This is a genomic window from Bacillus sp. GW823-FHT06B01 (genome assembly GCF_058952315.1).
This window is the reverse complement of sequence record NZ_JBXAHR010000003.1, coordinates 662,982-778,324: the sequence shown is the minus strand read 5'-3', so window position 1 is coordinate 778,324 and position 115,343 is coordinate 662,982. Positions and strand designations below refer to the sequence as shown.

Here is a 115,343-nt window from a genome sequence, read left to right as displayed (position 1 = left end):
AACGATTGAAGATATTATTGCCATAGACACCGCACCAGTAGATACAACCTTCGTTACAGGCAGCGTTACGATTAACGGAATCAATCAGCCTAATGAAAATCCTGAAAACGGTATTACATTAGGAAGCCTTACTCCTAATGAATCTACTATCATTACTTTCCAAGTAACAATATCTCCTACAACCCTTCAACCAGCAATTAATAACGATGCTTCTGTTTCCTATACTGTTACCATTGACCCGAATGAACCACCTATTACAATTACAAAGCAAACAAATGTCGTTACAACAACAGTAGTTGATCCTATGGTTCGTATTAACAAAACAGCCGACACATCTATTGCCGTTATAGGTGATATGATTACATTCACATTAGAGGTATTGAACCATTCTCCGATTCCTACGATAAGTACTTCTATTTTAGATACCATTCCAATTGGTACAACATTTATAGAAAACAGCGTAACAATTAACGGTACTCCGGTACCAAATGTTCGTCCAGACACTGGTATTAATATCGGCGCCCTACCTGCAGATGGAGTAGCAACGATAACATTTAAAGTTCTCGTCACGTCTATCCCTTCAAACAGCACAATTATCAATTCTGCTTCCGTCACAGCCGCCTTCCAATTGACACCACAGGACCCAATTATTACTTTCATTGACAATTCAAATATCGTTCGTATACCAGTTCAATTTATAACTGCAACAGTAGTGAAAGATGCTTCCGTCAGCTCAGCTTATTTAAACCAATATTTTGATTATACGATGCGTATTACGAATACTTCTGATATTTCACTTTCAAATGTTTCATTACAAGATACCATTCCAGCAGGTTTACAATTTATGAACGGTACTGTCTTTATTAACAGCGAACGCTCTCCACTAGCGAATCCGAATATCGGTTTCCTAGTCGCTACTAATTTGGAACCAAACGAAACAATTATCGTATTATTCACAGTACAAGTGATAAGTCCACCTGTTAATAATGAATTCAAAAACACGGCGAATATTTCGTTACAACTTCAGGTCTCACCTACCGATCCACCAATTACAGTAACTGTTACAAGCAACGAAAACATCGTCGCTTTTATTTCAGAAAATCCAGATGAAACACTTCCAAATTTAAGTTGCTTCTTTAACGGTGAACGTTTTATACGCGTTACTCCTCGAAATATACGAAATTACTTTTGGGCTTGGATTTGGTGGAAGTAATAAAAAAGAAAAAGCTTGTAGTTTGGATAGTATCCAAACTACAAGCTTTTTTCATAAGCAAAATTATCAATTGCTAGCAGCACTATATGCTACATGTCGTTTCTCAATTCTCTCTTCAATTTCTTTCATATTTTCTTTATTATCTAATAGTGATTGTTTATTTTCAATTAATAATTGTTTAAAAGATTTTCTCACTTTTTTTCTCATTTTCATTGTCCTCCTTGGGGGATGGTCTATATAAAAGATAAGGAATTATCTGTGTGCCCTTATAATAATTGATTGTTGTGAATTCCATTTGAACTTCATATGAAAATTCCATTTATTTTCTGACAACTTTGTGAACATACAAAAATGTGATCATCCTAAAACCATTTTGAAATTGCTTCATTTCATTATAAAAGTTGCTATTGTCATCAACTTCTATCAATATATTTTGTCGAAACATTTATATATTTAAAATTGAGTTCGATATAATTTTATTTACTACGATACTGTTCGTAAAAACAAAAAGAGGGGTGTTATATAAGTCAAACTTTGACTTTTATAACACCCCTCTTTCAAAACTATTTATAGCATATTGATTAATATTTCAGGTCTTCCCCAATTCATTTCTTCACAAACGAATCTAAGTTTTTCTTCATCCATTGTGTGTAATCCTTCTTCTAGTAAACATGAAATTGGAACTTCACAATGAATTTGTGCCAATTGTAATGAAATATTTAAGTTCTCTAAATCACTTTCAATCTTTGTGCGCTGCGCTTTCGTTAATGATGCTACATTTTCTAGTACAGTTGCTACTGTTCCGTGCTCTTGAATCAATTTATACGCTGTTTTTTCCCCGATACCTTTTACACCTGGGTAATTATCGCTCGTATCTCCCATGAATGCTTTCGCATGCACGATTTGCCACGGCTCTACGCCTTTTTCTTCCATGATTTTCTCTGGTGTGTAATATTCGTAATTTCCGATTCCTTTGCGCAAGAGCATTACTGTAACGTTCTTATCAACAAGCTGAAGTAAATCCGTATCACCTGTTAAAATATACACTTCCGCTTCATTACAGTATTGTTTTGCAAGCGTGCCGATACAATCATCCGCTTCATACCCTTTCATACCGATAACTGGAATAGACAATTTCGCAGTCATTTCTTGAACTAAATCAAATTGCGGAATTAATTCTTCAGGGGGCGCTACACGATTCGCTTTATAATTCGAGAACGATTCTGTTCTAAATGTCGTACTACCCATATCCCAGCATGTTACGATATGTGTCGGTTCAATTGCTTGCATAGCTGTTAATAAATGTTTCATATAACCATGAATCCCATTTGTAGGGGTACCATCTTGTCGTTTCATAAATTGTCCGTAGACACTTGTTGCGTAAAAAGCACGAAATAATAGTGCCATACCATCAACTAATAATACTTTTTTCATAATCCCTCTCCTACCAAAAAAATAATAACCCCACGTCATCACGTAAGGTTATATAAATAGATTACCATTCTACGTTTTTTCAACTTTGTCTATTATACATTGTTTTTGTATATTTAGCATCATTTACACATTAAGACGTTCTACTACAACAAGTATGAAGAATTCCTGTATACGTATTTTTCCCAGTCGAAACAACTACAGCCTTTGCATTTCCGCCAACAATATGAGTCCCTTTGAAACATACGTTTTCAAGTTCAAGTGGATTATAGTCTTTCATTCGTTTTAAAGGAATAAATCGTTTACGCTCAAGGTGATAGCAACTTTCAAATTTCTCAATACTTGCATCTTTTCCTGTTAGCACGGATTCATTTACTAATAAATCATTCGCGTAAATGATACGTACATCTGCTGGTACTGTATCACCTTCTGAAAGAAAAATCATATCCCCAGGAACAAGCTCTTGTACTGGCACATTCATCATTTTTAATTTACCGTTTAAACCTGTTACACTAGAACATTCTACTCGAGACACAGTAATTTTCTCACATTGTAATCCATCACGCACATGTTGTTTTGAAAAACCTGGAATCATTCCACTTAGCTTCATCATTACTTCCGCAATACGCGCTCTTTTTGAAATTAATTCGTTTCGGCCGTATACTTGAATGCGTTTTTGTGCCTCTTTCATAGATAATCCGTCTCTTGTTGTTTTAAAATACGCAAATACAGATTTTACATCTCTCGTTGCGATTTCAATTAATAAATCTTTATTTTTTTGAAGCATTGTTTGTTCTTTCGTTGATTTTTTACTTAATTTATATGACGTGTTACCCACAGTTTTGTTTGCATATAACATATTATCGTCTCCTCCTGTACAACATAGGAAGAAACGCTTTGTTTCTCAATTTATCCACTTTTACCGTAACAGTGTTTAGCGCTTAAACATGCATATAAACGCTACATTATGATAAATATAGAGGGAGGAACAAGTCGTTTCCTGCCTACATCATATATTTTTGATTTGAAGTATATGGGTAACGGAACCGAGTCAGAATTTGACATGCTCCTCACCTCCTCGTTTAATTTTATAGTTTATACTATGAAGTTACTCATAGATTTGTAACAAAAAGACCCTTACTCCGAAAAGAGTAAAGGTCATGGCATACACAAATAAACGATTCCTAAACAATTAGAAATCTACGGACCTCTCCCTCGCCGAGTTTTAGCACTGTATAGCATAGGTACATTACCAGCTACGTTAAGAAAAACCTTAATTCGATCATTCCTGTTGACCCATTGGCGTCTCTCGACATTTTTGGGCAGTAGCATTTCTCTATACAGGAGCCTCACCTAACAGAGACTTATTTTTATTACATAGAAAATGTTACTCTTATTTAAAATAGATGTCAACAGTAGCCTACAATTTTTTCGAAAAGTATGGCGAACTAACGTAAAGGTTTTAATAAGTTATACAACCAGCAATTACAATCCCAATGGAAAGCGATAAAAACATAAGAAACAGACCGACTGCTTGATTATCTTCTTCAAGACTTTTGTTTATATTAAAGCGTGGTGTAAGCCACTCAGCTAAATAAAAGACGATAATTTGAGCCAAAATCCCAACGGCTCCCCACGAAACCATATCAAGAAGTGAAATGGAATTAGCTGCTGTCGAATATAAAACAATAGCTAATCCAAGTAATCGTCCTCCAAGTACATAGCTTACCGCCTTATTCCCTTGGGCCATTAACTTAAATTCTTTTACTTTCGTTGTCACTTCCATGAGGAACAGACCAATGCATAAAAGGCCCAGTGTTACTGCTAAATATAATAAAAAATTAATCATATACTTTCCTCCTTTTTTATACCTACCGGTAAATAGTACGATTCATTCCCCGTAATTTTTTCCCCAGCGCGAATACCGATACTACTCGCTTTTCCAGCAATTAGAAACGAACCAAACACATACGACAGTTTCTCCATCCCTTTCTCTGTTTCCAAAGATACGACTGGAAGTTCTGTATACTTTTGAAATATCGGCAGTGACGCTTTATACGTTTGGTGTGCATTTTGAATCATAATATTTTCGTCCTTATCGCGAACGGTAATTGTGTCTCCTTCTCTACCAAATGAAGGCTTTTGAACGAAAGAGCCTTTTCCTAAAAATAAATCTCGTTCTAAATATGTAGGTAACATATATTCTTTAATCCACTGTTGTTCCTCATTTGTATAAAAGGCCTTTTCTTCTGCTAACCCCCAAATCAGACACTGAATTGATTTTGGCTGAAGCAAAAATGCTGACAAAGGATTTATTATAAAAAGCTTTCCGGCTTTTACAAGTTGCAACAGTTCCACACCTACGAAGTCTCCTGTTTCAGGATCTTGATCCTCAATTAAATCTTCTATCGGATATGTTTGGCGATATAAAATATCAATCTGTACTCCATCCCTATCCACTAAAGCATCTTTTGTAATTCTAAGTTCTGACATTGGCACTACTTTATTTTCAACATGGCATAACTGACTCAAATACATAGTCGTATTCCAATCCTCAATATGTTCATGATGTGCTGTAAAAACAACATTTGGGTTATCTATTCCCTTTGTCGCTTCCATTACGGCCTTTGTAACACCAGAAGATAGTAATCGTTCTTGACCCAAGTTTGGATCATCATAGCCTAGTTTCCCACAAATTTTTCCATTCATTTGAAAGCATTCCATAATAAAAGTTGGTGTATCACTATTAAACTCAAGCATTTTAATTTGGTTATCACTTGTTAAAACGAAATCAAATCGTGAAATAACAGATTCAGGATATAATCCTTTCATTCTAATGAAAGATAAGCTTGCAGGAGGATACCCAAGTTCAAGAAGCTGTTCGTCACTTAAATTCCGCAAAAGTTTAGCAGTCTTAAAAAATATTTTCCCCATTCGTTCAGTTGCTAATTGCAATTGTTTCATAGTCTGATTTGTTATAGAGAAAATATGAAACAAACTATACTCACATTCATATAAATCCGACCAAAAATTCGGATATTTCGAATAAAACTCTTTTCGATCCCTTATGTATTGCGACATATGTTAGCCCCCAAATCCTCCCTTTGAACCGCTTCCAATTCCACCTTTAAATTCCGCAGACGATTGATAAGATTTAAATGCCGATGAATTTTTAAAAGTGGATTTATTTTGATAGTAACTCCCACCATAAAAATAATGCCCACGATAACCTGACCTACTATCATCACACTGCCATACCCCAAGTTCATCATCCCAATCCCAATCTGAACAACTATTATCATTCGGTTTTGGGGGAAGATCTTGTGCGCAGCCAAATAAGGTGCCAGTCATTAAAGACGTTACGACACCACCTACTAGCCATTTCGTTTTTGTCACCTTCGCACTCCCCTTTTTAAATTCTATTCCTATTATATAAGATAGCATGATAAAGTAGAAGAAAAAGGAAGAAGAGGGATAAAATGCGCTTAGAATATCGACTTAATGATGAAACGAAAAGGTATCCTGCTTTATGGAACTACGCAAATATTTCTAATTCTGAAATCATCGCGCGCATGACGTGTGAATATTTTATAAAGGATAACAAGACATATGTTGTTACTGCTACTTCAGTAGATCCAGACGGAATAGCAGTTATATATATTCAAAAAGAAGAGTTTGCAAATGACCCTTCAGATCCTACATACTCTCACATCGGTTTTGAGGTTAGAGAACTAAGTGAAACGAGTTCAAGCATAATAGATCGGAAAGATGTATGGAACTATGAAGAAATTTTGCCATCTCTTCATTCAGACATTATATATATTCAGCGCGACGGCATGCATATGGAGTTCGCTTTAGATTCAAGAGAGATTGATGAAGATAGAAAGTGCTATATTTATTATGGAAACTTCACAGGTGAATCCAGATAAAATAAATATATGTATGCAACAAAAAAACCTTACGTATAAAACGTAAGGTTTTTATATAGCCCCACATATGCCGTTCTCTCTAGATGTCCATAAACCTGCTCTCACAGGTGGATGCTCTCACAAATGTTTGTAACTTCCTTCTTAAAAAGATGGCATGTTAGCTACATTTAAATATTGAACTTCCATATTAAACTTATTGGTTTAAGACATGCATAAGCTACGTACACCGTAGGAATTTTATATAATGTTAGTTGAAATAAGACCCCCGCACGTGCCGCTCCTCGTAAATGTCCAAAAACCCGCTACTCGCAGGTGGATGCCCTCACAGTTACCGTACATCTTCCTCCACAAGGAAGGCTTGATGATGGTCGCTAAATATTGAGCTTCCGTATAACTAACATCGGTTTTAGACATAAATAAGTTACGTACACCGCAGGATGTATTATTTACTTGTCGTTATATTATCACATTGTTTCCAATGTGTAAAACACAAAGTTTTTCGAGCAATTTCTTGCTTGTGACCTTATTTTAATACAAATTATTTTTGCATGCAAGTGATTAATCTTCTTCTTTTGCAATTTGATTTTCTGGATAAGAAATCCAATCACTCCAGCTACCTGCATACAATTTAACATTTTGGAATCCAGCTAATTTCAATGCAAGGATATTTGGACAGGCTGTAACACCAGAACCACAATATACAATTGTTTCCTTATCTTTCGAAAGATTTCGGAATCGTTCTTGTTGCCCAGCTTCATTCTTAAATTGCCCTGATTGTACAATTCCATCCTTCCAAAAATAGTTTACTGCTGTCGGGATATGTCCTGCTTTTGAATCAACTAGTTCCTCTACACCAGCATAACGTTTTGGCTCTCTAGAATCAATTAACGTAACATCTGCACCTGCATGAATATTCTCTCTCACCGTTTCCATCGTTACAAGCATATAATCTTGTACATTTGCTTTGAATGTTTTTCGTATAGCAACAGGAATTTCCGTTGTTATCGGTAGTCCATTCTCTTTCCAAGCTGGAAATCCACCATCTAATATATATACTTTCTCATGTCCTACATAGTTTAATAACCACCAGAGACGAGAAGCATTTGCACCCGCTTGACTGTCATATGCAATTACTGTCGTATGTTCATCAATACCAGCTTGTGAAAGCTTGTCTGCAAACTCCTCAATATTCGGCAATGGATGGCGACCACCATGTTCTGTTACAGGACTTGATAAATCTAAATTCAAATCAAAATATAATGCATGAAGAATATGTTCTTCCTCATACTTTTCTCTACCCCAATTAGGATTCGCTAAATCAAAACGACAATCGATTATACGGACATTCTCATCTTCTATATGCTCACGTAACCATTCGACTGTAACTATCATCTTTAACGACCTTCTTTCTCTTGCAAACGACTTACATACTCCATAACCATTTCTTCTGTAACATATTTACGCTCTAGTGTAACACCATTTTTTGCAAGATCATTAATTTGCTTTGTTACAACATTAATGACATCAACCGAAAATTCTTTCCCATTTGACGCAAGAGATACGGCTGCTTCAATAGCTGCTTCACGCTGCGCATCTAATTGTAAACATGCTTTTACACTTTCATTTTGTTTACGAGAATGTGCTGTAATTGCTTTATGTACTTCCATCTTCTCTTCCCCCTAAATAAGTTATAAGTTCTCATTCAATTCCATTGCAAGCCGAATCATATCACGGCATACAATCCCATTTTCAATAATCTCTTCTTCATAATGCTTCGAAAAGTAATCAAAATCAATAGAAAAAATACGAAATCCACATTTTTGATATAAAGCAAGTTGTGAAACACTAGAATTGCCCGTACCAACTTCAAGTTTTGACATACCATATCCTTTAGCAGTTTCTACGGCATGACTTAATAGCTGCTTTCCAATCCCTTTTCCTTGCAAATGCTCTACAACCGCAATATTCATAATTTCCATCGTCTTCGGCCTTGTTTCCAAAAGAACATATACACCGATAACTCTCCCCTCTTGCTTAGCTACATATGTTTTCCCTCTTTGTACATATGCATCAATTTGCTCCTCACTCGGATCAGCAAGCAATAATAAAGGTTTCGGTATAGCTTCTTTCGAAATATACTCTATTACTACACACATAAAAAACTCCCCTTTCTCTATTGTTCTAAACCCTCCTTGTCTACCATAAATAATAGAAAGGAGGGATTCACCATGGACAACAATGAGAAAAAGTGCAACGTCATCTCTATTGATGGAAAGAAGAAGAAAAGCGACACGTATTCCTACCCAAAATTAGTAGTAGAAAACAAAACATATGAATTTTCTTCATTCGTCTTATGCGGTGAAACACCAGACGGCAGACGCCTCGTTCTTACTCATATGATTTCTACCGATGAATTTGCTGGGTTTGTCAAATCTTTAGATACAGTATTGCAAAAGAAAATTGAACGAATCTTTTTCTCATAACGACTATATCACATAAATTTCTTTTTCAATCTCTACTAACTGCTTTTGCAATTGTTCTTTACTTTGTTCATATAGTGATACATCAATTGTTTCAGCCAATGCAAATAATACACTTTCATAATAATTCATCACATCTTGCTGCATCACTTTTTGGAATAAGTTCCATTTCAAATCCCACTCTTGCTTATAATGATGAACAAATAAATCTTTTTCATCAGCTACATAGTTTGATACGAAAGGCTCTAATACAACTTTAGCCTCTTCTTGCATGAAAGCTTTATCATTTTTTTCAAAAAAGCTTTTTTCATTTTTAAAATGCGCCAGTGCTTTTTTGAAATCTTTTATTTCAACTGAAGGGAACGGTTCTTTATGTGCAATATCTTTATATTCATAATCCACTGTTCCACTCATAGAAATTGATTCATTTTCTACTTTACAGTTCACCACAATTTCATTCTTTGCACGCTTCATCGCTTCATCTATCCATTTCTCAAGGCGTAATGATGTCGCACGCATTTCTTGTAGTAAATCATGCTGAATAAATGCCACTAATTCCATAACGCACTGTTGCAACTGCACTTTCACATTCCCATCCGTTCGCAGCGATGCTGGATTAATAAATTCAGTAAACACATCGTTATAGCGTAGGAATAGACGCTGTTGCACGTAATAAAGCAATTCTTTCACTTCATTTTGCATCGCCTGCTCTTCAGCAAGCACACTATATGATGAAATAATATGAAGTAGCTGATCACGCTCTGCTTCATATTTTTTCGTTTGCTTCTCTTTCTCTTCATTCCCCTGCTTTGCACCGTTTATCATATTTACTAAAAGCTGATTTGCTCCTTGCAATGTACCATATAAAGCATGAACAGATACGAGCATTAAATCTCTCATCATAAAGGATGTAAATGATTCCTCGAACTTAGCAATCCCAGAGTTTTGTAAAATACCGTACTTCTCTTTTTCAATATTCTTTCCTTGCTTCTCTTCAAGTGCACATAAACTTGAAATTGCAAATAAACGCGGATTTCTAATACCATATTGCAGTAGCTGGTCTGCGATATAACCTTTTACCATTTCAAGTTCTTCTTCAGACTCTGCTAAATCGGCCGCATTAATTAAGAAGAACATTTTATCAAGTGCAAAAGTATCCTTTACACGACCAAGCTGGATTAAGAATTCACGGTCAGCACGAGAGAACACATGATTATAATACGTTACAAATAAAATAGCATCTGCGTTTTTAATATACTGGAACGCAACGTCCGTATGGCGGGCGTTAATAGAATCCGCTCCAGGTGTGTCTACAAGCGCTACTCCTTGCCTTGTTAAAGCACAATCATAATAAAGCTCCATGTACTCAACAAAACATGATTTTTCTTCATTCGCTACATAATCAGAAAACTCTTCTAATGTAACTTGTACTTGCTCCCCTAAATGAGCAGAAACCGTATCATACCCTTTTTGTACCGCTCGTAAAAAGCTAAATGTTGTTTTTTGCTTCCCAGTTGGTGAAGGATATTTCATAACTTTATCAATTTGTGCTAACGCTTCATCTAACGTAGTAATCTCATAATGAAACAACTTATAAACAGCTTTCATATCTTCTAATAGAGCTTGCTTTGATTTGAATTGAACCATTACTGTTCCGTGTGGTTTTTCCTCTGTAACCGGCAAAATTTGATTAATCGTTGCCGTCGTCGGATTTGGTGATACAGGAAGTACATTCCCACCAAGCAATGCATTGGCAAATGATGATTTCCCAGCACTAAAAGCTCCGAATAACGCTACTGTAAATTGTTTCGTTTCCACACGACACCTTTTTTCTATTACCTCTTGTTGTACATGTTTCAGCGCTGGCAATGGCTCTAATATCGTTTCAGCTTTCTTCACTTTCTCTAATATACGCTGAATATTTAAAGCTGCCGTTCCTTTTATCTCTTCCTCACGAGCCATTACGTTATCGTTTACGCTTTCCTGCTCTTGTAGTGTGAATTTCTCACTAACAATTTGTGTTTTACTTTGCAATATCTCCTCTATTTGCAATCCTTCTGGTGTAGCAACACGCTCGTGCCAAACATTTTGCAAATAACTTTCATATGTCTCTAAATTGTTACTGTATTGCAATTGCGTTTCTTTTGCCGTTTGCAACATCATATATTTTTCAATCTCTTTTTCAATGTGTGCAACTGCTTCCTTCACCTTTTGCTTTAAAACGACTGCACTTTTATCAAAAATTTGCTGCGCTTTTGTAAAATAACGTTTCTTCAGTTCATTCGCTACATCCGCTGTATAAAGAAGTAAGTAATCACCTGTGAAACCTGCACCTTGTTTAATGACTTCAGCTAACATTTCTGGTCCAAAAGCAATTTCTAAAGCATATATGTCTTTCCCAATTTCCTCTGTGAACAATCCTTCTTCTTTTAAGAAGGCAACGATAAATTCTTTCACATGAAAATCAAGTTGCGTTTCAACAGTCTTTTGCAAAGCAGAATAAAAAGCATCTAAACGTCTCTGTTTTTCTTGTTCCGTCTTTCCTTTCGCAAACAGCAAACCGACCTTAAATTTAGTTAATTTCGTTTCTAAATACGCATTTGCCAATTCTCTCATTTCAAATGGCATTAAATACGCGTTATCTAATATAGCTTGTAAGCCTTTTATAAATTCGTTTCTCACATGAGATTCTTTACTAGCCTCGCGTTGTTTAGTTGCCGTTAGCTCTTCTTTCTTTTCAACTATCTCTGAAATAGAAAGCGGCGATGCTAGCTCTTCCTCATATTTCAAAAGAGCTTTTTCATTTTCTGAAAGAATAAATGAAAAATGTTCCCCCATTAAATATTCTGTTTCTCGCTCCATTCCATCTCTGACATACTGCAATTTTTCTTTCATAATAGAAGTAATTAATGTTTCTAAGCTTCCAATTTCATTATGTGTATGGTTCATCATTCGTAATGAAGTATAATACACTCCATCTACTTCAATATCCCAGTTAGAGAACGATTGTTTTACACTATCTTTATAATCCTCAAACGATAATTCATTTTCTTTATGTTTATCTATTTGATTTACAACGAGATAAACCGTTTTATTACGTTGCTTCAATTCTTTAACAAATTGCAAATTCACTTCCGATTGGACGTGATTATAATCCATCATATAAAAAATCACGTCTGCTAGATGCAGCGTTGATTCTGTCGCTAATTGATGGGCATCATCTGTTGAATCAATCCCTGGTGTATCAACTAACATAACACCCTCAGGAATTGGCGCATCATTCCGATAAATATGAACACCAATTACCTCATCACCGTCTTTACAAATTTGTTTTAATTCTTCAGCTGAATATGCACCATCATATTCGTACTGTTCTCCAGATTTAACTGTTACAACAACACGATCCATTCCTTTTTCAATTTTGACAACGTTAGCGCTTGTCGGAATTGGACTTGTTGGTAACAACTGCGCTTTATATAGATGATTCATCATCGTTGATTTCCCTGCAGAGAAGTGACCGCAGAACGCTATCATAAGCTGTTCTTGTTTATATTTTTGAATCACCTCAAACAACTTTACACTATTCTCTGCATCGCCGTGTTTTTGCCACTCTTCATAAAAACAAACAAGTTTTTTCATACCGTTTGTCTGTACTATGTTTGTCATCCCCTTGTTCCCCTTTATCCAAGATGTATATACTTTTCCCGCTATTTGCGAGCTCATAATCATCAGGAGATACATCCCCTCATCGATTACAGTTTCACTTTACTATCATACTAAATTTTCAGCATATTCTCATTAAAAATAAAAAATCCCTTTCATTCTTTTTACAAATGAAAGGGATTTTATGTCATATCACTCATTTTGCTGTTCCTACTCCATTTAAAACATACTTTGCAATAACTGCATATACAGCGACTGTACCTGCTACTAATGCATATACCATGCTCATGCACCAACCTTTTTTTTGATAATGATTATCACTTTTGAATACATTTTATCATTAAAGAGAATCATTATCAATACTTTTCATAAAGAAAGCTCCTTATAGAAAGGAGCTTTACTGCCTGTTTTGAAGAAGGTTAAAACTTGTTGTGCACTCTTATTATATCTCATAATACATATCTTAACAGTTTTAAAAATTGGAAATTACCTATATACCCTCCTCTTTACATTTTGTATAATAAAAGGGAATTACTTAACAAGGAGGAAAATAATGACACAAAATATTTCACAAGGCGAGAGGATACATTCCATCGATATTATTAGAGGGATAGCTGTACTAGGTATTTTTCTTGTTAACTGGCCTATTATCGCTGGGATTGACTCACGTGATCTTTCAGGAGTTTATGAGGGGCTAGATAGCTATATCCGTCTATTTTACGATATGTTTATTCAAACAAAATTTTATACAATCTTTTCGTTTTTATTCGGCCTAGGCTTTTACATTTTTATGACTCGTGCTGAAGCGAAAACAGATCGCCCAAAAACTTTATTTGTTCGCCGCTTACTTATTTTATTATTATTTGGTTTCTTACACTACGTTCTTTTATGGGACGGGGACATTTTACATACTTATGCAATTACCGGGTTTTTCTTATTTTTATTTTACAAGAGAAAGCCACGCACTATTTTAATATGGTCAATTGTACTATTAAGTTTCATGCAATTGTTCACATTAGTAGGTTCTCTTCTCATGTTATTAGTGCCGGTAGATGAACTAGGCCTTTCCATAGCCATTATGCCATTAGAAAACTGGGGCTTACAAATTACAGACAGATTCCATTCTTTCTATTCTGAAGCAATAAGTAACAGTCTTATTATGCTTCCTGAAACACTAGGATTGTTTTTACTAGGATTATATGCCGGTAAAAAAGACATTTTCCGCCGTGCTAAAGAATTAGATCTAAAACTTAAAAAATGGCAAATCATTATGTTCATTTTAACATTACCGATGTGGTTTATTATGGTTTACTTCTTTATGAACAATCAACCATATACACCATTTTCACTTATGGGTATTACGATGATAAGCGGAAAGACATTGTTCATCTTCTACATTGTCACGTTAATGCGTTTATTACAAAAAGAAAGATGGCAAACATTATTACGTCCGTTCCAGTATGTTGGTCGAATGGCGTTAACAAATTACATCTCGCATACAATTGTTACATTACTTGTATTCGGACTATTGTTCAAAAATGATTATCTTGCTCCATTATGGGTAGGTCCTCTATTTTGCATTAGTTTCTATACGTTACAAATCTTTATTAGCCGCTGGTGGCTGTCACGTTATCAATACGGGCCACTTGAGTACATTTGGCGTCTTGGTACGTATGGGAAAATGATGCCACTTAAAAAGAAAAGCAAGGTCTCATAATGAGACCTTGCTTTTTTACGCTTCTCTTACTGCACTTTGCATAGACACTGGCTCTTCTTTCACTTTACGCTGCGGCACCATATTAAATACGATATTTAATAGTACTGCTGACACACTTCCAAGTACAATTCCGTTATCTGTTAAAATACGAATGTTTTCAGGAAGTTGTGAGAATAATGTCGGAACAACTGTAACCCCAAGCCCAATTCCAACAGAACATGCAACGATTAATAAGTTTTCTTGTTTACCAAAATCAACACTACTTAACATTTTAATGCCATATGCCATTACCATACCGAACATTGCTAACATCGCCCCGCCAAGTACGGATTTCGGAATGATTGTTGTAATAGCTGCGATTTTTGGAATAAACCCAAGAACGATTAACATACCACCACAAGTATAAATAATAACGCGATTTCTTACTCCAGTTAATTGAACAAGTCCTACGTTTTGAGAGTATGTTGTATATGGGAATGCGTTAAAAATACCACCTAACACCATCGCTAATCCTTCTGCGCGATAACCTTTTGTTAATTCTTTTTCACCAATCTTTTTATTGCAAATATCAGATAATGCAAAGTAAACACCTGTTGCTTCTACAATCCCTACGCAAGCAACTAAAATCATCGTAATAATTGGCGTTAATTCAAATGTTGGTGTACCGAAGTAAAACGGCTGAATACCATGGAACCAATCCGCTTCTCCAACCGCTTGCAAACTTACTTTCCCCATAAATGCTGCGACAATTGTACCGAACAATAGGCCAAGTAAAATAGAGATTGAACGAATAAATCCATCAAAGAAACGATACATAATGATGATAAATAGTAATACACCAAATGCTAACGCTAAATTTTCAAGACTACCAAAATCCTTACTTCCTACTCCTCCAGCCATATCATTAATCGCTGCTGGAACAAGTGTAACTCCAATTACGGTAACGACAGATCCTGTTACAACAGGTGGAAACAGTCTTACAAGCTTTCCAAATAATTTCGCAAAAATAACAACGAATAACCCGGCAGCAATAATTGCTCCATAAATAGAAGACACGCCGTATTGTTTCCCGATTGCAATCATTGGGCCAACCGCTGTAAATGTACAACCAAGTACAACTGGAAGTCCAATACCGAAAAAACGATTTGATAATGCTTGTAAAATTGTCGCAACGCCGCACATTAATAAATCAATTGAGACTAAGTATGTTAACTCTTTTTGATTTAAACCAAGTCCGCCGCCCACAATAAGCGGAACAATAATTGCTCCAGCATACATAGCAAGCATATGCTGCATACCAAGCGATGCGATTTTAAATGGATGTTGCTTCATCGTTTATTTCACCTCCGCAGTTTCTTGCTGTACAAATGTAACTGTTCCGTTATCAAGTGATGCAATTTCTGCTAGTGACTCAACACGAACTCCTTGTTCACGAAGCTTCTTTCCTCCATCTTGGAATGCTTTTTCAATAACAATACCAATTCCTGCAATACTTGCTCCAGCTTGCTCTACTAAACTCATTAAACCTAAAGCAGCCTGACCGTTTGCTAAAAAGTCATCAATAATTAAAACACGGTCATTTTCATCGATATGATTTCGAGATAATGAAATTTCATTCGTTTCTTGTTTCGTAAATGAATATACGTTTGCAACGTACATATTATCTTGTAACGTTAACGATTTACGTTTTCTTGCAAAGATTACTTTTACACCAAGCTCTAATGCAGCCATAACTGCTGGTGCAATGCCTGAAGATTCAATCGTTACGATTTTTGTAATGTTCTCTTCTTTGAAACGTTTAGCAAATTCTTTTCCAATCTCTTGCATAAGTACTGGGTCAATTTGATGATTCAAAAATGCATCTACCTTTAATACGTCACCAGATAAAACCTTTCCTTCGTTCAAAATCTTTTCTTGTAATACTTTCATGTTTGTTCCCCCTCTTATGCAATAAAAAACTCCAAAAGCCGCCACCACTCGTTACAAGTGAGAGACGCGCTTTTGGAGTTTCGCAAAAAAGAATGCTAAACAAGCAAATATATTCGTCCTCACTCATAGTCAAAGTATTTACGGTACTTCGGTAGAAACTTGCAGGCCATATCCCCGCGATTATATGAGTGTAGCTAACTATTTATTTTATAGAAGGATTATAACGCACTTTTTATACTTTGAAAAGCATTTATCGAAAAAAACACGTACAAAATTTTAAAAAGAACTGTTTTCGTTCGAGTTTTGTAAACTCTTACATAATATTTCAAAGCGTCGTTAAAATAATCGGCCCATCTTTTGTAATCGCAATTGTATGCTCATATTGAGCTGATAATTTCCCATCCATCGTTCTCGCAGTCCATCCATTTAAATCTACTTTAGAATATCGCATACCTATATTTACAATCGGTTCAATTGTAATAACCATCCCTTCTTGTAACTCAGGCCCTTGTCCTGACTTTCCAAAATGAAAAATTGCTGGTTCTTCATGAATCTCTTTACCAATCCCGTGCCCCGTAAAATCTCTTGCAACCGAAAAACCTTCAGTAGCTACATAACTTTCAATTGCATAGCCAATGTCTCCTACATGATTACCGATTACCGCCTGATCAATCCCTTTATATAAAGCATTCTCAGCTACTAACAATAACTTTTCTGCTTCATCAGAAACATTTCCAATTCTATACGTCCAAGCAGAATCTGAAAGACCACCATTTAAGTTTACTACCATGTCAATTGTTACAATATCTCCCTCAGTTAAAGGAACAGCGGCGGGAAACCCATGGCACATTTCAGCATTTACAGATGCACATATCGCATATGGATACCCGTTGTAACCTTTCTGCTGAGATGTTGCACCATGCTTTTCTAAATAAGCTTCAACAAACGTATCAATTTCTTTTGTCGTAATACCTGGTTTCATCATTTTGGCAATTTCCCTATGACATGAAGCAAGTAATTTCCCAGATTCATGCATCAAATCTATTTCATTTTTCGTTTTAATTGTAATCATTCTACCTCTCCTTGCTAAACCTGCTATTTGCTACTAAAGTTCAATCATACACATCCTCTGTCAAAATTTCAAAACTCTCAATTACAACAAGTACAAAAATATGTATCCTATACTTCTAAATCAAAATAAAGAAACAGAAGATCCCCTCTGTTTCTTAATCATTTTTACATATATAATTCATTTTCAAAAACTCAAAACAACTACCATTTGTTTTCTGTATAAACGTTCCAACAACTTCAAATCCTGCTCTTTTATACACTTTAATCGCTCTCTCATTACATGTCGCTACTGATAGTGTTATATAATTGCAACCATATTTTTCTTTACTAAAAGCTAGTCCAGCGTTTACGAACTGTAAACCAAATCCATTTCCAGTTATATCAGGTCTCATTCCAAGACCTATATCAACCGTTCCATCATTTATTTTACAAACAGTAAAAAAACCAATGAGAGTGCCGTTTTCCTTCACAGAAAATGTATGATTTCCTCTACTCTCATCATGTAAAAACTCAGCTAAATCTTCTTCATCTGCACCTATATCGTAAAAGGAATACCTCCCTTCATAATGCCAGTTATATGCAATTTCTTCTGCTTCTTCTTGCGTCATTACTGTATATGTATAAGCCATTCTTCTATCCCCCTTGAAAAAAAGAGCTGCAATTAAGCAGCTCTTTTTTATAACTCATAGATTTCTTTATACTTCGCTTCTAAATAATCTGCTAAGTAGTTTGCATTTAATCCTTCACCTGTCACATCTTCTAAAATTTCAAGTGGCTTTTTCGTTTTACCGTATTGGTGAATATTTTCTGTTAACCATTCACGAATTGGTGTTACGTTTCCTTCTTCTAATAATGCATCAAAGTTCGGAATGTCTTTTAACATTCTTTGCTTAAATTGCGCTGCATACATATAACCAAGCGCATAAGATGGGAAGTATCCAAATGAACCACCAGCCCAGTGAACATCTTGCAATACACCTTGTGCATCGCTTTCCGGACGAATTCCTAAATATGCTTCCATCTTATCATTCCAAGCCGATGGCAAATCCTTCACTTGTAATGTACCATCAAATAATTCTTTCTCAAGTTCATAACGAACCATGACGTGAAGCGGATATGTAAGCTCATCTGCTTCTATACGAATGAACGATGGCTTCGATTCATTAATCGCATCATAAAACTCATCTACTGATATATCATTGAATTGACCATCGCTATACTCTTTTAATAAATCATAATTTTTCTTCCAGAATGATTTATTACGACCGATAAAGTTCTCAAAGAATAATGATTGTGACTCATGAATACCCATAGAAGTTCCACTACATAGCGGTGTACCTTCGAATTTCTCTGCAATATTTTGTTCATATACAGCATGGCCACATTCATGAATTGTTCCAAACACTGCCATACGGAAATCTTTTTCATCATAACGTGTTGTAATACGAACGTCCCCTCTATTTAATGTAATCTCAAATGGATGTACCGTTTCATCAAGACGACCTGCTTCAAAGTCATAATTCAATTGCTTTAATAACTCTAATGTAAAGTTCTTTTGTTTTTCTTTTGAAAAATGTTCTGATAAAGCACTTGTCTTTAATCTCTTTTGTGACTCCGATATTTCTTTTACGAGCGGAACGATACGCTCACGAAGTTGACCAAATACGTGATCTAACACTTCTACTGTAATACCTGGCTCATACATATCTAACAATGTATTATATTTATATGTTTCGTAACCCCAATATGTAATGAATTTCTTTTTAAATTCAACTATTTGTTCTAAATACGGACGGAACATTTCAAAATCAGATTTTTCCCGAGCTTCTTCCCACACACTTTCCGCTTTCGCTTCTAATTTCACATACGCCTCGTATTCCGCTTGTGGAATTTTCTTATTTCTATCATATTCTTTACGACACTCTTCAACCATTTTTTTCGTCGTTTCAGAAAGTTTATTTTCACTTATTAAAGCTTCAAGCTCTGTTAAATAATTTCCCATCTCATCTGAAGTCGACATGACAAACACTTCTGATGAAAGCATACCAATTACTTCTGAACGCTGGTCTACACCTTTTTTAGGCGCACCTGTTCTTAAGTCCCAAAACATTAAGCTTAATGCTTCACCGTAATTTTGTATCTTCTTCACATATGTTAAAAATTGTTTTTCTACTTCATATGTAGCTACTGTCATCGTATAAAACCTCCCTTTTCTACCTCAAACTTAATTCGACATGGAAACCTAAATTCCTTTTATAATAGAAAAAAAGCTTGGCAAGCGCCAAGCTTTCTCCTTATAATTCTTTACCTTCTACTGGTAGTACGTTTTTCACCGCTTCTATCACTTTCTCATCTTCTGTATCAGATAAGAAGATTGATATAGCCCCTTTATCGTCGCTCGTACGAATTAAACGTCCAATCCCTTGACGAAGACGTAAAATCATATACGGTACATCTACATCCCAGAATGGATTATTTACATGTTTACGCTTCGCTTCAAACACAGGATCGTTTGGAGGGAATGGTAATGACCAAATAATAACATGCGATAATGATGAACCTGGAATATCTAAACCTTCCCATAAATGAACAGCACAAAGTACAGTCTCTTCTTCATTTTGGAAACGAGAAACGAGCTGACTAATTTCTTGATCCCCTTCATATAGGAACGGAACGGACATTTGTTCTTTACTTACATATTCTTTAAACGCTGCAAGTTCTTGTGTTGTACGGAATAATACAAGTGTACGTCCATTTGTTTTCTGTATATTTTCAAGTGTATATTGACACTTTCTTTCCCATTCGTTCTCTTTCGTATGCGATAGTAAGTTTACTGCCATTTGCTCCTCATAATCAAACGGTGAGGCAACTGAGAATGATAAGTAATCTTTTACCCCTAGGCTATTTGCTGTAAATGCGAATGAATCGTTGTTAGATAATGTAGCAGAAGAGAAAATATACGGGATTTTCTTCGAGAATACTTTCTCTTGTAATACTTCTTCAACTGCACGTGGCATAATCACTAACGTGAAGGCTCCATCACCTTCTTCACCCCATGTAATTACATTTTTCTCGTGCATGAACAGACGAAGTGAATGTTCTAATACATCTAAATGTTCATCAACGATATTTAAATCATACGTGTTTACTGTATGCATTTCACTTTCAAATACTAATGCATCACCGACTTCACCAATTTTCGCATAAAGTCTATTCGCTTCAGCTGTTACTCTTTCTGTCACAGTAATTTCTAAACGATCAGAACCGGCGATTTCCTTTTTATTTTCTTGTAACACATCAAAGAATCGCTCTGTTTGCCAAATTGTTTCTTCTACTAAATGTGCAAACTCTTCACGAATATCATTTTGCAACAATCTTGTTAAAAGTTGCTCCATCATCGTTTGCTTTAAACGATATGTTAAAGCTTTTTGAGCTGCATATTCTACAAGATGTCCTTCATCGAATACAACGCAGCTACTTTCAGGTAATAACGGAATTTGCCCTTCACGTTTACGAGCATCGTACGTCCAAATATGATCCATGTAGAAATCTTGAGAACAAATAATTAAATCTGCCGCTTTACGATAATGTTCACGAGAAAGAGTTTGACCACAACGATGACGAGAATCACAAGTGAAGCAATCTTGGAAGTAATCCCAATTTACTTTTGACCATTCCTCATCATTTAAAAGCGGAAATTCTTTTCTGTCGCCGTAGTGAGTAAAGTTTTGCATCGTACCATGATCGAATACAAACTGTGGTAATTCGTAGTATACATCTTCAATTACTTCTGGAGCTCGTCCACTCATAACATCTTCAAGTTTACGTAAACATAAATAATTATCCATTGATTTCGCAAGTCTAACATCAACAGATAGTCCTAATGCTTCAGATAACTTAGCAATGTCTCCTTCTTCTTTCACAAGCTGCTCAATTAACGTTTCATCAGCACAAGCGATAATAGCTGGTTTTCCAGTATAACGCGCATAGCAAATTGCATATAGAAGATATACAATTGTTTTCCCTGTTCCTACACCCGCTTCTGCGAACATTACTTTCTTTTCTTGGAAAGCACGCTCTAATTGAAACGCCATAAAAATTTGTTCATCACGCTCTTCAAAGCCTTTTTCCGGAAGGATATCGTAAAACACATCTCCAATCCATTCATTCAACTTATCATAAAAATTATCTTGTTTTCCTACTTCAAATGGTAATCTCTTCTCAGTAAACATCCTTAGCCTCCAACCAAAAAGTTTTTCTATAAAAAGATATAGCAACTGCTACTCATATGTGTGCAGCCACTTTCCCCTGTTGCCATACATAGAAATACACGAAAAAAAATTTTCCTTTCGAAAAAGGAAAATTTTTTTCTATATTAATGACTTTAAATACCGTTTATCAATCGCTGTTTCGTGTGAAAGAGCTGACAAATATTCTTCTTGTGCTTTTTGTATTTCCTCTACAATCGTACCTTGGCTATCCACTTCTTTCCCGATCTCATCATACGTACGATGAATAGCTTTTTGAATCATAGATAATTGGAAACTATCCATATCACGTCCTCCTTTACGCATTACATAATAGCCAGTATATGCGCGCTGGAGGAGTTTTATACTATGAATTACGCGGTGGACGTTTTCCGAAGTATTGGTAGTAATCTGTACGGATAAACCCATTAAACAGTTTACGTTTCTTCGATGCATCTTTTCCATAACACTTTTCAAATGCTTCGTAGCTTGTTAATACATACGCTGACCATGTATCTAATGGGCGGAATACTTGTCCCATTTCTTTGTACAATTGTTCAACGAGTGCTTTTTCACTTAAACGTTCTCCGTATGGAGGATTCGTTACAACATAGCCATAATCCTCTTTTGTCGTGAAATCTTTTACTTGCATTTGTTTAAATGTAATTAAATCACTTAAGCCCACTTCTTCTGCATTATCTTGAGCAACTCGGATCATACGATGATCAATATCTGACCCAATGATTTGTAGTGGTTGATTATAATTCGCTAAATCTTCAGCTTCTTGACGAGCTTCACGCCAGTTTTGTTTACCAACCCAGCCCCACTCATCTGATGCGAAGCCACGGTTAAATCCTGGTGCAATATTTTGTCCAATTAATGCTGCTTCAATCGGAATTGTACCTGATCCACAGAAAGGATCCACGAAAGGACGATCCGGCTTCCAGTTTGTTAACTTAATTAAAGACGCAGCCAATGTTTCTTTTAATGGGGCTTCCCCTTGATCCATACGGTATCCACGTTTATGAAGTCCAACACCACTTGCATCAATTGTTAATGTTGCAATATCCTTGAGCATTGCGATCTCGATACGGAATAACGGACCATCTTCTTCAAACCAAGTTGTACGTTTATATGTTGTTTTTAATTTTTCAACGACAGCTTTTTTAACGATACGTTGGCAATCTGAAACACTGAACAACTCAGATTTTAACGATTTACCAATTACAGGGAATTCCCCATTCTCTGGAATATAATCTCCCCAGTTTAATGCTTTCGTCTTTTCAAACAGCTCATCAAATGTTGTCGCTTTGAATTCGCCAACTTTAATTTTCACACGGTCCGCAGTACGTAACCATAAGTTCGTGCGACAAATCGCCTTTTCATCTGCTTCAAATGTTACTTTGCTGTTTTCCACTTGGCATTCATAACCAAGATCACGAACTTCTCGGGCAACTAACGCTTCAATACCCATTGCCGCTGTTGCAATTAAAGTAACTTTTCCCATTTGCATTCACCTCTTATGTATAGTTAAACAATAATTAATAGCAATTTGTCCTATTAATCATTACATTTTACGAAGAATTTTCTCATTAACCATTTTAACTCATAATTTATAACTTCATACAAATAAAAAGCCCTCCTCTAACAAAGGAGAGCTGAGTTATTTCATAGTTGGTTCATAACGTTCTGTAAGCCATGTTCTGTTCCTTTGTACTGCAAACGGCCCACGCCTCGTACTCCGGTGGCAATCATCTATCTACAGGTTATACAACCTGTCCTTTCCCATCGTTCATTTCCTTGGAAAAGATTCCCCTACCATTATTTGGGTTTCTCGCTCGTGGGGTTTACCTCGTTCCACTCCTATCATTTCTTCAAGGACTTCGTCACTGTGGCACTTTAAAGGTAGTCAAACCATATCCGAAAGGACTTAGGTTTTTTCCCTGCCGTTAAACCAGCCTTACAGCCAGAATACCCTAGCTTATGAATTGGCTAGGCACGAACACTACAGCCATCTCAGGCCGTGCGAGCATGGACTTTCCTCTACAACGTTAGCGTTGCAGCGATTACCCAAACGTTATGACATCCATTAGTATAGTGGAAACAAAAAGATTTTGCAATGTTTTTTTCTATGTAAAATGCTTTAACCTTTTTACCACTAGAAATTATTCGTATAACTTACTTCCAAATACAGCTTTTTCTAAATTAGATAGACGTTTTAAAATGTCCGTATTCGTGTTGTTATATACAGGTTGTGCAACTGGTGTTTGTACAACTGGTTGTTGTGGCACTTGCGTTGCTACTAATTTTTGTTCCTCTAATTCACGCTTTAAACGAGCATTTTGTTGCTTTAATTGATCAAACTCCTTGTGGAAAGCTTCATAGTCTTTAATGATCATATCAAGAAACTTGTCTACTTCTTCTTGTTGATAGCCTCTCATGCCTGTTTTAAATTCTTTTTCTAAAATATCTTTCGCCGTTAATTTAATTTTATCCGAAATCATTTTCTTCACCTCAAATTTTTGCCAAAACTTTCATTACCTAAATTTTTTCAGAAACAATGCCTTTTGTCAATCATATATACGAGTACTATATTACATATTACTCAGCATTATTCCACTGTTCCTCTTCTATTATATCTTGTAAATCAGAAAAAAGAATAAAATAACTGTGATAATTTTCTATTTCTCCTTTTTTCTTTGCTGCTTCTACAATATATTTGGGACTCCCTGGTTTTTCTTCATCATATACAGCTAAAAGTGCATCACTTTTTTCAATAAAAAATTGATTTTTTAATTTAAATTGTTCCGGGCTTTCGTACTTCCGTTTCGTAATACTATCAATATGGTCTGCTTGAGAGAGAATACATTCGTAATATTCACGGTTATCTTCCTTCCAGCTTTCTTCTTGTTCTAAAAACGGAGTAAATACCGCTAATTTTAGATTTGGATATTCTACTTGAATTTCAAAAACAACTTCAGCAGCCCATAATTCGACTCCTAACTGCCCACTTATTATCACCCATTCCAAACCTTCTTCTACAAAAGTAGTTAATTTTCGATGCAATGCTTTTTTTATACATTCCACCCCTGGATGATCATTTTTAAATATACCAAGTTCAAATGGCTTATATCCCGTTACAGCAATAACTTTCATATCAACACTCCAATTACAAAAAAAGAACTAGCATTTCGCTAGTTCTAACATATCATTTACTTTTTAAATATTCCACCAACGTTTGGTCCAATATTCGGACCTACTGGTGATACATTGTTTGGTAAAAATGGTGATACGTTTGGTCCGAATGGTGATACGTTTGGTCCGAATGGTGATACATTTGGTCCTGGTCCAAATGGTGATACGTGATGTCCATGATGTCCATGATGTCCATGACCACATGGTCCACATCCGCCGCCGAACCCTGGATCGATCGGGTCTACAACATTTACATTCGAGTTTGTTTGTGGGAAGAAGTTTTGGTTTTTAATTTGTTGATGATGAACATGTGTTGTATGCGTTGGGAAAATGTGTGGCACCACCGTTGTTGAAAAAGAATGTGTTACGCATTGTTTCGTCGGATGAATGACAGGAGCAGTTGTACAAATAGGTCCTACAGGCTTATGCCCTCCAAAACAAGGATGACAATGATGCATAGTTTTTTCTCTCCTCTCTCGTTAAAAAAATCTGACTACACTTTACAATATGAGAAAAGAGAGAAAGCCGTTTGTTATATATACCCATTTATTACAAGGAAATTTGTCTAGCCTTCTGCTTTATACGTAATGCTTTTTATAGACAACCCCCAAGATTACTTACCAAAAAAACCTCCAACTTGCTTTACAATACCTGTCACTTGGTTCATCGCATTCATCATTTGTCCAGCTGTATTCATCATTTTATTTACATCATAGTTACCATCTGAGTTTTTAAATTGGGAAACAAAACTAGAAAATTGACTCGGTTGCTGTTGTTGTTTTTGTTTATTCTGCGTCGGGTACGGTTGTTTTGGTGGATAAAACATCGCTTGTTGATTTCCATAGGGAGATGGTGGTGGCATATAGTATTGTGAATTCATATAAGGTTGCTGTTGTTGATCCATATAGGGTTGCTGCTGTTGATCCATATAGGGTTGCTGCTGTTGATTCGTATAGGGTTGCTGCTGTTGATCCATATAGGGCTGCTGTTGTTGATTCGTATGGGGTTGCTGCTGTTGTTGTGGTTGATTCATAAACGACACTTCAAATGGCTGGTAATAATTTTGATTTCCATAATTAGGCTCGAAAGGATACATATTATACCGTAAATATGTATCCGTATTATATTGGTACATATTTTGCTGTGCATATGGATTAGATTGCTGATATACGTTAGATTGTTGAAACATGCATTCTCTCCTCCTTCACATAAGTTTCTACATATATAATATGTACTTGTAAAATAATTTGTGTGGCGGAGTATCTGTCTATTTTTGTCGGAAGTTTAAATTTTTAAAAAATTAAAAAAGAAAACCCTTCCATGCTATGATAGTGAAGAAGAAGATTCTCATGGGGGAGGAATCAACATGGTATTAGGGGATTTAAAACAAGCGTTTTCTCAAAAAAAGGGGTATTACACAGAGAATGTAAATGAATTGTTAGACTTTACGAGACAGTGGTATCTCGAAGGAAAAATATGCATTTCAGATTACCGAACATTAATAAAAGAATTAGAAATAAACGGTGCAACAAAACCTACAACAATGACAGAAGCATAAAAAAACAAGAGGGTTTCCCCTCTTGTTACTTACATTGCTCAATTATATTTTGCAAAGTATACGAAATGGCTTGATGTGTTTCAAAGAATCGCTTACCTTTACCTTTATTTACAAAACATTGCAACACATTTGTCTGTAAATTATCGTACACTTGATCAATTTGCTGTACATGTATATACTTCGGTTTTTCTTCCTTAATCCATTTATAAGCTAATTCTTTCCACACTTTTAATTCCTCATCTACCATATCTACAAATGGTTTCATATCCTTATAAAAATCGTACTCAATCATTTCTCTTTTTTTCACATTCGCTTCATTATTATACTGCATGAGTTTTTCTGAAGATTGTATTAATGCTTCATACTTCATTTTATTCCCACCTTATTATGCACTCACTACGACGTTTTGAAATGCCTTCACCCAATTCCCTTTTTCTTCGTGATGCACTAATTTATTTTCCATATGCTCAATATGCATTTCTGTTATTTCTATCTTATTGCATATTTTTTCACCCGTATCCTTCAATGCATGATTCATTCTAATCCCTATATTCATTTCCAGCAAATCGAGAGAACTTAACATTTGATCCATTGTTTTCATTACATCTTCCTTCTGAACCATCGCCATATACAAAACGCCCCCTTCTTTGCTTTTCCTTTGTCATGTAATTTCGCCGAATGACTCCTCACTCCTGCTCACATGACAAAACTAGTTGTTATTCGTCAAAGAAATCATTTTGTATGTCATTTATAGAAATGGTAACAATACAAAAAGGAGGTGTATGAAAATGGTAAAGAACAAAAACGAAAAAAAGAAAAAACAAAACAAACAAAATAAACCTGAGACTGGCAACCCTAAGTTAGATGGTCCAAACTTCCCTGCTACATAAAGTGAAACTTTAGCACTTTTACAAAAAGCTAATTTCTGAGCATCCTTAATCTCTTATATTCATTACGTTTTGAGATTAAATTCTTAGCATACACGGCAGGATTACTTTACATTAAGAAGTCCCGTCTTCATTTATGAAGACGGGACTTCTTTTTTATTATATCACGAACTCATCCATCCTTTTAACAAAACGATTTACGATAGAAGCAACATAGATTTGCTCCCTCTTTCTTTTATACCATTCTGTTATATCAACTTCACCCTTATACTCTTCCAGTAGAAACAACTCATTTATTTCCATATCTCTACAAAACCAATCTCTCATACTTATTTCCTTATGTGCAACGACAGGATAAACTTCTCTAAGGGCTGGCGTACAAGATTTTCTAGCTTCTCTTACATAATATTCATAATCTGCTCTTGATCCTGTGTGTATAGTTTGCAATGCAAACCTATGGAATAAACTTTTATAATTCGGATGAAACAGTAACTCCGCTAATTTCTGCCCTAGTTCTATACGCTTTTGTAACGTTTCAAATTGATAAACTGAAAAACCATACATCCTCCCTTCAACAGTCGGAAAAATAACAGCACTAATATGAAGCATTTCTTGCAATTTAAAAAGTGCAGTATGGAATACATGTTTTTTAAAATATACATTCTCAATAACTGGTTTTTGAATTTTATTTTGCTCATTTATAATAAGCGCTGTCATGAGCCTATTTATATCTTTTTTTTCCCAAAAATAAATCCATTCTTTTTCCATAAAAATTGATACGTTAAAATATTGTAACAAATAGAATAGTGGTACCTGCCTCCTCTTACTTTCTTCGTATAACAATAGCTGAGGAAATGCATCTAAAAAAATAATCCAATTCGCTTCTTCATAAGTCAGAAACAAATGTTTTTTTACTGTTTGAGGTAAAACAGTAGCATAATATCTCCCTTTTAAATCAGTCATATTCCATCCCGCATTTCTCGAGACCATACTTGCTAAAAAGGCCCACCTAATTTCACTGTTCCTTACATAATATTCTTGATAAGACTGTGTTCGAGAAATGTTGTCCATATTAGCCATTTCTATTTGCCTCTTAATGTTATAAACGATTGTTTTTTCTTCGTCTGTACAAACCATATTTTTACGATATTGTTTAATTTTCTCATAATCATTCCATGTAAACATAAATAAGTCATCATACCTTTCTTCAAAAAGGTCACATCTTTTTTCATTTTTTGTTATAATCACCTTTGTAAGTAATTCTTAGCAAGTTGGGAGTGGACACACTATGACCATTCGTTACCCAAACGGAAAACGGTACAATCAAGCTTCACAACCCCATAAAACACCAATTAAAAAACATACTTATAGTAATAGAGGTATGTCCCTTGAAGAGGAATTGAATGAAACAAATGAATATTACTTAACCCATAATATTGCATGTGTACATAAAAAACCTACACCTCTTCAAATTGTAAAAGTAGATTACCCCGCTCGAAGTGCTGCAGTGGTAAAAGAAGCGTATTTTAAACAACCTTCTACAACAGATTACAACGGTGTATACAAAGGGAAATACATCGATTTTGAAGCGAAAGAAACAAAAAATAAAACCAGCTTTCCACTTCAAAACTTCCACCTTCATCAAATTGAACATATGAAGCAAGTAATCGTTCATGATGGAATTGCATTTGTTATTATTAAATTTACACTTTTTGATGAACTTTATTTACTAGATGCAAAACATATTATTGCATTTTGGAATCGTCAAAATACTGGTGGACGGAAATCGATTACGAAAGAAGAAATAGAAGAGCATGGATCTTTATTATCATGCGGTTATCACCCTCGGATTGATTATATCCGTGTACTAGACACGGTTTATTTTTCGTGATAGAGTCATCACTAAGGCTCTTTTTTCGACTTTTGGGGAGAGAATGAAAGGTAGGAGAAAGTATAATGTCAGATAATTATCGTTCTCGTACAGAACGAAATCATGTAAAAAATCAAAATCAAAAGCAAGAAACAAATAAAGAAAAAAAACCAAAGAAAAAGGGCTCCTTTTTTAAAAAATTCCTTATAGGTTGTCTACTTCTTGGTATCGTTGGTCTTATAGCTAGCGTTTCCGCTTTCTTTGTTATGGTGAAGGACGCTCCAAAATTAGACAAATCAAAACTTGTCAATCCTTTATCAACAAAGTTTCTTGATAAGAATGGGAACTTTTTCTATGAATACGGTGCTGAAAAACGAACCCACGTTACGTATGATCAAATTCCAAAGGTAGTTGAAAGTGCATTCCTTGCAACTGAGGATTCACGTTTCTATGATCATAATGGAATTGATTTTAAACGAACTACAAAAGCAGTTATGGAAAATGTCACTGGAGGGTTCGGATCTCAAGGTGGTAGTACGATTACACAACAAGTAGTCAAAAACTATTTTCTAACGATGGACAAAACTGCGAAGAGAAAAGTACAAGAATGGTACCTATCTTACAAATTAGAGCAACAATACTCTAAACATGAGATCTTAGAAATGTACTTAAATAAGATTAACTTAGGTAACCGTTCGTACGGTATTGCAACAGCAGCCCAAAAATATTATAACAAAGATTTAAAAGACTTACAGTTACATGAAGCTGCTATGCTCGCTGGTTTACCCCAAGGTCCAAACATTTATGATCCAACCAAAAAGGAAAATGTTGAACGAGCAACAAATCGTCGTAATGTCGTATTGTCATTAATGAATCGACATGGTTATATAACAAAAGATGAAATGGATAACGCAATGAAAATCTCTGTAACTGAGGGTCTTCAACCGGCTTCAGAAGTAACTGAGATGAAGTATCAAGCATTTTTAGATGCTGTTGTAAAAGAAGTTGAAAAAGAATATCCCGATATAAATATCGGTTCAGATGGTTTAACGATTCATACAACACTTGACCAAGATGCTCAAGATTATGCTGAAAAAATTATGGATGGCAATCTTATTAAGTATCCGAACGATCAATTCCAAGGATCATTCGTATTTATGGATACACAATCTGGAGAAGTTCGAGCAATTGGAGCTGGGCGTAAAGAAAGTAAGTCTACTTTCAAAGGTCATAATATGGCCACTGATTTAAAACGCCAAGTTGGTTCAACAATGAAACCAATTTTCGACTACGGTCCAGCAATTGAGAATTTACAATGGTCTACATATCATCAATTAAATGACTCAGAGTATACGTATTCCACTGGTAAAAAAATACGAAATGCAACAAATAGTTACAAAGGTGACGTTTCACTACGTGAAGCTTTGAAAAAGTCATTAAACATTCCAGCTTTAAAGACAGCTCAAGCGGTTGGTCTTCCTAAGTCACAAGCGTTTGCTGAGGGTTTAGGTATGACATTTAAAGACGGCAAAACATATGAATCAACAGCAATTGGTAGTAACGATAGTTCTCCATTACAATTAGCGGGGTCATATGCAGCCTTTGGTAACGGTGGGAACTACAATAAACCGCACTTCGTAAAAGAAGTTATCTTCCCAGATGGGAAAAAGAAAAGTTTTAAACCGAAAGAACAACGTGCGATGCAAGACTACACAGCTTACATGGTGACTGACGTTCTTCGTGACGTAGTAAAACCTGGTGCTGGCGGTACTGGTCCAACAGCATACGTTTCAGGTGTTGATGTTGCCGGTAAAACAGGAACACAAAACTTTGATGAAGACGTTCTTAAAAAATATGGTATTCCAGCTGATGCAAACAGAGATAGTTGGTTTGCTGGATATACACCGCAATATACAATGGCAGTATGGACTGGTTACGAAAAAAATGGCCCAGAAAACTACATTAGTGATCGTTATACTAGAATTGCACAACAAATGTTCCAAGTAATGATGAGCAAATTCGCTACAGATAAATCCCGTTTCGAGCGTCCTTCTTCTGTACAAGAAATAAACGGAGAGTTATACGTAAAAGGTGCGAAAAAAGATGCAATTAAACAAATTAAAGTAGATGCACCTAGTGGTCTTAATGTCACTTTCGATGGCGCTAGTACTGTTACACTAAACTGGTCTGGACCAACAGAAGTTGATGCGTATGCAGCAAGCTATAAAGCGACTGACGGTTCAAGTGGTAGCCTATCAATAAGTGGTACGACAGCTTCTCTTGGTGGTATTAAACCTGGCGTTACTTACAGCTTCTCTGTAGTAGCGAAAAAAGGTACTGGAACAAGCCCAGCAGTTGGAGCATCCTTCACTGCGCCTGGCGGAACTCCAGATGCGAAGAAAACTGAAGAGGAAGCTGCCAAAAAGAAAGCCGAAGAAGAAGCTAAGAAAAAAGCTGATGAGGAAGCTCAGAAAAAGGCTAATGGAGATAAATTAAAACAAGAAGAAGCTCAGAAAAAAGCTGCTGAAGAGCAGCGTAAACAACAAGAGCAACAGCAACAACAAGAACAACAACGTAAACAACAAGAAGAAGCTCAGAAAAAGGCTGCTGAAGAAGAAGCTGCTAGAAAGAAAGCCGAAGAAGAAGCTGCTAGAAAGAAAGCTGAAGAAGAGGCTGCTAGAAAAAAAGCTGAAGAAGAACAACACAAGCAACAAGAACAACAACAAAATACCGGAGGAGATACACCTCACGCAGACGGAAATGTTGTCACAACAGAGTCTTAATACAAAAAAAGAAGTCCTTTCTCTTAACGAGGAAAGGACTTCTTTTTTGTTATCATTTTCTTAACATATAGCTTTTCTATTTCAATATACAACTGCGCTAACTGAATATAGGAATGATAATTATTCGGTTTCTTTATAATGAACGAATATCGCTCCATAAAATTAACTGGTTGTACTTCCAATTTACTCGTATAAGCTTCCATTTCATTCAAACTATGAACAGGTTGCTCATTTAGCCAATATATAATCGATAACAAATGTGCCGCAAAAAGAATCATTGGACCTTCAGCTTCTTGCTTATTTCTGTTTCGAAATAGCGTAGCAATGTCTTCATGCTTACTTTTCCATACATTCAACAGTACAGGAATACTATTTTCAATTTCATTCCACGGCTCATATTGTCTTTCAATATCAAATATAAAGTAAGTATTTTGTATTATTTCTTCAAAAGACTGATCTGTATGATACATAATCGAAGTTACGCTTTCTGTAAAAAATGGTAAGCACCGAAATTCTTTCGGTATTTCTATAACTCGCTCCATCCTTTATTTCCCCTTCATTCGCTTCTTTCCTTCACGACACACTTCTAGTAATCGGCACTCTTCACATTGTGGTCGCTGTGCTTTACAGTGGTAACGCCCAAAGAAAATCATACGATGATGTGTAACGCCCCATTCATCCATCGGAACTTTCTTCATTAATGTCTTTTCTACTTCTAACACCGAATCTTTCCACCTACAAATCGCTAACCGTTTACTCACTCTCTCTACATGCGTATCAACAGCAATCGCTGGAATTCCAAATGCAACCGAAACAACTACATTCGCTGTCTTTCTTCCTACTCCTGGTAATTTCGTCAGCTCGTCACGGTCTTCTGGAACTTTCCCGTTATAATCATCTAGCAACATCTGGCACAATTTTTGAATATTTTTCGCCTTATTTCTAAACAATCCAATGGAACGTATATCTTGTTGTAATTCTTCTAAAGACACGCTTAAATAATCTTCTGGTGTTTTATATTTTTGAAATAAATTTTTCGTCACTTTATTTACAAGTGCATCTGTACATTGTGCAGATAACGCCACCGCGATTACTAATTCAAATGGATTATCATGAATTAATTCACAATGTGCTTCTGGATACATATCCGCCATTGTGTCTAAACAATAGCGAATTTGCGCTTTATTTAACATATACTTCCTCCTACATTACTGCTCCAACCAATTATAAAAAGGCACTTTCCCAGTAAATTTCGTCTCTTGTTTTGTCGTTTGCTGCGTTCGTTGTTGATTTGCTCTAAATTTCCGTCCTTGGTTTTGGGCTTGATCTACTGTTTTAATACCATTCTTTTTCCACTCAAATAAAATACGATCAATATATCGGAAATTAAGCTTACCGCTCATTACAGCTTCCCTGAGGGCCGCTTGAATTAAATTCGGATGATGTTGATCTTGATCTTCCCACATACCCAACGTTTCACATTCAAACGGAGAAAGTGGTCTTCCAAATTCTTTTTCAAATACTGTATATAAATTTACTTGCAGTTGTTTTATTTCTTTTTGTTCTCCCTCTATTGATTCGTTCATTAAGAAATGCAATATTTTTTCCCATAGCGGTTGTAAAGAATAACTTTCACACATCATCGCTTCTGATTTTTGTCCACCTTCTAGTGATAAAAAACCTTTTTGAATCAATGTCTGAATTACTTCCATACATTTCATTTCAGTAATCGTCATCCGTTCTGAAATCTCTGACGGAGTCGGAAACGAATTGCCCGATTCTAAAAATGTGTGTACATGAAGTACAACCATAAATTCCATTTCATTTAACCCTAATTTTTTATAATGCATCATAAGTAATTTTGGAATTGCAATGCTTCCCTGCTCAAACCACTGTAACATCATTTTCTTTTTCATCACCAAACACCTCGCTCTCTAGTATAACACACCTTTCGCTATTTCTTTTTGCCACAATTCGTCAAAAAAACCTTCCTATTATGTAGGAAGGTTTTTTGTATTGCGTTAATAAAATATACAATTAAGCTTGCACTTTACTTTTCATAAACGTATGAATGCGTTCTAATGCTTTCTCTACTTGTTCAAGAGATGTCGCATATGATAAACGAACGTTATTTGGAGCACCAAATCCTGTACCTGGTACAAGAGCCACTTTTTCCTCTTCTAATAGAGCTTTTGCCCAATCATCCACAGTTTCGTATCCTGATAAAGCTACAGCTTCTTTTACATTAGGGAATAAGTAAAATGCACCTTGTGGTTTAATGCAAGTAAAGCCAGGGATTTGAATTAATTTATCATAAATAATGTTTAATCTTTCTTCAAATGCTTGACGCATTGTTTCTACAGGTTCTTGTGAGCCTGCATATGCTGCAATTGCGCCGTATTGAGCGATTGAAGTAGGGTTTGACGTACTATGACTCGCTAAGTTCGTCATCGCTTTAATAAGCTGCTTATTTCCTGCTGCATATCCAATACGCCATCCTGTCATAGAATGAGATTTAGATACACCATTAATAATAAGTGTTTGTTCTTTTAATGCATTAGAAAGCTGGGCAATCGAAGTATATTCTGCTCCACCATAAATTAATTTTTCATAAATTTCATCTGAAACGATTAAAATATCGTGTTCTAAACATACCTCTCCAAGCTGTTGTAATTCCTCTTTGCTATAAATCATTCCTGTTGGATTGCTCGGTGAATTAATAATAACTGCTTTCGTTTTCTCTGTAATTGCCTCACGCAGCTGCTTCGCTGTAATTTTGTACTCATTGTCTTCCAGGCCTTCTACGTAAACTGGCTTACCTCCAGCAAGCTTTACTTGCTCAGGATAACTTACCCAATAAGGAGTTGGGATGATAACTTCATCTCCTTCATCAAGTAACACTTGGAATAATGTATATAATGCATGCTTTGCACCGTTACATACAATAATTTCAGATGGATCATACGCAATTCCTTGATCACGTGTAAACTTCTTCACAATTTCTTGTTTTAACGCTTGTAATCCACCTGTTGGTGTATACTTCGTATGTCCTTCTAACATCGCTTTATGTGCAGCATCCATAATATGTTCTGGCGTATTAAAGTCAGGTTCTCCTGCCCCTAATCCAATTACATCATGACCTTCTGCTTTTAATGCTTGTGCCTTTGCTGTAATTTCTAAAGTTGCAGATGGTGTTAAAGCAGCTACTCGCTTTGCTAATTTCATTTGTAGTTCCCCCTACATCTATTTTTCAATGCTGTAGTGACCAGCATAAGCCCCATTTTGAAACTCTAAATAATAATACGTATAACGATCTTCCTGATCAATATATGTAATTTCCCACAACGGAATATCGTTTTGAGCACCTAATTTTACTTTTATAATTTCTTTTGGCTTTGGCTTTGGCTCATCACCTTTTCCTGTAGCTTGTTCAGCCAACTTTTGCAAAGCTTCTTTTTCAGGAATACCTTCACTCTTTTTCTTCACAAGGACATTCCCTTTTTTATTAGGCACCCAAACAATAATTTGTTCTCCTTTTTCGTCTACACCTTGTACGACTGTATATGAAGAATTTCCATTATAATAATCAACAGATTTTACTTTTGTAAGCTTTGCCTTTTCTTTCGCAATTTCTACAGATTTTGCCTCTTTATGGATTTTCTTTTCCATTGCTTTATTGTAAACATACGCCCCATATATTCCGCTAGCAACGATTACGATAACGATTGCAAAGATCCACTTTTTCATTGTATCACTACGTTCTGTAAATCGTAAATACAGCTATTTCTTTATCTTTTTCGTCTAATGCTAATCCGAACATGAGGTCCTGTTCTTTTAACGTACGATTCAAACTATCAACAATTTTATACAAGTCAGACGAATATTTAATACGCGTCGTTGATAGGACTTCGATTTTCTTATCCATGAAAAAACTCCTCCGTTACACAAAAATTTCTAATTATAGAAGAACGCAATACGGTTACAATAAGAGTACATTCTTTACAACCCCTGCTTCATCACCCATCTATTATAGCAGGACATGTACTGCAAAAAAAGGTTTCAAGTCGAAAACCAATACATTTTGTATACAAGAAGTAAGAAAAATAAAATTCCTCCTCCCCACATTTTTTACGCCTGAAGCTTAAATGTACTTCAGGCGTATTTTTCTTCCAATTTTATTTATTTGGCCATACCTTTAATTGTTCTAATAATTCTTCTAGAGGGCCTTCATAAAGCGGAACAGTTGGGATTGATTGTAAAAAACGTTTTCCATAAGAAGCGCTTATCAAACGACGGTCTAATACAAATACTGTTCCGGTATCTGTACTTGTTCTAATCAGACGACCAAATCCTTGTTTGAAACGCAAGATTGCTTGCGGGAGTGCTAACTTAGCGAATACGTCCTCTCCTTGATTTTTTAACCACTCTCCTTTTGCTTCCATCATCGGTTGATGAGGAGGCGTAAAGGGAAGCCGTACAATAACAAGACAACTAAGGGCATCTCCAGGTATATCTATCCCTTCCCAAAAACTACTTGTTCCTAACAAAATCGATTTGTCGAACTCTTGAAATTTACGAATGAGACGACTTCGGCTCTTATTATTTACACTTTGCGTTAATAATAAATACCCCTCTAATTCCTCATCATTTTTCAAATTCGTATACGCTTCTTTCAACATTTCATACGAAGTGAATAAAACAAGCATTCTACCTTTTGTAGCTTTCGCTATTTTTGCAATATGTGCCGACACAGATTCAATATATTCTTCATTACTTGCTTGCTTAATAAAAGGCACATCTGTTGAAACCATTAATTTCATCTGTTCTTCAAAACGGAATGGTGATGGAACTTGTAATGTATTTGGAGCAAAATCATGTAAACCTAGCTCCTCTTTTATATAGTCAAATGAATCGTTTACTGTTAACGTTGCTGATGTGAAAATAACACTCTTTTTCTGTGTTAAAAATTCATCCGCAAGCCTTTCACCAATATGAACAGGCTGTGCATATAAAACGGTTGAATGAATTGTTCCCTTCGTTTCAGTCTCCATCCATGTCACATATGAATTTTTTTCTAAAATGAGTAATTGTAAAGATTGTTCCATCTTTCTCAACAACTCAATTAAATGCATAAATTCACCTGTAACAACATGCATCTCCCATTCTAATTTACTTTGCAATATATCAACTTGCTTCTCAAGTATAGTCAATAATTTTCTTACATCGTATACAAAACGATTTGTTAACTCTGTAATGCTATCCCATAACTTACCTTTCTCTACTTCCGTGTTATATCGATAAATGAGTGGCATATTGCTTATCCCTTGTTCCTGCTTTGTTTGTTTAAAGATGAAAGCACGTAACATTTGGAATAGCTCATCCGCATCAAATTTCAATTCCTTCAAACTATGACTCACCATACGGAAAGTCGAACGAGAGGCTTGCTCTGATTTTTTCATCATTTTATATACTTTAGAAAGTACATCATCTGTTTCTAGCGTACCAAGACGAGATAAAACTAATTGAAAATACATACAGGAGAACTGTTCACCTAATGTTCTACTCGCCGCTTCCTCGATATGATGAGCTTCATCAAAAATAATATGTTCACATGAAGCAAATAGTGGTTCTTCACTTGAAAAATCTTGAAATAATAACGCATGATTTGTAATAACGATATCTGCAAATAATGCTTTATTCTTTGCTCGTTGATAAAAACAACGGCTATACCAGTTGCTTTGCATCCCGCCTGGACTATGTACATCACTACAAATACGGTTCCAAAGTAACTTTCCGCCCTCAGGAATATTTAATTCATCACGATCGCCAGTTTCTGTTTGCAATAACCACACTAAAATTTTTGCCTTTGTGAGCGCCATATCATAATTTTTCTCTTCCTCTTGCAAAGCATATTCAAATTTATGTAGACAAAGATAATGCTTTCTTCCTTTCAAAAGAGCTACTTCAAATGAAAATGGCATTATTTTCTGTAATAATGGAATTTCTTTTTCTAATATTTGTTGTTGCAGTTGTACTGTTTGGGTACTTATGATGACAGGTTCTTCTTTTTTCGTTGCAAAATAAATACTTGGAAGTAAATATGCAAGAGTCTTTCCTGTTCCTGTTCCTGCTTCAATTAGTGAAAACCTAGAATCTCTTAGTGCTGTATATATTTCCTTCATCATAATCTGTTGGCTTTCTCTTTTTTCAAACTTTGGCATATTCAATTCAAGTTTATCGATTGCCTTATGCAAGAAAGCATCAAATTTAGATGAACATGTTTCACTGAGATTTAAAGCATAATTCCGTTTTCGAAGCGCAATATTTCGATACACTTCATACCCCTCTGCCACTTTTCTACCATGCATCATTTTCTTTAAAATATTTTCAGAAAGTACATCCGCTATATCACTTTGAAAAACATCGCTCAATTCATAAAGCGATTGCAAGGTGACAAGTGGTAACTTTTCAATTTCATTTAAAAATTGTAAAAATAATTCCGCTGTTGCAAGAGCATCACTATCCGCACGATGCGGTTGATCGTGCTCTAATTCATGTTGTTTAGCTAAATCACGTAATTTATAACTATCAGCTGTCGGCAAAAGAATTTGCGCCAACTCCACTGTATCAACTTTCGGACAATGTACTTCTGTATATCCAGCCCACCTTAATTCTTCCGTTAAAAAATTCCAATCAAAGTGAACGTTATGTGCAACGAAAGCTGCACCTTGCAATAGCTCAACAACCATCGGGGCTACATCTTGAAATAACGGGGCTTGCTTAACCATACTCTCATCAATCCCTGTTAATTCTGTAATAAATGGCGGAATCTCTCTCTTCGGATTAATAAAAGATGAAAAAATCTCTAGTATCTCTCCATCTTCCACTACAACAGCTGCGATTTGGGTAATTTTATCCTTCCCGTCCTTCCAGGAGTTCCCTGTCGTCTCTAAATCCACAACGACATAACGTTTACTCATATATGTAACACCTCAATTTCTTACCTATCAAACACAAAATTATATAATGTTACTATACCACGTTTTATCTCATCTTAATGAAAAGATGCACAAAAAAGCTATCTCCGTAATAGAGATAGCCTTCTTACTTATAATATCGTACCCGCTTTTTCAGCGCCTAACATTTGGATAATTTGATTATCATCGTCTAATACTGCAATTTTCGGCTCTTGGTTATGAATATTTTCTTCTGCCACTAAACCGTAGCAAATAATAATAACTTTATCCCCTGGCTGTACAAGCCTTGCAGCTGCACCATTTAAACAAACAACACCGCTACCGCGTTCTCCTTTAATAACATATGTCTCTAAGCGCGCACCATTATTGTTATTTACAATTTGTACTTTTTCATTTTCTACAATATTTACTGCATCCATTAAATCTTCATCAATAGTAATACTACCTACATAATTTAAATTTGCTTCTGTTACCGTAGCGCGATGTAACTTCGCTCTCATCATTGTGCGAAACATAGATGCTCCCCCTTATTTAACCGTTAATGTTATATTGTCAATTAATCGTACATTCTCAAATTTAACTGCAATTGCTAAAATGATTCGTCCCTCAATTTTATCTATTACTTGTAGTGAAGGATAGGCATATAAATCAGCATAATCTACAGTGCCTTTCGTATACGTCTCAATATGCTCTTTCACAAGAGTTGTAATGATTTCTGCATTACGTTCGCCTGCTTCAATTCTTTCTTTCGCTTTACATAGACTGCGATATAAATGAGGAGCCTCTTCACGCTCTTCTTGTGATAAATACACGTTACGAGAACTTTTCGCTAATCCATCTACTTCCCTTACAATATCCACTGGTACGATCGTAACCGGAATATTAAAATCAGCGACAAATCCTTCAATGACAGCAACTTGCTGTGCATCTTTCATACCAAAATAAGCACGCATTGGCAATGTAATATTAAATAGTTTCATTAGTACAGTCGCAACTCCAGCGAAATGACTAGGTCTTTGTTTGCCACATAATACATCGGTACGCTTTACAACTGCTACTGTTGTCGTTTGTTCTGCTGGATACATTTCTTCTACGCTCGGATAAAATAAATAATCTACACCGTTTTCTTTTGCTACATTTTCATCTCTATCAATATCACGAGGGTATCGATCTAAATCTTCATTCGGCCCAAACTGTAGCGGATTGACAAACACGCTTAAAACCACAATTTCATTTTTTTCTCTTGCCTTACGTAATAAAGTCACATGGCCTTCATGTAAATAACCCATCGTTGGAACAAAACCAATACTTTTTCCACTTATACGAAGTTCGTTTGTAATTTGCTGCATCTCTTGCACTGTAGTTACGATTTTCATTATTGTTTTCCTCCGTATAACGCTAAGCATTCTTCCTCTTTCATTGTGAATGAATGTTTTTCTTCTGGAAATTGCCCTGTCTTTACTTCAGTAACGTATTGTGAAATCCCTCGCACAATCTCCTCTTGAACAGACGTATATTGCTTTACAAATTTCGGAACACGATTTACGCCGTATGAGATAAGATCATGATAAACAAGTACTTGCCCATCTACTTTTTTCCCTGCTCCAATTCCAATCGTCGGAATTGTTAGTTGCTTCGAAATTAATTCCGCTAACTGCATTGGCACACATTCTAACACAAGCGCTATCGCACCAGCTTCCTCACATCTCTTCGCATCTTCTATTAATTTTTTTGCACTTTCAGCATCTTTTCCTTGTACTTTATACCCACCTAGTACTCCTACAGATTGAGGAGTTAAGCCTAAGTGTGCCACGACAGGAATTCCCGCATTCGTCAAGTAATGAATAGTTGATACCACTTCCCCTGCACCTTCTACCTTCAGTGCATGAGCACCACTCTCTTGAACAATGCGGCGTGCATTCACCATCGTATCTTGAGGCGACACATGATACGACATAAATGGCATATCAGTTACAATAAACGTCTCTTTCGCTCCTCGGCGTACAGCTTTCGTATGATGAATCATATCCTCTACTGTTACAGGTACTGTTGAATCGTAGCCGAGCACAACCATCCCAAGGGAATCTCCAACTAGAATCATATCAACTTCAGCTTCTTCTGCTAACTTAGCAGACGGATAATCATACGCCGTTAGCATCGTAATCGGCTCACCTTGCTCTTTCATCTTCAAAAAATCTGTTTTTGTTTTCAAAAACTACTCCTCCTTTATACAGGAGAGAGGCGATGGCCGAAATCATATAAAAAACCCCTCTGGCCATAAAAGGGCAGAAGGGTTGTGTGTTAGTCGGCATTATTCATCCCTCTGTCCCAGTCCGTTATTGGATCAAGGCAGAATCCAAGTTATTATTTTTCGTATTGCTTTGAATCATGGTGCAGTTCGCTCTGATACTGCCCATATTCGAACTAATTATAGCAAACTCCAAAAAGGAATTACTACATTTTTTTGAAAAAATAATTTTTTATTCCTATTACGGTATGTGAAATTTTTAAACATCACTCCATTATAGAAAGATAAATCGCTTAATTTACATGCATAGTATAACTCTTCAAATAATGATGCAGGTTAATGGAGGAAACATACTTATAAAAGGAGAATTGCGAATGTCTATGAACAAATGGTTATTTCGACTTACCGGTTTTCTTGTGATAATTGTAGGGATGATAACGTTTAGCTCCTTCCATGTATTTGCTTCAGTTAACGTCGTAACACAACCTATCGATTCAACGAAAGTAATTGAGGTTGAACTGAATGATGATTACTTTAACCCTAATGTCATCACGATTCCGATCGAACAATCCACAACATTACTTTTGAAAAACAAAGGTAAAAGCGAGCACACCTTTACAGTAAAAACACTCGGAATTGACGTCGTAGTCGAGTCCGGAAAAGAAAAAAATATTACCGTGAAACCTACAAGTGCTGGTACATATGAATTAATATGTCGGTACCATCTCCTTAAAGGAATGGAAGGCAAAGTAATCGTCAAATAAAAAGAAGTTCCTAATAGGAACTTCTTTTACTTAATTTCGATATCCGCAGAATGAATGTGATGTACTTTCCCTTCATGGTCCTCCAGAAGCAATACACCATCCTCTGTAATTCCTTTTGCTACCCCTGTAATTGTCTCCCTCATCGTTCGAGCGGTAATTTCTTTCCCGATGCTCACAGCGTAACTTTCCCAAAGAATTTTAATGACAGAGAAACCATTTTGTAAATACTCTTCATATAATTTTTCTAGTTGTAAAAAGATTTGTTGCATAAGCTCTGCACGAACAATTGGCTTACCGGATTCAATCGCTAAAGAAGTAGCAATATGCTGAATTTCCTCATCAAAATGTTCTTGCTTTTGATTCGCATTAATACCAATCCCCATAATAACAGCATTAATTTTATCGGGATCCGCCTGCATTTCTGTTAATATACCTACAGCCTTTTTACCTTGAATTAAAATATCATTTGGCCATTTTATTCCTACGTTTACACCCGTGCACTTTTCAATTGCTTGTGCAACGCTAACAGCCGCTAATAAAGTAAGTTGTGGTGCATGATGAACCGGGATTGATGGACGTAAAATAATACTCATCCAAATTCCTGTTCCTTTTGGTGAATGCCATTTCCTGCTTAAACGACCTCTGCCGGCTGTTTGTTCTTCTGCAACAACAATCGTTCCTTCTTCTGCACCTTCATAAGCAAGTTTTGCTGCAATATGCTGCGTAGATTCAACAGACTCTTCAAAATATACCGTTCTACCAATATGTTTCGTTTGTAACCCTAACTGAATTTCATTAGCAGTCACTTTGTCTGGCTTACTCGCAATTCGATAACCTAATCGACGCACAGCTTCAAGTTCATATCCCTCATTCCGAAGGTCCTCCATATGTTTCCACACAGCGGTTCTTGAACAACCAAGTTTATCACTAATCGTTTGGCCAGATACAAACGCGCCATCCGCTTCTGAAAAAACTTGCAATAACTGCTTTCTTATAGTAGATTGCATTCTTGCAGCCACTCCCTTATACACTCTTTCTCATTAACTACGTTTCCTTGTACGATTGCTTCCTCAATTTTTTGAATCATTTCAGCAACCCACGGACCTGGCTTTTTATTTGCCCAGTTTAATAAATCATTCCCAGTCACATTCATTTCTTGTCGATTCTTGATTGGCAATGCTTCAAACAACGTTTGTACCCGTTTAACAGATGTATTATCATAGCTTTCAATCATCGCTTCATATACTCTTTCTGCCATTTCAGCGATATGAATTCCCGTTTTATAAAGAAGAACTGTATCCCAATCCTTCTCCTTTCTCATACGGATTGTTAATAAAACTGCAACGATATCTTTTATTTTTTTATTCGAAAACTTCCATTGACGTAAAAAGACAGATGGATGCTCTTCCCCAATACAATATAAGAAGAATGCCCATGCCTCAATGTCCGTTTCAAAAGAATCCCAGTTATACTGCGTAGCTTTTAATAATCTCTCTTCTGACATTTGTAAATATGGCAGATGAGAAAATAGCTTCGTTTCTACTAATTCTTGCAAGCCCTTCACGCAATATGTACCAGTTAACAGTTTCTCAAACTCCACTGTAATTCGCTCAATTGCAATATGTTCTAGCAAATGTCCATATGTTTCTATTGCTTGTTTCGTTTTCATTTCTAAAGAAAAACCTAACGTACTTACGAAACGAATACCACGCATCATTCGCAGGGCGTCTTCTTGAAAACGATCCGCAGCATTGCCAACTGTCACAATTTCTCTCTTTTGAATCGCTTGCTGTCCAGCAAATAAATCAACCATTTTGCCTTCTTCTGTCATCGCAATTGCATTCATTGTGAAATCACGACGTTTTAAATCCTCTTCTAATGAACGAACAAATTGAACACTACTAGGTCTTCGAAAATCTTCATATTCGCTCTCTGTTCGAAAAGTGGTTACCTCATAAGGTTCACCATTTTCTACCACAATTACAGTTCCATGCTCAAGACCAACAGGAACATGTCTTGGAAATATAGCCATCACTTCTTCTGGTAAAGCAGATGTCGCAATATCAATATCTCCAATCGGCCTATCGATAATAAGATCTCGTACGCTTCCGCCGACAAAGTAGGCCTCATGTCCTCGTTGCTTTAAAGTCTCAATAATAGAACTAGCTTTTTTAAATCTTTCCATTTTTGTCATCCCTTAGTACATCATAGTAAATCGTTTCATATTGTGAGACGATTTTTTCAGAGCGGAACTGCTCGTAAACACTTGCTCTTGCTCGCTCTCCCAAATTACGGTGAAGTTCTTCATCCTTTAATAGCTGAATGGCTTGATTTGCCACTCCTGTTGGATCGCCAACTTCACATAAATATCCTGTTTCACCATGTTGAATGACTTCTGGAATACCTCCAACCCTTGTTCCGATACAAGGTACACCACACGCCATCGCTTCTAATAAAACAAGACCAAAACTCTCCTTCTCTGAAAGAAGCAACATTAAATCACTCATCGCAAGTAACTCTGCAACATTATCTTGCTTCCCTAAGAATAAGACGCGATCTTCAATATGTAAATTTTTTACTATCTGTAAAATCGTGCAAAATTCTGGTCCATCTCCAACAAGAAGCAACTTCGCATCTACTTCTGTAACAATTTTAGCAAATGCCTGAACAACATCTTGCACACGTTTCACTTTACGGAAATTTGAAATGTGAATCAGTATCTTTTCACTCTCACTTATACCGTATTCTTTCTTTAATTGAGACATATCACGCTTGAAATATACACGCTCGTCTATAAAGTTATATACCGTTTGAATGTTTTTATTTGGTTTTACAAGCTCATGCGTTTCGTTAATCAATGAATGCGAGACAGCCGTCACAACATCAGATTGCTCAATACCAAAACGAATTAAATTATTTAACGAAGGGTCGGAACCTAACACAGTAATATCTGTTCCATGCAAGGTTGTAACAATTTTAATACGCTCTCCAATCATTTGTTTTGCTAAATAAGCACAAATGGCATGTGGTATTGCGTAATGCACATGTAAAATATCTAGGTTCTCTCTTTGTGCAACCTCTGCCATTTTACTCGCTAACGCTAAATCGTATGGTGGATATTGAAATACAGAGTATTGATTTACCGTCACTTCATGAAAATAAATGTTTGGATACACTTTATTTAACCGGAATGGTAAACCCGATGTAATAAAATGAATTTCATGCCCGCGTTCCGCTAATTGCTTTCCTAATTCTGTTCCAACAACCCCAGAACCACCTACAGAAGGATAACATGTAATACCTATTTTTAATTTCATTTACATCCCCCCTATTAAATCAGCATGTAATAAAACCGGTTTCTTACTCATAAATCCCTCGGCATATAAGACTCCAACTTCTTTTCCAAACATTTTCTCTCGAGCGACCACAGTTTCAACGTAACCTTCTGTTAACGGCGTTTTCACACCATCACTCCCTGTTGAAAACTGACTTTCATACACTTCTAATGCTTCCACTTTTATAGAAAGGTACTCACTTATATCTATACAAAAATTCGGTTTATGAAAACCATTAATCATATAATAATAAAAAGACTCCACGCGATGTGGCGAAACCTCTGGCATATATTTACGAATTCCCGCTGAAAAAATAGCTTCTTCCACAAGTTTTGCACAATTTGCATGATCTGGATGACGATCTTCATAATACGGCGCGAAAACTAGTTTCGGTTTATATGTACGAATCACCTTTACAATTTCACGTATATACTCTTCTTTCATATACAAACCACGGTCTGGCATCGCTAAATTCAGTCTCGTTTTTACTCCCATTATACGAGCTGCCGCCTTTGCTTCTTCTTTTCTCAATTCTATCGTTCCATTAGAAGAAAGGTCAGCTTCTGTTAAATCACAAATACCTACTTCATACCCTTGCTTCGTATATTTAGCAATGGTACCAGCCATGCCGATTTCAACATCATCGGCATGAGCACCAAACGCTAATATATGTAATCCACTCATAATTGTTCCCCTCATTTTCTAAACTTGCGGTAATCTAAATCTCCTCGCTCTAATGCGTGCATTAACATTTCAGCACTTGCCATATTCGTTGCAAGTGGAATCGCATATACATCACATAAACGAAGCAATGCATTTACATCTGGTTCATGCGGCTGAGCAGTTAGTGGATCTCGGAAAAAAATCACCATATCCATATCGTTTTTTGCAATCATGGCACCAATTTCTTGATCGCCACCAAGAGGACCCGACTGAAATCTTGTTACAACTAAACCAGTTGCCTCCATAATACGAAGTCCTGTCGTCCCTGTTGCAAATAATTCATGTTGTTCAAAAATTGGTTTATATGCGTATGCAAACGAAACCATGTCATCTTTCTTTTTGTCATGTGCGATTAAGGCAATTTTCATCCGTTGTCTCCCCTTTAGTCGATAATATTTTCTAAACCGTACACAAGATGATCTAGATTCATTACTGTATCAATTGATAGTTTTACACCCGACATAAATGATGCACGATTGAATGAATCATGACGAACCGTTAACATTTGTCCATCTCCACCAAACATTACTTCTTGGTGTGCAATAAGTCCTGGTAAACGTACACTATGAATGTGAATGCCGTCTACATTTGCACCACGAGCACCTTCTAGTTGTTCTACTTCATTCGGATGACCTTGCTGCTTTGCTTCACGATTTTGACGAATTAATTCTACTGTTTTTACTGCTGTACCAGATGGTGCATCTAACTTTTGATCATGATGCAATTCAATTACTTCAACATCTTGGAAATACTTCGCTGCCATTTGTGAGAATTTCATCATAAGAACTGCACCAATTGCAAAGTTTGGAGCGATAATTGTTCCTACTGCTTTTTCTTTCGCATTCTCTCTTAATTGCTTTAGTTCTTCTTCTGTAAATCCAGTTGTACCAATAACAGAACGAAGTCCACGCTCAACTGCTAGTGTAACGTGTTGTTTCCCAACTTCTGGCGTTGTTAAATCTAACAACACATCTGCTTCTACTTCCTCTAAACAAGTATGTAAATCTGCGTAAATTGGCGCTTGTAACGCTGGCATGCCCGGTAAATCAGAAATTTTCTCTCCACCATGCTTATAATCCACTGCTGCTACCAAATTAAAATGTTCCGTTCTTTCCATAAGAAGGACTGCTTCATGTCCCATACGTCCTCTTGGTCCAGCGATAATTACTTTAATTTCTTTCATTATTCTTTCTCTCCCTCATCAATACGTGTCCAGCGATCTTTATCACGTGTATTAAATTTATTCATTACAATGTTATGTGCCGTTTCTAAATCAATATTTAAACTATTTGCCATACAAATCATAACAAATAATACATCTCCAAGCTCTTCTTCCAGACTACGTTCTTTTTCAGTTGTTTTCTTCGGTTTCTCACCATAATAATGATTTACCTCTCTTGCAAGCTCCCCCATTTCTTCCGTTAAACGAGCCATCATTGCAAGTGGACTGAAATAACCTTCTTTAAACTGACCAATATATGCATCTACTTCTTTCTGCATATCCTTCATCGTTTTTGCTTCCATACAATTCACCTCTAATCCTTCCTCTTTCATGTTAGCCAATTCATCGCGATTTGACAAATATTATTCCCCACCAAACACCTATTTGCGACCCTTTTTTGGATAGACTATAATAAAGTGAAACTTCTTTTGCATACTTTTCGCAAAAGATTAGTTGAACCAATCGGGTTCCTACGGCTGGTTTGTCCTTCTTCAGAGCTTTATCTCCTACCAGCCGTTGGAACGAGGTAAATGGAAACTTCTTTTGCGTTTTTTTACAGCCTTCTCTATTTTTACTAACAACTAGAAATTACTTATCATTATGTTTTACCGTATCAGCGGAGCAATGCCATTTACATAATTAGGAGGATTTCTATATGACATCAAATTTGAAGATTCGAAATATCATTTTCATTTTAATCGGTTCCGCTATTTTTTCTTTCGGTATTGTGAATATCAATATTGAAAATCACCTTGCAGAAGGTGGATTTACGGGTATTACACTATTATTGTATTTTCTATTTAAGCTTGATCCTTCTTATTCAAACTTAATTTTAAATATCCCTATATTTTTTATTGGTTGGAAGTTACTTGGAAGAACGACATTTATTTATACACTAATCGGCACCTTCAGCGTATCTTTATTTCTATGGATTTTTCAACGTTACGAAGTTCTCAACTTACATGTAAACTTACAAAATGATATGACACTCGCGGCTTTATTCGCCGGGGCATTTATCGGTGTCGGTCTTGGAATCATATTTAAATATGGCGGGACCACTGGCGGTGTGGATATTATCGCAAGACTCGCTCATAAATATGTTGGCTGGAGTATGGGGAAAACGATGTTTATGTTTGATGCTATCGTCATTATCGTCTCTATTCTTACCTATTTATCGTACCGCGAGGGCATGTATACGTTAGTTGCTGTTTTTATCGGGGCGAAAGTCATTGATTTTATGCAAGAAGGAGCCTATGCGGCAAAAGGAGCAACTATTATCTCAGATAAAAACGATGAAATTGCTGCCAAAATTTTATCTGATATGGAACGCGGAGCTACTTTTTTAAAAGCTGTTGGATCGTATACAAAAGTGGAACGGAACGTATTATATTGCGTTGTTGCTAAAAATGAAATCGTGAAATTAAAAAATATTATTACTTCTGTAGATCCTCATGCCTTTGTTGCTGTAAGTGATGTACATGATGTAGTTGGTGAAGGTTTTACGTTAGATGAAAATAAAAATCCGTTACATAAATAAACGCAACTAGAAAAGCTCTCTAGCTTTTCTATTTTTTTATTACATGTTTTTTAAGTTTCTCTAAATCCTCATAAATAAGCTCCAATAAACTCCGATTATAAAAAATGGAAGCAGGATGAAAAGTCGGGAAAATATGATATTCTTTCTCTGACCATGTAAACGCTGCACTTTGCATATCCTTTAATTTTTGAATAGGCTGTATTAATAATTGTCCGTGCACATCTGTAATTTTTTTATTTTTCCCCGTTAAACGTTGAAGGCCGATATTTCCAAGTGTAACAATAAGCTTCGGGTTTATTTTCTCTAATTCATAATCTAACAACGGGGCATGGGCAAGTATTTCTCCTTTATTTGGCGTTCTATTATACTTTTCCTGTATGATTTTACCATTTCGTTCTTTTTTCTCTCGCCACTTATATGGTCTACTTCGAACAGCGCTCGTGATATATACTTCTTCCCTTTTAACTTGAATACGCTCTAAAAAATCCATTAGTTGTTTTCCCGCCCTCCCGCTAAACGGAATCCCATTATGAATTTCTGTTTCACCAGGCGCTTCTCCTAACAGCATAAATTTTGGATTTTCAGGACCTTGTCCACTTAAGAAACCTTCTAGCTGATAAAGAGCACTTTGTTCTTTCACTTGTTTTACTAAATGGCTTGGATATTTCATTTTCCCCACCGCCTTTCCGTATTACTTCTATTATTTCTATTTGCAATACATTATATAATTCAATTCACAAAACAAAAAAAGACTATCAAAATTGATAGTCTTTAGTCGTCGCTACGCTGCATACCAGTATACATTAATACGAGACGTAATAATTCAAATACCGCTACAGCTGCAGCTGCTACATATGTTAATGCTGCCGCATTTAATACTTTACGAGCTTGCCCATATTCATCTGTTGATACGATACCTAACGCTTCAATTTGTTGCATCGCACGCTTTGATGCATCAAACTCAACAGGTAATGTAACGAGTTGGAACACAACACCTGCTGCCATTAAGATGATACCTAATAACAATAAGTTAGACATAGATGCAAAGGCACCAATCATAATAAATACCCAAGAAATATTCGATCCAAAGTTTGCAACTGGCACTAACGAATGACGAATACGCATAAAGTTATAGTCTTTTGCATCTTGAATTGCGTGTCCTACTTCGTGTGCTGCAACTGCTGTACCAGCAACTGAATGACCGTAATAGTTGTCTGTTGATAATCGAACTGTTTTGGCAGTTGGATCATAATGGTCTGATAAATGACCTGGTGTTTCTTCTACAGCTACGTTGTATAATCCATTCTCATCTAAAATTTTTCGAGCCACTTCCGCTCCTGTCATACCTGATGTTGAATAAACTTGTGAATACTTGCTATAGGCACTACGTACTTTTGACTGTGCATACAACGGTATGATCATTATGATCGCGAAGTAAATTAAATAAAACATCATGAACCTTTGAACCTCCATTGAAGTTTTAATTATAGTACTTCTCATTCTATTTTCTTCTGACATCATTGTCAATGAATAAACCTTACAATCCATATCTTTATTTATTGCATTATCTATTTTTAGAGTGTACATTACTTTTTCTTTTTTCTCTCTCTCCTTTATACTTTCTCCATCCAACATAAGTTAATGTGAATAAAATAAGACCTCCAGTAATTGTCATAAACCAAATGAGAGAGGGTGCAATTTCATCTTTTTTTACTGTGTGAAATATTTTTTGCAAATCCCCTTTAATGATTCCTACTTGCATTTGCCCACCTTTCGTTTTTAACATAACGTTACGAAATTCATCCAAATAAGATAAATGGGCATTTACACGCTGCACTTCGTTTTCTGGCAAAGCAATCATTAAGCTTGGATAAATAATATTAAATTCATGTAAGAATGTGTTTAACGTTTGTTGAAACTGTCCCGTATCTTCTTTTTTCATCGCTTTTTCCATTTGAGAAAAGGCACCCATTACTTTTTTTTCTCTTTCCATCCAAAGTGGTTGATATTTCGACACTTTCGCATCAACAGCGAGCTGTAGGGCTAACACATTATCAATTTTAACTTGTTTACCTAAATCTGTTTCCGCGAGTGATTGTTTCGCCTTGTCGTAAGCTAAAGAAATAACTCTAACTTGATCTGGCGTTACTTCTTGCTTCTTTTCATTCCCCTTTATGACAAACTGCTCCGAGAAATGTTGTAATACTTGTACTGCTTTTTCATCTTCATTACGCTTCACTAATTGTAATGAGTCGTCTAACAACCCTGTTAGTCCACTCCACTCTTCAGCATATATACGTAACGGAAACATTATAATTAGAAATGCTATCAATCCAATTAATGTTCTCTTCATCACGGTCCCCCCTATAACTACTAGTACAAAATATGTTAATTGGGACAAGAATAGAACAGAACTGGACCGAAAAATATATTATCGTTTTACAAACAAAAAAATTCTCTTTAAACAGAGAATTTTTCCTTTGAAATCCTTTTCTTTTTTACGAAATATCTATACAAGCTGTAACAAAGTATGCTGCCACATAAAATAAATAATAAAATTGCACACGCAGCATGCATAAAGAATTCTTCTGGTAACATTAATATAATTGGATCCGTTTCAATATCAAACATCCAATAATCATTACTGAATAACAGCTTATGGAATAATACAAAACTCTTTTCAAAATTAATAGCGATCGGTAACATGAGCGCGATCGGTAAGATAATTGTTAAAATTGATCCGTGCAGTAAAAACTTTTCATTTTTCTTTTTTAATAAATAAATCCCGCCTATTATTGCAATCATAATTGTCGCATACATTACATATTGAATCTTTACTAAAATATTTTTAACATCTACAAAATGAATACGGCCATTTGTAGACATATCTAATGTTGGAAACTGTAATGCCCCGTCATAAAACGGAGATAAATATGTGATAAGCACATCATAATTTTTTTTAATATCAGCCTTCGTCATATCCGCTAAGTCTGGGATGTTTAAAAAATCAATTTCAAAATAATATAGCCATTTTCCGTATACAACCGCTGTTGTTGCGAGTGCAAATATAGAAAATGCTATGCTATATGAAACAACTATAGTAATCAATCGATCCAATATTTTTGTACCACTCTTATTTTTCTTCATTTTCTCCCCCTACATGTTCTAACTATCATAAAGAAAACTGTTTTCGGTTCTCACGCAAGCAATAATAATATGTAAGACATAGTGTGACGATGCTTAGCCAAAACGTAAAGTAACCAATTTCTTCTACAAACAAATGCATAATTCCATATCTCGGCATTTGCCAAAATAAATAATCAATTGCATCATTATGTAATGTCCATATAGCTGCTACCGCAAAATGCCATTTTTTTATACGGTAAAACGGTGCATATAACAATCCTTGTACTGCCATCGCAAAGTGCGAAAGCATTAACATATACCCCATAAGACCAATAGGACCTTTTACATAGATCATAATTGCATTTACAACAACAGCCCATATACCATATTTCATCAAAGTAACAATCGCTAGCGCCTCTATTAATCCCCAATTTCTCTTTCTTAAAAAAGCAATTAAAACAAAGACAAAAAAGAGACTCGCCATCGGGCTATCGGGTACAAACGGCCAAAATATAGGTGAGGTTTCTTTTAATTGATTTCCATACCATATAAATCCGTATATTGTACCTAATATGTTAACAACTAATAAAAATAATAATATAGAGCGTTGTCTTAACATTGCATACAAATAAACCAAGCTGTATGTCCAACACCTTTCAAACAAAGTCATTCTTTCCTCAAACTCTACTCTATTATATAGTAAACTTTCTTTCATCAAAATAAAAAGCTGACTACAATTTTTTTGCAGTCAGCTTTTTATTATTTTTTATTATACTTTGCAACGAATTCCGAAAGCTTCTTCAGTTCCTCATCTGTACCTTTAAATACCCCTTTAGGCATTGAACCTTTTCCCTCTTTCGCAATCTTAGCAATTTCTTCTGGCTTTAAAGTTAAGTTTTGCAGTGCCGGTGCTGCTGCCCCGCCTTGTAAATTGTCACCGTGACATGTTAAACAAGTATTTTTTTGCATTAATTTATAACCATCATCATTTTTATCAACTGGTGCTGTTTTTACAATTGCTCCTTGTTTTTTTGCAGCTTCCCAGTCGTGGTGTGCTACAGATTCCCAAGTTAAAAAGATAATGGATGCAATTGCTAAAAGCATAAATCCCGTTGCTACAGGACGCTTCAATGGGCGTCTTTCTGGACCTCGATCAAGAAATGGAGCTAACAGTAATGCGCCAAACGCAATCCCTGGCATAATGAATGCTCCAATTACAGTAAATGAGCCAGAAGCATAAGAATACTTTAATAACTGATACAAGAATAAGAAATACCAATCTGGAAGTGGTATATACCCAGCATCAGTTGGATCCGCCATTCTCTCAAGTGGTGACGGATGCGCCACTGTTAAACATAAATAACCGATTAAAAAAACTGCACCAACCATCCATTCTTTTAACAAGAAGTTCGGCCAAAACGCTTCTGTTTTTCCTGGGTATTCAGAATAGTCTTTTGGAATATTTGGTTTTCGAGCTACTGGTACCCGAGAATCTCCTACAAACTTCATCCCTTTGCCTCGATGCATAATCTCCCTCCTTTAGTTCTTTCCCCTTTAATTTAGCAATCTCTTATAGCGGACCGGAAATACCTTGTTTGCGAATCATGATGAAGTGGAAGGCCATTAAACCTAGAAGTGCTGCTGGTAAGAAGAAGACGTGAATAGCAAAGAAGCGAGTTAATGTTTGAGCGCCAACAATTTCGGAATGACCAGCGAGTAATGTTTTAATATAAGGACCAATGAGCGGCGTTTGCTCTGCAATTTGAATCCCTACTTTCGTAGCAAATAACGCTTTCATATCCCACGGTAATAAATATCCGGTAAAACCAAGACCTAACATAACAAAGAAAATAAGAACACCAACAATCCAGTTTAACTCACGAGGCTTTTTATACGCACCCTGGAAGAAAACTCTAAGTGTATGTAAAAACATCATTACAATGACGAGACTAGCGCCCCAGTGGTGCATACCACGAACAATTTGCCCATATGCAACTTCATTTTGTAAATAATAAACCGATTCCCAAGCATTTTTAATATCAGGCACATAATACATCGTCAAAAACATTCCTGATAAAATTTGAATTACAGTAACGAAAAAGGTAAGTCCTCCAAAGCAATAAACGAATGCAGAAAAGTGATGTGCCGGGTTTACATGTTCAGGTACTTCATGATCAGCGATATCACGCCATATTGGTGTAATATCTAACCTTTCATCTACCCAATCATAAATTTTATTTAGCATCTACTTTGCACCCCCTTTTGGCTTCGCTTTGCCTAAATACAGCGTTCCATCTTTTACTTTGGACTCGTATACATCAAGCGGAGCAAGGGGCGGCGTGCCTTTAATGTTCATCCCGTCTTTTGTGTAACGGCCCCCGTGACATGGACAAAAGAATTGATTCGGATGTGCTTTGTCCGAATTCCAGTTAACTGTACATCCTAAATGTTTACATACTGGAGAGAACGCAACAATGTCTCCGCTTTCATCTTTATGAACCCAAGCTGATTTTGGCTCTTCGGACTTGTACCAACCATCAACCTGCTTCACCTTAAAGTCGAAACGTTTCGGCTCTGTTGTAATATCCTTTACTTGTGCAACAGCAACCATATCCGTTCCCGCTTCTTTTCTTAACACCGGATCAAGCGCAAATCGCGTCATCGGCATTAAAATACCCGCTGCCATAAAGCCTCCTACCCCTGTAAGGGTGTAATTTAAAAACTGTCTTCTTGATACACGATGTTCTTTCTCGCTCACGAAAATTTCCCCCCTCTATCAGAAATTGTCCCCTCGTGATAAATTATATAAAAAATAAAAACTAGGACACTATCATGATATAATACGCTTAGGTACAGGTCAATATCATACTACTCATAATAATAAGAACTTTCTGTTTATTATTACTTTTCCCATTTTTCTTCTAACATCACCATTATATTTTTTATATGTGCATGAATAACTTCTCTTTTCGCTTGATCACTGAATTGTTCTAACGCTAATGAAGGAAACCAAAATAAATCTCCTTGTAACTCTTGCATATCTTCTTTCCATGAAAAATCACTTGTAACATAAGCAATATGCTTAAAACCTTGCTTTTGCAAATGATTTGTCCATTCTTGCAAACGACCTTTTTCATTTTTTTGACTTTCTACTAAATACGTAAATGCAGGTAGTAAAAGTACTCTTCCTTTATATTCTCTTTCCAACTCCATACTCAACAATTCGATAAATTCACCTTGTTCTACTACCATTTTCATTTCTTTTGCTGCCGAAATTGATAAAAGTGGTATAACACCAGTATCTACATAATCTCTAGCTTGCTCAAACTGCTCCACATCTTTTACACTCCATTTCAAATGTCTTCCCTCCCTTCATTTTCAAATGACAGAACTTTCACTTTATATATATTAAACCATACTAAAAGAGGTAAAAAAAGAAAAACTACCTATATTAAGGTAGTTTTTCTTAAAAAAGTCTGAAATTTGTAAAATTTTATGAATCCAAATGAATTCTATAACATCTTTAACTCAGCTGTTAACTTATGAAACGCTTCCTTATCTTGCTTATCCAGCGCTTCATCAATTTGTTTCAAAAGACGTTCTCTTCTAAAAGAAAATACACTTTCTTCTAAAAATCTTTCTGCAAGTAAACGATCTTTTTCATTTACTTCAATATGCTTTGGTAAATACGGGTTTTCTTCTAATACAGCTACATAATTGGCATTTTGAAACGATGATTTAAAATTGAGTTGAATATAAATATCTTCATCTCGATTTAAACGAATATCATGAAACGATTTTTCAGCATCTGTTGTCATAACATTTTGTTTAAAAAAGTGAAATGGTGTGTCTTTCACACAATTCGCGGACATCACTAAACCACGCGGACAATATTTTGCATGCTCTACGAAGTGGACTTTATGCATCAATTGGTCATGACTCATTAAATAATTCAAAATCCATACACATTCACGCTGTTTCAGTTGGTAATTATTCAAAAACCATTTTACAAAATCCTTCTTCTCGTTTACAGAAACAGGGGTATTCATAGCAATTAAGTCCCTCCTCTGTCTTTCTCTTTTCTTTTTAGATTCAAGAAGCGGTATTCAGTTTCCTTCCAACTTATGAAAAATCCTCTAAATTATATAACAATTCTTCAATATGAATTTGTGTCGGGTCTAGTTGTATTAACTGAGTAAATACTTCTTTCGCCTCTTTTCGCATACCTTCTTCCAATAAGAAATAACCGTACTCTTCCAAGAAGTCTGGATGATTCTTAAAAGAAGTATATGCACTTTCATAGTGTTTTAATGCATCCGAATACATTTCTAATTGTTTTTTTGCAAACGCAAGATCCCAAAGTAGTTGTGTATCTGGTTCTCCGCTATCAATCGCACGCTCTACAACTGCAATTAACTCTTCATATTTTTCTTGTTCTTTTAAGATATACGCATATTTTAATATCGCACCTAAATGTCCTGGATCTAACTCAAGCGCTTTTTGAAGCACTTCCTCTGCTTCCGCTATTTTTCCTAATTTCGCCGCAATGTTCGCTAATTCTACATAAAATGGTACAGAAAGCTCATCTACTTTAATTCCTTCTTGAAGTGTTTCATAGCTTTCTTGAAGCATTCCTTCTTTTTCATAGCTTTTCGCCAAATACATGTACAGCGATGCATACTCCGGATCTAATTCTTTTAGTTCTTGCCAAGCACCAATTGCTCTTTGGTATTCTTCACCTTGGTATAATGTGAAGGCATATCCAAATAATGAGTGGATATCTTTTTGTTCCTCTAAACCTGCTTCATAGTAAGAGATCGCTTCTTCCCAATTTCCAATCGCACTTAACGTTTCTGCGAGGCGAAGTGCAATGACAACACCACCCATGACTTTATGTTCTGCTAATAGCGACTCATAATGAGTGATTGCCTTTTGTTCTTCACCTTTACTACTATATAACTCTGCTAATCCAAACGTAATAACAGGTTCGTCAGGCATCATTTCTTTCGCCTTTAATAGTTTTTGTTCTGCTACATCATCGAAACCTTGCATTTGGAATAAATCTGCAACAAGTAATAACGATTGAACATATAAGTCATCATTTTCTGGAATATCATGAAGCACTTCAATCGCTTCATCTTCTTTGTCTAGATCAATATATAATTCTGCTAAAAATACAGTGAATTCACTTTCTTCCGGATACAATAAACGCAAGTCTTCTGTAATAGCTAACGCTTCATCCGCAAATCCAAGTGTATGATAATAGCGAGCGATATCATACTTCTCTTCATCATTCGCAATTTTTAATTGTTCTTTTAATAATTGTAATCCTTTTTCCGCTTCACCATTTTCAATATATGAAACAGCTTGTTCAAACTTTTGCATAAACGTCTCCTTTAATTCTAACAAATATTATTTTCTGTTCATTTACCCCGATTGGTGCGGGCTAATAATCAGTGAGGGGATGAGCATCCCCTCACTGATTAAAGTTTCACTTTATCATAAGCAACTAGGTGTACGAACGCAACCTTTAGAATGAGCATACTTCATCTTGTACTTTCACTGACAACGATTCAAATATGCCACCGATACCGCATTACTACTTTCTATTGTACCGTTTTCTTTCATTACCGTGCAAATAACTTCCCTTATTAATTATTAACACGCACGGATCAAGCTTTACAGGCCTTCATTTAAATAAAAAAGACTCCTATATTAGGAGCCTTCACAAACTCTTAAGAGTATGTTTCTTCTTTCTTTACTTGCTCGTTTACAAGCTCTTTCAATAATTCTATAATTTCATCATTTTCTTCTTTCAAACCGACAGTAATACGAATACCATCATGTATACCAAATGCAGCACCAGAACGAACAATATATCCTTTCTTCATTAATCGTTCGAAAGCCTCATTACCAGGAATACCGAGTTTTAAGAAAATGAAATTTGTTTGAGATGGATAATAGAATACGTTATATTCCTTACAAAATGCGTAATATTGATTTAATCCTTCTTCATTTTTTTTCACACATTCTTGTAAAAACACTTGATCTTCTAATGCAGCGAGTGCTACAGCCTGCGCTACAGTCGATGTATTAAATGGTAACCTTGCTACTTCTAGCTGCCCGATTAAATTCGCATTACCAACCGCATATCCGATACGGAAAGCAGCTAAACCATATGCTTTTGAAAACGTGCGTAAAACCATAAGATTTTCATACTGTTCAAGAAGTGGTAATGTTTGCGGATAGTCTTCTGCCCCCGCATATTCATAATATGCTTCGTCCATAATAACGAGCGCTGACTTAGGAACTGATTCTAAAAATGAAAGTAAATTTTGTTTCTCTACATATGTACCTGTCGGATTATTCGGGTTACAAATCCATACAATCTTCGTTTTATCATCTACTTGCTGTAACATTGCATCTAAATCATGAATGCCATCTTTAAGTGGTACTTCACGAACTTCTGCTCCTTCAATAACAGCATGGTGATGGTATTGCGAGAATGTTGGATTCGCCATTACAACATTTGTTCCTTCATGTAGTAATGCACGACTAATCATTTGAATGACTTCATCTAATCCACTACCAAATAACAGTTGTTCTGCTTTGACACCTAACTGCTCTGCTACTTTTGTCCGAAGTTCAAATGCATATCCATCTGGATAAAGAGCGTATTGACTCGCTAAAGAAGTTAATGCTTCTGTTACGCGTGCTGAGCAACCGAATGGATTTTCGTTCGACGCTAATTTCACAATTTTTGATAACCCATATTCCCTTTTTACTTCTTCAATATTTTTCCCAGGTACATATGCTCTCAAAGTTAACAATTGCTCTTTCACTCTCATTTTTCTTCCCCCAGTCGTTTTATTCAATTCAATTACAATAAGGTTGTAATTTCTCACTGCAATCGTTTATCTTAACCGTCACTATTACGAGGATACCTTTAAACAAGCACTTCTTAGCTCTTAAACCATATCCTTTTGAAATGCCTCTAACGCAATATGAACAGTCTCATCTGGAATAGATACGACATTCACTACCCCATATTCCTGCATTAACACCATATGAATTGCTCCAGCGTTCGCTTTCTTATCTTGTTTCATTAATTGAACGAGACGCTCTACATTCAAATCACTTGGCATTTTTGGATATCCGTACTTTAAGAACCACTGCTTCATCTCTTCATAAGAAAGATTAACCTTGTACACTTGCTCACTTAAAAACAAGGCAAATAACATTCCAACCGCTACTCCGTCACCGTGAGTAATATTTCCATATCCTAGTTCTTTTTCAAGAGCATGGCCTAACGTATGTCCAAAGTTCAAATGAGCACGTACGCCTTTTTCTGTTTCATCTTGTGATACAATATTTGCCTTTACAGGAATTGCCTTCGTTAATATATGGATTAGCTTCTCATCACGAAGATCCGCTAATGTTTGCACTTCTTCTTTTAACCAATGATACAGCTTTACATCACCAATAAGAGCATGTTTTATCACTTCTGCATAACCTGAACGCCACTCTTTTTCAGGAAGTGACTGTAAAAACGGCGTATGATATACAACTACTTCCGGTTGATGGAATGCACCGATCATATTTTTACCTAACGGATGATTGATCGCTACTTTCCCACCTACTGCGCTATCGTGAGCTAATAAAGTCGTTGGAACTTGAACGAAGCGAATTCCACGCATAAACGATGCAGCAACAAAACCAGCTAAATCTCCAATCATCCCGCCTCCAAGTGCAATAATTAAAGAATTTCTATCTAATTTATTTTCAAGAGCTGACGTATGAGCCGCATAGAAATTTTCAAAAGACTTCTCTTTTTCGCCACTCGGTACGACAAATGAAAATACTTTTTGCTTTATTTGCAATGCATCTACAACTGTCTGTAAATGTAAAGTTGCAACAACTTCATCTGAAATGATCATGATGTTTGATACAGATGGCTGCATGTTTTGAATGATTGTTGTCAAATGTGACAACGATTCTTTTCCTACATGTACATCATATTCTTTTGATTTCGTTTGAATATGTATGTTTCCCATTAAAATCCCCTCGCATATTCATTATGTTTCTCAATATTTTCACGAATAAGGTCCATACGATCTAATCCGAATTGTTCTATTAAAACTGTCGCTAATTCCCAAGCCACAACCGCTTCTGCAACGACACTAGCTGCTGGAACAGCACAACTATCTGAACGTTCAATACTTGCTGTAAAAGGCTCTTTCGTATCAATATCTATACTTTGAAGAGGTTTATATAGTGTAGGGATCGGTTTCATCACACCGCGCACAACAATTGGCATTCCAGTCGTCATACCGCCTTCTAATCCACCTGCATTATTTGTTCTTCGTGTATATCCATGTTCCTCATTCCACAGAATTTCATCATGAACTTCACTTCCCGGTCTATGCGCTGCTTCAAAACCAATTCCAATCTCGACGCCTTTAAAAGCATTAATGCTCATAATTGCAGCTGCTAATTTTGCATCCAGTTTTCGATCATAATGTACATAGCTACCGACTCCAATTGGCATTCCTTCCACAATCACTTCAACGATTCCACCTATTGAATCACCATTTGCTTTCGCATCATCAATTGCTTTCATCATTTGGTTACCTGCTTCTTCATCTAAGCAACGTACAGGTGATGCTTCTGTAATACTTTTTAATTCTTCAATTGAACTATACGTAATTTCCTGAGCCTGTACACCGCCAATTTCAATTACATGGCCCGCCACTGTAATACCAAGTTCTCCTAACACTTTTTTAGCAACCGCACCAGCAGCAACACGCACTGTCGTTTCGCGTGCTGAAGAACGCTCCAGTACATTTCTCATATCTCTATGACCATATTTAATCGCACCATTTAAATCAGCATGCCCAGGTCTTGGTTTTGTTACTTTCCTTTTCATTTCTTTTTCTTCTTGTTCCGTTAAAGGCTCTGCGCCCATAATTTTTGTCCAATGTGCAAAATCACGATTTTCAACAACAAGTGCAATTGGAGAACCTAATGTCTCTCCATGTCTAACACCACTTACAATTTGCACTTGATCTGTTTCAATTTGCATGCGTCTACCACGCCCATGCCCCTTTTGCCTTCTAGCTAACTCTTCATTTATATCATCCGCTACTAAAGGCAGTCCTGCCGGAACACCTTCTATAATCGTTGTAAGTTGTGGACCATGAGATTCACCAGCTGTAATATATCGCATACGTTATTCCTCTTTTCGCATATGTATTTATCCCGCTATATTAAGCAATGATATTATCTTTCCTTACTCTAAAAATATGAAAGAAATTATATATTTGATCAGCCATTCGCTTATTCTCCGATAGGCCTTTTACTTTACATATCAATATATCATAACAGCTCTAACTTCGTAACTAATTGCAACAAAAAAAGTGCAAGAAGAATACCCCTATTCTCCTTGCACTTTCTACTATTATCACAGTGATTAAAGCGTTTACAAATTATTTCAAAATAATTAGTAAATCCATTCATTCATTAATTTTGAGTAGTCAACTAATTCTTCTTCCTTAAAGAAAATAGCAATCTCGCGCTCTGCACTTTCTAACGAATCAGAACCATGGATAATGTTTTTCGCAACAGTTACACCGAAATCTCCACGAATTGTTCCAGGAGCTGCTTCATGTGGTCTTGTTTTACCCATCATGTTACGAGCTGTATCTACTACACCTTCACCTTGCCATACCATTGCGAATACAGGTCCAGATGTAATAAAGTCTACTAATTCACCAAAGAAAGGTTTCTCTGTGTGCTCAGCATAGTGTTGTCCAGCAATTTCCGGAGTGACTTGCATTAATTTTGCACCAACTAATTGAAAGCCTTTTTTCTCAAAACGAGCTACGATTTCCCCAATGAAGGCACGTTGTACACCGTCTGGTTTTACCATTAGAAATGTTTTTTCCATAAAAAATCTCTCCACTTCTGAATTATGTATGTAATTGTATATCCCCACACACATATTAACACCCTTATCACAATTGCGCAATAGTTTTGAAATAGAGAGATTATTTTATTTTTTAGAAAAAACACTAAAATTTTCGTTTCCCAATATACTTTGCTACATTTTGTAATGCATACCTCGCTTGTCCACGCGGAAGTGGTTTTATGATTTCTAATGCTTTATGTAAATAACGTTCACTAAACGCAAATGCTTGATCAATAGCGTCACTATTTTTTACAGCCTCAATAATTCCTTTCATTTCGTCCGCTGTTGTATTTTCATGTACAGATGTGATTTTCTTACGAAGCACGGGATCTTCCATAGCGTATAAGGCAGGAAGCGTAATATTCCCTTGTAACAAATCACCACCAGCAGGTTTTCCAAGCTTCTCTTCTGTGGAAACGAAGTCTAAAATATCATCAATAATTTGATACGACATTCCTACAAAATACCCATACCAAAATAGTCGATTTACCGTATCACGATTAGCGCCAGCAGCAATTGCTCCTAGTTGACAACTCGCAGCAATTAATAATGCTGTTTTTCGCTTTATTCTTCTTAAATACGTTCGTAAATTTTGGTCATAATTGTACTTATCTTTAATTTGTTCAATTTCACCTTTACACACTTCTAAAATGGTATGCGATAGCGCCTGATGCGCCTCTGGAATTTCGATATTTGTTATACATTCAAGAGACTTAGCGAACAAATAGTCCCCTGTATACATTGCAATACGATCTCCCCATTTCGCATTCACAGTTGCACTACCACGTCGTAAAAATGCAGCATCAATAACATCATCGTGAACAAGAGAAGCCATATGAATAAGTTCTAACGCAACAGCTACATGTTTAATTGCATCTAACTTATAATCTCCAAATTTTCCCGCAAGCAACACAAATACAGGACGAATTCGCTTCCCACCAGCTTCAATAAGTTGTAATGCCGCCTCTTCTACCAATGGCTGTTCAGAAGCAACTGTCTTTTTTAATTCTTTTTCTATCACATTAATATCCGATCGTAAAAAAGAGTACATAAGTTGTAACTTCATATTGTTCACCTTAACCTAAAACTTCTTTTTTCTTTTTTCTATTTTGATTCTGGTTTCATACCTAAATGCATCGCTGCTACCCCAAAAGTAAACGGCTTCACTTGTACACGTTCAAGTCCAGCTTCTTCAAACATATGAGCCAATTCTTTCATACCTGGGAATGTACTAGCAGATTCTTGCAGCCATGAATATTCTTTAAAACTTTTCGCAAATAACTTTCCAAATAACGGCATGATATATTTAAAGTATAAAATATATCCTTGTCGAAAACCAATCATTGTTGGTTGAGATGTTTCTAAACAAATTACTTTTCCACCTGGTTTTACTACACGCGTCATTTCTTTTAATACGTGCATATAATCCGGTACGTTACGTAAACCAAATCCAATCGTTACATAATCAAATGTGTTATCTTCAAATGGAAGTTCCATTGCATTCCCGTGTAAAAGTTCTACTTGTTTTAATTGTAACGCCTCCACCTTTTGCTTACCGACAGATAACATATTTTCACTGAAGTCTAAACCAACAACCTTGCCCTGTTCACCTACCGCTCCAGCTAGCGCAATTGTCCAGTCCGCTGTCCCGCAGCATACATCGAGAGCCTTGTTACCTGGTTTTACATCCATAATGCGCATCGTCTCTTTACGCCACGCTTTATGTCTTTGAAAACTAATGACAGAATTCATCACATCGTATTTATCAGAGATTTTCTCAAATACATCATGTACTCTTTCTTCTTTTGATTGTTGCATGCTCGTACCTTCTTCCAATGTAAAATTGCTTATGTCTTCGATCTATCTCTTAACACAGAGTTTATTTCACTTATATCTGTGTGGTTTTCCAAAAATTGATTTTCTTTCTTTCTGAGTTCCATCATCCATCCATTGATAACTGTTTCTGCATCCGCTTTATCGTTCAAAATCTCTTGAATAGCTTGAAAAACAGGTGAATGTTGTTTATCAGCGTATCGTTCACATTCTTTTTGAAGACGATTTTTTCCTAGTACATACGTTATAAACGGCTTCCAATGAGATAAATGAAAATGATCACATGTTTTTTGTAAGAGCGCAGACTCAATCGTTACTACACTTCCCATTATGTCATCCATCGTTTTATGTGCTTTTTGATATAACATTATTTTGTGCTCATTAATTTCTTTAATTCCTTCAGCAAGCGCACGAATTAAAACAATATCACGATTCATAGACAATAAGTAATAATATAACCCGCTATAGTAATCTCCAGCAAGCACTGTTAACTGGCGACGTTTATGCGATTCATTCGCTTCTTCCCCTGCTTTATTTGATACTCTTTCATGTGTATCAAGCGCAATTTGAACAAGCATAATCGTTACTACATAATGCTCAATTTGTTCTATATGTAATTTTGCACTTTTTAAAGCACCATATAACAATGCTATTTTCTCTTCATCAATATATGGTTCTTCAATATAGTTTATAAAATAAGGATGGCGTAATTTCTCCATCAATTTCTCTCTTATACCCGCATACCCTCCGTAGATGTCACACACAAAAATCACCCTTGTTTTCTAATTCATAAAACTTATTATAACACATTCATTCTATTTTCTATAACCAAAACTTGGCTACTCTTTCCAAACTTCCACCGAATGAAATAACATCTTTCATTCTTGTAAGTAGTCTTTCTATTCTCACTCTGTCTTCCTAAAACTATATCATTTATAAAAAAAAAAAAAAAAGAAAAGCAGTTTCCCACTTTTCTTTACTTCGTTTTAATAAAAGATAAAATTTCACTACGTGCCGCAGCATCATTTTCTAGCACACCACGTACCGCTGTTGTTACAGTTTTCGCGCCCGGCTTTTTCACACCACGCATCGTCATGCACATATGTTCCGCTTCTACTACTACCATTACACCATGCGGTTCTAGTACTTCCATAATAGAGTTCGCTACTGTTGATGTAATACGTTCTTGCAGTTGTGGACGACGTGCAATTGTATCTACAGTTCGAGCTAATTTACTTAACCCTGTCACTTTTCCGCCTTGTGGAATATATGCAACGTGAGCAACTCCATAGAATGGAACTAAATGATGCTCACACATCGAATAAAACGGTATATCTTTTACTAGTACAAGCTCCTCGTGATCTTCTCCGAACACTTTATGCAAATGTTCTTTCGGATCTTCATGCATACCCGCGAACACTTCTGCGTACATTTTTGCCACACGCTTTGGTGTATCAAGTACTCCCTCACGATTTGGGTCATCTCCGATTGCCTCTAAAATAAGGCGCACTGCATGTTCAATTTGTTCTAAATTAACTTTTGCCATCCGCTAGCCCTCCCGAAAACCTAAAAGTGATACGAACACATTCTAGCATATTTATGTTTTTAAAAGCAAAAAGAAGAGTTCCCAAAAAGGAAACTCTTCTTCCCTGTTAATATGTAAGGATTATTTAACCGCATCTTTTAACGCTTTACCAGGTTTGAATGCAGGTACTTTACTTGCAGCGATTTCAATCTCCTCACCTGTTTGTGGGTTACGACCTTTACGAGCCGCACGCTCACGAACTTCGAAGTTACCGAATCCGATCAGTTGTACTTTATCACCTTGTTTTAAAGCTTCTAAGATAGAATCAAAAACAGCGTCTACTGCTTTTGTTGCGTCCTTTTTAGAAAGGGAACTTGCTTCTGCAACAGCATTGATTAAATCTGTCTTGTTCATGCCATTCACCTCCTCCCAAAGATAAGACTGTATAATGATCATAAAATGAGTCTTACTTTCATTTGTAGGCAATTTTTACAAATTCTATACTACAAAGATGTAGATAAATCATTATCAACGCCTATATTATACGATTCTCCTTTATAATTCAATATTTTTAAGGAAATTGTTACTCTTAAAATGTGAAATTCTGATGAAACTTGACAATTTACAACAATATATTAGATAATGACTGTTTATTTTGCTATTCTATACGCGAAAATCAAAAAAAATCCCTCTACGATGAGAGGGATTTTTTCTTATAATATAATCGCAATTAATCCGCCAGATCCTTCATTAATAATTCTTTCTAGCGTTTCTTTTAATTTATATCTTGCATTTTCTGGCATTAAAGATAGTTTCGCTTGAATGCCTTCTCGAACAATAGAGCTAAGTGAACGTCCGAATATATCAGAATTCCAAATTGATAATGGGTCATCTTCAAAATCCTGCATTAAATAACGAACTAATTCTTCACTTTGCTTTTCAGTACCAATAATTGGCTCAAACGTTGACTCCACATCTACTTTAATCATATGAATAGACGGAGCTACAGCTTTTAGTTTCACACCAAACCTTGAACCGTGACGAATAATTTCTGGCTCATCTAAGCTCATGTCAGCTAACGCAGGTGCTGCTACACCATATCCTGTTTGCTTTACCATACGCAGGGCATCCGCCACTTGATCGTATTCTATTTTCGCATGAGATAAATCGAGCATAAGCTTTAATAAATGATCTTTCCCTCGAATTTCTACCCCTACTACTTCTTTTAAAATTTGATCATATAATTCATCTGGTGCATATAAATCAATTTCTGCTACGCCTTGCCCCATATCAATGCCAGCTAAGCTCGCTCGATCAATAAATTCATACTGACTAAACTGCCACACGACACGGTCCACATCACGAAGACGTTTTATATCCTTAACAGTCTCTTGAACAGCTTCTTGATAACTTTGGCGTAACCAATGCCCTTCATTTAACACCATTACCCAGCTCGGAAGGTTCACATTCACTTCTAATACTGGGAACTCAAATAACGCTTCTCGAAGCACATTGTACACATCTGTTTCTCTTAAACTTTCGACACTCATCGCAATGACTGGGATATCATATTCTTCAGATAAACTTTGACGCAATTGCTCTGTATCTGGATGATACGGCTGTACAGTGTTAATGATCATAATGAAAGGTTTTCCGACTTCTTTTAACTCATTTACTACGCGTTCTTCTGCCTCTATATAATCTCTTCTTGGAATTTCCCCAATCGTTCCATCTGTTGTAATTACAACACCAATTGTGGAATGTTCTTGAATTACTTTACGTGTTCCGATTTCTGCAGCTTCATGGAATGGAATAGGTTCTTCATACCAAGGAGTATTAATCATGCGAGGGCCATTCTCATCTTCATAGCCTTTTGCTCCTGGAACCGTATATCCAACGCAATCTACCAATCGAATATTCACTTCAAGACCTTCATCTACTTCGATAGAAACCGCTTGGTTTGGAACAAACTTCGGTTCCGTCGTCATGATTGTACGACCAGCAGCACTTTGAGGCAGTTCATCCTGCGCCCTTTGACGGTCAGACTCATTCTCAATATTAGGAATAACTACAAGTTCCATAAATTTTTTAATAAATGTTGATTTCCCTGTTCGAACAGCTCCTACAACTCCAAAATAAATATCACCGCCTGTGCGTTCCGCAATATCTTTAAAAATATCTACCTTTTCCAAGTGATTCCCTCCCTCAATATTTTTGGGAATAATTCCACATTTATAGTCAACTAATACCTTCTCTAACGTTGCCTATAATATCTGATATAATATAATGGTATTCTAGAAGTTCGGACAATATATCATATAATTTTGTCCAATTTCATATGACTATTAAAAAATACCTTTTGTTTGCATCGCAAGTTGTGTAACATAAAAAACCTTTCTTCTAGAACTTATTCACTAAAAGAAAGGTTCATGACTTATGATTTTAAAAAAATTGGTTCTCCATTCTTTACCGTATACGGTAAAGAATACGCAGGTACAAATGGAGAATCTTTCGAAAGTATATTCCGAATATCTTCCCCTTCCTTAAATTGCCCTTCATTTTTTTTCAACGCTTCATATAAATCGATTCGATAATCAACATAAATTTCTCCCTTTTCATTGATTACAAAAGGAAGCCCTTTACCAGAATACGGACTTGTCACTTGCGGCACATCTTTATATCCTAGTTTTTTGAAATCTAATTCATATACACCATCTGAAATTACCTTTTTAAAAGGCGGATATTGATGTTCATCCCGATACATCCTAAGCTTTAATGATAACTGCTGAATTTGTTCAGCCATCCTAACATCAATTAACTTTACTGTCGGGTTTGTTTCAACGTCTATTAATACGTATTGGTATACTCCTCCGCTTTCATACGCATTTCCTGGCGCTTCCTGTATGTAACGCGGAGCAATCTTTTGAAAATCGATTGGATACTTTTGATAAATAGGCGTACTCATATCCCGCGTCTTAATTGGCAATATCCCCTCATTTTGCTCCTTAAATGTCACTACAGCTTTTTGAACAACCTGTATCTGATCTTCATAAGGAACGGCATTTTGTTTCATATTTTCTTTCGGATACAGACATCCTGTTAAAAGGCTCATACAACAAAATATTAAAATAATATGGACTTTTTTCACTAGCAATCACCTTTTCATACTAATATAACTTGCTCCGTATGTAGCATTTTCGAGACCATTCCCTTTACTGCTGTACAGGTCCACTAAATACAACAAGAAAAATAACAATTCCTGACACAATCATAAGGGTGTACGCTACTAACGCTGTAATCCCTTTCAAAAATTTATTCTTTATTTTGTATCTACTTAGTAAAATAAAACTTACTGCAAAAAACATAAATCCAATTGCTCCTAAAGCAAACCACATTTTTATGAGCCCTTCTGACATATACACACCCCTTTTTATTAATCTATTTTTATACTATTTTAACAAATTAAAATCTTTAAACAAATACAAAAAGAACATTTTACTACAAATTACGAATATATAACTTTAATCAACAGGTTTTTTCGCATCTTCCACTAATCTAAATAAAAATAAAACCGAAGCGAGTGTATCTCTCGCTTCGGTTGACCAAATATGCCCAAAACAGCTCTATTCCCATACTTTCATGGCTATCATATGCAATCTACAAACTCTTTGTTTCTTATATCTTATTTTTTAAACATTTTGCTTAACGAACCAAAATCAGCGGGCATATTATTGTTAATAATTGCTTTTACAATTTGATCCTCTTGTTCTTTCGGCACTTCACGTCCCGCCATAAGAGCCACTTGATGAATCAATTGACGAAGCACAGTCTCATCACGTAAATTCGCATTCTGTACAGATGATGCTAATTTAAAAATATCTTCTTTATTCACTTTCGCTTCTTTTTCAATGTTATTAAAAATGTTATTATCCATTCTTTTCACCCTCTCCTCAAGTTACTCTTCATCCTATGCAAAATTAAAAAAATGGTGAAAAGACCCATAAAAATAAAAAGCGACAGAAGTACAAATGTACTTCTGTCGCTTTTCTTTAAAGTAAGTCAGGTATAGCTTCCACTTCATGTTTTCGAACACGTCCCATTAATGAGCCTACTGCATCTTTCACATTATTCCCATTGAATAGCACGTCATATAAAGCAGCTGTAATCGGCATTTCAACTTCCATTTTCTCTGCTAATTCGTGAGCAGCTTTCGTTGTTCTTACACCTTCTACAACCATACCCATGCTTTCTAACACCTCTTCTAAAGAGTGTCCTTTTCCAAGCATATTTCCAGCGCGCCAATTTCGGCTATGAACACTTGTACAAGTTACAATTAAGTCTCCCATACCAGTTAGACCAGCAAACGTTAATGGATTTCCGCCCATTTTTCTTCCTAAACGAGCAATCTCCGTTAAACCACGTGTCATTAATGCCGCTTTCGCATTATCACCTAATCCAAGTCCATCAGTTATCCCAGCAGCTAATGCGATAATATTTTTTAACGCACCACCAAGCTCAACTCCAACGATATCTGGATTTGTGTATACACGGAAGTAACTATTCATAAACAAATCTTGTACTTCCTCAGCCGCTTCCATACGCTTTGCTGCAGACGTAACAGTTGTCGCTTGACGTAAACCAACTTCTTCTGCATGACTCGGTCCAGATAGTACAACAACATCTTTAATCAAGTCCTCTGGAATTTCTTCCTCAATCACTTCCGAAATACGTTTTGATGTACCAGGTTCAATCCCTTTACTTGCATGAATCCAAGTAGTCGGACCTGCTACATATTTCTTCATATCTTGTAATACCTCTCTATACGCTTTCGTTGGTACTACAAGAAGTACTACATTTACATCTACTAATGCTTCTTCTAAAGAAGAGTAGGCTGCGATTGTGCTTGGCAATGTAATTCCTGGAAGATATCGACTATTCTCATGTTTTGTATTAATCTCATCCATAAGTTCAGAACGATTTCCCCAAATACGTACATCATGTCCATTGTCAGCTAATACCATCGCTAACGCTGTTCCCCAGCTACCTGCTCCAACTACTGTGATTTTTGTCATAAAATCACATCCTCTCCATTAGTCTCTTGCTCTAGCGATAATGTGAATCGGCGTTCCTACAAAACCAAACGCTTCACGTAAACGATTCTTTAAGAAGCGCTCATATGAAAAGTGCATTAATTCTGTATCGTTTACAAATATAACAAATGTTGGTGGTTTTACCGCAACCTGTGTCGCATAGAAGATTTTCAGACGGCTACCATTATGAGTTGGTGTTGGATTCATCGCTACCGCATCCATAATTACATCATTTAATACGTTCGTTTGAATACGGATACTATGGCTTTCATTTACTTCATTAATAACTGGTAATAATGTTTGTGTACGTTTTTTCGTTTTCGCAGATAAGAATACAATCGGTGCGTACTCTAAAAATTGGAAATGAGCACGGATGTTTTCTTCAAATGCTTTCATTGTTTTTTCATCTTTTTTCACTGCATCCCATTTGTTTACGACGATAATAACAGCACGTCCTGAATCATGAGCATATCCAGCAATTTTTTTATCCTGTTCAATAATTCCTTCTTCTCCGTCTAAAACGACTAAAACAACGTCAGAACGTTCAATCGCTCTAAGCGCACGAAGTACACTATACTTTTCTGTGCTTTCGTATACTTTCCCTTTTTTACGCATACCAGCTGTATCGATGATTACATAATCTTGACCATCTTTACTATATGGTGTATCAACAGCATCACGTGTCGTTCCCGCTATATTACTTACAATTACACGTTCTTGACCAAGAAGTGCATTTACAAGTGATGATTTCCCTACATTTGGACGTCCAATTAAAGAGAAACGGATTGTTTCATCATCATACGCTTCTTCTTCAATCTTTGGAAAATGATTTGCAGCTTCATCTAACAAATCACCAAGTCCTAAACCGTGTGTACCTGAAATCGGGAATGGCTCGCCAAATCCTAATGCATAAAAATCATAAATATCACTACGCATTTCTGGATTATCAACCTTATTTACCGCAAGTACAATTGGTTTTTTAGAACGATATAAAATTTTAGCAACTTCTTCATCTGCTGCAGTTACACCATCGCGACCATTCGTCATAAAAATGATAACATCTGCTTCATCAATCGCTACTTCCGCTTGTTGACGAATTTGTGTCAAGAACGGCTCGTCTCCAATATCAATTCCACCTGTATCAATAATGTTAAATTCATGATTTAACCATTCTCCCGCACTATAAATACGGTCTCGCGTTATACCTGGTATATCTTCTACGATTGAAACTCTTTCTCCAACAATTCTATTGAAAATAGTAGATTTTCCTACGTTCGGACGGCCTACTATTGCTATTACTGGTTTCGGCATATACTTTCATCCTTTCAACTTGCTTCTGTTTATTATGTAAAAAACCCTTCTTTGTGCAAGAAGGGATTTGCATTCCAGAATATTTCTCAGCGTATCAAAACACCTCACATTATACCACACGTTACTAATGTTTCACAATAATATATACATTCTCTTGTAAGCGATGTGCAATACCATCTAAAATTGCCTCTAAATTATTTGCAACAAATTCTAACTCATCTGTCGATTCACAAGTAAACAAAGGGGCACCACCAGCAAATTTCTCCGGCGTTGTTGTAATAACCGCGAGAATTACACTTTCTAACATCATCTTTTATCTCCCCTTCCTTTCGGGGCTTCCGATGACATATGAACAGCACTTTCTAACGTCGGCACATTCCCTATGACACCTATCGCTTTCTCTGCATCTTGATCTTGTGGCAAGACAAAAATCCCAACCCTACCATCTTCTAAATCACGCTTTGCTAGCGGCACAAGCGCTGGCGTACCAGAATCTCTATAAATCCCTAAAGCAACAGAAACATCATGTAAAATAGCTTGTCGTTGTCCTAAGTTTGAGATTGTCACCATCGCATCAATTGTTTTCGGCCTTAAAATAAAGCCCATTCCATATTTCATAATTTCCTCTTGCCTTGCTGGTAATCCAATATTCATAATGTAAATATTATCAATATACAGCCCCGCTCCTTCAAAACGAAGTGGAACATGCTCGATATCAACAAGATCATGTAACCTTCTGCCAGACATTAATTTTTTCGCGATAATAAATGCGATTATAGCCATAATTACTCCAGCAATCCATGAATGGAATCCTATATACGCAAACGTCGTTGCAAACGACGTTAACATCGCCAAATAGTTTCGACTTTCAAAAACTAATGCAATCCCTTCAATATATGTATTTCCACGCGGTACGAGCTCATATCCATCTAATTGTTGAAGGGTATTTCTTTCCATATTACGCACATCACGAAACTGTGTTGCTGCTAATGTAAGAAATGTAATAGCAGAAAAATCTTTTTTCAAAATTGACGGAATTGCAATCGCTCCTAAAGCCGCTGCAATTAACCCCATCGCAACGTGAATAATTTTCCCGTGGAGCCTCGTCGGATATTGACGCGTATCTGTCCGGAGCATTAGCACTCTCGTTACTGTCCCCGCTATTACTCCGCATAAAATGGCCGGTGTATATTCAGTCATGTATTACCCTCGCCTTTCTTTTACGTGATTTCCTCTTGAACTGTTCCATGTATACTGATGCTTTTGCAATCCAAAACAAAATTGCCATGAAAAATGTAGCAACGGCGACGATATCAAAAAACGCTAAACTTCCGTAATCATAAGGGAAATGTAGTTTTCGAAAAATAAGTGTCACTAACAATTCCCCCTGTAACATTCCTATATAAAGAGAACATAATCGTAATATGCGATCCTCATGCAATAAAACCGATGCATACACAAGAGCACCACTTACCAAAAACAACCTGTCCACCACAATCCAAATCGGATCATATACTTCTAACAAATGAAAACTTGTATATAACATTGCAATAATAAGTGCCGAAAGTAAGCTATATAATTTTTTCCAAATAGAATATAGTGCGATTCCTATAAAAGCAACAATACAAAGCAAAAGTGCATTTACTGATACCTTGAATGAAGCAATCGTTACATGTAACGGAGAGCAAATAATAAAAATCAATATACAAGCGCTTATCTTCCACCGCATAGAGTCCTTTTTCATAAAAAAAGTTACAATAATCCACCCTATCCAAGCTAAAAAATAAAAAGTACTCCCTTCCATCATTTCACCTCCTATGTTTTCCATTATGGGAACTTTTTATGAAAGTTAATCCACTTTCTTCGCGCATAGTTTTTTCATATAACAGCAACACTTTTAATAAGGAGGTGCTATTCATTATGGGTAAAGATCGTCAAGAACGAAAACTAAGAGAATCACGACGCGTTGAATCTGATCGTGACCAATCACTACAATATCCGGGTGCAACTGGACTGGATACACCAGAGCAAGCCCGAAAACAAAATCAGCACTAATGAACACAAAAAGACGGTTTCGATATTGTACGAAACCGTCTTTTACATAATTATTTTAATGATTTTTACTTATATCAAAATAACATTTAACATCCGAATTTTTCTATGGTTTAGTTTTATCTCTACCTATTTTTCCTTTGCGAAATTAAACTCTCCCCAATAATTCAGTAGCAAACTATCTACATTTTCCAGCCTCTTTTTCAGTCGCAACTTGCACAAGATAGTGTTTATATAGGAATAATTTTATTTTGATAGAATATTAATTCCATTCCTCACCTTATATTACTAAAACGAACAAAAACAAAAAAATCAACCAAACGGTTGATTTTTTTATCTTCTACTATAATGCGTCGTATCAATACCACGCTGCGTTAACCAATGATACGTTTCGCCCTTTACAACAAGAGGTACAGCCTGTAACTCTTCTATCGTCTTTGCACCAAGAGCTGTCATAATAAATTTCAAATCTGTATGTAAAAGATCAATTTCATCCACTAACTTCTCGATACCATCTTGCATTAAAATACGTAAAAAGTATCCAGCAAACGCAGTTGTATTCGCCCCTAATGCGATTGCTTTCGCTACGTCAAGCGCTGTTTGTATACCCCCAGATGCAATAAAAGAGAGGTTATTATTTGTAGAGGTTGCTTCAATAATCGAGGTTGCTGTTCGTATGCCCCAGTCATTAAAATAAGAAAGCATTCGCTGTCTTCTTTCATTTTCAACAGCAGCAAAATTTGTACCACCTTGTCCACCAATATCAATTGCCGTTACACCTATGCTCGCTAACTGTTGTACGGTTTCCTTACTCATCCCAAATCCAACTTCTTTCACAATGACAGGAACTTTACTATTTAATACAATTTTCTCAATACGCTGAAGTACACCAGTAAAGTCACGGTCTCCTTCTGGCATCGTTAACTCTTGTATGACATTTAAATGAATTTGCAATGCATTCGCTTCAATCATATCAACGGCACGCTCTGCTTGTTCGATAGTTGCCTCACTACCTAAATTAGCAAAGAAAACACCATTTGGGTTTACCTTTCTGATAATCGTATAAGAAGCAGCCTCACTTTCATCTTTTAACGCCGCCATTTGCGACCCTACAGCCATAGCAAGATTATGATGTTTCGCTACATATGCTAATTGCTCATTAATATGTAACGTTTTCTCTCCCCCACCACCAGTCATCGCATTGATAAAAATCGGCGAACTTAGTGAAAGTTCGCCGATTTTTGTTTCACATGTTATTGTGTCATAACTTGAATTTGGCAATCCTTGATGCACAAAATCAATATCATGAAATCCATGCGTACGAGACTGACCAGTAGAAAGAGCGTATTCAATATGATCTAATTTACGTTTTGCCCTTACCACTTGTACCCCTCTTTATTTCTTTAATTTTTTCAGTTGTTCACCAATAATATCACTTAATTGGAAAGTAGCAGAATCAGCATTTGGTTCATACTGACTGTAATCCTCAATTACATTATTTTCCTCAAGCGTTTCTTTTATACTTAAAGAAATACGTTTCTCTGCAACATGGACTTCAAGCACTTTCACTTTTACTTCTTGTCCCATTTCCAATACTTCATTCGGATTTTTCACGTGACGATTTGCAATTTGAGATACATGCACAAGACCTTCAACGCCAGGTAAAATTTCAACGAATGCACCGAATGTAACAAGACGTTTTACTACTCCCTCACGAATATCTCCAGCTTTTATTTCGCCAGCAACATTCTCCCAAGGTCCTGGCTGAGCTGCTTTAATTGATAAAGAAATACGTTGTGTATCAGCATCAACAGATAATACCTTTACCTTTACCTTTTGACCTTGCTCTAATACTTCAGAAGGTTGCTCTACACGTTCGTGTGAAATTTGTGAAATATGAACTAAACCGTCCACACCACCAACGTTAACGAAAGCACCAAAATCCGTTAATCGTTGCACTGTTCCTTCAACAACGTCTCCTTCTTTTAATGAAGAAATCGCTTCTTTTTTCTTAGAATCTAGTTCTAATTCTACTACTGCTTTATGCGAAAGGATTACACGATTTTTTTCGCGGTCTAATTCAACAATTTTCACGGCTAATGTTTTGCCTTTATAGTCAGTAAAATCTTCTACATAATGTACTTCTACAAGTGAAGCTGGGATAAAACCACGAACACCAAGGTCCACAACTAATCCACCATTCACGATATCTTTTACAGTAACATCAAACACATGACCAGAAGTAAATTTCTCTTGTAATTCTACCCATGCTTTTTCTGCATCAACAGCACGTTTAGATAAGACAAGATCATCTTCTTCTAATTTAATAATTTTCAATTCTAGTATTTGATCTAATTCTACAACATCGCTTGCTTTTTCAATATGAACGTTAGCTAATTCACTAATTGGAATTATGCCATCTGTTTTGTATCCAACATTTACAAGCACTTGTTTCTCTTCAACTTTCGTTACAGAACCTGTAACAACGTCACCAACTTGTAATTCTTTTGAATCCATAACTTCTTCATTCATTTTCTCTACCATGGAAATACCTCCCTACAGAATTGACAAAGCATTTTTTATGTATATACGAAATGAAAACATATGTTTTCATTTGCATGTTTAAGAATTTATCATCACATACTCAGTTTTCATACATTTCACTAGAAAATATATTAAACCTATATAAATAGTATACAGCAAAATCATCTTGAAGAAAGTATGTTTTGAAATATAATAGCGAATATATTCTGAAAGTTTTATCCTTCTTTTACTAACTTCTTACAAATCCGATCATTTGTCAAGGAAAGAGACTCACAATTCACGCATCCTTTACATTTCTATATAAACAAAAAAAGAAAGAGGTTATCCCCTTTCTTTATTTCGCAAACACTCCTGAAACAATACTCATAATTTTTTGGACAACTTCTTCAATTGATAAAGAAGTTGTATCTAATTCCAATGCATCATCAGCTTTCTTTAGAGGAGAAACCTCGCGTTCTGAATCTAATTTATCACGCTGAGCAATTTCTTTTTTTAACTGCTCTAAATTAGAATCGAAACCTTTATTTATATTTTCTAAATGTCTTCTTTCTGCTCTTTCTTCAACAGAAGCAAGCATAAAGATCTTCACTTCAGCATCTGGTAACACATGTGTACCAATATCACGGCCATCCATTACAACGCCGCCTTTTTCCGCTAACTCTTGTTGACGACGTACCATTTCTTCACGAACAAGGCGATGTTTCGCCACAATAGATACTCGATTCGTCACCTCAGGTGTACGAATTACTTCAGAAACATCTTGTCCATTTAAAAATACAAGTTGTGTATTTTCTCCTTGCTGAAACTCAATATTTACATTCTTTACAACTTCCATTAACTTCTCTTCATTTTCAATGTCCACTTTTTGTTCAAGGGCTGCATATGTAATCGTGCGGTACATTGCGCCTGTATCAATATAAACGTAAGAAAGTTTCTTTGCCACAACTTTTGCAACCGTACTTTTTCCAGCAGCTGCTGGACCATCTATAGCAATTGAAATTCGTTTATCCATTGTAACACCTCATTTTTTCACTTATAAAACAAAACGAAAAGCAGGTATTCTCCTGCTTCTTCTCATTTGCTTCACGTCATTAAATCCTCAATTATTGTAGCATAATCCTTCATAGAAGAAAATGAAAACTACCTATTCACCTGTAAGATTTCTGCTTTGTTTTTTACCATGACACCTTCATAATAAACAATTTTAGATAAATATTTCACTGATGACTTATGTATAAATAACAATTGCACAACAGAAAGACAAATGAATTGTATTACTAATATACGAATAAAAATTTTCTCCATCTTTTTCAATGTAATTGCTCCCTCCTATCCTACATTTACACATTTCGTTTCGTGATTTTATACATCGTATATATAGCAGCTAACTTTATTGTCATTTTCGATGCATACTTTTATACATTTCCATTGTCGAATTTACTCAAAACATGTTATGTTCTAAATGTATTTTTCAACTTGAAAGGGGTATAAGCATTGAAAAGAATCCTAGTTTTACACACAGGTGGAACAATTGCAATGGAGGAAGATAAAGAAACTGGGGTCGTACAGCCAGGTGAAAAAAATCCTCTTTTAAAATTTATTCCTGATTTAGAAGGCGATGTTGATTTAATCGTTGAAGACGTGTTCCATCTACCATCTCCTCATATGACACCGAGCGAAATGTTACAATTACAAGTCATCATTGATGAAAAAGTAAAACAAGACAACATTCATGGCGTAGTCATTACGCATGGTACGGATACATTAGAAGAAACAGCCTATTTCTTAGATTTAACAGTGCAAGCAACTATTCCAATCGTTGTAACAGGTGCAATGCGTTCTAGTAATGAATTAGGTGCTGATGGCCTATATAACTTCTTATCGGCTGTAAAAGTAGCTAGCTGTAGTGAAGCTGCTGAAAAAGGTGTTTTAGTCGTATTAAACGACGAAATCCATTGCGCTACAAATGTAACGAAAACACATACAAGTAACGTGGCAACATTCCAGAGTCCACAGTATGGACCAATTGGTATGGTAACAAAGCGCGGCGTTGTATTCCATCACGCTTTAGTACACCATGAAACATATTCAGTAAATAAGGTTTCTAAAAACGTAGTTGTTCTAAAAGCATACGCTGGTATGGACGATACATTGTTAGCAGCAATTGAAAACCTTCCAGTAGACGGGATTGTTATTGAAGCACTTGGACAAGGTAATTTACCTCCAAGAACACTTCCTAGTCTAGAACGATTAATCGACAAAGGAATCCCTATCGTATTAGTTTCTCGCTGTTTCAATGGCATCGTGCAAGATGTATATTCATATGAAGGTGGCGGCAAACAATTAAAAGATATGGGTATTGTATTCACATACGGTTTAAATGCTCAAAAAGCACGTATTAAATTATTAGTTGCATTAGAGAATACAAATTCTCATGAAACAATCCAAAATATGTTTATGCACAATTAAAAAGAAGCTGTCGAAGTTTATTTCGACAGCTTCTTTTTATATTTCCCTTGACGCAATGGTTTGCGCAATCGCATCCCCATGAAATCGACCGTTCTCAATAAATATTTCATTCGCATTATTCCCAGCAGCAATTACACCTGCAATGAAAATATTTTCAGCGTTCGTTTCCATTGTATCATCTGCATAAATCGGACGTCCTGTTTCTTCATCAATCCGAACACCCATCTTCGTTAAGAAACTATGATCAGGATGGTAACCAGTCATCGCAAATACAAAATCATTTTGGATTGTATATGCCTCATCATCGACTGTAAACGTTAATGTATGTTCAGTAATTTCTTTCACGTGAGCCCTAAAATGCATTTGAATTGTGCCGCTTCGTACTAACGCCTCAAACTCCGGCAAAATCCACGGCTTAATGCTTGGTGAATACTCACTTCCGCGATATAAAACCGTTACACGCGCACCGGTTTTAACAAGTTCTAACGCGGCATCTATACTCGAGTTTTTCCCACCTATAACTACTACATCTCGATCAAAATAAGGATGTCCCTCTTTAAAATAGTGAGCTACTTTCTTCAGTTCCTCGCCGGGAACATGCATATAATTTGGATTGTCATAATATCCAGTTGCTACAACAACATATTTCGCTATATATATTTCTGTACTTCCGTCACGCTTTGTTGTCTCAATATGAAAAACTTCTCCATCTTTTTGTACTTTCTCCACTCGCTCAAAAGCATTTACACGTACAGATTTACGCTTTACTACTTCACGATAATACGCAAGCGCTTGATTTCGAACTGGCTTACGATTTTCTGTAATAAAAGCTACATCACCAATTTCTAATTTTTCACTAGAAGAGAAAAATGTTTGATGAGTTGGATAATTATAAATCGCATTTACAATGTTTCCTTTTTCAATTACTAACGGATTTATCCCTACCTTTTGCAACGAAATTGCTGCTGCTAATCCGCACGGACCGCCTCCAATTATGATAGCTGTTTCTTTCTGCATACTCAGCTCACTCCTAGTCTTCTACCAATACGCTATTTATAAAAACAAGAAAAAACCTACTTACAGCAGTAGGCACCTATCTTTATTGTATTCATTTTTCATATATTTGTCATCTAAACGAAACGTACATCCGATAGACATCTGCTAAAAACTGCTGAAATTTAATACCTTGTTTCCCTAATACATTTTCAGGATCAATCTTTCTAGCTGGGTCAAGTGTTTTATGTGATACGATATCTTTCTTCGGATTCAAGCCGAAGTTTTGACATAAATACGCATGATACCACGTAAAACGGGTATATGCTTCCCAAAAGTTAACATCACCGCCATAACAAAGTTCCACTCCAATGGCAGCCTTATTAGCATCATAACCATATAAGTCATTATCTGTCGGCACACCATATCGAACGTGATAGGCAACTTCATTTATAGGAACAATTTCCAATATTGTTTTATCATCTATAAATGTATGTGCCGAAGCTTTCGGTTGTATTTCATTAAAATAATCCCGATTCCCTATCGCATTGCTACCAGGGTTCCCCGTATCATGACTTACAATAAACCTTACTTTAGAAAGAGGAATTCCCGGTCGTGAACTTCCATACCCAATATAGTTACGCTCTATAGGAAACATCGCCATTACTACCAACTCCCGCTTCAGAAGATTACCTTACTTCTTTATATATGTATTCGGTAGCAATGTCCTTATCGCATATTTCTTACGCGAAGAGAAAATCGAAAATATTTGATGTGAACACCATAAATAATAAAATACTTACAGCAACTCCATAAAAACCGTAAAACCAAACACAATCTTCTTTCGTATCTAAACCGAAAAATTTATTTACAGATTGTAATAATGTGCCGCGCTTACTTTGTTTGTTTCTTAATACTTCCACTCGTTCTACAACATCTGCTGGCATCATAAATCTTTGGTCTACTGTCATTTTCATCATTTATCTCTCCTTAAAATCATTTCCGTTTTGTTTATCTAAGGAAAGTATAGCACGTTTGTTCGTGTAGAACAAGCGTTCTTTTTTGTTTTTATTTTATTTTTCAACAATCCAAGTAAGAATTGAGATTACAAAAGCGATAATCGGCCCTACTACAACTGCACCAAATATTAAAAACAGTAGTCCTTCTCCGAACATTACTTGTTTTTCGGGCTTTCATCGTTCTTGAGAGTTCTCCCTCTAACCTCTTAACCTTTTCTTCTAATTGTTCTACTCGTTCCATCATTTCATTTTCCATATACAACACCTCACACTAATACTTCAACAAAAAAACGTGATTCCCTCGAAAGGAATCACGTTTTCTCACGATATAATATTATACCCAACCTCTGAAGCGACTTGCTTCAGCCATTTTACGAACACCGACCATATACGCAGCTAAGCGCATGTTCACTTTACGAACTTGTGCTGTTTCATAAATAGAATCAAATGATCTTACCATTACTTTTTCTAAACGTTGTTCTACTTCTTCTTCAGTCCAGTAGTAACCTTGGTTATTTTGTACCCACTCAAAGTAAGATACTGTTACACCGCCAGCACTTGCTAATACGTCTGGAACAAGTAAAATTCCGCGATCTGTTAAAATTTTAGTTGCTTCTAATGTTGTTGGACCATTTGCAGCTTCAACAACGATTTTTGCTTTAATATTATTAGCATTTTCTTCTGTAATTTGGTTCTCAATTGCAGCTGGAACTAAAATGTCGCAATCAAGTTCTAACAATTCTTTGTTTGAAATTGTATTATTAAATAGTTTTGTTACTGTACCGAAGCTATCACGACGGTCTAATAAATAATCAATATCTAATCCGTTTGGATCATGCAATGCACCGTAAGCATCCGAGATTGCAATAACTTTCGCGCCTGCATCATGCATAAATTTAGCTAAGAAGCTACCAGCATTACCGAATCCTTGAACAACAACGCGTGCACCTTTAATATCAATGTCGCGTTTTTTTGCAGCTTCGCGAATACAAATTGTTACACCTTTCGCCGTTGCTGTTTCACGTCCATGTGATCCACCTAATACAAGTGGCTTACCTGTAATAAATCCTGGTGAATTAAATTCATCAATACGGCTATATTCATCCATCATCCATGCCATGATTTGAGAGTTTGTGAATACATCTGGAGCTGGAATATCTTTCGTCGGTCCTACGATTTGGCTAATTGCTCGTACATAACCACGGCTTAATCTTTCTAACTCACGGAATGACATTTCACGTGGGTCACAGATAATTCCACCTTTACCTCCACCGTATGGTAAATCAACAATACCACATTTTAAGCTCATCCAGATTGAAAGTGCTTTCACTTCATTTTCTGTTACATTCGGATGGAAGCGAATTCCACCTTTCGTTGGACCAACAGCATCATTATGTTGTGCACGATATCCTGTAAATATTTTAACAGTCCCGTCATCCATACGAACTGGTATTTTCACTGTCATCATACGAATTGGTTCTTTTAATAATTCATATACTTCGTTTGGATAACCCAATTTTTCTAATGCTTCACTAATAACAATTTGTGTCGAATTCAATAGTTCAAAATGTTGTTCCCTTTGTTGTTGTGTTTTTGTTTGAGTTCCCTTTTCGGCTACCATAGTAAGTAAACCCCCTGTAATTTCACTTGTTTAGTAAACCTTCATTGCCTAGTATACACCGTTAAATTTGGAATGCAATAGAAAACGCTAACAAATATATACAAACTATTTCCTGTTGCAAGCGTTTTCACTATCATTATAGTCCTTTTATTGCTTTTAGAAAAGTAAAATACTTAAATATTTAAATATTTTTTATTTTACTTATATATAACAACTTAAGAAGATATTTTTAAGTATAGTAAAGAGCGCCCAAATATTTATGATTCCCGCTATACCATTAATCGTTTTGACATTTTCAGACCAACATTTTAGGTTTCTCCAAATAAAAAACAAAACCTTAGCTTTGTTATATTAGCTAAGGTTTTGTTTTTTCACAAAGTAATTGTGTATTTGTTCAATCGCTTGAGAAGCCATTAATTCTTTACCATACTCCATTAGACGATAAATAGTTGCTGTAGACGGATTACCATATTCCGCTAAAATAGCTATAAAATCTGCCTTCAGTAATTGAACTTGCTCCTCTTCTTCCACCCAAAGATAGAAACGCCCATCCCACGTATATAGTTTTCCGCCAGTTACATCAAGGTTATATAAACGATTCGACAGGTTAATTACGTCATCTAGTGTAGCAAACTCATAAAGTATATGCTCGCTTTCATCTAGAGTCACTTGCATTTCAATAAACTCGTCACGGAACTCATCATCTGTATCCACATCTTGATGTTCTTTCGTTACAATTACGACCATTCCTTGCGCTTGTAGAGAAAATACTTCAACTGCAATCGGGCCATCCGCTTCAAACCCTAGTTCCTTATTTGCTTCTTGCATCATATCACGAAATAATTGCTGTACTTTCGGTGCATTTCTCCACAAATCTTCTTTCGTTAATCCTCGTTCAGATAAATCATCAAATGTTAAGAAAATTTTTATCTTATTGTAATTTAATCGTTCCAGCCTCATCTCATACCCTCCCTACGTAACCAATGAATATAATTTTTATTATATGAAATAGAAAATAGATGGTTCTTTTCGAACAACTATTCTAACATTTTTAACCAATCATCCCATTCTTCTTTCGTATCACCAATTAGGCATGTTTGAATGTTCAACTGATCTCGAGCACCTATTTCTCCTATAAACCCAACAGAAAGTTTCTCACTTTTTTCTTGCAACAAATTCATGTCTTTCATCGCGTTCTTAAGTTCTCGTTCCTCATCAAAAGAGACTACTACATATGTAGGTTGTATTTTCTCAACAGCTAACAAAATACCATCTTCCGCTAAGCTTGACCTAATATATATCACCTCATATCCTTTTAAGCGTAAATACGTTGAGAAAACAAACCCTTTCAACATATTATTTTCTAACACAACAACTTTGTGTATAGAAGAAAATGATGATGCATTATGATACACCATTCCTAGACGAGTTTGTAAAAATGATACGACATATTGGAATTGCACCATTGTAACTTCATTATTATTTTTTAACGTTAACAATTTATTTGACACTTGAAGAACAATACTTGCTATGACTTTTTCTGTTGCATAAATACTGAAAGCCTCGTTTAACAATGCAGAAGTTGTAATTTCATCAAATTTTAACAAAGCTTGCAGTAAATCGTCCACTAAAACAACTTCTCTATCGTAATGTATTTCTTTTTGAACATTACTCTGCGAACGATTCCCTTCTAATAATTGAACTGCTTGTCCAATCATCATGCCGGAAGAAACTTTGTCCATTAACCATTTCAAAATTTGAATATGCTCTTCTGTATATAATCGATGCCCCGCATGATTCCGCATTGGGGCAATAATTTGATATCGTCTTTCCCATGCACGAAGCGTACTCGGCTGAATTCCAATTATATTGGAAACAGCTTTTATGTTATATTTCCCGTTTAGAGTTGGCATCATTTCCCTCCGCATAACGTAATAATATGTGTTTGAGCAGGTGCTCGGAAGCGAAGTGGAATCAACGTTGTTCCATACCCATTACTAACAAAAAGAGTCATATTTGAATGCTTATATACGCCACCTTTTAAATATTTTTTAGATGGGAATAATCGAATCTGTCCTCCATGTGTATGTCCACTTAACACAAGTGAAATTTGTTCTTTTCCAGACATTTTATTTATTATATCAGGGTTATGGCTAATTAATATGCGAAAACCATCTTCTTTGCAATCAGCCAAAGCTAAATCTAAACGATCACGCTTCAAACCAACATCATCTACACCGAGCAAACAAATTTTTTCTCCTAGTTCAGACTCAAATACAACTCTTGTATTGTCTAAAACTTTCACATTATTTTCTAATAACAAAGCATCTAATTCATGATATTCAATCTCATAATCATTATTTCCCCACACAAAATATACAGGAGCTATCGCTCTTAACTTTTGTATATTTGCAGAAATTTTCGATAAAGGGACGCCTCTTTCCGCTAAATCACCGCCAATAATTACAAGGTCTACTTTTCCTTTTACTTGTTCAATTAACGAACTTGAAATGACCCTTCTATGAATATCAGAAATAAAAAACACCTTTACTTTTTGAAAACTTTTCGGAAATTCTTTAAAAAGTAAAGTATGTTCTAACACAGTATTACGCATCGCTTCTGTATACATTACAAGAAGAAATATAATACCAATACATATGAGAGCACTTAATAAGATAATCCATATCATATATTTTCACTCCCTTCCGCATAAAGATAATCCTCAGCTTTTATAGTAGGTATGTTACTAGCTATCCTGCTTTGCGGACTTATCTTTTATCGGAATTTTTATTTCTTGACCTACATTCACTTCATCTTCTTGTAAATCATTATACTTTTTAATCACTTCAATCCCAGTTTCATCTGAAAAATATTGCTTCGCTATACTTTCTAAAGTTTCTCCTTCTTTTACCGTATGCGTTACTACTTTCTCAGATGTTGCCTCAGACTCAGATTTAGCTGAATCAAAGAAAATGACCTCAAACGCACTTTTCCCAGCGTTATTACCATCACTTTTCACCTGAATATATTTATCTGTATACCATAAGATACTAATTGGTAGTAATATGAATAGAAATGTTAAAACTCGGACGAAAATATGATTCATTTTAAACTTTTCTTTTTTCTCTTTATTTCTATGAATTTCACTACGCGGCGGTAAACTTTCTTTTTCTTCCACTCGCTCAACTTCTAATTCCTCTTCGAAATCAGGAATTCGTTTTCTCATGTTGTTCACCACCACCTTACATTTATTTTCTTAATTGGAGTCCCATTATAAAATCAACAAGAAAGTGTGCAAAGATTGTTATAAACAAATTTCCTGTCCATTCAAACACATAACCAAAGACAAAACTAATGAAACAGACGAAACAAAACAAAAATGGCTTTGTTATATACCGAATATGTAACACTGCAAATACTAAACTCGCTATTACAATTCCAAAGTGCGTCTGCACTACACCTCTAAATAAAAATTCTTCTGCAAAGCCGATAATGAACGTAATAACGAGTAGGTGCATAACTGACATTCCTTGAAACATCTTATCGTTAATACCACCATCATCAAACCAAGACTCTGGAAATACTCGCATTGCAACATAATCTAATAACACAATACCAATCGCCAACAAGCCACCTATTATAAGTATAGACACCGGTTCCCACTTCCACAGACTATACACCGATTTTATATCTCGGAATAATACATATGCTAGTAAACAACCGATACCGATAATAATGAACTGTGTGATATACAGATTCAGCCTTATTTCTTTCGGACTCATATCTTCAATATTATGCCTTTGAATGTTCATCATTCCCCCATCTTTTCTAGACCGAAAAGCTTTTGTAACTCTGTTTCCCAATTATAGTCGAAATCCGATTGTTCCGCTTGTCTTTTTTTATAATCTGTTTTTGTAATACCACAATAGTCACAGCAATTTTTCAACTCGTTCTCTTTTCTATAACCGAACTGTTGTAACAAATATTCACGCCTACATTCTTTCACTTGTATCCACGACTTCATGTTTTCTAGCTCACTATATTTATTACGTAGCCTTATTTCTACTTCAGCTATTAATCTGTTCATAATTTCATCTGACAAGCTCTCTAATTTTAATTTTCGCTGTTGTATGATTCCAAGCTGTTCAAGGTGATAGCGGATGAAACGCCAATATTGTTCATTAAATCTTGCTGCATTATAACAAATTTCTTCTACCTCTTCTATTGGTAATTCTTTCGTTTGAAACATTCTTTCTTGTAGTAAAGAGAATAAAAATTGTATTTGCGACTGACTTGGCAATTCATCTTCAATTATCGAAATTGGTAAATCGTGATCTAACGGACTACATAGTAAGATAGCTATACTCGGTTCACCATCTCTTCCAGCTCTTCCGATTTCTTGTAAATAGGAAGCTATATTAGTCGGATAATGAAAATGAATAATATAGCTCGTATTCGACTTATTTACTCCCATACCAAAAGCACTTGTACATATTACAAGCTGCAACTGGTCATTCATAAACTGCTGTTGAATTAACATACGCTCTTCATGTTCCATACCACCATGATAAAAAGCGACACCAGTCACGCCTCTTCCTCTTAAATACTCCGTTAAACGTTCTGTCCACGCTCTGCTTGAACAATATACAATCCCTGGCCCTTGTAAATACATCACCTGGTTCAAAAGCGCTTCTTTCTTCTCTTCTATCGTCTCCACAAATTGTACTTCCATCGCAATATTTGGACGATCAATAGAGTATACATGCTGCGTCACTTTCTTCAAATCTAAACTCTCTGCTATATCTCGGAGTACATCTTTTGTCGCTGTTGCCGTTAATGCTAGCACCGTAGGAGACCCGATATTTTCAATGACTACATTTAGTTTTTTATAGTCTGGCCTAAAATCATAACCCCATTGTGAAATACAATGAGCCTCATCCACAACAAATAATGAAATATGAACTTTCTTCAATTCTCTTATTAACACTTCCGACTGCAACATCTCTGGTGAAACAAAAATAAATTTATATGAAGCTAATTTTTTCATCGCTTCTCTTTTTTCATGTAATGTCCGAAAACTATTAAATGCTATTACTCGGTTTTTCACAACATACTTTAATTGTGTAACTTGATCTTCCATCAAAGATAATAATGGTGATACAACAAGCACGGTTCCTTCTTGCATTAGCCCTGGAAGTTGATAGCACATAGACTTCCCTCTTCCAGTCGGGAGCATTGCTATAACATCTTTTCCTTCTAATAAATCTGTAATGACCCCTTTTTGCCCTGTACGAAATTCAGAATATCCAAACCATCTATATAAATATTCCTCAAGCTTCATTTATACCCTCCATCCGCGCCAATACAAGACGAACTTCAAAATAAGAAATACCCTCTCCAACCGCTTGTTTCAACTCACGCAACTTACGTGTTTGTAATGCCTCAATTACTTTTGTTACTTTATCTATTTTGTCTTTTTCCATAAACATCTCGATTGAAAACTCTTTTTCCCGCAAAGCAATTTCAACAAAATGATCTTCTATCGTTGCAACCTTTAAATTTCTAATTGTCGCTATTTCATCTAAAGAGCGTCCTTGTCTCCAAAAATTATATGTTTTTTTCGTTGATAAACTAAATAAATCAGCTCTCTCATTTGGATAAGAGATAATCTCAGCTAATAGCGGAAATTCATTTTCTTTATCGTGAACTTCTTGTATAAAGAAGTGAATTGTACCCCAAAATAAAAAATACACCCGGAATATATCTTGTTTCGTAATTTCCGCTAATTGCTGCAATGTACAACCGATACGTTCATATCCTGTTAATCTATATGTTACAATCGTCGCTTCTACCACATCACCTTTTCCTAAAAGATTATGTATTTCTTTCCATAATCTTTTAGCCAATTCACTTCGCCTATATGGTATACCTGTTAAAAAACGTTTTACCCACATCATTATTTCTGTATCTTGTTGAATGGGAATAAACTTCGTATTATTCTGTTGTAAATTAGATATAGTTTGAATAATTAATGATAATCGTTTCCAAAATGTTTCACCTAATTCACCATAGTGTAAACCATGTAAATGCGCAGGAAAAGCATACACTTCCTCCCATGTATGTAACTGCATTTTACCTTTAGATGTTAACAAATATGTATTTTCATGTATTTCTCGAATCAAATCTGCTTGCAACAACTTTGCAACTTCACGATCATAGTCTGTTCTATTTAACGATTTATATATTCCAAACAAAAATGAAATTCGGAACATATTTCCATCTTGTAACGTTTGCGAAGATCGTTTTCCTTTTAATAAATAATAAATAGAAGAAACGGTCCTTTCACCATTCAATTGTTTTAAACAATACAATAAAGTATATTGTAGTTGCATTACCGCTTCCACCTTTCAATCTAGCTTAATTACTTTTTAGTATGATTGCACTTACTCATTAAACTTATCATATCGGCACTATGCACTTGTATATAGTATATTGTACCAAACGAAATAACATTTACGTATTTTGAAAATCTTATGACATAATGCAAAAATTAGTTGACACTCTAATTGATAAGGATTATCATTATAATTTTATGTTGAAAAGTTTTAAAAACCGTTTTACAATAAGGTTATAATTTTTATGGCGAGCTTTTCACATACATATTATCAGGAGGGAAAAAAGATGGCAAAATATACAATCGTTGATAAAGATACTTGTATCGCATGTGGTGCTTGCGGCGCTGCTGCACCAGACATTTATGATTATGATGATGAAGGTATTGCATTTGTAACGTTAGACGATAACCAAGGTATCGTTGAAATTCCAGATGTATTAATTGAAGATATGATGGATGCATTCGAAGGTTGTCCAACTGACTCAATTAAAGTTGCTGATGAATCATTTGATGGCGACTCTTTAAAATTCGAATAGTCTTTTATTAACTTCAAAAAATATCCCTCATTCATATGAGGGATATTTTTTGTTTTCTATTTTCATTCTACTTAATAAAAAACCACTAGTAGTTCCATACTACTAATGGTTTTATTTTATATTTTATGCATTTTTCATTTTTGCAAACACCCATACTTTCAGGCGTGAGAATAACGCTACAAATACAATTGTCACAACAATTCCTTTAATCAAATTAAATGGTAAGATTGCCGTTACAACCGTTGTTCTTATAGCCTCGCTAGACATAGCTGGTGAATTTAAAAACCAAGTGTAAGCTGGGAATATAATGATGTAATTTAATACACTCATAATGAGCGCCATTGTAATTGTCCCTAGCATTAATCCTGTCGTTAAACTCTTAACAGTACGATACTTTCTAAATAAGAAAGCTGCCGGTCCAATAAATAAACATCCTGCAATAAAGTTAGCAATTTCTCCAACTGGCACTCCCGTTAAACTCCCTTGAATCCCGTAATGTAAAATATTCTTTATCGCCTCTACAATTATCCCTGCAACTGGCCCGAAAATAATTGCCGCAATTAGAGCTGGTACATCACTAAAATCAATTTTTAAAAATGGCGGAAGCCCTGGAAACGGGAAATCCAACATCATCAGTAAATATGCAATACTACTTAGCATCGCTACACTCACCATCTGCACTACACTGTTTTTTTGTTTCATCTTTCTCTCTCCTTTTCCATCGATCATCTCATGGAAAGTGGAAAGGTTCTGCTATGCCTACTTTTTCATAGAACGAAAAAACCCTTTGTGTTTTACACAAAGGGAGAATTTAAGGCACATCAAACAGACGTTCAAATCCATATCTTTTTTGAACGCTTGAACCTCCATCTTCTCCCATCCAGACTATACTGTCGGCTTTGGAATCACACCAAATCCTGCCTTAACGGCTCGCGGGCTTAGAACAAAATCACATATAGTTCATCACCGCCGGTCGGGATTTTCACCCTGCCCCGAAGATAGACCGATATTCTATTTTCCACTTTATTATACAACAACATAATCGTATTGTGAACAAAAAAAGTGTAACTTATTAAAAATAAGTTATTAATTTTATATAATTAAAACCAATTACTATATTTTACAATACACCCCAGATTTTTTAGTATTCGGCATTTCCCCTATGAATCCCCTAGTCATATATAATGAAAAGTGATAAGATGTTGAATTGTTAAGATAAGAACATTTTCTGGATTATGGAGGAAATGTCATGAAAAAAGAAAAGAGACACTCTATTCGAGAAGCAATGAAAAAAAACTTAAGAAAAGAATACTTTTACTTAAAAAAAGAATTACTTTTCTACTGTCCAATTGATTTAGGCACATTCTCAAGCGAGACATACTATGCTGCTTTCGATGAAGATGGCATCAGTATTTATCAGTATGATAAAAAAACAGAGAGTAAATTAAAACTGTGTGAGCGTCACCCATGGAAGAGTTGGAATAAAGTGAAGGTGGATCATTATTTGACAACTTCTCAATTTATTTTTCAAGGTGAGCGAAACTGGATATTATCCCTTTTCCAAAAAGGAAAAGAAGCTCAAAAAATAATTGAAGAGCACACATCTTTACAAACTGAAGTTGTTTCCCGTTCTTTCTTAAAAAAACTTCCAGGGTTCCGTTCTAATGCACCGTTGAATAAATACATCGGCAGCATTTGCTACACTGCACTTATTGCATTTTTATTAAAATGGATGATTCCATTTCAAGCACCACAAATCGCCCTGTACTCCATTTCAATCGGTTGTATGCTTCTTGGTTTACTTTGTTTGACAATCGGTTTAATTGAACCGACTATTGTACTATTTCGAACGAACGAAAAAACAAGAACGAAAGTATTTTACTTATATAGCTACTTAGCTATTTCTGGATTTATATGTGTCTTTATTTTTTGGTAAAAAAAAGAGCTAGTTTAACTAGCTCTTTTTTTACTTTACGTATAATTGTTGATTTGGATAAATCCGATCTTGCTGCAGTCCATTTTTATCTTTAACTTCCTTAACTGACATACTAAATTTCCGTGCAATACTAACTAAAGTGTCCCCTTTTTGGACGACATATAAGGATGAGGACACAACCTCATTTCTCTGTTCATTTAGAACAAGCAATGGATTCATCGCATTCTTTTTCGCCATCGTCCATCTTCCTTGATGAACTTCTAAATGTAAGTGTGCACCTCTCGATTCTCCTGTATTTCCTACTTCTCCAATTATTTCTCCTTTTGAAATATAATCCCCTTGAACTACATATCTCTTATTTAAATGCGCATACACAGCCTCATATTCTCCATGTTTAATAAATACAACGTTTCCATAACTACTTGAATAATAAGACTTTGTTACCTTACCTTCTTGAATAGCTGCCACAGGCGTGCCAATCGGTGCTGCTATATCTATACCGTAGTGTTTTCCATGCCTTGTCCCAAAATAATCACTTATCTGCCCTTCAACAGGCCATGTCCATTGATTTCCCTCTGCGTACACATGTAATTGAGATAAAAACAATACCGTCAATAACATGATGCTACATTTTAACACTTTCATATACATCCTCCGTTTTCTAATTAACACCATACCTTCTCTATTTTGGTATATTACAGAAAAAAGTATACAAAAAAAGAAAGTGAATCACTCCACTTCCTTCTCTTTTTTATCACGAAAAACGATTGCACTGCGATTATACTCCACATCTTTTACTTGTAATCGAGCGTTTATTACTCTAGCTACCGCAAACAAATAATCAGATAATCTATTTACATACTTTAGAACAACTTCATTTATTTTCCCTTCTTTTTGCAAGGACACTACACATCGTTCTGCTCGCCTTACAACTGTACGTGCAATATGAATAGCAGCTGCCGCTTCGCTTCCACCTGGTAAAATAAAACGCTCTAACGGCGGTGCTTCTTCTATATACGAATCAATCCTTCTTTCTAAGCTTTCAACCATTTCAACCGTTACTTTATAAGGAATTTTCCCCTCTACTATCGCCAAGTCTCCCCCGCAATCAAATAGTTCATGTTGAATATTTTCAAGTTCATTGTAAATATCTCCAAAAGATCCGCCTTGTAGCTTAGTCATTGCATATCCAATATGAGAATTCGCCTCATCTATCGTGCCATATGCTTCAACTCGGATATTATCTTTATCCACTCTGCCGCCTATTACACTTGTTGTCCCTTTATCTCCTGTTTTCGTATATAATTTCATCGCTTCACGACACCCCTCTTGCTATTCTTCATTCGACTAAGATAGAAAAAAAGTTCTACTATTATTTATTTAATTGATTTTACAAAAAAATAAAAAACAGTAGAACTTTATTCATTATCAACTTTAAAAACGCATATCTAAATTATACGATTCGGTAAATATACAGAGAATGTAGTTCCCTCTCCAACAACACTTGAAACAGCGATTTTACCATCATGGCCTTGCACAATATTTTTTGCAATCGCAAGCCCGAGCCCCGTTCCACCTTTTTTCCCACGTGTTCTTGCTTTATCAGCTTTGTAGAAACGATCAAATAAAAATGGAATATCTTCTTCTGGAATACCAGCGCCCGAATCTTGTACTTCAAAAGTAAGACCATTATTTTTCGTATTAATTACAAGCGTTACATGTCCGCCTGCATTCGTATGACGAATTGCGTTATCAATTAAATTCGTCAATACTTGTTCCATACGATCTGCATCAAACGGGTATTGTTCAATTGGATTCTGGAAATCAACCGTTAATGCGACTTCTTTATCCTTTGCAATTCCTTGGAATTTACGACCTATTTTTTCAACGAAAGGATGAATATCAACTTCACCTATATGTAACTCTACATTACCACTTTCCATACGCGCTAAATCTAATAGTTCATTTACAAGTTTACCTAAACGAACGGATTCATCATAAATAATTTGAACAAACTCATTAATTTCTTCTTTCGTTTGCACAATATCATCTAAAATCGCTTCACTATACCCTTGAAGCATTACCATCGGTGTACGAAGTTCATGTGATACGTTCGCAATAAAGTCTTGACGCATCTTCTCAAGACGGCGTTCTTCCGTCATATCACGTAATACAGCTACAGCGCCACGAATTTTCGTTTGGTTGTAAAGCGGCGTCATAAGAACTACATAATTCCCTTTTTGTAAATTAATTTCAACCACTTGTTGTTGTTCACTTTCTACAACGAGATGGAATAGTTCAACAAGTTCAGAAGGTAGTTTTTTACTGAGCTCTACTTCCTTTTCCTCTTGCCAAACTTGTAAGAAATGTTCAGCCGGCGGATTAATTACAACGACTTCACCTTCTTGATTTAACGTAATAACCCCATCTGCCATACTACTTAAAATACTAGCTAACTGTTCTTTTTCTTGCTGCAGGGCATTCATATTAAACTTCAACTGTTTCCCCATTTGATTTAAGGCCGTTGCAAGCTCACCAATCTCATCCTGAGATACCATAGGTGCTTTTGCATCAAACTTCCCACGCGCGACCTCAAAAGCAACCTCACGCATTTTACGGAGTGGTGCTGTAATTCGAGTAGATAAGAAGAATGCAAAGAACGTTGTTAATATAATCGCAATCCCTGCTGATAAGAATATAAAATCAGTCGTTCTCTCCATACCTTGTATCGGTACTTGTAAAGATTCGTATACGAACACTGCACTTTGATTTTTTGAATGCACTGGTTTTCCGACAATCATAATATCATTTTCAGTGTTTTTATTCTTTCTACTATTAGAGGCTTTTCTAATGTTATTCTTAATTTCTTTTTTGTCTGTAAAAACAGCCGCTAATTCTTTGTCTTCTTTCAAATCATCCATTGTAAGAGTGACTAATCCTTCTTGTTTCGGCGAAGAAGATATTTCTTTACCATCTTCTACAATAATGATCCTTGAAAGTGGATCAGAGAATTTGTACGCGATATTCTCAATCGTTTTTACATCGGCACCTTCTTCAATTAACTCTGAAACACTTGTTGCAACTTTTTGAAGCCTAGCTTCACTCATATCAACATAATATGTTCTAAAAAACTGTGAAAGTAAAATCGCAACAAATCCGAGCACAAACGAAACGAGAAGTAATATAGTCATCCATAACTTCCCTACTACACTTCTCCAAAGCATCAGTCGTTCACAACCTCAAATTTGTAACCTACGCCCCAAACGGTAACAATCATCTTCGCAGCATCTGGTGATTTTTTGCTTAACTTCTCACGTAAACGCTTTACATGCGTATCAACTGTACGTAAATCTCCGAAGAATTCATATTGCCATACTTCTTTTAACAATTGCTCACGATCAAATACCTTATCAGGCGCTTTCGCTAAGAATAATAGTAATTCGTACTCTTTCGGTGTTAAGTTTACTTCATTACCATCTGCTGTAACACGGTGTGCATCATTATCAATTGTTAAATGAGGGAACACAGTAACATCTTTTGTCGTTGTATCTTGTGTAAAGAACGTTGTTGGTACAGAACGGCGTAAGACCGCTTTCACACGAAGCACTACTTCACGTGGGCTAAATGGTTTCACAATATAATCATCAGTTCCTACCTCAAACCCTTGTACTCGGTTTACTTCTTCACCTTTTGCCGTCAACATAATAATTGGCGTCGCTTTCTTCTCACGAACCCCTTTACACACTTCAATACCATCTTTACCTGGCATCATAAGATCTAATAGGATTAAATCGTAATCATTTTGTAACGCCATTTCTAAAGCTGTATCGCCATTGTCCGCTTCTTCAATTGTATATTGTTCTCTTTCTAAATACATTTTCAACAAACGACGAATACGATCCTCATCGTCTACAATTAAAATTCTTGATTCATTTTCCATTTCTACCCGTTGCGTACTTTTACCACAACGGTTTACACCTACCCTTCTACACTAGTATGTTGCACTATTCTCGTTTATTTAAGCAATCTTCTAAATGTTTCACTTCCCATATTATGCTTCACAAGAATAATAAAGTTTGTTCAATTTTTTTCCAAAACTATGTATTTTTTTTGAACAGGATATAATGTCCTCGACATCATTTTACAAAATCAACCGCTACTTTGTCATGTTTTTCTCAAAAAAGAAGAAAAATTGACAAAAATAAAATAGGAAAGTGACATTCACTCTCCTATTTTATTTCTCTATGCGTATGAATGTAAACCCGCGATAATTAAGTTTACTACAATAAAGTTAAACATAATGATTGCAAAACCAATTACCGCTAACCACGCTGACTTCTCTCCGTGCCACCCTTTTGATAAGCGTAAATGTAATACCGCCGCATAAAAAAGCCAAGTAATAAGCGCCCAAACCTCTTTTGGATCCCAACCCCAAAAACGTGTCCACGCTATTTGAGCCCAAATCATGGCAAAAATTAATGCACCTAATGTGAAAACCGGGAATCCAATTGCAATAGAACGATATCCGATTTCATCCAGTAAATCACTATTTGTATTCTTTACTAACGGCTGAAGTGCTGCCGATACTCGTTTGCGTAAAACAAGTCTTAATACAATATAAAGTAATGTCCCAACTAACACTGACCAAATAACAGTATTTAATTTTTTCGCATTTACAATCGCTGGAACTTCAACTGTCGGTTCTAATTTATTTTCTGCCAATAACTTTCCTTCGTGCGGTCCTACTAAAGCTGGAAGATTGTACTTCATTTCCACTTGTTGTTCATTTTTATCAATCCATTGAAACTTTGCTTCATATTTCATACTAGAAAATAACGTTGTCACTCCAATAAAACCAACTGTACAAACAAGTGTGAACACTACCGTTTCTAACCAAAATGTACGTTTGGTTCTCGTTGATTGGTCTACATTTTTCAATAAATACATAACGCCCGTAATAAAACTAATTGCTAAAATTGCTTGTCCTGCTGCTGCAGTCGTCACGTGAATATGCAACCAATTACTTTTTAAAGAAGGAATAAGCGGAGATATTTCCCTCGGAAACATACTTGCATAGGCAATTAATAAAAGTGCAACTGGTAATGCAAAAAGTCCGATTATACTTACGCGATACATAAAATACATGACAATAAATGCTCCGACAAGCATCATGCCGAAAAATGTACCGAATTCAAAAAAGTTACTAACTGGTGCATGTCCTGATGCAATCCATCTTGTAACAAAATATACTGTTTGTGCAATAAACCCTAAAATTGTAATCGTTATTCCTATATTTGCCCATTTATGACCTTTTTCTTTAATTGCTCCCCCGAAAAATAGAGTTGCAATTAAATATAAAATAAATGCGGTAAAGAGAAAGTTACTACTTATTTGCACCATATCGTTTCCCCACCTTAACTAATTTTTTTATCCACTACTTTATCGCTTGGCTGCGGAATTGCCGTACCTTCTAGTACTCTTTCAATATCTTTCTTTAAACCGAACCAATTTTTATTCGTGTGTCCTGCAATCCACCATTCATCATTAACGCGTTGTATCCAAATACGGCGATGATTCCAATACATCCCTTGAATGACACCCACCATAAATATAAATCCTCCAATACCGAGAATCCAAAGCGTTAAATCTTTCCTTACAGTAAGTGCCGTTGCATTTTGCATTTCCACACCTGCAAACGACATTTTATATTTATTATTTCCATCAGGTTCTATATTTTGCTGAATACCAACAAAACTCACTTCACCATCTGGTGTTTCAGGCGTAAACATTTTAAACACAAATGCAGGGTTGTTTGGTAATTTCGTTTTCGTATTTGGTCTTCCACTCTCATCAAAATAAAAATCTGGAAAATAGCTTAATAGTTCTAAAGAATAACCATTTCCTAAATCAAATTTTTCTGTAGGATTCGTTAAATCTACTTTAATCGGTCCCCACTTTTGATTATTTTCTTTGTTTTGCAAATGGAATGACATGCTTTTAAATTCACTTTCTTTGTAATCCACTTGATATATAGCAAATTGATCAAATTTCAGCGGTTCATTCACTCGAATTTCCGCTTCTTTTACTTTTTCTAATTTCGGTTTTTGTCCTGCTATATTTTCGCCGACCGCTTTATATAATACAGCATTCGTTTGGAAGTTTTTCGCAATCATTTTATCGCCTACACGATCAATCGCTTCATCAAAAACTTCCTTGTCCTTACTTTTATCATAAACTTCCTTAATAAATTTCTCGTTTTTTAAATAGTATTGACCATCCGTTCCTGGTATTTCTTTCGTTTCACCGTCACGTAACCAAAGGGCTTCGTCTACGTACATACTCGGTAAAAAACGGAGCATTGCACCGAATAAAAAGATAATGAGACCGATATGATTCACATATGGACCCCAGCGTGAAAACCGTCCCTTTTCCGCCAAAATATTTCCGTCTTCCACTTTCACGTTATAGTTTCTTTTCTTTAAATTCTTTTGCACTCTTTCAAGATCACCATCTTGCGGTGTACCAGTACCGTATAATCTTTGTCTCTTTAAAAAGCTAGGGTGTCTTTTCACCCCTTGCTTCTTTAAAGCTTTATAAAGTGGAATGACACGGTCTAAGCTACATATCACAAGTGAAATACCAATTGAAGCAATTAAAATCATATACCACCATGAACCGTATAAATTATTAAATCCTAATTGATAGTATAGTTGCCCTAAAAATCCGTATTCTTGCTTATAATATTCAGCTGGTGCAATTCCTGGAGTTATGTACATTTCTTGCGGAAAAATAGTTCCTATTGCTGATGCAGCTAAAGTGATTACAATGAGCCATACACCCACTTTTACAGAAGAGAAAAAGCTCCAAATTTTATCGACTATCGTTTTTGTTTGTGTGAGAGATCTCCGAGCACTCCCCTCATAACGCATATCCAATAGTTTTATATTTTCATTGCTTTCAAATGGTTTCCCACATGCTTCACAAAAAACAGTTCCTATCGGATTCACATGTCCACATTCACACTTAATTTCTTTCAACACTCTCACCGCCCCTATATCTATATGTACTATTGTATATTCTACCCTCAAGTTACCGCAATACTCAGAATTTTTAAATCAAAGACGCTATAGGTAAGCGCCTCGTATGTAAAGGCTTTCTTTATTACGGAGTAATTTTCTTTAAATACTCTTCCAATTGTTCTATCGTTTGTTCACCTTTAATCTCTTGAATCACCTTACCATCCTTATCAATCAAGAAGCTTGTTGGTAACGGTATTACTCCATACGTTTTTATAATTTCTCCACCTTTATCAATTGCGACTGGGAACTTAAGATCGTATTGTTTCACAAAATTCTTAACAGCAATATCCGTTTCATCTGCATCTAACGCAATAATTTCAACGCCTTTTTCTTTATACTTTGGATATAATTCGTTCATATAAGGCATTTCTTTTTCACACGGTTTACACCAAGTGCCCCAAAAGTTTAAAAATACACCTTTTCCCTTTAAATCTTTTAATTCAATTTTCTTTCCTTCTAAATCTGTTACAACAAAATTAGGTGCTTCTTTTCCGATTTGCATTTTCTCTTCTTTAGTGAAATATCCTTGATAAAGTGTAAATCCTACAGCACCGCATAAAATGAGTAGAATCATAACGCGAAATAATAAGCGATTTTTTTTCATATTGTCTCCCCTCTCTTCGACGAGTGATAAATATATGTATTTTTTAATAAATCACCAGCGGAGCATTCCACTGGTGAAAGTTTCACACTATCGGTTAGCGCGGCTTTGTAGAAGCCAATGCACGTAATTGTTTCACCTCATGTGGTGACAATTCTCTCGCATCACCAGGTCGCAAGCTACCCACTTCTAAAAAGGCGTAGCGTTCACGCTTTAGTTTCACTACTTTACAATCTAACGCTTCAAACATGCGGCGTACTTGACGATTACGTCCTTCATGAATCGTTAATTGTACAATCGCAGTCTCTTTACGCTTGTCCCAAGAAATAATTTTCACTTGTGCTGGTGCTGTTTTCCCATCTTCTAATGCAACACCTCGTTCTAACATGCGAATTTTCTCACCTGTTAATGGCCCTTTAATTTTTGCAACATACGTTTTTTCAACTTTATATCTCGGATGCATTAATACATTTGCAAATTCCCCATCATTTGTCATCAATAATACGCCAGACGTATCATAATCTAAGCGTCCGATTGGGAATAAACGTTGTCTAATTTCAGGGAAAAAGTCTGTTACAACACTTCTTCCTTTATCATCTGATACACTTGAAATTACGCCAGTTGGTTTATATAGTAAAAAATAAACAGGTTCTTCTTTTTCAAGAGGGATGTTATTTACTTCTACTTTATCTTGAGGAGTTACTTTCGTTCCTAACTCCTTCACTATTTTTCCATTCACTTTTACTTTTCCTTGCTGAATTAATTCCTCAGCCTTTCTTCTCGATGCAATACCTGCTTGCGCAATCACTTTTTGTAATCGTTCCATTTCTTTTTTTCACCTCGAATTTATCTTACCTTACATTAGAAAGACTTGGCAACCGCATACGCTTGACGGCTATTGGCTTCATCTTACTTAAACAACATAGCGATGATAATAAACATATAAAGGGCAAATCATGTTTTTACCTTTTATTATTGTCCATATTCTTCATATTGCTCACAATAAAAGTTCATCATTTTGTCAAAAATACCGCATAAAAAAACCACTATTAAGCAACACCTTAATAGTGGTCGTATACGTATTATAAGCGAAATAGCATAAAAAATGAATAGCCGCCTTACTTAAACATTAAAGAAACAAACACAATTGAACAAATAATCCCGATTAAATCGGCAAAAAGTCCTACTTTTAATGCATCTCCCATCTTTCTAATTCCAACAGCTCCGAAGTATACTGTTAAAATATAAAAAGTCGTATCTGTACTCCCTTGCATCGTAGAAGCCAATCTTCCAATAAACGAGTCTGGCCCATATGTGGCAATTAAATCGGTCGTAATACTTAAACCAGCAGAGCCTGAAATAGGGCGTATAAGTGCTAGTGGAACAATTTCTGCTGGGACATGAATTAAATCTAACATCGGCTTCATTACTGATATCATTGCATCTAACGCTCCAGACGCCCGAAAAATCGAAATAGATACAAGCATTCCAACCATAAACGGTAAAATAGAGATCGCAATTTGAATCCCTTCTTTTCCCCCCTCAACGAACGATTCATACGTCGGCACTTTCTTTATCGTGCCATATAAAAGGATAAAACCGATTACACAAGGGATTACCCATAATGATATCGTATTTACAATGCTCATTTTTTCCGCCCCTTCCTACTCCTTCTTCGGTAAAAATAGCGGTCAATCCAAATCGCTCCGATCATAGAGAGTACTTGTGCAATGAATGTTACCCCAACAATTTCAGTAGGATTCGCTGATTCATACGTCATTCGAATCGAAATGACAGTAGTAGGAATTAAAGTAATCGCTGATGTATTTAATGCGAGAAACGTCACCATAGAACGGCTCGCCGAATCCTTCCCTCCATTTAACTCTTTCAATTGTTCCATCGCTTTAATACCAAGTGGGGTTGCTGCATTACCTAACCCAAAAAAGTTCGCCATCATATTCGATAAAATAAATCCCATTGACGGATGATCTTTCGGGATTTCTGGAAACAACCTTTTTACTATCGGCATAAAAAGTGACACTAACTTTTTTAACAACCCTGCTTCCTCTGCAATTTTCATTAAACCGAGCCAAAATACTAATACACTAATAAGTCCTATACAAATTGTTACTGCATCTTTTGCTCCGTCAAATACGGCTTTATTTATTGCTTCCATCGTTCCATTTATCATGGCATATACAATCCCTATGACTGCCATCGCTACCCATACGAGATTAACCATCGCTCCCAACACCTATCATATGAGAAAAAATTTCTTTCACATTATTCCAATACATTCCCGTTGTAGCTACTAACTTTCGTTTACTATAAAATAAATTCCGTTCTCCAACTTTCTCATTGCCAACATAAATTTCCGTCTTCCCAACCTTTACTCCATCTTTAAGTTTTGCACTTTTATCAAGTTCAACTTTTAATACGACATTCTTTCTTTCCTGCTCAGTTAATGGCACCGCAAAACTATTTTTTGTATATACATGATTGGCATATTTCTTTTCAGTTATTTCAGCAAGAGCTCCTTGTCCTACAACGTTCGTTTGCTTGAAACGTTCAAAACCTTTATCAAATAAATTCATATGATCATCCCAATCACTAGAAGCGCTCAAAGTTACGACAATTAGATCTAGTCCATCTTTTGATGCTGTTGTAACAAGTGTCCGTCCTGCTTTCTTCGTAAAACCTGTTTTTCCTCCTGTCGCAAATTCATAATAAGATGTCACGAGTTTATGTTTGTTTTTCCACGGATAATCCCACGAATCTGATTTATACGTTTTTGTCCCAAAAATCTTCTTAAAGGTTTCGTTCCCCATTGCATACTTTGTTAAAAGTGCCATATCATAGGCTGATGAATAATGGGATCCATCTCCATCCAAACCATGTGGGTTTGAAAAGTGAGTATCTTTCATTCCAATTTGTTTCGCCTTTTCATTCATTAAATATACGAACCCTTCTATACTTCCTCCTACATTTTCAGCAATTACTTGTGCTGCATCATTACCAGATCTAAGCATGAGTCCGTATACTAAATCCTCTAACTTCACTTTCTGTCCAGGCTTTAAATAAATTGCTGATCCTTCTACTCTCACCGCTTCATTACTAACCGATACCATTTCTTTCATTTTTCCTGATTCAGCAGCTAACAAGGCTGTCATAATTTTTGTTATACTAGCAATTTTTTGTGGCTCATGTTCTGCTTTTCCGTATAATACACGACCGGACTGTTGCTCCATTAATACAGCATTTCGAGCACTGACATTACTGTTCATCTTTGCATATGTAGGAATTGGTATAACGCTTGCGCACATAATAAGAAGCGTGATTATTACACAAATTCGTCTCATATTTCCCCCCACGTCCTTTTGGCACTTTTTGTACAAGTGTATGCTTGGCCTTTTAAAATATGAACGAAATCTCTTTCTCCTTCTAATAAAAAAGACGCAGAGAACCTGCGTCTAATACGGTGTCCATTCAATTTGTTTCGCACTTTCAAATCTTTTTTCTACATCAGGCCAATTTACAACATTCCACCAGTTTTTAATATATTCATCTTTTCGATTTTGGTATTGTAAATAATACGCATGTTCCCACACGTCTAGCACGAGGAGCGGTATCGTATCCCATTGTGTAAATAATTGATGAAGTGTACTCTGCAAAATTTCTAATCTTCCAGATCGTGGTACCCAAACGAGAAGCGCCCAGCCTGATCCTTCCACTTTAGAAGCTGCTTCTGTGAAATGTTTTTGAAAACGTAAAAAACTCCCAAAATCTTGTTCAATCTGTTGTGAAAGAGCCCCTCTTGGACTTCCGCCACCATCTTTTTTCATGTTATTCCAAAATATCGTGTGTAAGTAATGACCTGATCCATGAAAAGCCGCTTCTCTTTCCCAATGCTTAATTAAATCAAATTGATTTGTTTTTCTCGCTTCTTCCATCATTTTCTCTGCCTTATTTAACCCTTCCACGTAACTGCGATGATGTTTATCATGGTGTAACATCATAATTTCTCTAGAAATATACGGTTCTAACGCATTATACGGATAAGGTAATGGTGGAAGTGTATGCCCTCCAATTGGAACAGCTCGTTCACTATCCCCTCTTTCATATAGTTCATATTCCTCTTCTCCTTGCACGAATACTTCCTGCAAATGATGCTGAATATGTTCTACATCATCACTTATTTCATACATAAACTCTGCATCTGTATCATACTCATGCTCTTTCATACGATCTAATAACGTTTGAATTTTATAAGCAAGCATATGGACATCATACACTTCCATTGCACGGCTATCTAATACGTGAAGAACACTTTCACACCAGCTTTCTACTTCATGAAAGTAATCTGTAAATACACCTTGCTGACTCATGTTACACCTCCTTAATGCTATCCCCATAAATATATTCAAAGGAAATCCCTTATATAACTGTACAAAAGGAAAAGAAGCTAAGTCCCCTTAGCTTCTTTTTCGCAATTAATATTTGTGTAACATCTTTGTTTGGTAATCCGTCTCATAATATTCTAGTTCTTCACGCATCAATTGAAATTTTCCTTCTAAACTCTTCATCACTTGCTCTATAGATGCTGGTGGCGTTTGTTGAAAAACGATGGAGTTCTTCCCAGTATAGGCAGACCGACTATTTTCATACCAATGATCACTCTTTGGTGAGAAAAACTCTGCAATTACTTGATGATAAATTTTATATAAAATTTTCTCAGCTGCTGTTTTTCGAAATGGCTGGCTATTTAACAAAACAAAACATGCATCATGTCCTTCTTCACAAAAAACGAGAAGACGTCTTATTGATGCTAATAACCCTTTATAATATTGCTCGTTCCCTGCTGGTTTTTCTTCTAATAAAGAAGGCAACGTATGATAATTTACATAATTGGTTATTAAAGTAATAACATCTTCTAAAAACATAGAAACTTGTTCTGTTTGATTTTCAACCATTAGATTAGACATTTTTTCCCTCTCCTTTGCCATTTCACTCTATTTCTACTCTTTTATTTTTATGTAATTCAGCTAATATTTCTTGTACTTTCACCACTGTTTCCTCATCAAAATATTGTTGGAATGCTTCTATATTATTTAAATATAAACGTTTTTGCATGCGATGCTCATTCTCTTTCAGTAAACAACATATCGCTACAATATCCCGTAAATATATGTCTTGTTCTTCTACTTTACATACTGGATTTCCTTCAAAAGGAGTAATTTCTTGTAAAACTTCTTCAAAATATCGAACGTATAAAACGGAAAAAGTTCTCTCTTTATTATTTAATATATATGTCACTTCAGATCTATTAAAGAAATCTTCTGATGTATTAGGTTTCGCTTTCTCTAACTCATATCCCGCATAACCTATTATAATCATCTACTTCCCCTCTCTTCCTTCTTTCAATTCATTTTAACTTAATTTTCTGACAAACGAAATACTCTTTTAAATATGACCCATATAAAAAATAGCTTCTCTATACAGGAATTTACCTTTTTATTTTTCTTGAAGTTTGTCATAATAATATTATTGTCTCAGTTTTCTTATACAAGGAGAGTTGTATTTATGTCGTTTTCATGGAAACGTTTCTTACAAATCGGGAAAATTATCTTCCCATTTGTTGTATTAACAATTGTATTCTTTCAAGCAAAAAAAGAATTAGCAGGCATTTCTTTTTTAGAAGCAATCAATACAATTAAAAACATTCCAACCGGAGGAGTCTTTTTAGCAATTACACTTGGTGCATTTGCCGTATCAACAATGTTCTTTTATGACTATGTTATGCTTCGTTATTTAAAAGCTGATATACCAGTCCAAAAGATTTTTCGTATCTCATGGATTGCTAATACTTTAAATGGATTTATTGGGTTTGGTGGTCTCGTTGGAGCTGGTGTACGCACAATGCTTTATCGTCCATACATAAAAGAAAATGGCAAACTTATTAAAAGTATCGCCTGGATGACAACTGCTTTTATTAACGGACTCGCAATTCTTTCTTTCCTCGGTCTTATTGGAATATTAGACACAAGTTTTATTTTGCATGAAAAACCGTGGCTATGGCCTGTTCTTATTTTCTTCGCCCTTTTCGTCCCTATATACATTGGCTTTTCTAAACTAAAAAATAGAAAACCAAAGCAAACCGAAGGGCAAGAAGAAGGGGAAGAAGAAAAAAATCCAACTGTTTTATACTCATTAGTTTCATTAGTTGAGTGGGTATCTGCCGGTATTGTTATGTACGTCATACTAATATTATTTGGTATCGATATCGAATTTCAAAAGTTTTTAGGTGTGTATGTAATTGCTGCTTTAGCTGGTGTTGTTAGTCTCGTTCCTGGTGGACTTGGTTCATTTGATCTTGTCTTTTTAACTGGGCTCGGACAATACGGCATTGATACAGGCGTATTACTACCTGCTATGTTATTATATCGCCTCGTCTATTATATTTTACCTTTCTGCCTTGGTCTTATTTTTGCAGCTTTTGAAATGACAGGCGTGGCCATTAAAAAGTTTGAAGATAAACCTTTTATTGCGCCTGCATTAGAAACAACTGGTGTTATATGGACTTTGCAGCGTGATTTTCTAGGAAAACTAGGTTCATGGGCCTCTGCTGCTTTAACAGTATTTGCTGGATTAATGGTTATTTTATCGACCATTCTACCGACAAGTATAAACAGAGCACATGCCTTACATATTCTAGCTCCAAAACATCTTATTCAATTTTCTTTTAGCTTATCACTAACATTTGGTATTCTCCTCCTGATCCTTTCGCGAGGGATATATTATGGAACAAAGCGTTCTTACTATATGACGATTATTTCTTTAATCGGAGCAGCCATCTTTAATACGCTAAAAGGGATTGATATTGAAGAGACGTTTATTTTATTAATCGTACTCGCTGTATTATATATGCTTCGTAAAAGATTTGTACGCGAGAAAATGGAAGTCTCACTTTCTGATATGGTAAAAGTTTTTATATTCTTACTCATAACTTTATATTTATATAAAAACTTAGGTATTTTATTTGCAGGTGCAAAAGAAGCTTTTAAACCTGATTTTGTCGTTCGTAATATTACGCAAGTGAAACGAAGTGCATTAGCAGCTGCCTTTTTCGTTCCTACATTTTTACTGATTGGCTCACTCATTGCCAATCGTTATCGAAATGAATTTCCCGGGCAACCAGCTAATGATAAAAGGTTGCAAAACTTTTTAGATGAACATGATGGTAATGTACTTAGTCATTTAGGATTTTTAGGAGATAAACAATTTTTCTTCAGTAGTGATGGGAAAGCGCTCCTTCTCTTCTCTATAACTGGAAAACGTCTCGTTGTGCTAGGTGATCCAATTGGTGATCCTTCCTCCTACCGTACTGTGTTACAAGAGTTTTTAGCTGAGGCTGATCGATTTGGATACATTTGTGTATTCTACCAAATAGAAAGTAAATGGATGAGTTTATATCATGATTTTGGTTACAACTTCTTTAAACTTGGTGAAGAAGCTGTCGTTGATTTGAACACATTTACAATAACAGGAAAAAAACGAGCCGGTATGCGAGCGACTTTCAACCGTTTCGAACGAGAAGGCTATACATTCTCTATTCATCAGCCACCATTCTCAAACGAATTATTTGAAGAGTTAAGAAAAGTTTCAGATGCGTGGCTCGGCGGAAAAAAAGAGAAAGGTTTTTCACTCGGATACTTTGATCGTGAATATATTAGCCGAGCACCTATCGCTACATTATGTGATGCTGATGGAAAAATCATTGCATTTACAACCTTTATGCCCGTATATCAAGACGGATCATTGTCTGTTGATTTAATGCGCTATTATCCAGATGCACCTAGCGGCATTATGGATGCAATTTTCATCCACCTATTCCAGTGGGCAAAAGAAAATGAATACCACTCCTTTAATATTGGTATGGCACCACTTTCAAATGTAGGTTTATCGACACAATCTTTTTGGTCCGAACGAGTTGCTGCTGCCATCTTTAATAATGTTCGTTATACGTATAGCTTCAGCGGGCTACGTCATTTTAAAGAAAAATATAAACCAGCATGGAGCGGTAAATATTTAGCATTTAGAAAGAATCATTCTTTACCAATTACAATGCTCTCTGTAACAAAATTAATAGGAAAAAGAAAAAACAGCTAAACATTTAGCTGTTTTTTCTTTTTTGAACTTGTACAATAAATTCTTTTTCATATTTCTTACCATTTATATAGAAATCTCCCCATATTTTATACGTTCCTTCTATAGGAAATGTAATACGGTATTGTAATTGCTCATCTGTATCAACAGGTATTGCGTATAAAAAGTTTTCTCTCGTTTCGTCCACGATATAGAGCGCTTCCACTTCTCCTCTCTCTGAATGTAATTTCAATTTCTCACCTTTTTTCGCTTGGAATTGAAATGTTAACGTCGCTGGTTCATTCGGATGCAATGCACCAAATAATAGAGAAACTTCATACTCCCCTATTTTTTTTGTAAGCACACTATCGATTGAAAATTTTAATTTTTTCTTATTTTTCTCCTCTATTTCTCTCCCAAAATCTTTCTTCGCAAATGATTTCACAGACTTGTTTTTGTCTTCATATAAAAATATTGTATATCTTTCATCTTTCGCTATGTTGGAAGATACCTTATATGATCCATTCCCTGCAAATGTAGGTTTCATTTGTTGTACATGTTTTAATTGTCCGTCTACAATAACTGCCCGAATTTGATCATTCACACCACGAACTTCGTTATTTTTATTATTTAGTAATTGAAACAAAATATTTACTTTCTCATTTCCTTTTCCATTTGACACATCCCATTTTACTTCCTGAACATCACCTACAGTCTCTGTAGTTTCCTGATACTTTTTTATGTAAAATCCGCCTACTACAATAAATAGTAAAGCAACAAGTCCAATGACAAGATTTTTCAAAATATCACCTACCATTTTTATTGTCTCTGTTTATACAAAACTTCTTACATATATATTCTAGATTATGATTTATGAAATCCTCCTGCTTTGCACATATTACAAATAATTAAAAGATTTTAATTGAAAGGATTGATAGTGTATAATGCAAATGATATTGATTTCTATCAATACATTATAAGGAGGACTTTTCATGAGTGTACATATTGAAGCAAAACAAGGCGAAATTGCTGAATCTATTCTATTACCTGGTGATCCATTACGTGCAAAATATATCGCTGAAACATTTCTAGAGGACGTTACTTGCTATAATAACGTGCGTGGTATGTTAGGTTTCACTGGAACTTATAAAGGAAAACGCGTATCTGTTCAAGGTACAGGTATGGGTGTACCTTCTATTTCTATTTATGTAAACGAATTAATCCAAAGCTACGGAGTTAAAAATTTAATTCGCGTTGGAACTTGCGGTGCGATTCAAAAAGACGTAAAAGTACGTGACGTTATTATTGCAATGACAGCTTGTACGGATTCTAATATGAACCGTTTAACATTCCCAGGTTTTGATTTTGCACCAGCTGCAAACTTTGACCTTTTAAAGAAAGCTTACGATGCTGGAACTGAAAAAGGCTTACACGTTCGTGTTGGTAATGTTTTAACAGCAGATGTATTTTACCGCGAAAGCATGGACATGGTTAAAAAACTTGGAGATTATGGTGTACTAGCAGTAGAAATGGAAACAACTGCTCTTTATACATTAGCAGCGAAATACGGTGTAAATGCGTTATCTGTATTAACAGTAAGCGATCACATTTTCACTGGTGAAGAAACAACATCTGAAGAGCGTCAAACTACATTTAACGAAATGATTGAAATCGCTTTAGATGCAGCAATTCAACAATAATACATTAAAGAACTCGTCATACGTCTGTCGAGTTCTTTTTATGTGACTTTTTATTAAAAACTACTTTCAGAAGAGACAGATTTTCTCCTCTACTTTTTTGTAACGTTTGTTATAATTAAGAAATCATTTACAGTATTTCTCACAAGAGGTGACGCAGTGAAAAACAGAAGTATCGTCTTTAAACTATTTTTATTAACATCAACATTATTTACAATCATATTCCTCCTTTTTTTCTTAGGACAATCTCTATTTTTAGAGAAATTTTACATTAATAAAAAAGTAAAAACAGTTCAAACTGCTTTTGAGAAGTTCGTAAATACTTACGAAGAAAGTGGTAAAACTTATGAGGAAATTCGAAAATTAAAACAAGAATTTCATGACAAAACAAATGCTGAAATGCAGTTTTTAAATACGAACGGCATTATTAAAAGTGACAATAATTTCTACATTGATGTAATTAATCCTAAAAATAATAAAGCATATTCCATTCCACTCAATAATGTTTTAACGCCAGAAGAATATAATAAATTCGAAAACTTAGGATTGAAAAAAGATGGGATGATAAACGTCGTCGGTTTTGTACAAGATTCCACCATAACACCACTAGAATTGACAACAAACTATAATCGATGGCAAAACGAAAATGTCAACTCAGATTTTCAATCCATTAATGGAAACCCTGCTAAAAATAGACTTACAAGCCGATCCAAAACTGTGACTCAAATTGAGTTTACTGGTATCGTATCTAAGTTACAGCTTCCATCCAAAGCAGATGTTCGTCTTGCAAATGATTTTGAAACATTACAAGCCGTTCAATATTTTGCAGAGATTATTAGAAATGGCACTGCTAACTCACACCAATTAAACACTTATATAATAGATGGTGGAGAGAATATAAAAAATAGTATCTTTGTAAAACCTATTGTGGAAAATGGAAAAATTACAGAATACGCTTTTGCGATAGCATCTTTACAACCTGTTAATGAAGCGATGCTCGTTTTAAAGGATTATTATGTCTATGCCTTAATCATCGTATTTCTCGTAATTATTTTATTATCCTTCTACTACTCAAAAATCATTGTGAAACCATTAATTAAAATGAATCGCGTTACAAAAAAAATGGCCAATTTTGATTTTAGTGAAAAATTACCTGTGACAGCAGACGATGAAATTGGCGGGCTTTCCGGTAGTATTAATACGTTATCTGTAAACTTAAAAGACCGAATCGATCGATTAAATGTTGCCAATACAAAATTACAACAAGATATTGAACGTGAACGTCAATTAGAGAAAACGCGAAAAGAATTCATTTCTGGTGTATCACACGAATTAAAAACTCCACTTAGTGTAATTAGAAGTTTCGCAGAAGGAATTAAAGATGGCGTTAGTAAAGATACGACGTATTACACAGATGTTATTTTAGAAGAAACAGAAAACATGAACAGACTTATTGTTGAAATGTTAGAATTAGCAAAACTAGAATCTGGTACGTACAAACTAGATATGACGACATTCTCAATCGGTGAATTAATTCAACAAGTCTATACAAAGTTATTATTTAGCATGGAGGAAAAGCATTTACAAGTGAACGTAGATGTAGACTCTTCTATATTCGTTAACGCGAATCGTAGTCGTATTGAGCAAGTCGTTGTGAACTTACTTAGCAATGCAATTCGCTATACGCCAGATGGAGAAAAAATACACGTCTCCGTTATAGAACTGGAAGATATAGTAAAATTCGAAATCGAAAACACAGGAAACCCTATCCCTGAAGAAAGTCTTGAAAAAATTTGGGATCGTTTCTACCGTTTAGATGCATCTCGTAGCCGTCATACTGGAGGTACCGGTCTCGGGTTATCAATTGTAAAAAACATTTTAGACCTCCACCATGCCGAGTACGGTGTATATAACACGACTAATAGTGTTGTATTCTACTTTAATTTACAAAAAGTAAAAGAAGTCAAATAATTTGTCTTAATTTCACTAGGAGTTCACATGAAATTCACACTCTCCCTTTATAGTAGGAAACAAGTTAATCCTTTCCTTTACACACATAAATGAGGAGAGTGCGTGAAATGAAACAAGCAGGACAACCTATTCAAAATGAAAAACAATTAGAAACTATCAAAAATATACTTTTACAATCTTCGAAACGTGATGGCTTATTATTCGTATTAGCTGTAAATTCTGGCTTAAAAGTAAGTGAAATCTTACAATTAAAAGTTAGTGATGTAATCGATGAAAATGAAAATGTTCGCCATTCCATTTTATTTTACAATGAAAAAGTAAAGAAACATAAATGGTTTGCTGTAAATGAAGACTTGCAGCACGCGATCGAAGACTACATGAAAGAACGTAAAACTTGGAAACGTAATGAACCATTATTAAAGTCTCAAAAAGGAACGAAATCTATTACGAGACAACATGCATGGTACATTTTAAACAAAGCTGCAAAAGAAGTTGGATTAGAAGGGATTAGCTCACATACACTTCGAAAAACTTGGGGATATTGTGCATACAAATCAGGTGTTGATATCGCATTTTTACAACACTTCTTTGATCATAGTACTCCATCAAAAACTTTAAAGTATATCGGTATTGCTTAATAACTCTTATACATAAAAAAGGTTACCATTTATAAATGGTAACCTTTTTTATGTTTCACATTCTCTTTTCTTGTCTCTCCTATATTGTAGTGGTACTCTAATAGTAAGGGGGAGAAATTATGAACACATTAACAATTGAATTACCGAAAGATACGGCTGAAAAACTTGATTTATTAAAACAAGCTTATGAAAAGAAAACAGGCGCTTCCATTTCTGAAAGTACTCTTGTTCAAACACTTATCTCAAAAGAGTTTATCCAAGCGATAACTCCTTTTGATTTACAACAATTCGTCACTGGAAAAGAACAGCATTAATTGCTGTTCTTTTTTTTGATACTTTATTAGGAGTTTACTAGCATTCTCCCCTGAAAAACTTCTTTGCTTCAGCCAAACCTTTTATCAGGAATCTTCCTACCCGTTAATGTCTCATAAAAAGTTTTTTATTTATTTTTCGGAAAACTATTGACAATGATAATGATAACCATTATCATTTATTACGAAGCCAACAATTGATGAATCAACCAAACGCTCAGTAACATTGTTACCCCTCTTTTTCATATAGAAAGGCACTGTACATTCCCCCTGTTTGTACAGTGCCTTTCTTGTTTATTATCATTCAAACAAATTTAATTGCTCAGGCTTCGGCTCACCATATGTAATGTTCATCATTTTCATAAGCTGTTTCGCATTATCCGCTGCATCTCCGCCCGAATTATTGTTAAATAGTACATATATGTCCTTTGTCTTCTTTTTTAATTGCTCTAGTCTTTCTACCCATTCTTCTAATTCTTTATTGTTGTAGCGATATAAGCAACGAACCGCTCTCCAATTTTCCCCTTTATCAAGCCACCCATGAACATTCCTACCATGAAAACGTATTAACACCATCTCTGCATTCGTTACTTCTAATACGAGAGGTACCGAACCTATCCCGGCCTGCGGCTCATCACAAATGGTATGAATCCATTTCTCATGTTCTAGAAACTGTATCGTCTTATCTTTCATTTCGGGATAAAACCATGTTTGATTTCGAAATTCTATGGCACACGGTAAACCTTCCATTTTTTCTTTCGTATATCGAAGAAAATTCACATTTTTCTTTTTACAATCAAACCATGGTGGATATTGAAATAAAATCATTTTTAATTTATCAGCTTCTATTAAAGGCAGAATAGATTGTTTGTACACATCAAACATCTCATCAAACGTAGAAAAAGGGATTTCACCTTTCATATGTCCTGTCATTCCTTGATATGCTTTTACTATAAAAGCATAATCTTTCGGTGTTTCCATTGCCCATTTTGTATAGTTTCGTGCAGGTTGCATCGCATAAAATGAACTATCCACTTCCACTATAGGAAAATACTCACTATATGTTCGTAATTTATTTCTATTTTCATAGGGATCTATATATAAAGAATCATGATCTCCCCACCCTGTCACTCCAATGAAAAGCAAATATATCCCTCCCTTTTTAACTTCACCTTCTATTCATTCTACTCACTTCCCGAACACTTCAGCTAATCAATTTTATTAAGTAGCCCCTTCTTTAAGAGTATCCGTATAAAAATATGATATACTAGATGGAAGAATTTTTAAATTGAGGGGTTATTCATTTATGCTTCCAAACGATGATATTGTATCTCATGAAAAACGAATAGAAGAATTAGAAAATAAAGTACGTTTTTATGAAGAACTTGTGAATCAATTACCACATCATTTCACATACAAAAATCCACATATTGGTTTACAAATAAAGAAAACGAGAACGACTCATTCCATTCAAAACATAAAAAAAGAGAATAAAGAGGCTGATTTTCAACTTACTTGCGATTCATTATTTTTATTTGAGCAACTTGAAACATACTTCATTCATATTTTTGATGCTTTTTCACATCATGTAACCTTTGTTGATGCTAAAGGAAATATCACTTTATGTAACCAAGCTGCAGCAGATGATTTTGGTGTAGTACGAAATGATATAATCGGAAAGCCAATTCAACAATTACTACAATTGCCAGAAGAAAAAATTAAAGCTCTTGAAACATTAAGAACTGGAACAGAAATATATAATGAAGAAGTTTTAGACAAAAACTATGGCATTTTAAATAACCGAATTATTCGTGATTATAACGGAGAGATTTTTAGAGTTATTAGTGTCTTTCATTATTTAAACACAGAACGTGATGCAGAGAAATTTTCTTTAGCAGGGCGAATTGCAGCTGGGATTGCACATGAAGTACGTAATCCTCTTACAACCGTACGAGGTTATTTACAATTTTTACAAGAAACTGTTTCTCCATCTAATAAAGAATTATTTGAAAACTTACTTATTCCTGAATTAGACCGCGCAAATAGTATTATTACAAAATTTTTAGCTATTTCAAAAACACGCGAATTTACAAGAGAACCGTTTCCTATTAATACATTTTTACGTGAGTATATTCAACAGTTACTAGCTAGTGAAGTCTTTTTACATAATATTTCAATTGATTATAATTTTTCTACCGAATTAGATGATGTATTAGTCCATATTGATCGTCATGAACTTGTACAAGTTTTTTTAAACCTATTTCAGAATGCTGTCGATGCTCAAGGTGAAAAAAAACTTTCTATCCAAATTACTAGTTATCGTCTAGATAATTTTGTTCGTATTACTTTCACTGATAATGGAATTGGTATTCCAACAGCCATTCAAGAGTATATCTTTGATCCATTCTTCTCAACAAAAGATTCGGGCACAGGACTGGGCTTGTCAGTAACGAAGAAAATTATTCAAAATCATAACGGTACATTAAAAATGACCAGTAATCAAGATGGTACAACTTTCACTATTTCAATTCCAATTTTACCTAAAACAACCCTTGAAAGATTAAATGACTACAAATGAGGTACTCCTCCACAAACTGCATGCCAATTGTTAAATACCTACAACAATTAGCATGCAGTTTTTTATGCTGAATTTTTCGTCTTTACATTATATAAACCTTCTCTTTATCTTACTTATTTTTGCTAGGAGGGCCAATTTCTTATTTTTTTAGAAATGGTAGTTTGTCCATCACGAATTTAGTATAAATTTCATTTTAATATATAGTAACGACTATTGATTCTATGAAAGAAAGGAATGAAAAGATGAACAATAAAAATAAAGGAAAAGTATTTTATGGTAATGATTGTTGCGAAGTCAGAGCTTGTAGTTATATTAACATCTCTAAGTCCGAACTTACAGAATTCGTTAGACTTCTTCAAGCTCTTGGCCAAGCTATTCAAGCTGTCTTTCAAAACCCTTCTCAAAATAATATCGATAACTTGATTGCTGCCCTAAATAACCTACAAAAATTCCTCAATTGCTTAGATTTATCTCCAGCACAAAAACAAATTGGAAATTCTATTATCGCTAATCTATTAACTATTTTAAAAACAAAACCTTTCTCATGCGGAGCATTGTACGTTGAGCTACAAAGCTTGCTTAATTATTTATTGTATATCGCTAAGTTATTTAAAGTAGATTGCTGCACTATCGACAAACTAGTTAAACTCATAACAGAGATCCAAACTATCCTAGTTCAATACGGGTCAGGTTGCCTTGGAGGAGGAGCAACAGGGGCTACTGGGGCTACTGGACCTCAAGGTGCTACTGGACCTCAAGGACCGGCTGGTGCTCAAGGTGCTACTGGACCTCAAGGACCAGCTGGCGCAACAGGTGCTACTGGCGCTCAAGGACCTCAAGGTGCTCAGGGACCAGCGGGTGCTCAAGGCGCTACTGGACCTCAGGGTGCTCAAGGTATTCAAGGTCCAGCGGGTGCTCAAGGTGCTACTGGTGCCCAAGGACCGGCTGGCGCTCAAGGTGCTACTGGCGCTCAAGGACCGGCTGGCGCTCAAGGTGCTACTGGTGCCCAAGGACCAGCTGGCGCTCAAGGACCGGCTGGTGCTCAAGGTGCTACTGGCGCTCAAGGACCGGCTGGCGCTCAAGGTGCTACTGGCGCTCAAGGACCGGCTGGCGCTCAAGGTGCTACTGGCG

124 protein-coding genes, 3 other RNA genes, 1 pseudogene and 3 riboswitches (1 of these 131 only partly in view) are annotated in these 115,343 nt (G+C 35.7%); of the genes and pseudogenes, 21 read left to right on the top strand and 107 right to left on the bottom strand.

What is annotated here, in order from left to right; translation table 11 throughout:
- Positions 1-1,213, top strand: the final stretch of a protein-coding gene (locus AC1Q8N_RS17290) for a DUF7507 domain-containing protein (RefSeq protein WP_493521294.1). Its footprint begins 13,820 nt before the window's first position; 1,213 of the gene's 15,033 nt are visible here — the last part of the coding sequence; its start codon lies off the left edge, out of view; it ends in the stop codon at positions 1,211-1,213.
- 66 nt (positions 1,214-1,279) lie between these two features.
- Here the strand turns inward: AC1Q8N_RS17290 and AC1Q8N_RS17285 are convergent, their stop codons facing one another.
- The 6 genes from AC1Q8N_RS17285 to AC1Q8N_RS17260 all read right to left on the bottom strand — a co-directional run bounded on the left by AC1Q8N_RS17285 (position 1,280) and on the right by AC1Q8N_RS17260 (position 6,040).
- Entirely contained in the window at positions 1,280-1,420 is a 141-nt protein-coding gene (locus AC1Q8N_RS17285) for an FbpB family small basic protein (protein WP_098643011.1), read from the bottom strand.
- A gap of 360 nt (positions 1,421-1,780) precedes the next feature.
- Positions 1,781-2,647, bottom strand: a complete 867-nt coding sequence (locus tag AC1Q8N_RS17280; RefSeq protein WP_000757060.1) for a 5'-3' exonuclease — start codon at positions 2,645-2,647, stop codon at positions 1,781-1,783.
- A gap of 130 nt (positions 2,648-2,777) precedes the next feature.
- Positions 2,778-3,503 (bottom strand): P-type ATPase actuator domain-containing protein, encoded by a 726-nt coding sequence (locus AC1Q8N_RS17275; RefSeq protein ID WP_098047398.1) that lies wholly within the window; start codon positions 3,501-3,503, stop codon positions 2,778-2,780.
- Positions 3,504-3,846: 343 nt separating this feature from the next.
- Positions 3,847-4,012, bottom strand: a riboswitch (M-box (ykoK) riboswitch).
- Between the two features lie 94 nt (positions 4,013-4,106).
- Positions 4,107-4,493: a DUF350 domain-containing protein gene (locus AC1Q8N_RS17270; RefSeq protein ID WP_000606860.1), complete on the bottom strand. Its 387-nt coding sequence runs from the start codon at positions 4,491-4,493 to the stop codon at positions 4,107-4,109.
- Complete coding sequence (locus tag AC1Q8N_RS17265) at positions 4,490-5,725, bottom strand: glutathionylspermidine synthase family protein (RefSeq protein ID WP_048543466.1); 1,236 nt, start codon at positions 5,723-5,725, stop codon at positions 4,490-4,492. The genes AC1Q8N_RS17270 and AC1Q8N_RS17265 overlap by 4 nt, the downstream gene beginning before the upstream one ends.
- A gap of 3 nt (positions 5,726-5,728) precedes the next feature.
- The gene (locus tag AC1Q8N_RS17260) at positions 5,729-6,040 is read right to left on the bottom strand and encodes a hypothetical protein (RefSeq protein WP_000169026.1); all 312 of its coding nucleotides are present in this window, start codon (positions 6,038-6,040) and stop codon (positions 5,729-5,731) included.
- Positions 6,041-6,123: 83 nt separating this feature from the next.
- Between AC1Q8N_RS17260 and AC1Q8N_RS17255 the strand changes: the two genes are divergently transcribed.
- Entirely contained in the window at positions 6,124-6,573 is a 450-nt protein-coding gene (locus AC1Q8N_RS17255; RefSeq protein WP_098068823.1) for a hypothetical protein, read from the top strand.
- A 54-nt stretch (positions 6,574-6,627) separates the two neighbouring features.
- Here AC1Q8N_RS17255 and ssrS (AC1Q8N_RS17250) read toward each other — a convergent pair.
- The 5 genes from ssrS (AC1Q8N_RS17250) to AC1Q8N_RS17230 form a co-directional block, all read right to left on the bottom strand.
- Positions 6,628-6,811, bottom strand: a non-coding RNA gene (gene ssrS, locus AC1Q8N_RS17250) — 6S RNA.
- Positions 6,812-6,832: 21 nt separating this feature from the next.
- A non-coding RNA gene (ssrS, locus tag AC1Q8N_RS17245) (6S RNA) lies at positions 6,833-7,015 on the bottom strand.
- Positions 7,016-7,131: 116 nt separating this feature from the next.
- Positions 7,132-7,965 carry a sulfurtransferase gene (locus tag AC1Q8N_RS17240; RefSeq protein WP_062821715.1) on the bottom strand — a complete coding sequence of 278 codons (834 nt, stop codon included), beginning with the start codon at positions 7,963-7,965 and terminating at the stop codon, positions 7,132-7,134.
- Between the two features lie 2 nt (positions 7,966-7,967).
- Positions 7,968-8,240 (bottom strand): YpbS family protein, encoded by a 273-nt coding sequence (locus AC1Q8N_RS17235; protein ID WP_000451816.1) that lies wholly within the window; start codon positions 8,238-8,240, stop codon positions 7,968-7,970.
- Between the two features lie 21 nt (positions 8,241-8,261).
- Positions 8,262-8,729: a GNAT family N-acetyltransferase gene (locus tag AC1Q8N_RS17230; RefSeq protein WP_098152144.1), complete on the bottom strand. Its 468-nt coding sequence runs from the start codon at positions 8,727-8,729 to the stop codon at positions 8,262-8,264.
- Between the two features lie 72 nt (positions 8,730-8,801).
- Between AC1Q8N_RS17230 and AC1Q8N_RS17225 the strand changes: the two genes are divergently transcribed.
- Positions 8,802-9,056 carry a DUF3931 domain-containing protein gene (locus AC1Q8N_RS17225; RefSeq protein ID WP_000369740.1) on the top strand — a complete coding sequence of 85 codons (255 nt, stop codon included), beginning with the start codon at positions 8,802-8,804 and terminating at the stop codon, positions 9,054-9,056.
- Positions 9,057-9,059: 3 nt separating this feature from the next.
- On the opposite strand, the gene AC1Q8N_RS17220 is transcribed toward AC1Q8N_RS17225, so the two are convergent.
- Positions 9,060-12,719 (bottom strand): dynamin family protein, encoded by a 3,660-nt coding sequence (locus tag AC1Q8N_RS17220; protein ID WP_098643018.1) that lies wholly within the window; start codon positions 12,717-12,719, stop codon positions 9,060-9,062.
- 550 nt (positions 12,720-13,269) lie between these two features.
- Here AC1Q8N_RS17220 and AC1Q8N_RS17215 point away from each other — a divergent pair.
- Positions 13,270-14,433, top strand: coding sequence for a DUF418 domain-containing protein (locus AC1Q8N_RS17215; protein ID WP_098068826.1), 1,164 nt, complete (start codon positions 13,270-13,272; stop codon positions 14,431-14,433).
- Positions 14,434-14,448: 15 nt separating this feature from the next.
- On the opposite strand, the gene pbuX is transcribed toward AC1Q8N_RS17215, so the two are convergent.
- The 13 genes from pbuX to AC1Q8N_RS17150 all read right to left on the bottom strand — a co-directional run bounded on the left by pbuX (position 14,449) and on the right by AC1Q8N_RS17150 (position 26,064).
- Entirely contained in the window at positions 14,449-15,765 is a 1,317-nt protein-coding gene (gene pbuX / locus AC1Q8N_RS17210; RefSeq protein ID WP_098144319.1) for a xanthine permease PbuX, read from the bottom strand.
- Positions 15,766-15,768: 3 nt separating this feature from the next.
- Positions 15,769-16,362 (bottom strand): xanthine phosphoribosyltransferase, encoded by a 594-nt coding sequence (locus AC1Q8N_RS17205; protein WP_000866483.1) that lies wholly within the window; start codon positions 16,360-16,362, stop codon positions 15,769-15,771.
- Between the two features lie 106 nt (positions 16,363-16,468).
- Positions 16,469-16,570: riboswitch (purine riboswitch) on the bottom strand.
- Between the two features lie 117 nt (positions 16,571-16,687).
- The gene (locus tag AC1Q8N_RS17200) at positions 16,688-17,434 is read right to left on the bottom strand and encodes a type I methionyl aminopeptidase (protein WP_098047392.1); all 747 of its coding nucleotides are present in this window, start codon (positions 17,432-17,434) and stop codon (positions 16,688-16,690) included.
- 154 nt (positions 17,435-17,588) lie between these two features.
- Positions 17,589-18,062, bottom strand: a complete 474-nt coding sequence (locus AC1Q8N_RS17195) for a GNAT family N-acetyltransferase (protein ID WP_098047391.1) — start codon at positions 18,060-18,062, stop codon at positions 17,589-17,591.
- Positions 18,063-18,109: 47 nt separating this feature from the next.
- The gene (gene ypwA / locus AC1Q8N_RS17190) at positions 18,110-19,627 is read right to left on the bottom strand and encodes a carboxypeptidase (RefSeq protein WP_098123415.1); all 1,518 of its coding nucleotides are present in this window, start codon (positions 19,625-19,627) and stop codon (positions 18,110-18,112) included.
- A gap of 100 nt (positions 19,628-19,727) precedes the next feature.
- Positions 19,728-21,665 carry an ATP-dependent DNA helicase gene (locus AC1Q8N_RS17185; RefSeq protein ID WP_098847384.1) on the bottom strand — a complete coding sequence of 646 codons (1,938 nt, stop codon included), beginning with the start codon at positions 21,663-21,665 and terminating at the stop codon, positions 19,728-19,730.
- A 138-nt stretch (positions 21,666-21,803) separates the two neighbouring features.
- Positions 21,804-21,986 (bottom strand): DUF3921 family protein, encoded by a 183-nt coding sequence (locus AC1Q8N_RS17180; RefSeq protein ID WP_048543487.1) that lies wholly within the window; start codon positions 21,984-21,986, stop codon positions 21,804-21,806.
- A gap of 61 nt (positions 21,987-22,047) precedes the next feature.
- Positions 22,048-23,187, bottom strand: a complete 1,140-nt coding sequence (locus tag AC1Q8N_RS17175; RefSeq protein ID WP_000521230.1) for a THUMP domain-containing class I SAM-dependent RNA methyltransferase — start codon at positions 23,185-23,187, stop codon at positions 22,048-22,050.
- 180 nt (positions 23,188-23,367) lie between these two features.
- An RNA gene (gene rnpB, locus AC1Q8N_RS17170) (RNase P RNA component class B) lies at positions 23,368-23,758 on the bottom strand.
- An 87-nt stretch (positions 23,759-23,845) separates the two neighbouring features.
- Positions 23,846-24,184: a cell division regulator GpsB gene (gpsB, locus tag AC1Q8N_RS17165; protein ID WP_000622425.1), complete on the bottom strand. Its 339-nt coding sequence runs from the start codon at positions 24,182-24,184 to the stop codon at positions 23,846-23,848.
- A gap of 97 nt (positions 24,185-24,281) precedes the next feature.
- Positions 24,282-24,836, bottom strand: a complete 555-nt coding sequence (locus AC1Q8N_RS17160) for an SLOG family protein (protein WP_048543489.1) — start codon at positions 24,834-24,836, stop codon at positions 24,282-24,284.
- A gap of 56 nt (positions 24,837-24,892) precedes the next feature.
- Positions 24,893-25,333, bottom strand: coding sequence for a CotD family spore coat protein (locus AC1Q8N_RS17155; protein ID WP_000546280.1), 441 nt, complete (start codon positions 25,331-25,333; stop codon positions 24,893-24,895).
- A gap of 155 nt (positions 25,334-25,488) precedes the next feature.
- A complete protein-coding gene (locus AC1Q8N_RS17150; RefSeq protein WP_088082998.1) occupies positions 25,489-26,064 on the bottom strand; it encodes a YppG family protein in 576 nt (191 codons plus the stop codon).
- 177 nt (positions 26,065-26,241) lie between these two features.
- Between AC1Q8N_RS17150 and AC1Q8N_RS17145 the strand changes: the two genes are divergently transcribed.
- A complete protein-coding gene (locus AC1Q8N_RS17145) occupies positions 26,242-26,433 on the top strand; it encodes a YppF family protein (RefSeq protein WP_098078645.1) in 192 nt (63 codons plus the stop codon).
- Positions 26,434-26,458: 25 nt separating this feature from the next.
- Here the strand turns inward: AC1Q8N_RS17145 and AC1Q8N_RS17140 are convergent, their stop codons facing one another.
- Both AC1Q8N_RS17140 and AC1Q8N_RS17135 read right to left on the bottom strand, forming a co-directional pair.
- Positions 26,459-26,803 carry a YppE family protein gene (locus tag AC1Q8N_RS17140; protein ID WP_000872967.1) on the bottom strand — a complete coding sequence of 115 codons (345 nt, stop codon included), beginning with the start codon at positions 26,801-26,803 and terminating at the stop codon, positions 26,459-26,461.
- A 15-nt stretch (positions 26,804-26,818) separates the two neighbouring features.
- The gene (locus AC1Q8N_RS17135) at positions 26,819-27,061 is read right to left on the bottom strand and encodes a hypothetical protein (protein WP_001252041.1); all 243 of its coding nucleotides are present in this window, start codon (positions 27,059-27,061) and stop codon (positions 26,819-26,821) included.
- Positions 27,062-27,146: 85 nt separating this feature from the next.
- On the opposite strand from AC1Q8N_RS17135, the gene AC1Q8N_RS17130 reads away from it, so the two are divergent.
- A complete protein-coding gene (locus AC1Q8N_RS17130; protein ID WP_003304757.1) occupies positions 27,147-27,323 on the top strand; it encodes a hypothetical protein in 177 nt (58 codons plus the stop codon).
- A 156-nt stretch (positions 27,324-27,479) separates the two neighbouring features.
- On the opposite strand, the gene AC1Q8N_RS17125 is transcribed toward AC1Q8N_RS17130, so the two are convergent.
- A complete protein-coding gene (locus AC1Q8N_RS17125; protein ID WP_098078699.1) occupies positions 27,480-28,505 on the bottom strand; it encodes a DUF2515 domain-containing protein in 1,026 nt (341 codons plus the stop codon).
- Between the two features lie 103 nt (positions 28,506-28,608).
- On the opposite strand from AC1Q8N_RS17125, the gene recU reads away from it, so the two are divergent.
- Positions 28,609-29,211: a Holliday junction resolvase RecU gene (recU, locus tag AC1Q8N_RS17120; protein WP_046958934.1), complete on the top strand. Its 603-nt coding sequence runs from the start codon at positions 28,609-28,611 to the stop codon at positions 29,209-29,211.
- Positions 29,212-29,276: 65 nt separating this feature from the next.
- Entirely contained in the window at positions 29,277-31,973 is a 2,697-nt protein-coding gene (locus tag AC1Q8N_RS17115; protein ID WP_098847383.1) for a PBP1A family penicillin-binding protein, read from the top strand.
- 23 nt (positions 31,974-31,996) lie between these two features.
- Here AC1Q8N_RS17115 and AC1Q8N_RS17110 read toward each other — a convergent pair whose 3' ends face one another.
- From AC1Q8N_RS17110 to panB, 10 genes are all read right to left on the bottom strand, one after another.
- Positions 31,997-32,515: a YpoC family protein gene (locus AC1Q8N_RS17110; RefSeq protein WP_098078650.1), complete on the bottom strand. Its 519-nt coding sequence runs from the start codon at positions 32,513-32,515 to the stop codon at positions 31,997-31,999.
- A 3-nt stretch (positions 32,516-32,518) separates the two neighbouring features.
- Positions 32,519-33,166: an endonuclease III gene (gene nth, locus AC1Q8N_RS17105; protein ID WP_098047384.1), complete on the bottom strand. Its 648-nt coding sequence runs from the start codon at positions 33,164-33,166 to the stop codon at positions 32,519-32,521.
- Between the two features lie 15 nt (positions 33,167-33,181).
- Positions 33,182-33,889: a DNA replication protein DnaD gene (gene dnaD / locus AC1Q8N_RS17100; protein ID WP_098847381.1), complete on the bottom strand. Its 708-nt coding sequence runs from the start codon at positions 33,887-33,889 to the stop codon at positions 33,182-33,184.
- A 121-nt stretch (positions 33,890-34,010) separates the two neighbouring features.
- On the bottom strand, positions 34,011-35,198 hold the full coding sequence (gene aspB, locus AC1Q8N_RS17095) for an aspartate transaminase AspB (protein ID WP_000761545.1): 1,188 nt from the start codon (positions 35,196-35,198) through the stop codon (positions 34,011-34,013).
- Between the two features lie 18 nt (positions 35,199-35,216).
- Positions 35,217-35,720 (bottom strand): cell wall elongation regulator TseB-like domain-containing protein, encoded by a 504-nt coding sequence (locus tag AC1Q8N_RS17090; RefSeq protein ID WP_046955209.1) that lies wholly within the window; start codon positions 35,718-35,720, stop codon positions 35,217-35,219.
- Positions 35,721-35,727: 7 nt separating this feature from the next.
- Entirely contained in the window at positions 35,728-35,898 is a 171-nt protein-coding gene (locus AC1Q8N_RS17085; RefSeq protein WP_000358351.1) for a YpmA family protein, read from the bottom strand.
- Positions 35,899-36,148: 250 nt separating this feature from the next.
- Positions 36,149-38,953, bottom strand: coding sequence for an ATP-dependent DNA helicase DinG (dinG, locus tag AC1Q8N_RS17080; protein ID WP_098078656.1), 2,805 nt, complete (start codon positions 38,951-38,953; stop codon positions 36,149-36,151).
- A 128-nt stretch (positions 38,954-39,081) separates the two neighbouring features.
- A complete protein-coding gene (panD, locus tag AC1Q8N_RS17075) occupies positions 39,082-39,465 on the bottom strand; it encodes an aspartate 1-decarboxylase (RefSeq protein ID WP_000490178.1) in 384 nt (127 codons plus the stop codon).
- 12 nt (positions 39,466-39,477) lie between these two features.
- Positions 39,478-40,326, bottom strand: a complete 849-nt coding sequence (gene panC, locus AC1Q8N_RS17070; protein WP_098078659.1) for a pantoate--beta-alanine ligase — start codon at positions 40,324-40,326, stop codon at positions 39,478-39,480.
- Complete coding sequence (gene panB / locus AC1Q8N_RS17065) at positions 40,326-41,162, bottom strand: 3-methyl-2-oxobutanoate hydroxymethyltransferase (RefSeq protein ID WP_000853116.1); 837 nt, start codon at positions 41,160-41,162, stop codon at positions 40,326-40,328. The genes panC and panB overlap by 1 nt, the downstream gene beginning before the upstream one ends.
- 410 nt (positions 41,163-41,572) lie before the next feature.
- Here panB and AC1Q8N_RS17060 point away from each other — a divergent pair, with 410 nt between their 5' ends.
- A complete protein-coding gene (locus AC1Q8N_RS17060) occupies positions 41,573-41,962 on the top strand; it encodes a cupredoxin domain-containing protein (protein WP_098069315.1) in 390 nt (129 codons plus the stop codon).
- A gap of 26 nt (positions 41,963-41,988) precedes the next feature.
- Here AC1Q8N_RS17060 and AC1Q8N_RS17055 read toward each other — a convergent pair whose 3' ends face one another.
- The 7 genes from AC1Q8N_RS17055 to AC1Q8N_RS17025 are packed head-to-tail and all read right to left on the bottom strand — an operon-like array spanning position 41,989 to position 47,544.
- Entirely contained in the window at positions 41,989-42,969 is a 981-nt protein-coding gene (locus AC1Q8N_RS17055) for a biotin--[acetyl-CoA-carboxylase] ligase (RefSeq protein ID WP_048543513.1), read from the bottom strand.
- Positions 42,954-44,147, bottom strand: a complete 1,194-nt coding sequence (locus AC1Q8N_RS17050) for a CCA tRNA nucleotidyltransferase (protein ID WP_493521293.1) — start codon at positions 44,145-44,147, stop codon at positions 42,954-42,956. The genes AC1Q8N_RS17055 and AC1Q8N_RS17050 overlap by 16 nt, the downstream gene beginning before the upstream one ends.
- The gene (gene bshA, locus AC1Q8N_RS17045) at positions 44,134-45,279 is read right to left on the bottom strand and encodes an N-acetyl-alpha-D-glucosaminyl L-malate synthase BshA (protein WP_098078502.1); all 1,146 of its coding nucleotides are present in this window, start codon (positions 45,277-45,279) and stop codon (positions 44,134-44,136) included. Before bshA ends, AC1Q8N_RS17050 begins: the two co-directional genes overlap by 14 nt.
- The gene (gene bshB1 / locus AC1Q8N_RS17040; RefSeq protein WP_493521292.1) at positions 45,280-45,981 is read right to left on the bottom strand and encodes a bacillithiol biosynthesis deacetylase BshB1; all 702 of its coding nucleotides are present in this window, start codon (positions 45,979-45,981) and stop codon (positions 45,280-45,282) included.
- A gap of 11 nt (positions 45,982-45,992) precedes the next feature.
- Positions 45,993-46,388 carry a methylglyoxal synthase gene (gene mgsA / locus AC1Q8N_RS17035; RefSeq protein ID WP_046955216.1) on the bottom strand — a complete coding sequence of 132 codons (396 nt, stop codon included), beginning with the start codon at positions 46,386-46,388 and terminating at the stop codon, positions 45,993-45,995.
- A 14-nt stretch (positions 46,389-46,402) separates the two neighbouring features.
- Complete coding sequence (dapB, locus tag AC1Q8N_RS17030; RefSeq protein WP_098078667.1) at positions 46,403-47,203, bottom strand: dihydrodipicolinate reductase; 801 nt, start codon at positions 47,201-47,203, stop codon at positions 46,403-46,405.
- A complete protein-coding gene (locus AC1Q8N_RS17025) occupies positions 47,203-47,544 on the bottom strand; it encodes a nucleotide pyrophosphohydrolase (RefSeq protein ID WP_048543622.1) in 342 nt (113 codons plus the stop codon). The genes dapB and AC1Q8N_RS17025 overlap by 1 nt, the downstream gene beginning before the upstream one ends.
- Before the next feature lie 353 nt (positions 47,545-47,897).
- Here AC1Q8N_RS17025 and AC1Q8N_RS17020 point away from each other — a divergent pair, with 353 nt between their 5' ends.
- The gene (locus tag AC1Q8N_RS17020; protein WP_098047376.1) at positions 47,898-48,779 is read left to right on the top strand and encodes a YitT family protein; all 882 of its coding nucleotides are present in this window, start codon (positions 47,898-47,900) and stop codon (positions 48,777-48,779) included.
- Between the two features lie 28 nt (positions 48,780-48,807).
- Here the strand turns inward: AC1Q8N_RS17020 and AC1Q8N_RS17015 are convergent, their stop codons facing one another.
- The 29 genes from AC1Q8N_RS17015 to AC1Q8N_RS16875 all read right to left on the bottom strand — a co-directional run bounded on the left by AC1Q8N_RS17015 (position 48,808) and on the right by AC1Q8N_RS16875 (position 73,435).
- Positions 48,808-49,449 carry a uracil-DNA glycosylase gene (locus AC1Q8N_RS17015; RefSeq protein WP_098847379.1) on the bottom strand — a complete coding sequence of 214 codons (642 nt, stop codon included), beginning with the start codon at positions 49,447-49,449 and terminating at the stop codon, positions 48,808-48,810.
- Positions 49,450-49,550: 101 nt separating this feature from the next.
- The gene (locus AC1Q8N_RS17010) at positions 49,551-50,231 is read right to left on the bottom strand and encodes a zinc metallopeptidase (RefSeq protein WP_002096760.1); all 681 of its coding nucleotides are present in this window, start codon (positions 50,229-50,231) and stop codon (positions 49,551-49,553) included.
- Between the two features lie 112 nt (positions 50,232-50,343).
- Positions 50,344-51,132, bottom strand: coding sequence for a sporulation protein YpjB (gene ypjB, locus AC1Q8N_RS17005; protein ID WP_048543532.1), 789 nt, complete (start codon positions 51,130-51,132; stop codon positions 50,344-50,346).
- Positions 51,133-51,239: 107 nt separating this feature from the next.
- Positions 51,240-51,926: a lipoprotein intramolecular transacylase Lit gene (gene lit / locus AC1Q8N_RS17000; protein ID WP_048543533.1), complete on the bottom strand. Its 687-nt coding sequence runs from the start codon at positions 51,924-51,926 to the stop codon at positions 51,240-51,242.
- Positions 51,927-51,951: 25 nt separating this feature from the next.
- Positions 51,952-52,542 (bottom strand): lipoprotein heptaprenylglyceryl N-acetyltransferase LhaT, encoded by a 591-nt coding sequence (gene lhaT, locus AC1Q8N_RS16995; protein WP_000262813.1) that lies wholly within the window; start codon positions 52,540-52,542, stop codon positions 51,952-51,954.
- Positions 52,543-52,664: 122 nt separating this feature from the next.
- A complete protein-coding gene (qcrC, locus tag AC1Q8N_RS16990; protein ID WP_000554603.1) occupies positions 52,665-53,432 on the bottom strand; it encodes a menaquinol-cytochrome c reductase cytochrome b/c subunit in 768 nt (255 codons plus the stop codon).
- A gap of 43 nt (positions 53,433-53,475) precedes the next feature.
- Positions 53,476-54,150 (bottom strand): menaquinol-cytochrome c reductase cytochrome b subunit, encoded by a 675-nt coding sequence (qcrB, locus tag AC1Q8N_RS16985; RefSeq protein ID WP_000932700.1) that lies wholly within the window; start codon positions 54,148-54,150, stop codon positions 53,476-53,478.
- The gene (gene qcrA, locus AC1Q8N_RS16980; RefSeq protein ID WP_001290419.1) at positions 54,151-54,663 is read right to left on the bottom strand and encodes a menaquinol-cytochrome c reductase iron-sulfur subunit; all 513 of its coding nucleotides are present in this window, start codon (positions 54,661-54,663) and stop codon (positions 54,151-54,153) included.
- A gap of 143 nt (positions 54,664-54,806) precedes the next feature.
- A complete protein-coding gene (locus AC1Q8N_RS16975) occupies positions 54,807-55,262 on the bottom strand; it encodes a YpiF family protein (RefSeq protein WP_493521291.1) in 456 nt (151 codons plus the stop codon).
- Positions 55,263-55,417: 155 nt separating this feature from the next.
- Positions 55,418-55,954, bottom strand: coding sequence for a ReoY family proteolytic degradation factor (locus AC1Q8N_RS16970; RefSeq protein ID WP_001095922.1), 537 nt, complete (start codon positions 55,952-55,954; stop codon positions 55,418-55,420).
- Between the two features lie 73 nt (positions 55,955-56,027).
- Complete coding sequence (locus tag AC1Q8N_RS16965) at positions 56,028-57,290, bottom strand: tetratricopeptide repeat protein (protein ID WP_098078672.1); 1,263 nt, start codon at positions 57,288-57,290, stop codon at positions 56,028-56,030.
- A gap of 350 nt (positions 57,291-57,640) precedes the next feature.
- Positions 57,641-58,753 carry a histidinol-phosphate transaminase gene (gene hisC / locus AC1Q8N_RS16960; protein ID WP_048543540.1) on the bottom strand — a complete coding sequence of 371 codons (1,113 nt, stop codon included), beginning with the start codon at positions 58,751-58,753 and terminating at the stop codon, positions 57,641-57,643.
- Between the two features lie 120 nt (positions 58,754-58,873).
- Positions 58,874-59,959 carry a 3-dehydroquinate synthase gene (aroB, locus tag AC1Q8N_RS16955; RefSeq protein ID WP_098047373.1) on the bottom strand — a complete coding sequence of 362 codons (1,086 nt, stop codon included), beginning with the start codon at positions 59,957-59,959 and terminating at the stop codon, positions 58,874-58,876.
- The gene (gene aroC, locus AC1Q8N_RS16950) at positions 59,959-61,131 is read right to left on the bottom strand and encodes a chorismate synthase (protein ID WP_098847378.1); all 1,173 of its coding nucleotides are present in this window, start codon (positions 61,129-61,131) and stop codon (positions 59,959-59,961) included. Before aroC ends, aroB begins: the two co-directional genes overlap by 1 nt.
- A gap of 273 nt (positions 61,132-61,404) precedes the next feature.
- Positions 61,405-61,851, bottom strand: coding sequence for a nucleoside-diphosphate kinase (gene ndk, locus AC1Q8N_RS16945; RefSeq protein ID WP_000415885.1), 447 nt, complete (start codon positions 61,849-61,851; stop codon positions 61,405-61,407).
- A gap of 124 nt (positions 61,852-61,975) precedes the next feature.
- On the bottom strand, positions 61,976-62,938 hold the full coding sequence (gene hepT, locus AC1Q8N_RS16940) for a heptaprenyl diphosphate synthase component II (RefSeq protein ID WP_048543547.1): 963 nt from the start codon (positions 62,936-62,938) through the stop codon (positions 61,976-61,978).
- A 38-nt stretch (positions 62,939-62,976) separates the two neighbouring features.
- A complete protein-coding gene (gene menG / locus AC1Q8N_RS16935) occupies positions 62,977-63,690 on the bottom strand; it encodes a 2-heptaprenyl-1,4-naphthoquinone methyltransferase (RefSeq protein ID WP_001187660.1) in 714 nt (237 codons plus the stop codon).
- Between the two features lie 29 nt (positions 63,691-63,719).
- Complete coding sequence (locus AC1Q8N_RS16930) at positions 63,720-64,469, bottom strand: heptaprenyl diphosphate synthase component 1 (RefSeq protein ID WP_141520013.1); 750 nt, start codon at positions 64,467-64,469, stop codon at positions 63,720-63,722.
- 212 nt (positions 64,470-64,681) lie between these two features.
- Positions 64,682-65,251, bottom strand: coding sequence for a GTP cyclohydrolase I FolE (gene folE / locus AC1Q8N_RS16925; protein ID WP_001151478.1), 570 nt, complete (start codon positions 65,249-65,251; stop codon positions 64,682-64,684).
- A gap of 120 nt (positions 65,252-65,371) precedes the next feature.
- A complete protein-coding gene (locus AC1Q8N_RS16920; protein ID WP_001043860.1) occupies positions 65,372-65,644 on the bottom strand; it encodes an HU family DNA-binding protein in 273 nt (90 codons plus the stop codon).
- 299 nt (positions 65,645-65,943) lie between these two features.
- Positions 65,944-67,422 (bottom strand): stage IV sporulation protein A, encoded by a 1,479-nt coding sequence (gene spoIVA, locus AC1Q8N_RS16915; protein WP_000416519.1) that lies wholly within the window; start codon positions 67,420-67,422, stop codon positions 65,944-65,946.
- Positions 67,423-67,664: 242 nt separating this feature from the next.
- Positions 67,665-68,378, bottom strand: a complete 714-nt coding sequence (locus AC1Q8N_RS16910; RefSeq protein WP_048543552.1) for a YphF family lipoprotein — start codon at positions 68,376-68,378, stop codon at positions 67,665-67,667.
- Between the two features lie 64 nt (positions 68,379-68,442).
- Positions 68,443-68,646: a DUF2768 domain-containing protein gene (locus tag AC1Q8N_RS16905; protein ID WP_001288995.1), complete on the bottom strand. Its 204-nt coding sequence runs from the start codon at positions 68,644-68,646 to the stop codon at positions 68,443-68,445.
- 266 nt (positions 68,647-68,912) lie between these two features.
- Positions 68,913-69,164, bottom strand: a complete 252-nt coding sequence (locus AC1Q8N_RS16900) for a stage VI sporulation protein F (protein ID WP_000369753.1) — start codon at positions 69,162-69,164, stop codon at positions 68,913-68,915.
- A gap of 115 nt (positions 69,165-69,279) precedes the next feature.
- The gene (locus tag AC1Q8N_RS16895; RefSeq protein WP_000161769.1) at positions 69,280-70,302 is read right to left on the bottom strand and encodes an NAD(P)H-dependent glycerol-3-phosphate dehydrogenase; all 1,023 of its coding nucleotides are present in this window, start codon (positions 70,300-70,302) and stop codon (positions 69,280-69,282) included.
- Positions 70,303-70,320: 18 nt separating this feature from the next.
- The gene (gene der / locus AC1Q8N_RS16890; RefSeq protein ID WP_001125888.1) at positions 70,321-71,631 is read right to left on the bottom strand and encodes a ribosome biogenesis GTPase Der; all 1,311 of its coding nucleotides are present in this window, start codon (positions 71,629-71,631) and stop codon (positions 70,321-70,323) included.
- A gap of 124 nt (positions 71,632-71,755) precedes the next feature.
- Positions 71,756-71,941 carry a capping complex subunit for YIEGIA gene (locus tag AC1Q8N_RS16885; protein ID WP_000979052.1) on the bottom strand — a complete coding sequence of 62 codons (186 nt, stop codon included), beginning with the start codon at positions 71,939-71,941 and terminating at the stop codon, positions 71,756-71,758.
- Positions 71,938-72,831, bottom strand: coding sequence for a YIEGIA family protein (locus AC1Q8N_RS16880; protein ID WP_000141603.1), 894 nt, complete (start codon positions 72,829-72,831; stop codon positions 71,938-71,940). Before AC1Q8N_RS16880 ends, AC1Q8N_RS16885 begins: the two co-directional genes overlap by 4 nt.
- Entirely contained in the window at positions 72,824-73,435 is a 612-nt protein-coding gene (locus AC1Q8N_RS16875; RefSeq protein ID WP_048543554.1) for a YphA family membrane protein, read from the bottom strand. The genes AC1Q8N_RS16880 and AC1Q8N_RS16875 overlap by 8 nt, the downstream gene beginning before the upstream one ends.
- Positions 73,436-73,551: 116 nt before the next feature.
- On the opposite strand from AC1Q8N_RS16875, the gene AC1Q8N_RS16870 reads away from it, so the two are divergent.
- Positions 73,552-73,686 carry a YpzI family protein gene (locus AC1Q8N_RS16870; protein WP_000513900.1) on the top strand — a complete coding sequence of 45 codons (135 nt, stop codon included), beginning with the start codon at positions 73,552-73,554 and terminating at the stop codon, positions 73,684-73,686.
- A gap of 330 nt (positions 73,687-74,016) precedes the next feature.
- On the opposite strand, the gene AC1Q8N_RS16865 is transcribed toward AC1Q8N_RS16870, so the two are convergent.
- The 4 genes from AC1Q8N_RS16865 to AC1Q8N_RS16850 all read right to left on the bottom strand — a co-directional run bounded on the left by AC1Q8N_RS16865 (position 74,017) and on the right by AC1Q8N_RS16850 (position 77,541).
- Positions 74,017-75,066 carry a type 2 isopentenyl-diphosphate Delta-isomerase gene (locus tag AC1Q8N_RS16865; RefSeq protein WP_098047370.1) on the bottom strand — a complete coding sequence of 350 codons (1,050 nt, stop codon included), beginning with the start codon at positions 75,064-75,066 and terminating at the stop codon, positions 74,017-74,019.
- Between the two features lie 12 nt (positions 75,067-75,078).
- On the bottom strand, positions 75,079-76,227 hold the full coding sequence (rpsA, locus tag AC1Q8N_RS16860; RefSeq protein WP_048543558.1) for a 30S ribosomal protein S1: 1,149 nt from the start codon (positions 76,225-76,227) through the stop codon (positions 75,079-75,081).
- Between the two features lie 334 nt (positions 76,228-76,561).
- Entirely contained in the window at positions 76,562-77,239 is a 678-nt protein-coding gene (cmk, locus tag AC1Q8N_RS16855) for a (d)CMP kinase (protein WP_000361262.1), read from the bottom strand.
- Between the two features lie 128 nt (positions 77,240-77,367).
- Positions 77,368-77,541, bottom strand: coding sequence for a YpfB family protein (locus tag AC1Q8N_RS16850; RefSeq protein WP_000738047.1), 174 nt, complete (start codon positions 77,539-77,541; stop codon positions 77,368-77,370).
- A 180-nt stretch (positions 77,542-77,721) separates the two neighbouring features.
- Here AC1Q8N_RS16850 and ansA point away from each other — a divergent pair, with 180 nt between their 5' ends.
- On the top strand, positions 77,722-78,696 hold the full coding sequence (ansA, locus tag AC1Q8N_RS16845) for an asparaginase (RefSeq protein WP_088110189.1): 975 nt from the start codon (positions 77,722-77,724) through the stop codon (positions 78,694-78,696).
- Positions 78,697-78,732: 36 nt separating this feature from the next.
- Here the strand turns inward: ansA and AC1Q8N_RS16840 are convergent, their stop codons facing one another.
- The 12 genes and pseudogenes from AC1Q8N_RS16840 to AC1Q8N_RS16785 form a co-directional block, all read right to left on the bottom strand.
- Positions 78,733-79,713 carry a YpdA family putative bacillithiol disulfide reductase gene (locus tag AC1Q8N_RS16840; protein WP_404518852.1) on the bottom strand — a complete coding sequence of 327 codons (981 nt, stop codon included), beginning with the start codon at positions 79,711-79,713 and terminating at the stop codon, positions 78,733-78,735.
- 109 nt (positions 79,714-79,822) lie between these two features.
- Positions 79,823-80,353 carry a peptidoglycan recognition protein family protein gene (locus AC1Q8N_RS16835; RefSeq protein ID WP_001240648.1) on the bottom strand — a complete coding sequence of 177 codons (531 nt, stop codon included), beginning with the start codon at positions 80,351-80,353 and terminating at the stop codon, positions 79,823-79,825.
- Between the two features lie 79 nt (positions 80,354-80,432).
- Positions 80,433-80,669: a DUF3961 domain-containing protein gene (locus AC1Q8N_RS16830; RefSeq protein ID WP_001983018.1), complete on the bottom strand. Its 237-nt coding sequence runs from the start codon at positions 80,667-80,669 to the stop codon at positions 80,433-80,435.
- A 93-nt stretch (positions 80,670-80,762) separates the two neighbouring features.
- Positions 80,763-80,964, bottom strand: a pseudogene (locus AC1Q8N_RS16825) (hypothetical protein).
- Between the two features lie 78 nt (positions 80,965-81,042).
- Positions 81,043-82,329, bottom strand: coding sequence for an NAD-specific glutamate dehydrogenase (gene gudB, locus AC1Q8N_RS16820; protein ID WP_000225171.1), 1,287 nt, complete (start codon positions 82,327-82,329; stop codon positions 81,043-81,045).
- A gap of 351 nt (positions 82,330-82,680) precedes the next feature.
- Positions 82,681-83,289, bottom strand: coding sequence for a genetic competence negative regulator (locus tag AC1Q8N_RS16815; protein WP_098078526.1), 609 nt, complete (start codon positions 83,287-83,289; stop codon positions 82,681-82,683).
- 77 nt (positions 83,290-83,366) lie between these two features.
- Positions 83,367-84,242 (bottom strand): MerR family transcriptional regulator, encoded by an 876-nt coding sequence (locus tag AC1Q8N_RS16810; protein WP_142330322.1) that lies wholly within the window; start codon positions 84,240-84,242, stop codon positions 83,367-83,369.
- Positions 84,242-85,018: a metallophosphoesterase gene (locus AC1Q8N_RS16805; RefSeq protein ID WP_098078684.1), complete on the bottom strand. Its 777-nt coding sequence runs from the start codon at positions 85,016-85,018 to the stop codon at positions 84,242-84,244. The genes AC1Q8N_RS16810 and AC1Q8N_RS16805 overlap by 1 nt, the downstream gene beginning before the upstream one ends.
- A gap of 57 nt (positions 85,019-85,075) precedes the next feature.
- A complete protein-coding gene (locus AC1Q8N_RS16800) occupies positions 85,076-85,555 on the bottom strand; it encodes a LysM peptidoglycan-binding domain-containing protein (RefSeq protein ID WP_001231546.1) in 480 nt (159 codons plus the stop codon).
- A 22-nt stretch (positions 85,556-85,577) separates the two neighbouring features.
- The gene (locus AC1Q8N_RS16795; RefSeq protein WP_001025770.1) at positions 85,578-86,141 is read right to left on the bottom strand and encodes a CPBP family intramembrane glutamic endopeptidase; all 564 of its coding nucleotides are present in this window, start codon (positions 86,139-86,141) and stop codon (positions 85,578-85,580) included.
- On the bottom strand, positions 86,141-87,670 hold the full coding sequence (locus AC1Q8N_RS16790; protein ID WP_493521290.1) for a RecQ family ATP-dependent DNA helicase: 1,530 nt from the start codon (positions 87,668-87,670) through the stop codon (positions 86,141-86,143). Before AC1Q8N_RS16790 ends, AC1Q8N_RS16795 begins: the two co-directional genes overlap by 1 nt.
- Positions 87,660-88,721, bottom strand: a complete 1,062-nt coding sequence (locus AC1Q8N_RS16785) for a YpbB family protein (RefSeq protein ID WP_048543574.1) — start codon at positions 88,719-88,721, stop codon at positions 87,660-87,662. Before AC1Q8N_RS16785 ends, AC1Q8N_RS16790 begins: the two co-directional genes overlap by 11 nt.
- A 289-nt stretch (positions 88,722-89,010) precedes the next feature.
- Between AC1Q8N_RS16785 and AC1Q8N_RS16780 the strand changes: the two genes are divergently transcribed.
- Positions 89,011-89,259, top strand: a complete 249-nt coding sequence (locus AC1Q8N_RS16780; RefSeq protein WP_001151994.1) for a ferredoxin — start codon at positions 89,011-89,013, stop codon at positions 89,257-89,259.
- A 123-nt stretch (positions 89,260-89,382) separates the two neighbouring features.
- Here the strand turns inward: AC1Q8N_RS16780 and AC1Q8N_RS16775 are convergent, their stop codons facing one another.
- Entirely contained in the window at positions 89,383-89,961 is a 579-nt protein-coding gene (locus AC1Q8N_RS16775) for an ECF transporter S component (protein ID WP_000810851.1), read from the bottom strand.
- A 162-nt stretch (positions 89,962-90,123) separates the two neighbouring features.
- A riboswitch (FMN riboswitch) is annotated at positions 90,124-90,263 on the bottom strand.
- A 245-nt stretch (positions 90,264-90,508) separates the two neighbouring features.
- On the opposite strand from AC1Q8N_RS16775, the gene AC1Q8N_RS16770 reads away from it, so the two are divergent.
- Complete coding sequence (locus tag AC1Q8N_RS16770; protein WP_000711800.1) at positions 90,509-91,195, top strand: hypothetical protein; 687 nt, start codon at positions 90,509-90,511, stop codon at positions 91,193-91,195.
- 30 nt (positions 91,196-91,225) lie between these two features.
- On the opposite strand, the gene AC1Q8N_RS16765 is transcribed toward AC1Q8N_RS16770, so the two are convergent.
- The 14 genes from AC1Q8N_RS16765 to AC1Q8N_RS16700 all read right to left on the bottom strand — a co-directional run bounded on the left by AC1Q8N_RS16765 (position 91,226) and on the right by AC1Q8N_RS16700 (position 104,269).
- Positions 91,226-91,840: a peptidoglycan DD-metalloendopeptidase family protein gene (locus AC1Q8N_RS16765; RefSeq protein WP_048541899.1), complete on the bottom strand. Its 615-nt coding sequence runs from the start codon at positions 91,838-91,840 to the stop codon at positions 91,226-91,228.
- 84 nt (positions 91,841-91,924) lie between these two features.
- Positions 91,925-92,506 (bottom strand): cob(I)yrinic acid a,c-diamide adenosyltransferase, encoded by a 582-nt coding sequence (locus AC1Q8N_RS16760; protein WP_048541897.1) that lies wholly within the window; start codon positions 92,504-92,506, stop codon positions 91,925-91,927.
- A 137-nt stretch (positions 92,507-92,643) separates the two neighbouring features.
- A complete protein-coding gene (gene resE / locus AC1Q8N_RS16755; RefSeq protein WP_000964666.1) occupies positions 92,644-94,419 on the bottom strand; it encodes a sensor histidine kinase ResE in 1,776 nt (591 codons plus the stop codon).
- On the bottom strand, positions 94,419-95,135 hold the full coding sequence (gene resD / locus AC1Q8N_RS16750) for a DNA-binding response regulator ResD (protein ID WP_000426862.1): 717 nt from the start codon (positions 95,133-95,135) through the stop codon (positions 94,419-94,421). Before resD ends, resE begins: the two co-directional genes overlap by 1 nt.
- A 302-nt stretch (positions 95,136-95,437) precedes the next feature.
- Positions 95,438-96,595, bottom strand: coding sequence for a cytochrome c biogenesis protein ResC (resC, locus tag AC1Q8N_RS16745; RefSeq protein WP_493521289.1), 1,158 nt, complete (start codon positions 96,593-96,595; stop codon positions 95,438-95,440).
- A gap of 14 nt (positions 96,596-96,609) precedes the next feature.
- Entirely contained in the window at positions 96,610-98,235 is a 1,626-nt protein-coding gene (gene resB, locus AC1Q8N_RS16740; RefSeq protein WP_098047363.1) for a cytochrome c biogenesis protein ResB, read from the bottom strand.
- A gap of 121 nt (positions 98,236-98,356) precedes the next feature.
- Entirely contained in the window at positions 98,357-98,878 is a 522-nt protein-coding gene (gene resA / locus AC1Q8N_RS16735) for a thiol-disulfide oxidoreductase ResA (protein ID WP_000742211.1), read from the bottom strand.
- Between the two features lie 94 nt (positions 98,879-98,972).
- A complete protein-coding gene (gene rluB, locus AC1Q8N_RS16730) occupies positions 98,973-99,701 on the bottom strand; it encodes a 23S rRNA pseudouridine(2605) synthase RluB (protein ID WP_000440552.1) in 729 nt (242 codons plus the stop codon).
- A gap of 292 nt (positions 99,702-99,993) precedes the next feature.
- Complete coding sequence (spmB, locus tag AC1Q8N_RS16725; protein ID WP_000029511.1) at positions 99,994-100,524, bottom strand: spore maturation protein SpmB; 531 nt, start codon at positions 100,522-100,524, stop codon at positions 99,994-99,996.
- Positions 100,521-101,117: a spore maturation protein SpmA gene (gene spmA, locus AC1Q8N_RS16720; protein WP_000247806.1), complete on the bottom strand. Its 597-nt coding sequence runs from the start codon at positions 101,115-101,117 to the stop codon at positions 100,521-100,523. Before spmA ends, spmB begins: the two co-directional genes overlap by 4 nt.
- Positions 101,110-102,234, bottom strand: coding sequence for a D-alanyl-D-alanine carboxypeptidase DacB (dacB, locus tag AC1Q8N_RS16715; RefSeq protein WP_116443083.1), 1,125 nt, complete (start codon positions 102,232-102,234; stop codon positions 101,110-101,112). Before dacB ends, spmA begins: the two co-directional genes overlap by 8 nt.
- Before the next feature lie 111 nt (positions 102,235-102,345).
- On the bottom strand, positions 102,346-103,260 hold the full coding sequence (locus tag AC1Q8N_RS16710; RefSeq protein ID WP_000082674.1) for a superoxide dismutase: 915 nt from the start codon (positions 103,258-103,260) through the stop codon (positions 102,346-102,348).
- Between the two features lie 105 nt (positions 103,261-103,365).
- The gene (locus tag AC1Q8N_RS16705; protein ID WP_000067570.1) at positions 103,366-103,857 is read right to left on the bottom strand and encodes a YpuI family protein; all 492 of its coding nucleotides are present in this window, start codon (positions 103,855-103,857) and stop codon (positions 103,366-103,368) included.
- A 22-nt stretch (positions 103,858-103,879) separates the two neighbouring features.
- Positions 103,880-104,269: a hypothetical protein gene (locus AC1Q8N_RS16700; RefSeq protein WP_431098473.1), complete on the bottom strand. Its 390-nt coding sequence runs from the start codon at positions 104,267-104,269 to the stop codon at positions 103,880-103,882.
- Between the two features lie 186 nt (positions 104,270-104,455).
- Here AC1Q8N_RS16700 and mprF point away from each other — a divergent pair, with 186 nt between their 5' ends.
- The gene (mprF, locus tag AC1Q8N_RS16695) at positions 104,456-107,041 is read left to right on the top strand and encodes a bifunctional lysylphosphatidylglycerol flippase/synthetase MprF (protein ID WP_048541887.1); all 2,586 of its coding nucleotides are present in this window, start codon (positions 104,456-104,458) and stop codon (positions 107,039-107,041) included.
- Between the two features lie 4 nt (positions 107,042-107,045).
- Here the strand turns inward: mprF and AC1Q8N_RS16690 are convergent, their stop codons facing one another.
- The gene (locus AC1Q8N_RS16690) at positions 107,046-107,834 is read right to left on the bottom strand and encodes a DUF8832 domain-containing protein (protein WP_493521288.1); all 789 of its coding nucleotides are present in this window, start codon (positions 107,832-107,834) and stop codon (positions 107,046-107,048) included.
- A gap of 175 nt (positions 107,835-108,009) precedes the next feature.
- Here AC1Q8N_RS16690 and deoD point away from each other — a divergent pair, with 175 nt between their 5' ends.
- From deoD to AC1Q8N_RS16670, 4 genes are all read left to right on the top strand, one after another.
- Positions 108,010-108,717 (top strand): purine-nucleoside phosphorylase, encoded by a 708-nt coding sequence (gene deoD, locus AC1Q8N_RS16685; protein WP_000110707.1) that lies wholly within the window; start codon positions 108,010-108,012, stop codon positions 108,715-108,717.
- A 156-nt stretch (positions 108,718-108,873) separates the two neighbouring features.
- On the top strand, positions 108,874-110,685 hold the full coding sequence (locus AC1Q8N_RS16680) for a sensor histidine kinase (protein WP_048541883.1): 1,812 nt from the start codon (positions 108,874-108,876) through the stop codon (positions 110,683-110,685).
- Positions 110,686-110,792: 107 nt separating this feature from the next.
- Positions 110,793-111,323: a tyrosine-type recombinase/integrase gene (locus AC1Q8N_RS16675; RefSeq protein ID WP_000806236.1), complete on the top strand. Its 531-nt coding sequence runs from the start codon at positions 110,793-110,795 to the stop codon at positions 111,321-111,323.
- A gap of 119 nt (positions 111,324-111,442) precedes the next feature.
- Positions 111,443-111,637, top strand: coding sequence for a DUF3924 domain-containing protein (locus AC1Q8N_RS16670; protein ID WP_001094854.1), 195 nt, complete (start codon positions 111,443-111,445; stop codon positions 111,635-111,637).
- A gap of 297 nt (positions 111,638-111,934) precedes the next feature.
- Here the strand turns inward: AC1Q8N_RS16670 and AC1Q8N_RS16665 are convergent, their stop codons facing one another.
- Entirely contained in the window at positions 111,935-112,780 is an 846-nt protein-coding gene (locus AC1Q8N_RS16665; protein ID WP_493521287.1) for a DUF72 domain-containing protein, read from the bottom strand.
- 160 nt (positions 112,781-112,940) lie between these two features.
- Between AC1Q8N_RS16665 and AC1Q8N_RS16660 the strand changes: the two genes are divergently transcribed.
- Positions 112,941-114,212 carry an ATP-binding protein gene (locus AC1Q8N_RS16660; RefSeq protein WP_000937261.1) on the top strand — a complete coding sequence of 424 codons (1,272 nt, stop codon included), beginning with the start codon at positions 112,941-112,943 and terminating at the stop codon, positions 114,210-114,212.
- A gap of 221 nt (positions 114,213-114,433) precedes the next feature.
- The coding region (locus AC1Q8N_RS16655) for a collagen-like repeat preface domain-containing protein (RefSeq protein ID WP_493521286.1) at positions 114,434-115,343 on the top strand (910 nt) is incomplete at its 3' end.

Excerpts from the sequence above, each read along its gene's own strand:
- AC1Q8N_RS16765 (WP_048541899.1), bottom strand. The coding sequence starts at position 91,840 with ATGAAAGTGTTAAAATGTAGCATCATGTTATTGACGGTATTGTTTTTA.
- AC1Q8N_RS17285 (WP_098643011.1), bottom strand. The coding sequence starts at position 1,420 with ATGAGAAAAAAAGTGAGAAAATCTTTTAAACAATTATTAATTGAAAAT.
- AC1Q8N_RS17180 (WP_048543487.1), bottom strand. The coding sequence starts at position 21,986 with ATGGATAGTTTCCAATTATCTATGATTCAAAAAGCTATTCATCGTACG.
- lit (WP_048543533.1), bottom strand. The coding sequence starts at position 51,926 with ATGAAGAAAAATAAGAGTGGTACAAAAATATTGGATCGATTGATTACT.
- resD (WP_000426862.1), bottom strand. The coding sequence starts at position 95,135 with ATGGAAAATGAATCAAGAATTTTAATTGTAGACGATGAGGATCGTATT.
- dapB (WP_098078667.1), bottom strand. The coding sequence starts at position 47,203 with ATGAAAGAAATTAAAGTAATTATCGCTGGACCAAGAGGACGTATGGGA.
- AC1Q8N_RS16835 (WP_001240648.1), bottom strand. The coding sequence starts at position 80,353 with ATGGCGATGTTTCCTATAGAGCGTAACTATATTGGGTATGGAAGTTCA.
- AC1Q8N_RS17220 (WP_098643018.1), bottom strand. The coding sequence starts at position 12,719 with ATGACAAACATAGTACAGACAAACGGTATGAAAAAACTTGTTTGTTTT.
- AC1Q8N_RS17060 (WP_098069315.1), top strand. The coding sequence starts at position 41,573 with ATGTCTATGAACAAATGGTTATTTCGACTTACCGGTTTTCTTGTGATA.
- deoD (WP_000110707.1), top strand. The coding sequence starts at position 108,010 with ATGAGTGTACATATTGAAGCAAAACAAGGCGAAATTGCTGAATCTATT.
- AC1Q8N_RS16870 (WP_000513900.1), top strand. The coding sequence starts at position 73,552 with ATGGGTAAAGATCGTCAAGAACGAAAACTAAGAGAATCACGACGCGTT.
- AC1Q8N_RS17015 (WP_098847379.1), bottom strand. The coding sequence starts at position 49,449 with ATGAAATATCCAAGCCATTTAGTAAAACAAGTGAAAGAACAAAGTGCT.
- AC1Q8N_RS17280 (WP_000757060.1), bottom strand. The coding sequence starts at position 2,647 with ATGAAAAAAGTATTATTAGTTGATGGTATGGCACTATTATTTCGTGCT.
- AC1Q8N_RS17010 (WP_002096760.1), bottom strand. The coding sequence starts at position 50,231 with ATGTTTTATTTAATTTACTTCGCGATCATAATGATCATACCGTTGTAT.
- qcrB (WP_000932700.1), bottom strand. The coding sequence starts at position 54,150 with ATGCTAAATAAAATTTATGATTGGGTAGATGAAAGGTTAGATATTACA.
- AC1Q8N_RS17115 (WP_098847383.1), top strand. The coding sequence starts at position 29,277 with ATGTCAGATAATTATCGTTCTCGTACAGAACGAAATCATGTAAAAAAT.
- spmB (WP_000029511.1), bottom strand. The coding sequence starts at position 100,524 with ATGAGCATTGTAAATACGATATCATTATGGGTAATCCCTTGTGTAATC.
- AC1Q8N_RS17085 (WP_000358351.1), bottom strand. The coding sequence starts at position 35,898 with ATGGATAAGAAAATCGAAGTCCTATCAACGACGCGTATTAAATATTCG.
- AC1Q8N_RS16700 (WP_431098473.1), bottom strand. The coding sequence starts at position 104,269 with ATGATTATAATAGGTTATGCGGGATATGAGTTAGAGAAAGCGAAACCT.
- rluB (WP_000440552.1), bottom strand. The coding sequence starts at position 99,701 with ATGGAACGATTACAAAAAGTGATTGCGCAAGCAGGTATTGCATCGAGA.
- AC1Q8N_RS16770 (WP_000711800.1), top strand. The coding sequence starts at position 90,509 with ATGAAAAAAGAAAAGAGACACTCTATTCGAGAAGCAATGAAAAAAAAC.
- recU (WP_046958934.1), top strand. The coding sequence starts at position 28,609 with ATGACCATTCGTTACCCAAACGGAAAACGGTACAATCAAGCTTCACAA.
- bshA (WP_098078502.1), bottom strand. The coding sequence starts at position 45,279 with ATGAAATTAAAAATAGGTATTACATGTTATCCTTCTGTAGGTGGTTCT.
- cmk (WP_000361262.1), bottom strand. The coding sequence starts at position 77,239 with ATGGATAAACGAATTTCAATTGCTATAGATGGTCCAGCAGCTGCTGGA.
- qcrC (WP_000554603.1), bottom strand. The coding sequence starts at position 53,432 with ATGCATCGAGGCAAAGGGATGAAGTTTGTAGGAGATTCTCGGGTACCA.
- hepT (WP_048543547.1), bottom strand. The coding sequence starts at position 62,938 with ATGAAGTTACAACTTATGTACTCTTTTTTACGATCGGATATTAATGTG.
- AC1Q8N_RS17265 (WP_048543466.1), bottom strand. The coding sequence starts at position 5,725 with ATGTCGCAATACATAAGGGATCGAAAAGAGTTTTATTCGAAATATCCG.
- AC1Q8N_RS17230 (WP_098152144.1), bottom strand. The coding sequence starts at position 8,729 with ATGTGTGTAGTAATAGAGTATATTTCGAAAGAAGCTATACCGAAACCT.
- AC1Q8N_RS17270 (WP_000606860.1), bottom strand. The coding sequence starts at position 4,493 with ATGATTAATTTTTTATTATATTTAGCAGTAACACTGGGCCTTTTATGC.
- AC1Q8N_RS17225 (WP_000369740.1), top strand. The coding sequence starts at position 8,802 with ATGGACAACAATGAGAAAAAGTGCAACGTCATCTCTATTGATGGAAAG.
- AC1Q8N_RS16895 (WP_000161769.1), bottom strand. The coding sequence starts at position 70,302 with ATGACAAAAATCACAGTAGTTGGAGCAGGTAGCTGGGGAACAGCGTTA.
- panC (WP_098078659.1), bottom strand. The coding sequence starts at position 40,326 with ATGAAAATCGTAACTACAGTGCAAGAGATGCAGCAAATTACAAACGAA.
- ypjB (WP_048543532.1), bottom strand. The coding sequence starts at position 51,132 with ATGAAGAGAACATTAATTGGATTGATAGCATTTCTAATTATAATGTTT.
- AC1Q8N_RS16965 (WP_098078672.1), bottom strand. The coding sequence starts at position 57,290 with ATGCAAAAGTTTGAACAAGCTGTTTCATATATTGAAAATGGTGAAGCG.
- AC1Q8N_RS17235 (WP_000451816.1), bottom strand. The coding sequence starts at position 8,240 with ATGGAAGTACATAAAGCAATTACAGCACATTCTCGTAAACAAAATGAA.
- dnaD (WP_098847381.1), bottom strand. The coding sequence starts at position 33,889 with ATGAAAAAGAAAATGATGTTACAGTGGTTTGAGCAGGGAAGCATTGCA.
- AC1Q8N_RS16880 (WP_000141603.1), bottom strand. The coding sequence starts at position 72,831 with ATGACTGAATATACACCGGCCATTTTATGCGGAGTAATAGCGGGGACA.
- AC1Q8N_RS16780 (WP_001151994.1), top strand. The coding sequence starts at position 89,011 with ATGGCAAAATATACAATCGTTGATAAAGATACTTGTATCGCATGTGGT.
- dacB (WP_116443083.1), bottom strand. The coding sequence starts at position 102,234 with ATGAGACGAATTTGTGTAATAATCACGCTTCTTATTATGTGCGCAAGC.
- hisC (WP_048543540.1), bottom strand. The coding sequence starts at position 58,753 with ATGAGAGTGAAAGAGCAATTGTTAACTTTGAGAGCATATGTACCTGGG.
- AC1Q8N_RS16830 (WP_001983018.1), bottom strand. The coding sequence starts at position 80,669 with ATGATGAAAATGACAGTAGACCAAAGATTTATGATGCCAGCAGATGTT.
- folE (WP_001151478.1), bottom strand. The coding sequence starts at position 65,251 with ATGGCAAAAGTTAATTTAGAACAAATTGAACATGCAGTGCGCCTTATT.
- AC1Q8N_RS17135 (WP_001252041.1), bottom strand. The coding sequence starts at position 27,061 with ATGGCGATGGTTCAGAAGGAAGATGTAATGAAAACAATGGATCAAATG.
- AC1Q8N_RS16970 (WP_001095922.1), bottom strand. The coding sequence starts at position 55,954 with ATGAATACCCCTGTTTCTGTAAACGAGAAGAAGGATTTTGTAAAATGG.
- mprF (WP_048541887.1), top strand. The coding sequence starts at position 104,456 with ATGTCGTTTTCATGGAAACGTTTCTTACAAATCGGGAAAATTATCTTC.
- AC1Q8N_RS16805 (WP_098078684.1), bottom strand. The coding sequence starts at position 85,018 with ATGATATGGATTATCTTATTAAGTGCTCTCATATGTATTGGTATTATA.
- AC1Q8N_RS17195 (WP_098047391.1), bottom strand. The coding sequence starts at position 18,062 with ATGGCTTATACATATACAGTAATGACGCAAGAAGAAGCAGAAGAAATT.
- AC1Q8N_RS17145 (WP_098078645.1), top strand. The coding sequence starts at position 26,242 with ATGGTATTAGGGGATTTAAAACAAGCGTTTTCTCAAAAAAAGGGGTAT.
- panD (WP_000490178.1), bottom strand. The coding sequence starts at position 39,465 with ATGTTTCGCACAATGATGAGAGCGAAGTTACATCGCGCTACGGTAACA.
- ndk (WP_000415885.1), bottom strand. The coding sequence starts at position 61,851 with ATGGAAAAAACATTTCTAATGGTAAAACCAGACGGTGTACAACGTGCC.
- resC (WP_493521289.1), bottom strand. The coding sequence starts at position 96,595 with ATGGTGCAAATAAGTAGTAACTTTCTCTTTACCGCATTTATTTTATAT.
- AC1Q8N_RS17050 (WP_493521293.1), bottom strand. The coding sequence starts at position 44,147 with ATGGAAAGATTTAAAAAAGCTAGTTCTATTATTGAGACTTTAAAGCAA.
- AC1Q8N_RS17185 (WP_098847384.1), bottom strand. The coding sequence starts at position 21,665 with ATGTTTACTGAGAAGAGATTACCATTTGAAGTAGGAAAACAAGATAAT.
- spmA (WP_000247806.1), bottom strand. The coding sequence starts at position 101,117 with ATGGTTAATCTCGTATGGGTAGCGATGGCAGTCATAGGGATTGTATAT.
- AC1Q8N_RS16675 (WP_000806236.1), top strand. The coding sequence starts at position 110,793 with ATGAAACAAGCAGGACAACCTATTCAAAATGAAAAACAATTAGAAACT.
- AC1Q8N_RS17020 (WP_098047376.1), top strand. The coding sequence starts at position 47,898 with ATGACATCAAATTTGAAGATTCGAAATATCATTTTCATTTTAATCGGT.
- AC1Q8N_RS16795 (WP_001025770.1), bottom strand. The coding sequence starts at position 86,141 with ATGAACATTCAAAGGCATAATATTGAAGATATGAGTCCGAAAGAAATA.
- bshB1 (WP_493521292.1), bottom strand. The coding sequence starts at position 45,981 with ATGAGTGGATTACATATATTAGCGTTTGGTGCTCATGCCGATGATGTT.
- der (WP_001125888.1), bottom strand. The coding sequence starts at position 71,631 with ATGCCGAAACCAGTAATAGCAATAGTAGGCCGTCCGAACGTAGGAAAA.
- AC1Q8N_RS17200 (WP_098047392.1), bottom strand. The coding sequence starts at position 17,434 with ATGATTACAATTAAAACGAAAAATGAAATAGATTTGATGCATGAATCT.
- resE (WP_000964666.1), bottom strand. The coding sequence starts at position 94,419 with ATGCTTTGGAGAAGTGTAGTAGGGAAGTTATGGATGACTATATTACTT.
- AC1Q8N_RS16660 (WP_000937261.1), top strand. The coding sequence starts at position 112,941 with ATGCTTCCAAACGATGATATTGTATCTCATGAAAAACGAATAGAAGAA.
- dinG (WP_098078656.1), bottom strand. The coding sequence starts at position 38,953 with ATGAGTAAACGTTATGTCGTTGTGGATTTAGAGACGACAGGGAACTCC.
- AC1Q8N_RS17215 (WP_098068826.1), top strand. The coding sequence starts at position 13,270 with ATGACACAAAATATTTCACAAGGCGAGAGGATACATTCCATCGATATT.
- AC1Q8N_RS17110 (WP_098078650.1), bottom strand. The coding sequence starts at position 32,515 with ATGGAGCGAGTTATAGAAATACCGAAAGAATTTCGGTGCTTACCATTT.
- aroB (WP_098047373.1), bottom strand. The coding sequence starts at position 59,959 with ATGGGAAACATACATATTCAAACGAAATCAAAAGAATATGATGTACAT.
- AC1Q8N_RS16710 (WP_000082674.1), bottom strand. The coding sequence starts at position 103,260 with ATGAGTCAGCAAGGTGTATTTACAGATTACTTTCATGAAGTAGAAAGC.
- pbuX (WP_098144319.1), bottom strand. The coding sequence starts at position 15,765 with ATGAAGCAACATCCATTTAAAATCGCATCGCTTGGTATGCAGCATATG.
- menG (WP_001187660.1), bottom strand. The coding sequence starts at position 63,690 with ATGCAACAATCAAAAGAAGAAAGAGTACATGATGTATTTGAGAAAATC.
- mgsA (WP_046955216.1), bottom strand. The coding sequence starts at position 46,388 with ATGAAAATTGCCTTAATCGCACATGACAAAAAGAAAGATGACATGGTT.
- AC1Q8N_RS17275 (WP_098047398.1), bottom strand. The coding sequence starts at position 3,503 with ATGTTATATGCAAACAAAACTGTGGGTAACACGTCATATAAATTAAGT.
- AC1Q8N_RS16905 (WP_001288995.1), bottom strand. The coding sequence starts at position 68,646 with ATGTCAGAAGGGCTCATAAAAATGTGGTTTGCTTTAGGAGCAATTGGA.
- AC1Q8N_RS16920 (WP_001043860.1), bottom strand. The coding sequence starts at position 65,644 with ATGAACAAGACAGATTTAATCAATGCTGTTGCAGAAGCAAGTTCCCTT.
- AC1Q8N_RS17090 (WP_046955209.1), bottom strand. The coding sequence starts at position 35,720 with ATGAAAAAGTGGATCTTTGCAATCGTTATCGTAATCGTTGCTAGCGGA.
- AC1Q8N_RS16815 (WP_098078526.1), bottom strand. The coding sequence starts at position 83,289 with ATGAGGCTGGAACGATTAAATTACAATAAGATAAAAATTTTCTTAACA.
- AC1Q8N_RS16840 (WP_404518852.1), bottom strand. The coding sequence starts at position 79,713 with ATGCAGAAAGAAACAGCTATCATAATTGGAGGCGGTCCGTGCGGATTA.
- AC1Q8N_RS17150 (WP_088082998.1), bottom strand. The coding sequence starts at position 26,064 with ATGTTTCAACAATCTAACGTATATCAGCAATCTAATCCATATGCACAG.
- AC1Q8N_RS16705 (WP_000067570.1), bottom strand. The coding sequence starts at position 103,857 with ATGTCTAATCTAATGGTTGAAAATCAAACAGAACAAGTTTCTATGTTT.
- AC1Q8N_RS17125 (WP_098078699.1), bottom strand. The coding sequence starts at position 28,505 with ATGTTTACATGGAATGATTATGAGAAAATTAAACAATATCGTAAAAAT.
- AC1Q8N_RS16785 (WP_048543574.1), bottom strand. The coding sequence starts at position 88,721 with ATGCAACTACAATATACTTTATTGTATTGTTTAAAACAATTGAATGGT.
- AC1Q8N_RS17160 (WP_048543489.1), bottom strand. The coding sequence starts at position 24,836 with ATGAAAGTTATTGCTGTAACGGGATATAAGCCATTTGAACTTGGTATA.
- AC1Q8N_RS17140 (WP_000872967.1), bottom strand. The coding sequence starts at position 26,803 with ATGAAGTATGAAGCATTAATACAATCTTCAGAAAAACTCATGCAGTAT.
- AC1Q8N_RS16690 (WP_493521288.1), bottom strand. The coding sequence starts at position 107,834 with ATGGTAGGTGATATTTTGAAAAATCTTGTCATTGGACTTGTTGCTTTA.
- gudB (WP_000225171.1), bottom strand. The coding sequence starts at position 82,329 with ATGGTAGCCGAAAAGGGAACTCAAACAAAAACACAACAACAAAGGGAA.
- AC1Q8N_RS17205 (WP_000866483.1), bottom strand. The coding sequence starts at position 16,362 with ATGAAAGTATTACAAGAAAAGATTTTGAACGAAGGAAAGGTTTTATCT.
- AC1Q8N_RS16790 (WP_493521290.1), bottom strand. The coding sequence starts at position 87,670 with ATGAAGCTTGAGGAATATTTATATAGATGGTTTGGATATTCTGAATTT.
- AC1Q8N_RS16800 (WP_001231546.1), bottom strand. The coding sequence starts at position 85,555 with ATGAGAAAACGAATTCCTGATTTCGAAGAGGAATTAGAAGTTGAGCGA.
- resA (WP_000742211.1), bottom strand. The coding sequence starts at position 98,878 with ATGAAAAAAAATCGCTTATTATTTCGCGTTATGATTCTACTCATTTTA.
- AC1Q8N_RS16670 (WP_001094854.1), top strand. The coding sequence starts at position 111,443 with ATGAACACATTAACAATTGAATTACCGAAAGATACGGCTGAAAAACTT.
- aspB (WP_000761545.1), bottom strand. The coding sequence starts at position 35,198 with ATGAAATTAGCAAAGCGAGTAGCTGCTTTAACACCATCTGCAACTTTA.
- AC1Q8N_RS17240 (WP_062821715.1), bottom strand. The coding sequence starts at position 7,965 with ATGATAGTTACAGTCGAATGGTTACGTGAGCATATAGAAGATGAGAAT.
- AC1Q8N_RS16885 (WP_000979052.1), bottom strand. The coding sequence starts at position 71,941 with ATGATGTTAGAAAGTGTAATTCTCGCGGTTATTACAACAACGCCGGAG.
- AC1Q8N_RS16775 (WP_000810851.1), bottom strand. The coding sequence starts at position 89,961 with ATGAAACAAAAAAACAGTGTAGTGCAGATGGTGAGTGTAGCGATGCTA.
- AC1Q8N_RS16875 (WP_048543554.1), bottom strand. The coding sequence starts at position 73,435 with ATGGAAGGGAGTACTTTTTATTTTTTAGCTTGGATAGGGTGGATTATT.
- AC1Q8N_RS17175 (WP_000521230.1), bottom strand. The coding sequence starts at position 23,187 with ATGGGAAAAGTTACTTTAATTGCAACAGCGGCAATGGGTATTGAAGCG.
- AC1Q8N_RS17055 (WP_048543513.1), bottom strand. The coding sequence starts at position 42,969 with ATGCAATCTACTATAAGAAAGCAGTTATTGCAAGTTTTTTCAGAAGCG.
- ypwA (WP_098123415.1), bottom strand. The coding sequence starts at position 19,627 with ATGACAGTAGCTACATATGAAGTAGAAAAACAATTTTTAACATATGTG.
- AC1Q8N_RS16760 (WP_048541897.1), bottom strand. The coding sequence starts at position 92,506 with ATGAAATTATATACGAAAACAGGAGATAAAGGGACAACAAGTGTAATA.
- AC1Q8N_RS17255 (WP_098068823.1), top strand. The coding sequence starts at position 6,124 with ATGCGCTTAGAATATCGACTTAATGATGAAACGAAAAGGTATCCTGCT.
- aroC (WP_098847378.1), bottom strand. The coding sequence starts at position 61,131 with ATGCGATATATTACAGCTGGTGAATCTCATGGTCCACAACTTACAACG.
- AC1Q8N_RS17025 (WP_048543622.1), bottom strand. The coding sequence starts at position 47,544 with ATGGAAGCAAAAACGATGAAGGATATGCAGAAAGAAGTAGATGCATAT.
- rpsA (WP_048543558.1), bottom strand. The coding sequence starts at position 76,227 with ATGGTAGAGAAAATGAATGAAGAAGTTATGGATTCAAAAGAATTACAA.
- nth (WP_098047384.1), bottom strand. The coding sequence starts at position 33,166 with ATGTTAAATAAAGCGCAAATTCGCTATTGTTTAGACACAATGGCGGAT.
- AC1Q8N_RS16900 (WP_000369753.1), bottom strand. The coding sequence starts at position 69,164 with ATGGATAATAACATTTTTAATAACATTGAAAAAGAAGCGAAAGTGAAT.
- AC1Q8N_RS17155 (WP_000546280.1), bottom strand. The coding sequence starts at position 25,333 with ATGCATCATTGTCATCCTTGTTTTGGAGGGCATAAGCCTGTAGGACCT.
- gpsB (WP_000622425.1), bottom strand. The coding sequence starts at position 24,184 with ATGATTTCGGATAAAATTAAATTAACGGCGAAAGATATTTTAGAAAAA.
- AC1Q8N_RS16810 (WP_142330322.1), bottom strand. The coding sequence starts at position 84,242 with ATGCCAACTCTAAACGGGAAATATAACATAAAAGCTGTTTCCAATATA.